We start from the raw sequence: 115,343 nt of genomic DNA on the forward strand, positions 1-115,343 counted from the left end.
GAGTTGTCGGCCATTGTACTGGCTGGAGGTGCAGGCATTCTTTTGGGTCGCAGCCTGCTCTTCCCCGGCACTTATCCCAGGGCTTACAGTTTTTGGAAGGCGGCACGACGAGGCGTTAAAATTATTTTGGGGCTCTTGCCTTATTTTGTGTTGGCCGCCTTTATCGAGGCCTATCTTACCCGGCACTATCAGGTAATTTCGCCGGGTTTCACCCTGTTTGTTATTGCCGCCTCTTTTATGCTTATTCTATTTTATTTTGTGTTGTTGCCCAGACGGGTATATCTTAAAACCTTAAAATCGAAGCCCAATGATTGAAAAATTGAACTTGTTGCAGAAGCGCGACTTCTCCGGGGTCATCAATGCTGCTTTTGCCTTTCTGTCGCAGGAGTTTAAAGCCTATGGTGCCATGTTTGCCCTTTTTACCGGGGTGCCACTTTTATTGATGGCTGGGGTAACGGTCTGGTTTATTAATATGATGCCCCAGGATATGTCGGCTGGTGAAGTGCCCGGAGCCGGGTTTTGGTGGGCATTTGTATTTTTAGGGGTTTTATCCTTCTTCGTTTTTGCGCTGTTGTTCGGGACTACAGGGGCTTATATGTCGCTTTATGTTCAGGAAGGAGCAGGTAATTTTCAACGAAGGGACGTGTGGTCGCACTTCCTTCAGAATTTGGGGAGGATGTTGGGTGTTCTGCTTTTGGGCGGGGCCTTGTTTTTCGCCATCGCGCTGGTGGTGGGTGTGGTCGTTGGTTTTTTGGCCTCAGCCGATGCCTTGCCCTGGTACATTATTGTCTTCCTGGTTTTCTTGTTCATAGGTTTAATGATTTATGCCTGGGTGCCATTGTCCATGGTGCACATGGTTGTTTTTCATGAGAAATTGTCTGCTTTTCAGGCTTTGGCCCGTGTTTTTACGCTGGTAAGAGGGGCCTGGTGGCAGACTTTTGGCGTGCTTTTCGTGTTGTCGATTATTTATTCGATGCTGGGTTTTATTTTTTCCATTCCCACGATGGCCTATCCGGTTATTCAGGAGTTATCGGGGGCAGGGATGGTGGAGCCCGCCTCTTTTGCTTTTATCGCTTTAACGGTGTTTTCTGTTTTGGGACGCTTTGTGCTGTACCCCATTCTGCTTGTTGGGGTTGGGGTGCAATATTTCTCTCTTAAGGCGGGGAGCGACAACGATGATTTGTTGCGTAAGGTTGAGGCTATTGGTTGATAGGAAAATAGTATGTGGATTCGGATTCTTTGCCTGGTTGTTTTGTTGTGGGACTTGTCCCTCCTTGGCGTGCAAGCCGGGGACACCACGCCTGTGGTCCCCTGGGACGAGCATGGGGCGGTGCAGTATCGTCCCGCACCTGAGGAGCTCATCGACCAATGGAAGACGGACCCTGCTTACGATTATGAAAGGCATAAGGCCCCCGGTTGGTGGCAGCGCTTGTGGGAGGTCTTGCTCAGCAAGCTGTCGCCGGACGGCGCCAACCTGGGCTGGCTCAACTATTTTTTTAAGGGCCTGGTGGCTTTGGTGTTTGTTTATTTTGTGTTGCGAATGCTGAATGTGCCTTTGGGGGGACTCCTGACGGCCATTCATAAGAATAGGGGGCAGTTTGTTGCTGTTCCTGAGGCAGGACTCGAAGAGGAGGAGGGGGGACTGGAAGAGCGGTGGTTGCTCTGCCGTTCTACCGGGGCTTACCGGGAAGCAACGCGCTTGTTGTATCTAAGGCTTTTGCAGGAGCTGCAGCGGGTAGGTTTAATCCGCGTGAAAAGTGGGAAAACCAACCGTGAGTACTTAAGGGAGCTGCGCATGGCCGGACTGCATGATGACCTGGCCCCACTGGTGCGAATATATGATTACGTGTGGTTTGGGCAGGTTCAACCCGATGAGCGACACTACCAATGGATAGAGGAAAGTTTTACCAGGCATTTGAATAAGCTGACAAAAATGGAGAACAATGCATAAATGGAAGGGCTATTTTTGGCTGACTTCTTTGGTGGCGGGTCTCTTGTTGCTGGGGTATTTGGTGTCCATGTCGCCCAAGGAGGTCGATTGGCGGGAGAGTTATTCCTTGAAGCACGACAGGCCTATGGGCACCAAACTGGTGCGTCAGGCTGCAGCAACGCTGTTTCCCGACCAGGCGCTCAGGGACTTGCGAAGGGGGGTGGCGACTTATTTTGGGGAAGAGGTTCCGGGTAAGGTGAACCTTATTTTTCTGAACAATCGACTGGATCCTCATGTGGCGGATTGGGAACAGGTATTGGCTATGGCGGAAGCCGGCAGCACCGTGTTTATGGCGGCCCGGGACTTTTCTGATTCGATTCTTGTTGCCTTGGACTTTTCCGTGGCTTATGAGGGTATGGGGTTTTTGAGTGGGGGCGATTCCCTGGGCTGTAATTTTACCAATCGGAAGTTGCGATCGGCCGGCTCTTATTGGTATCCGAGACCACGCGGGGTGCATTACTTTGAAAGTTACGACAGTCTCCATACCACTGTTTTGGGCATAAATCATATGGGGCAGACAAACTATGTGCGGATTCGAAGGGGAGCAGGATGTTTTTTGGTGCATTGCCAACCCGAGCTGTTTACCAACCACGCTCTTTTACGGGCCAATAATGCCGATTATATATTTAAAGCCTGGTCGTACTTGCCGGTAGCTGCCACTTACTTCGATGAAAAATACAAAGCCGGGATACCCGTTGTGCAAAGTGAATTGCATTACATTTTGCAGGAGCCCGCTTTACGTTGGGCTTGGCAGTTGGCTGTTTTGGGTCTGCTTTTGTTTTTCATTTTTCACGGAAAGCGCAAGCAAAGAGCCATTCCGGTCTTGCCCGTGGTGGAGAATACCAGTCTCCAGTTTGTAGATACCCTGGCGCGTTTGTATTACCGTAAGGGCAATCATCTGGATATTGCGCGCAAGCGCTATGCCGCTTTTCTGGACCATTTGCGTTCGCGCTATTTTTTGGATACGGATCTGGAGCCGGCACTCCTCAGTGAGGAGCTGGCTGCAAAATCGGGCTTGCCTTCCCGCAGTACGCTGGCCTTGATTAAGCAAGGCCGGCAATTGAAGCAGCTCGGGAACCTCTCTCGTGAGGAATTGCATCGTTTCAATCGTCAACTCGAATATTTTTATCTTAATGCCTTATAGTTATGGAAGTGAATGATCAGGAAAATACCAGCGACCTTTTCGAGAGTCGGCTAAAGGTTCAGGAGCTCAATCATATGGCTTTTAGAATTAGGGATGAAATCGCAAAGGTTTTGGTGGGTCAGGAAAAGGTCCTTGACTTGTTGCTTACCGCCCTGTTGTCCAATGGTCATGTTTTGCTCGAAGGGGTTCCCGGTGTAGCCAAGACCCTTATGGCGCGTCTCCTGGCCAAAACTCTGGATACAGGGTTTTCCCGTATTCAGTTTACGCCCGATTTGATGCCTTCTGATGTGCTGGGCACCAGTGTGTTCAATGCGGCTACTTCGAACTTTGAATTTCGGAAGGGACCCATTTTTTCCAATATGGTTCTCATTGATGAGGTGAACCGTGCCCCGGCCAAAACGCAGTCCGCTTTATTTGAAGTTATGGAAGAACGGCAGGTCACCATGGAGGGACACAGTCATCAGTTGAAAGCCCCATTTTTGGTTATTGCGACCCAGAATCCCATTGAGCATGAGGGGACTTACCGCTTACCTGAGGCACAGCTCGATCGCTTTTTATTTAAGATTAAGGTCGATTACCCCGACCAGGAGCAGGAGCTGCGGCTTTTGCAAAGAGCCTGTGAGCGGCAGGCCATTTATGATCCTGCCCTGGTGCAGCCTGTGGTAAGTGAAGAGGAGCTGGCCGGGTTTCAAAAGTTGGTTAACGAGGTCATCGTAGAGCCACAATTGTTGCGTTACATCACGGCCATTGTGGAGAAGACCCGGAAAAGCAGTTCCCTGAGTCTGGGGGCCAGTCCCCGTGCCTCTCTTGCCCTGCTTAAAGCAGCCCGAGCCTTTGCTGCACTTGAAGGGCGTGATTTTGTTACTCCGGAGGATATTCGTGAGGTGCTTTACCCTGTTTTGGCGCACAGGGTTATCCTGAGCCCCGAAAAGGAGATGGAAGGCGTGAGTCCCGAAGTCGTTCTGCGTCAGTTGGTTGAAACGGTGGAAGTCCCCCGTTGATGCACACCTATTGTTTATGCTTGTGAAACATTTTTTTCAAAATCTCTATACCAGGAGTCGGTTTTTTCAGGTGCTTTGGGCCTGCAGTGGTTTGTTTGTGCTGGCTTTTTTCTGGCCCTCTTTACTCTTGTCGGCTCAGGTGCTGGCCGTTGGGGTCGCTTTGTTGTTTCTGCTCGACCTGGTTTTGTTGTACGGCAGGGCTTCCGGAGCAGGCCTGGAAGCCGAACGTCTGTTGCCCGAGCGCTTTTCGAATGGGGACGACAATCCTGTTCGGCTTTGTTTGAAAAGTAAACTCGATTACGGGGTGAGTTTTGAATTGTATGAAGAGTTTCCGGAGCAGTTTCAAAAACGTGATTTTGTGCTGCGGGACAAATTGGCCCCCCGGGGATCCTTCGAGCACACTTATGTATTGCGGCCCCTTGAGCGCGGGGGCTATCGCTTTGGTTATGTTTTGGTGTATATCAGCAGCAGTCTCGGTTTTTTCAGTCGCCGCCACCGCCTGGCCGCCCCCGCCGAAGTAAAGGTCTATCCTTCTTTTTTGCAGATGCGTCGTTACGAGTTGATGGCCATCAGCAATCGTTTGAGTGAGGTCGGGGTTAAGAAAATTCGTCGCCTGGGGCAGCACAATGAGTTTGATCAAATCAGAGACTACATACAAGGCGACGATGTGCGTACCCTCAACTGGAAGGCTACGGCCCGCAAGGGGCATTTGATGGTGAATCAGTATCAGGATGAAAAGGCGCAGCAGGTCTATTGCGTAATAGATATGGGGCGCACCATGCGGATGCCTTTTGCCGGGATGACCCTGGTTGATTACGCCATCAACACCAGTCTGGTGTTGGCCAATATTGCACTGCTTAGGCACGATAAGGCCGGTTTGCTGACTTTCGACCATCGCCTGCGTTCCTTCCTTCCTGCCCGTCGGGAGGGCCGCCAGATGCAGGCCTTAATGGAACTCCTCTATAAGCAGGAGCCGGGTTATGGCGAACACAATTTGGAGGCACTTTATACCCAGGTGCGTCGGCAGATTCCCCAGAGAAGTTTGTTGGTTCTTTTCACTTCTTTCGAAAGCATGGAGTCTGCCCGTCGCCAATTCCCCCTTCTTTCTGCCTTAGCTGCCCGGCACCTATTAATGGTGGTTTTTTTCGAGAATCATGAATTAGAGGCACTTCGGTTTACTCAGGCTGCAGATACCCAGGGGATCTACCTGCAGGCCCTTGCTGAGAAGACTGCCGGAGAAAAGAGGCAATTGGTGAAGGCGCTTGAACAGCGCGGGATTGCGGCGGTGTTGACCAGTCCCGAAAAGTTGACGGTGGCTGCGGTTAACCGCTATCTGGAATATAAATCGCGCGGATTACTCTGAAGCAGTTTAAGTCCTTCCCCTGGCCGGCTCCTACCCGGAGCTGCTTTTTGGCTGTTTGACTCCTGCCTTTCTGCGATTAAGTTTCTTTAAGTCGCTGCGTTTGTATCCTATGCTTAATTTTGTCTATCTTTTGGGTACAATCATTTTCTCCCCGCTTTTATGAATCGGATATTATTTGTTTTTTTCTGCCTTGTTCTTTTGCTTTTGCCGCCTGGACTCAGGGGGCAGGAACGGCCTAAGGTGGGACTCGTTTTGAGTGGGGGCGGGGCCAAGGGGCTTGCGCACATCGGTGCACTGAAGGTGCTGGAGGAGGCGGGCATTCGTCCCGATTACATTACCGGCACCAGCATGGGCAGCATTATAGGGGGCTTGTATGCCATTGGATATGATGCCCACGAGCTGGATTCTATCGTTACTGCAGTCAATTGGGCCCAGCTCCTTAGTGATCGCATTCCCTTGTCCGATGTCATTCCCGAAGAAAAATACGATTACCAGCGTTTTCATGTTGAATTGAATCTGAGTCGTGAGGGACTGAGCGTGCCTGCCGGATTGGTGGGGGGACAGGCCATTTCGGAATTGTTGTCGCGCCTGTCCTCAGGGGTGGCCGGGGTGCAGTCCTTTGCCGACTACCCCATACCCTTTCAATGTGTGGCGGCTGATTTGCTCAGTGGCGAACAAGTGGTTTTTAACAGTGGCAGTTTTACCACTGCCTTGCGGGCCAGCATGTCCATACCTTCGGTTTTTGCCCCTGTTGCGCTCGACAGTATGTTGCTTATTGATGGGGGCGTGCTCAATAATTTTCCGGTACAGCTTTGTATGGATATGGGGGCGGACATCATTATTGGTGTAAATGTGGGTACAGCGGATAAGGCAGAAATGTCGGATTTGAACTCTCCGGTGGCGGTGTTGGCTGCTTCTGCCATGATTGGCAACAGCTTGAGTTTTAAACAGCAGGTGCCTTTTGTGGATGTGTTGATTGAGCCCGATTTGGAGGGCTTCTCCACGGCCAGTTTCTTTCAGGGACCAGACATTATTAAACGTGGTGAAGAGGCGGCCAGCTTGCAGTTGGAAGCCTTGCAAGGGCTGGCGCAGCGGCTCGATTCCTTGGGCGCTCAGGCGCAAAAACATTTTCCGGATCGTCCGGAGTCCTACCTGATCAGCAGCATTAATCTGAAGGGCGGGGACCACATCAGCCACCGTTTTTTTATGTCGAGTCTGGGCATCGCCCCGGGAGATACGGTAAGAAATGAAGACTTGAAAAAGGGCATGAATCGTTTAATGGGTACGCGGTATTTTGAATCTGTTGCCTACGATTTAAAGCCCCTGCGTGAGGGCTATGCCTTGACGGTACATGCCACCGAATCGGCACGTACCCGCTTTAAATTTTCCTTGCATTACGACAATGAAAACAAGGCGGGCATACTGACCAACCTGACGCTTAGGAATGTTTTGTTGCGTGGTAATCGCCTGGCTGCCACGTTGGATGTGTCGGAGCGGCCACGGCTGAACCTGTCGTTCATTAATTATTATGGGGAGAATCACCGTACGGCTTCCCGGCTGGAGGGCGTTTGGGAGAACAGCAATTTTCCGGTTTATCTGGAAGACGGTGCCGAGTATGGGCGCTTTACCCATAATTTGACCGATTTGTCGCTGGGCTTTATGTCCTCTCTGGATACCCGTTGGGAGTTGAATGGCTTTATGGCCCTGGAGCGTTCGGTTCTGAAGCAGCAGAGTGGCTTGTATGAGGTCTTTGCTTCGGGTGTAGATCGTTTTGGCAACCAGTTGCTGTCGGCCAATTTTACAGCCAACCGCAACACTTTTAACCGTCGTTTCTTTCCAACGCGCGGCAACGAGTTGAACTTACGCTATCGCTTTTATCTGGATAACCGGGAGGTGTACAGGGGCAGTGAAAGTGTGCGGGATTTGGTTGAGCCGGCCATTGCTCGTTCTGCGGTACGTTTTTTTGAGCTGAGCGGAAGTTGGCAGGGCGTTTTTTCGCTGGGTTCCCGCTTCGCGGTGAGTCCACGCATTCAGGCCGCTTATTCGAATCGTCCTCTTCCCCTGGTGGCGATGAATTATATTGGGGGTATGCCTTTTCAGCGACGCACCCGGGAGGTGAGCTTTGTAGGCTTATCGTCGCGCGAGAAGATTGTTCAGGATTTTGCGATGGCGCAAGTTAATGTGCGCTACCGGTTTTCGCGCAGTTTTCACCTTACGGGTGTGGTGAACGGTCTGGCTGCGGCTTCCGATTCGGAAACAATTTACCGGCCTGTGGTGATGGAAGATGAGGAGTACATCCTGGGCTATGGTCTGATTCTGGAAATGGACAGCTTTTTAGGCCCGGTACAGGTAGGGGTGTCCGACAGTAATGTGCCCGGCGGCTTGCGTTGGTACATCGGTTTGGGTTATCCTTTTTGACGCAGGAGGGCTTCGGCCAGCAACAGATCGAAGGGGGTGGTTATCTTGATGTTCTCGGGATTGCCATCGACCAGGTGAATGGGATGTCCCAGGGCCTCTACTACGGAGGCATCGTCGGTGAATGTTGCTTTATAGTTTTGTTGGTAAGCTTTTTTAATCAGCCGGGTATGAAAAACCTGAGGGGTCTGAACCAGGCGATACAGATCGCGTGGGCGTGCTGTGCTGCCTTGTGGCAGCACTTCCCTGATGGAATCGACCGGAGCGACCACGGGAATGGCTGCTCCGTATTGGCGGGCAGCTTCATAGCTGGCAGCAATGGTGTCCGGAGCCACAAAGGGGCGCACGCCGTCGTGCACCCCGGTACATCCGTCTTCATTTTCAACACAGGTCAAGGCATTAGAGACACTGTGAAAGCGTGTTTCCCCTCCGTTTACAGTGAGCAGGGGCAGTTCAAACTTATGTTTGCGACGCAATCCTTCCCATACTTCGCGCTGGTCGGCCGGCAGGGCCAGAATAAATTGCAGATCGGGCCTGTGGCGGTAAAAGGTCTCCAGGGTATGCATCAAAAGGGGCTTTCCTTGTAATTCAAGGAATTGCTTGGGCAAATCCCGCCCCATGCGTAAGCCCTTGCCGCCCGCTACTACAATCAGATAATCCTGCATTTTATACCGCCGTTATTTTGTTTTCGAAAAAAAAGTTAAGGGATTGAACAAAGTTAAGTAATCCCCGTAAAGGATAGCTTTTGATAAGGATGAATTTTGAAAAACGAGGAAGGGATGAGAATAGTGGGAATGAAGTTTTCGAAATTGCGCAATCGTCTGTTGTTTTATTTTGGCATTTTGACTTTTGTGATTATTGCCGTTCAGGCCTTAGTGAGTTATACTACCGTCCGAAGCACCTTGCTTCGAGATGTTCGTGAAAATCAATTGCTTGCATTTTTGGAGGCTTCCGGAGCCGAGATTCGGACGGGATTGGAGAAAGGCTTGGAAGTCTCCCTGGCGCTGGCCAACGACCCCTTGTTGTTGCATTGGTTTGAGGGGGGTGAGGAGGAGCAGGACCTGGCCTCTTTTGCCTTGGGGAAGCTGGATCAGTTGTACACCGAGAGGGCTTATCCTTCTGTTTTTGCGGCGTCCGTCACCACCAACCATTTTTATACGCAGGGATACCAGCATGCGAACACCCTGGTTCCGGACCGGGAAAGTGATCAGTGGTTTTACCAGTTGATGGCATCGGGACAAAGGTTCGAATTGAATTACGATTACAATGAGGCGCTGGATCAGACTTTCTTTTTCTTTAATGTGTTGATGGGCGATGTGCAGGCTCCTGTGGGGGTGGCCGGCATTGGGATTGATCCGGGTGGCCTGATTCAACAATTTGCGGAGAGCAGGTTGACAGAGCGTTCGCGCATGTGGATGATTGATGCTGCCGGACAGGTGGTGATTTCGGAGGATGTGGAGGAGATTGGTTCGCCTTTGGCCGAAGTGGTGGGGCAGGATATTTATTCGGCCCTGGGGCTTATAGAGGGTCGGGGGGTGTTGCCTGGTATCTCTTATGGTGGCGAGGATTATGATTTTGCACTTCTGCCGTTGGGGGATACCGGCTTGTCTGCCCTCATGGTGGCTCCGGTGTCCGAATTGATGGCGGTAGTTCGACCCATTGCCTGGAACAGCCTTTGGTTGAGCATTGTATTCTTGTCTGTTACTCTGGTCATTGTTTTGGTGCTGGCGCGCTCTTTAACCGAACCCCTGGATGTGCTGACTCTGCATTCCGATGCTTTTGCCCAGGGCGATTTAAGTGGGAATCTTCCTTTGCGTGTACTGGAGCGCCCCGATGAGCTGGGACAGCTGGCGCGTTCTTTTGAGGATTTAAAAAGGAAAATCAATGCCCTGATTGGTCAGGCAGCCCGGGCTGCCGGTACCATTGCCGCCGGCAATGAGGAAATGACCGGATCTGCTTCTCGTTTGGCCGAAAGCGCTACCGAGCAGGCTTCCTCTACGGAGGAATTGTCGGCTTCTATGGAGGAGATGGGCTCTAATATTAATCAGAACGCGGACAATGCCCGTGAGACGGCCGGTATTGTTCAGGATGCAGCTAAGCGTGCCGCCTCCGGGGAACAAATGCTGCAGGAGGCTGTAGTGGCGATCGAAAGTATAAGTGAGAGCGTTGTCTTGATTGAGGAGGTAGCACGACAGACCAATATACTGGCGCTGAATGCCGCTATTGAGGCCGCCCGGGCTGGTGAGCACGGGAAGGGCTTTGCGGTTGTTGCCGGCGAGGTGCGTCGTTTGGCTGAGCGAAGTCGTATCAATGCTGCCAAGATTTCTCAACTTTCGGGCAATAGTGTGCACATTGCCCGTGGGGCGATGCAGATTTTTTCTGAAATGGTGCCCAAGATTATGAAGAGTGCCGAACTGGTTATGGAGATCAGTGCTGCTTCTAAGGAGCAAAATGTGGGTGCCGAGCAGATCAACAACGCTTTGCTTGAATTGGATCGTGTGTCGCAAGGAAATGCACAGGCGGCAGAGGACATCAACGGCATGGTGCAGCAGTTTAATGCCGAGGTGGAGGCCATATACAAGGTGGTGAGCTATTTTAAGCTGGAAGCCTAAATGGACTTGGGGGCAGACGAAAACAGCAAGGGCCCGATGTTTAACATCGGGCCCTTGCTGTTTTGCTTTTTAAGGGGTGCTATTTCATGTATTTGTAGCGTTTGATGCTCTTTTTGGGCGTTTTTTCAAATTCTTCGGGGAAGAGAATGATTTTGTGAATGGCCATGAAAGCCGGCAGTTCCTGGTTGACTTCCTTGCGTAGTTTTTGCAGCACCTCTTCGATGTTTTCTGAACTGCAGTTCGAGAGGTCACACACTTCGTAATCGGGATACACCAGGGCCTCAATTTTGCCGTCGTTTTCACGAACCAGGCACTCTTGTACCAGCTCCTGGCTGTTGAGTACGGTTTCTATTTCTTCTGGATAAATGTTTTGGCCCGAAGCCCCCAGGATCATGTTTTTACTGCGCCCACGAATGTAAATGAAGTTGTCGGCGTCGATGATGCCCAGGTCGCCGGTATGCAACCAGCCGTCGTCGGTGAAGATTTCGCTGGTGGCTTTGTCGTTTTTGTAATAGCCCAGGAGGGTGTTGTCTCCCTTTACCTGGATTTCGCCCACTACATTAAAGGGATCTTCGCTGTCGATCCGCACCTGCATGCGATCTACAATTTTACCGGCCGAATGCAGGCGGGTTTTGTCCCAGTGGGCATAGCTGATCAGCGGACCGCATTCGGTCATGCCATAGCCCACGGTCAGGGGGAAATTGATTTTTTTCAGAAAGAGCTCCACATCTTTGTTCAACGCCGCTCCGCCTACCACCATTTCTTTAAATTCGCCGCCAAAGGTGTCGACGAGTGTTTTGCGCACTTTGGCGTAAACCAGGTTGTTGGCGAAAGGAATTTTAAGGAGGGTGCGCAGGGTGGGGCTCTCGAGTTTGGGCATGATGCGCCGCTTAAATATCTTTTCGAGAATCAGTGGCACCGATAATATCAGGTGGGGACGTACCTTGCGGAAGGCCTCGGTAATGATTTGCGGCGACGGGGTACGGGTCAGAAAGGTGATGTGGCAACCGGTAATAAAAGGCCACAGGAATTCGAAGAGACAGCCGTAGGCGTGGGCCATGGGCAAAAAGGAAACGATGCGCTCTCCGGTCACCAGATCGAAGGTGTCTGAGGCATATTTCACGTTGGACCAGATGCTTCGGTGGGGCAGCAATACGCCCTTTGAAAAGCCGGAAGTCCCTGAGGTGTAGGAAAGCACCATGGGCTCCTCTGCCTGAACCTCTGCGTAGCGAATGCTGGAAGGCTCGAAAAGCTGCTTCGGATCGCCGAGCTTTTTATGCGCTTTATCCACAGCCTTTTTCAGCTTGTCGTGCGGGTCGCATAAGGCCTTGAAATCGTTGACCGAAAGAATGCCCTTTACTTTAGGGATTTTGGTCTCGTCGATTTTATCGTACATCAGCGCAGTCGAAAACAACAGAACGGATTCCGAATGGTTGATGATGTGGTGAATGTCGTTGCTGTGAAAATCGGGAAGAATGGGCACTATGATGGCCCCATAGGTGATGGTGGCCAGATAGGCGATGCCCCAGTTGGAAGAATTTCGACCGATCAGCGCAATTTTATCGCCTTTTTTGATGCCCAGCTCGTGAAAGGTGAGGTGAAGCTGGTGCAGGGTTTTCCCTACTTCACGAAAGCTGTAGTCTGTGCCCTGGTAGTCGCTAAAGGCCAATAAATCAGCGTGCTTTTCAATGGTGTTTTGCACCATTGAGAGATAACCATTTGACTGCATAGGAACTTCAGTTAGTTGGTATAATCTTTGAACAAAAGACACAAATTTACACTTTTTTCTCTTACGCTGGTTCTTCAAAAGGGATACTTGTGTCCTCCTCCTTGTGAATAATGTTTATATTTAGGCCTTGTAAACCCATGCAGGTATGACCTTCGACGAACTTTACGATCAAATTCGCTCCGGTTCACTGGATAAGAATCAGGCCCGGCAGCAATTTTCCCTCGACTGGTTGGAAACCGCCAGTTCGTATATTGCTGATGTGAACCGGGGTGCCCGGAACAATATTCCGGAGATCATTTACGGCGAATACAAGCAGTTTGAGCAAACGCTGGAGCTGGCCGATGTGTTTTTGGAACGGCACGGTCGTGTCATTATTTCCAGAAGTCCCTTCAACGATCGCCTGGTGGCCCATTACGAGAGTCGCTGTGTGCTTTTGGCCGGTGAGCAGGTGCTGGTGTTGGGCAGCTTGCCCGAAGTCCGGGGAAAGGTGCTTTTGGTCAGCGCCGGAGCTGCCGATCATCCCGTGTTGGAGGAGTGTGCTTTTACCCTGCGTGCCTTGGGTGTGGAGCCCTTGGTGTTTGAGGATCGGGGCATTGCCCATCCTACCAGAGTGCTGGAGGCGGTAAAAGAGGGAGTGGCCGGAGATGCTGCTGCTGTTGTTGTTGTGGCAGGAATGGAAGGTGCTTTGGCCCCTTTTGTCGCCTCCCTGGTGGCGCTACCGGTGATTGGGGTGCCTACTTCCGTGGGCTATGGCTTCAGGGCGAAAGAGGCCGCGCTGACTTCGATGCTGGCCTCCTGTGCGCCCAATCTGACGGTAGTCAATATCGATGGGGGCATAAGGGCTGCGGTGGTGGCGGGACTGATTGCCAGGAATCGGGAGGCGGTGCGTGGAAGTCGTGCAGAATAATTAAATAAATCAATAGGTATGGAGTTGTATGTTAATCCATCCGGAGGTTTTGCCGGAGACATGTTTGCGGCAGCGCTGATCAGCGCCGGAGCCGATGAAGAGCGGGTAAGTTCAGCGATGCAAGCGGCTGCAGAGAAGCTTGGAAAGGCTTCGGTAAAGCATGTCCGGACTGCCGACGGCAGCAGTCGCATGCTCATTAGGGTGGAACACCATCACGGTCACCTTTCGGTGCACAAGGCCGCTCATTTGCTGGAGCACCTCATGGCGGATTTGGAAGTGGAACCGGTTTATGCTGCTTTTGGCTTTCGGATGCTGAAGGCTTTGGCAGAAGCAGAGAAGATCGCGCATGAAACGCACGATTTTGATATGGAACATCACCATCACCACGATCATCACCACGACCAGGACCATCATCACGCCCATGAGCATGCCGAATGGATGAAGGATTTGCCCGAGGCCTGGTTGCATGAAGCCCAGGATATTTTGATAGATATTGTTGGTGCCGTTTGTGGTTTGCAAGCATTGGGTGTGCCCCCGCAGGCAAAGTTGTTGGCTCCGGTGGCCTATGGTGGTGGATCCATCAGTTTTTCGCACGGCAGCATGAAAGTTCCTGCGCCTGCAACGGCAGTGATGATTCAAAATAACCGTTTGCCGGTAACAGCAGGTCCCATCGATATTGAATTGTTCACGCCTACCGGTGCCGCAGCCTTGTCGGCCCTGGGCGTTGGGGAGGTCGTACAGCTGCCGCAAGGCCGCGTTCGGTCGCGCGGTTATTCGCGCGGGACCAAGGATCTGCCCATTCCGCCCCTCGAAGTGGTACTGCTTTAAACGTAAACGTTGCCGGTCTTAATCAACTGGGGGATATTCAGCAGTTTTATCTTACGGCCGTTCAGTTCAATGAGCCGGTCGGCCTTGAATTCTGAAAGCAATCGAATGACCGATTCGGTGGCTGTGCCGGCCATGTTGGCCAGTTCTTCGCGCGTCAGGGAGATTTGGAGGGTGTTGTCTTCGTCCAATTCAAAGGTGTCCATCAGCAGCAGCAGGATCTCTGCAAGGCGCTCACGTACCGTCTTTTGTGCGATGTCGGTCAAGAATTTATTGCTTTCGCCCAGCTCCCTGCAGGTCAGTTTCATAAGGTCCATGGCAAAGTCGGGATTGGCCTTGATGAGGCCGGTAAGGGTGTCGCCCGGAATGTAACAGAGGCTGGCTTCCTGGATAACCTCGGCAGTCGTGCAGGCCAGCTCGTCGCTGATGACGGAACGAAAGGCAATGAGGTCGCCTTTCTTGGCAAAGCGAATGATCTGTTCCTTACCGTCGAAACCTGTCTTGTAAATTTTTAGGATGCCGCTGTGAACGATGTAACTGCCGTTGATGCGACTGCCCTCGTTGTAGATGATGGCGCCTTTTTTGTGCATGCTGCACAACATGTTTTCTGCCACACGCTGTACCTGCTCGTTACTGAGTCCCCCAAAAATGGCGTACTCCTTTAGGTCGTCCTGGTTGAATGCAGGGCGCTGCTCCTCCTTTTTCATGGGCTGAACTGTAATAAGTTGCTGGGGCCAACAAATCTTTTGCCTGCTGGTCTCGACAAAGATAGAAATAAAGATTAAATTTGTATTACGACGGTATAAATGTATATATGTTTATAATAAAATAAAACAATGTGCTATGAAAAGTGAAGTAAGCATTAAATGGCAGGGCGACATGTCCTTCGAGACCGAAATCAGTGGTCATAAAATGGTGATTGATGCAGGGCCCGAAGTGGGCGGGCAGGACAAGGGGCCCCGACCAAAACCCTTTGTTTTATTGGCGTTGGCCGGTTGCACAGGGATGGATGTGGTGTCGATGTTAAAGAAGATGCGTGTGGAGCTGGAAGGCCTGGAAATTAAGGTGGAAGGCGACCTGACCGAAGAGCATCCCAAAACTTTCGAGGGAATGACTGTGGTTTATGAGTTTAAGGGAAAAGATTTACCGCTCGACAAAATTGAGAAGGCCGTGTCTTTGTCGGAGAATAAGTATTGTGGTGTTTCGGCGCTTTATAAAAAGGCCATCCCTATTAAAACGGAAATTCGGCTGGTATAGGGGTCTGGAAAAGTTGCCTTTTTTATTGTAGCTTTGGGAGCATCTTTTGCTGCTTATGTCCGATAAAAGAAGCTCCCGATTTAAAAATTTGCCCGGTATGCCCGGTAAAGTTCTTGCTGTTACTTTATTGGGCTTGCTGGGCATTGTATTGATTTATCTGTTGGTGGGCAAGGCCTTTCATCAGATAGGGCAAAATGTGGAGGCGCTGGCACGCCCCAATGCACGACTCATCGAAGTGAACAGACTATTTAGGGGAGTGGCTCAATTGGGTCACCTTCAGCAACGTGATTTGCTCGCCACCCGTTCGGGCGAAGGTGCTGCAGCCCTTGCAGAAGCGCGACAGGTCAGGGCCAATATCGATACCCTTAGGGTTTTGTTTTCCGGCGACAGCCTTCAGTTGCAGCGCCTGGAGCGGGTGGAGGATTTATTGCAGCAGCGAAGTGCGGTGTATGCAGAGTATGTTCGCTTGCAAAGAAGGCGGAATGCCCATCCCGACTTGCGTGAGTTTTTACGTCAAATGACCGGCGGGGGGGCGGATGGCGACAGCCTCGAGGCACCCGCCCGCGTGGTACAGAAGGAGCATCGGGTCACCACCACCGTATCGTCGGATACTCTGCGGGAGGAGCGCGGCGGCTTTTTCCGTCGCCTGTTTGGCAGCAGCAGTGCCCCCGCTGCTGCGGAAGTCGTGCGGACAGCTACCCGGGTCGACGAGGAGGTGGAGATCGTGGTGGATACCCTCGGCTCTTTTAGGGCAGATTCTCTTTTTTACGCCCTGGAAAGTTCTCTGGACAGTCTGCAATCTTTCCAGTTGAAACAGGCCGCTCGTTTGCAGCAGCAGGAGTTCCAATTGCTGACGGTCAACAACGCCCTGGTGCATCAGATGCTTCAGGTGGTTAATGCTCTGGAGCAAGAGGAAATGGCCTTGATTCAGGCGGAGACTCAGGCTGCCTTTGGTACAGCGGGGGCGACCATTCGTTTGTTGAACATTCTTGCGGTTGTTTTTATCGGGCTGTCGTTGTTGCTTACTGTGGTGGTGCTGTTGGATTTGTTTAAAAGCAATCGTTACCGGCAGCAATTGGAGAAGGCCCATGCGGAGGCACGTAAGGAAGCAGCTGCCAAGCAGCGCTTTCTGTCGAATATGAGCCACGAAATCAGGACACCCCTGCAGGCCATTTATGGTTATGCCGAACAAGCCCGTTTGGCGGGTCGTGCCGAGGTGGATGTGGCTTATGTTTTTCCCCCGGCAGCCCACCTGCTTCAGGTGGTGGACGAGGTGCTCGATTATGCCCGGGTAACCTCGGGGCGAATGACTTTTGAGCACAAAGCTTTTGTCTTGCAAGATCTTTTGACTGAGGTGCTTGAGGCCTTTGAGCCTGCAGCCAGGAAAAAGGATTTGGATTTGTGTAGGGAGCTGTCTGTGCCTGAACAACTGCAGGTGAAGGGAGATGCGTTCAGACTGCGGCAGTTGTTGTACAACCTGCTGGGGAATGCGCTGAAGTTTACCGACACGGGCTTTGTGGCTTTGCGGGCTCGTTGGGAGTCGGAGGACGAAGCCGATAAGCTGGTGCTGGAAGTGGCCGACAGTGGTATAGGTATGACGTCGGAGCAAATGGGACGCTTGTTTCGCCCTTTTGAGCAGGCCGATGCGGCTACCAGCTCCCGCTTTGGGGGAACGGGCTTGGGACTGAGCATTGTTAAAGAGATGCTCGATTTGCAGGGGGGCCATATTTCCGTAGAAAGTACCGTTGGGAAGGGCTCCCTTTTTAAGGTGGATTTGCCATTGCTGGCTGTGGAACAACAGCTTGAGGAAGTGGAGCGGCCCGAAGCGCCCCTTTCTGATTTGGATAAGCCAAGACTGGTGTGGTTGGCCGATGACGATGCCCTGATTCGGAATTTGGGGGCAGCAGTGCTGCTTAAGCATCAGCTTGCCCACGAAGTCTTTCCCAATGGCATGGCCTTGTTGAAGGCTTTTGATAAAGATCGCCCCGAAGTCGTTTTTCTGGATATGCGCATGCCTGGTTTTAGTGGTTTGGAGGTGTGCGAGCGTCTGCGGCACCGTGCGGGTGGGGAGCTGCGTATTTACGCCCTAACCGCTCAGGTTTTGCCCGAGGAAGAGGAGCTGCTCTTGGCGGGCGGTTTCAACGGGGTGGTGCGCAAGCCCTTTAAGGAAGCTGATTTGCTTGCGTGTCTGAGGGTGGCTCCAGTGGTTTCGGGCAACATGGAGGTTGACCTTTCGGTATTGGAGCAGATGAGTGGCGGCGACCTTGCATTGTTGACCGAAATACTGGAAAGTGTTTTGGTTGAGATGCGTCACGATCTGGACGACCTGCGTGCTTTATTGCCCGGTACCGAATGGGAAGAGATGGCCTTGCTGGTGCATCGGATGGCCGGTCGCGTGGGACAGGCAGGGGCCAGTGATTATGCCCGTGCCCTGCGCGATATGGAGCTGGAATTGCGAAGGTGGAAAGAGGACATTGACAGGGAGGAGCTTACTTACCTCTTGGACCAGGGCGTGCTTTTTATGGCGGAAATAGGCGATCTGCTGGCCAGGCGCCGGGAGCAATAGCGGCCTATTCCGGGCCGTCGTCTTTCAGGCCGTATTTTTCCATTTTGTTGTAGAGGGTTTTTCGGTCGATGTTGAGTAAGCGGGCGGCCTTTGATTTGTTGCCTCGTGCTTCTTGCAGTACCTTGGCAATTTGCTCCTTTTCGTTTAATTCTTGTAGGGCTTTGAGGTCCGACCCCACCCGTGCAGTGCTGTGGGAGGTGGAGAGACCACTGAGCATTTCTTCGGGCAGGGCCTGTAGTCCTGCCGACTTGCCCGGCGTCAGCAGCACCATACGCCGGATGGTATTGCGTAATTCACGGAGGTTGCCGGGCCAGTCGTATTTTTCGAAGAGCTGCAGGGCCTCCGGAGCGATTTCTTCGACCCCACGCTTGAGGTCCCGGTTGGCTTCGCTGATGAAGTGGTGGATGAAGAGCATCAGGTCTTCCGGTCGTTGTCGCAAAGGAGGCACCGCTATTTTAAATTCGTTGAGGCGGTGATAGAGATCTTCCCGAAATTTTCCCTGGGCGACACTTTCTGCAAGATTGTCGTTGGTGGCCACCAACAGACGGAGGTCCACCCGAATCAGTTTGTCGCTGCCCAGGGGTTGAATCACTTTTTCCTGTAAGGCACGCAGAAGTTTGACTTGCACTTCGTAGGGGAGGTTGCCGATTTCATCCAGGAAAAGGGTGCCGCCTGAGGCTTGCTCAAACTGGCCTTTCTTGTCCTGCAGTGCACCGGTAAAGGCTCCTTTTACATAGCCGAAGAGTTCGCCTGCGGCCAAATCGCGGGACAGTACCCCACAGTCGATGGCCACAAAGGGCTTTTGGCTTCGGGCGCTGGCATTATGGATGGCCCGGGCGGCATATTCTTTCCCTGTTCCGCTTTCGCCTTGAATGATGACGGACATGTCGGTAGGTGCCACCAGGCTGATGAATTCCTGCAGCTGCTGGGCACGGGGACTGGTGCCCGTGATGTATTTGCTGGGTGGGTTTGCTTGTTGGGGACGTGGCGCCGCAGTTGGGGTGGGGACCTCTGTCTGCTCCTCCTTTGTGCTGTTGCGCAGCAACATGAGCAATTCATCGGGATTAACAGGCTTGGTAATGTAATCCGAGGCGCCCATTTTCATGGCCTTGACTACGGTTCGTACATCGCTGAAGGCGGTCATGATGATGATCTGCAGTCCCGGTGATTTATCACGCAGTTCCTGAAGCAGCTCCAGTCCTGTTCCGTCGGGCAGCCGATAGTCGAGCAGGCAATGCTTGTAAACGTTTTCCAGTAAAAGGTTGCGCGCCTCCTTCAAATTGGAGGCGGTATTGGTAGTGAATCCTTTTTTCTCGAGAAAGCCTTTGAGTATGCGTGAAAAGGCCAGGTCGTCTTCTACTATGAGTAATTTATTCATGCACGGGTTAATTTTACGCTAAGATAGGAAAAAGGAAGCATGAAAAAAGCCGGAATCGTTATTCCGGCTTTACCCCAAAACTAAACTTGAATTTACCCCAATGTCAGACTAATTGGCTTTTTCGCCTTCCGGCGTGAATTTTACGGTTTTTGTTTCTTCGTCTTTGGTAAGTTTGATCACGTAAAGACTTTTCTCGGCATCCTGAATCAAGGCTGCTTCGGCAATGGCCCAGCCTTCAAATTCGGTGGCGGCAAGTGCATTTTTAACCGGCTCGGGCAAATCGGTGGCCTCCACGCTGGTTTTGGATACTTCCTGTTCAGCAGTAATTGCTACTTCTTCATTCATTCTGGCCTGGTTGGCCACAACTGAAACCGAACCGGCCGCCAGGGCCAGGGTCAGCATTAAAACATTTCTTTTTTTCATAACACTTCGTTTTTTAGAACAACAAATGTTTATTACTTGTGAGAGTACCCTAACCAAAGGGATAATTGTGCCAGAATGAAGGGGTGTGCTTAAGGTATTGATTTGCAGTGCGTTCGACTTGTGGTTGGTGTGGAAGTTTTTTAGGCAGGGACTGTGGCTGTGGGGAAAAGCTCTACAGCAGCACCTGTGGAAAGGGGTGGATGGGGCTCGGGAAAGGTAATGCAAAAAAAAAGAGGAGCGCTGCTGCGCTCCTCTTTTTGGTAGTGGATCTCCGGGTTTTATTCCGCTGCCGTGAATTGTTCCAGAAAACGTACGTCGTTTTCGAAAAAGAGGCGGATGTCCTTCACCTGGTATTTGAGCATGGCGATGCGCTCGATGCCCATGCCAAAGGCAAAGCCGGAGTATTTGTTACTGTCGATGCCACAGGCATCGAGTACGTTGGGGTCGACCATGCCACAACCCATGATTTCGAGCCAGCCGGTGTGCTTGCAAACATTGCAGCCTTCGCCGCCACAAATGGAGCAGCTTACATCCATCTCTGCCGAAGGCTCGGTAAAAGGGAAGTAGGAGGGGCGCAGACGGATGTCGGTGTTTTCGCCAAAAAATTCACGGGCAAAATAGAGGAGGGTTTGTTTGAGGTCGGCAAAAGACACGTCCTCGGCCACGTAAAGGCCTTCTACCTGATGAAAAATACAGTGCGCCCTGGCCGAGATGGCTTCGTTGCGGAATACCCTTCCCGGAAAGATGGCCCGGATGGGCGGCTGTTGTTGCTCCATGACCCGTACCTGTACCGATGAGGTGTGGGTGCGCAGCAGCACATCAGGATCCTTATTTATAAAGAAAGTGTCCTGCATATCGCGGGCCGGGTGCTCGGGCGGAAAATTGAGGGCCGAGAAAACATGCCAGTCGTCTTCAATTTCAGGACCTTCAGCGACGGTGAAGCCCAAACGCGCAAAAATATCGACAATTTGGTTGCGTACCAGCGAGAGGGGGTGGCGACTGCCCAGCGCAAAGGAGCTGCCCGGTGCGCTTAGGTCGACCTGCGTCGACTTGGTTTCACTGTTTTCGAATTGTTCCTTGAGGGCTTGAATGGACGACTGTGCTTCATTTTTTAGTTGATTCAGGGCCATACCTACCGCCTTTTTTTTGGGAGGAGCTACTTGTTTGAATTCGTCGAAGAGCACAGAAACCAAGCCCTTTTTGCTGAGGTATTTGATGCGCAGTTCTTCGGCTTGCGCCGCATTTTCTGCAGTAAGCTTACGTATCTCGTCCTGTAACGCCGCTATTTTGTCGAGCATCTTGTCTGATTTTTGTTCAATTAACCCACAAAAATAGCAATAATCGCCCCCTTTTTAAAATCGCAGTCCATTTTTCTTTGCCGCCCTTATTCGGCTGTGTTGCGCCGACGCTGGAGGCGCAGGAGGTCGATGCCCTTCAACAGCAGGTATTGGAGGGTAAGGACAAAAATGATGGCGGCTCCGGAAGGGATGTTCATGGCGTAGGCTACGTAAAGACCGATTAGGGCGCCGCTCAGGGCAAAAAGTGCAGCCAGACCAACAATTCGTTTAAAGGAGTGGGTGTAAAGCAAAGCAGTGGTTTGGGGGATGGTAAACAGACTCAGCACCAAAATGATGCCCATGGCGCGAATGCTGACTACGATGGCCAGGGCCACCAATACGGCCATGCTGTAGCGATAAAAAGTTACCTTGATGCCATTGATGCTCGAAAATTCCGGGTCGAATGCGGTATAAAGGATGGGGCGGTAAGCCAGCAAAAAGAAAAGCGCCGTCAGCAGGGTGAGCCCCCCAATAAGCAGCACGTCGCTGCGTCCCACCGACAAAATACTTCCGAACAGGAAGCTCATTAAGTTGGGTGCGTAGCCGGGGGTCAGAAAAACAAAAATGATGCCCAGGGCCATACCCAGCGACCAGAGGATGGCAATGGCACTGTCTTCGCGCATCTTGCCCTTATTGGTAATCCACTCAATACTGGTGCCGGTCAGCACAGCAAATACCGCTGCTCCTAAAAAGGGGTTCAGACCCAGGTAGTAGGCAATGCCGATGCCCCCAAAGGAGGCATGGGTGATGCCTCCGCTGATGAAGACGTTTTTTCGGGCCACGATATAGGTGCCGATGAGGGCCGACAGCAGACTGATGAGGATGGATGCCGCAAAGGCATTCTGAAAAAAGCTGTAGGCAAAGAGGTCGAAAAATTGTGACATGTTGATGATTTAGGTGAGTGGCTCAGTGACGGTGTTCGCCCAATACCCGGTGTGGAACCGGACCGTGGGCAATAACGTCGATGGGACAGTTGTAAACTTTCAGTAGTTCGGCGCTGAGTACATTCGAGGGATGGTAATGCAGTTCCTGATTAACACAGGCAATGGTCTTTACCATTGAAGAAATGGTCCCCACATCGTGAGACACCAGCAATATGGCCATTTTTTTATTGAGTTCTTGCAGCCATTTATAGAGCTCCCCTTCAAAGGTTTTATCGACATAGGTGTTGGGCTCATCGAGTACCAGTAAATCGGGTTCTTTGATGAGTGCCCGACCCAAAAGCGTGCGTTGCAGCTGACCGCCCGACAGTTCTCCAATGGGCCGGTGGGCATAGGAGCTCAGGCCCGTTTCGTGCAAAATTTGGGCGATTTGCTGTTTTTGCGTTTTGCTGGGGCCCGGTCGCCAAAATGGTCTGCCTTGCAAGCCCGACTCAACAACCTCCTGCACGGTAATGGGAAAGCTGCGGTCGATGTGAGCCGCCTGGGGCAGATAGCCGATGCGGATGGGACCGTTGGGGTGACTCACCTTTCCCTTATAGGGGGCAAGGAGGCCCAGGAGGACCTTTACCATGGTGGTTTTTCCGCCACCATTGGGACCGATAACGCCGATGAAGTCGTGGTCATGTATCTTCAGGGAGATGTTGCGTAAGACAGTCTCCCCGTTGTAGCCCGCGCTCACCTTTTCTATGTTGGCCAATAGTTTGCTCATGGTTGTGTGGCTGTGCTTTTGAGGTGTTGCTCTATTTGAGTCATCAGTTCGTTCATGCTGTCGGTCCAATCGTAACGCATGGGGTCGATTTGCACCAGGGCAATTCCTGCTTCGCGACTGATGGTTTCGGCGTTGCGCAGGTCGTATTCCTTTTGGATGAAAATCACCGGTATGTTTTCTTCACGTGCCTGGTCGATAAGCCGTGCCAGGTAGGCCGGAGAGGGTTCCTTTCCGTCTTGCTCTACAGCAATTTGGGTGAGTCCGTAATCACGTGCCAGGTAAGTGAGGGCCGGGTGAAAAATTAGAAACTGACGATTGTCGAGCGAGGCGGCCAGGGCTTGCATGCGTTTGTGGGCGTCGTTGAGTTTTTCCAGGAGCTGGGGGTAGTTGTTTTCAATGCTGTCGGCCAGGTGGGGATAATTTGCCTGGAGACTGGTTTTTATTTGAGGAAGCAGTTCCAGCATGACCTTGGGCGACATCCAAATGTGCGGATCCACGCCATGGTGGTGGGCCTCCGGGGCTTCGTGGTCTTCGTGACCATCGTGCTCCGCGTGTTCGTCGTGCGCGCAGGCTCCTTCGATCAGCTTGGTGTGTTCGGACAAAATCATCACTTGCATATCGGCATTGAGCTCTTCCAGGCGCGACATCCAGGTGGTTTCATAGCCGAGGTGACCGATGCCCATGTAAAGGGGCGACGCGCTCAGCTGTTGGAATTGCTGTGGAGTGGGCGAATAGGTGGCGTGACTGGAGCCGGGTGGTACCATCACGTTGACCCGGAGCTGTTCGTCGGTGAGTTGGTCGATAAAATATTTCTGAGGCAGGATGCTGACCGAAACCAGGTTGGGGTCGCTGTTTTTTTCGGCACAGGCCGAAAAAATATACAATAGGGGCAGCAGCAAAAGAAGTTTTTTTGTATTCATAGGATCTTTTATAAGAGCGGTTTTTGTTTCGTGTGTGTCTTAATTATTCGCCTTCGGAATCTTTTTGTTTGGTGGTCAGAGAGCAGTGGGGACAGAGGCCCTCCAGCAGCAACTGGGCCGATTGCAGGGTGAAGCCCTCGGGCAGATCCTCGGTAGAGGGACTCAGTTGTGGCATGCAAATCATGCGCTGGCAGTGGGAGCACAGGAAGTGGGGATGATCACTTTTTTTGTGCCCGCCGGCCAGCTTGTATTTTACGGTTTGTGCATCGATGGTAATGGGGTGAATCACCTGCTTGTTGAGCAGGGTGCGTATGCTGCGATAGAGGGTTACCCGGTCCACATTATGGCCTTTGGAACTCAGGCGCTCTTCCAGTTCTTTTTGACTGAGTGCGGTACCCGGCTCCAGCAGCAGCTGCAGCAATTGCAGGCGAATGTCGGTAACATTCAGCCTTTTGCTGCGCAACAATTGGACGATGCTGTCGTTTTTTGCAACCATGTTGCAAAAATAAGCGCTTTTTTGGTCGCCACCAAAAGTATTTAGAATTGTTTTAAATTAATGACTGTTTTAGTTTGGGTCTTCCTCATGTTGGGTCGCTTTTTGAACAGTTGCCGACCGTTAACGGAAAGTGCTTGCTTTCAGTAAGGGGGGAGGCCTTAGTAGGTAAAATTTTTAAGCGCTTTGTTGGTGGCCATGAATATTTTCTCTACTTTTGCAGTCCAAATCAATTTCGTGGGGTCAGAAGCGACAGACGCAGTGGTTTTGTCCACCTCCGGAAAGAAACAGTAAATAAAGACAGCATGTACGCAATTGTAACTATTGCAGGTCAGCAATTTAAGGTAGAAAAAGACCGCAAGGTTTTTGTTCACCGTCTGGGGGCAGAAGAAGGTGCCTCTGTGGAATTTGATGAAGTTCTTTTGGTAGAGGATGAGAGTGGCATTAAAGTAGGTGCCCCTGTTTTGGCCGGAGCCAAAGTAACTGCCAAAGTTTTGTCGCACCTTAAGGGCGATAAAGTAATTGTTTTCAAGAAGAAGCGGCGTAAGGGCTACAAGAAGAAGAACGGACACCGTCAGTACCTGAGTCAGATTCAAATTGAGGACATCGTTATTGGTTAATTAAAAACATTTAAGTGATATGGCACATAAGAAAGGTGTAGGTAGTTCCAAAAACGGTCGTGAATCAGAAAGCAAGCGACTTGGAGTGAAAATCTTTGGCGGTCAGTTCGCTAAAGCAGGAAACATTATCGTGCGTCAGCGTGGCACACAGCATCATCCCGGTGACAATGTAGGTGTTGGTAAAGACCATACCCTCTTTGCACTGACCGATGGCAACGTGGTATTTCGTAAGCGTAAGGACAATCGTTCTTTTGTTTCGGTTGAGCCTGTAGCTGCGGAATAAGTAAGCACTGAAAAAAGACCAAAAGTCTTCTGATTTTGTTACTTTCGTAGCAAATTCAGAAGACTTTTTAGTATACATACGTTATGCTCACACTCAGACAAATTCAGGAGAATAAAGCAGAGGTTATAGAGCGCCTCCGCATCAAAAATTTTGATGCCACCGCCTTGGTGGATGAAATTATTGCCTTGGACCAGCGGCGAAAGGCGCAGCAGGCGGAGGCAGACGGCCTGCAGGCCGAGATGAATGCGCTTTCGAGGGCCATAGGTCAGTTGTTTAAGGAAGGTAAGGCCGAAGAGGCCAATGCCGCCAAGGAAAAAACCGGCGGCATGAAGGAGCAGATTAAAGTCCTCACCACCGGCCTGGAAGAAACGGAACAGGCCCTGCAGCAATTGTTGGTGCAGTTGCCCAACCTGCCCCATGCTTCGGTGCCTGCCGGAAAAGGGGCGGAGGACAATGAGGAAGTACGTTCGGGCGGGGATTTGCCGCAATTAAAGGAGGCCCTGCCGCACTGGGAGTTGGCCAGAAAGTACGATTTGATCGACTTTGAATTGGGTGTGAAGTTGACCGGTGCCGGATTTCCTGTGTATAAGGGGAAGGGTGCCCGACTGCAGCGTGCCCTGATCAACTTCTTTTTGGACGAGGCTACCAAGGTCGGCTATGAAGAAGTGTTGCCGCCGCTGCTGGTGAATGAGGACTCCGGTTTTGGTACGGGACAGTTGCCCGATAAGGAGGGCCAGATGTATCATGTGGGGGTGGATAATCTTTACCTGATTCCCACTGCCGAGGTGCCGGTGACCAATATTTATCGTGATGTCATTTTGAATGCGGCCCAGTTGCCCATACGCAACTGTGCCTATTCGGCTTGTTTTCGCCGCGAGGCCGGTTCCTATGGCAAGGATGTACGGGGACTCAATCGTCTGCATCAGTTCGACAAGGTGGAAATTGTTCAGGTGGCCCACCCCGATGCTTCGTACAAGGTGCTCGACACCATGGTGGCCCATGTGCAATCGCTGGTCGAAAAACTGGGACTGCCTTGGCGCATTCTGCGTTTGTGTGGGGGAGACATGAGTTTTACTTCGGCCCTGACTTTCGATTTTGAAGTCTATTCTGCCGCCCAGGAACGCTGGCTGGAGGTGAGCTCGGTCAGCAATTTTGAGAGCTTTCAGGCCAACCGGTTGAAACTCCGCTTTAAGGAGGAGGGGGAAAAGAAAACCCAACTGGCGCATACCCTGAATGGCAGTGCCCTGGCTCTGCCCCGGATTATGGCGGCCTTGCTGGAGAACAACCAGTCCGAAGCGGGCATTAAGGTGCCCGAAGTGCTGGTCCCCTTCTGTGGTTTCGATATGATTTCTTAAGTCTATGTTTATTTTTAATACATCTTTTTACGTGCAGGACACCGTGTTCAGCGCATGGCGGCAATGGGTAGAGCAGGAAATGCTGCCCGCTTTGGCTGCCGGTGGCTGGTCGCAGGCTGCGGAAGTCTTTGAGGTGGTTTCTGCGGTGCCCGACGCGGAGAGCCGTATTTTTTCGGTGCAGTGGCGTTGCGGAAGCGATGAGCAGGTGGCACAGCTCGATGAGGTGTTGGTGCCTCAACTGGAGCAGTGTACCTTAAGGTTTGGACAAAAGGCTACGCACTTCAGTACGCTTATGAAAAGCTGGTGATGATACAAGCCCCTAAGGAACGCATTATTTTGGGTATCGACCCGGGCACCACAGTCATGGGCTATGGGGTTTTACGTGTGGTGGGCTCTAAGCCCTCCATGGTAGCTATGGGGGTGCTGGAACTGAAGAAGTACAACGATCACTACCTGAAATTAAAGCGGATATTTGAGCGGGTGGTGCAACTTATTGATACTTATCACCCGGACGAGCTGGCCATTGAAGCGCCTTTTTTTGGGAAAAATGTGCAATCGATGCTCAAATTGGGCCGGGCGCAGGGTGTGGCTATGGCCGCGGCCTTGTCGCGTTCCCTGCCCATTTTCGAATATGCCCCCTTGCGTATTAAGCAGGCCATTACCGGGCGCGGCTCTGCCAGCAAGGAGCAGGTGGCTTTATTTTTAAAGCAGTATTTGAACCTGAAAGAAGAGCACAAGTACCTGGATGCCACCGATGGACTGGCTGCTGCGGTTTGTCATTTTTTTCAGGCCAACAGACCCGATGCAGGTGGTGGTACTAAAAGCTGGAAGGCCTTTATGTCGCAAAATCCCGATCGGGTGCGCAAGGCCAAATAGCCTTGATCTAAAGTTGAGCCCGGATGGCTTCGGCCACCGCTTCCATTTCTTCCTTTGCGAGTTGCAGCTTGGGCTTGGCAAAGCTGATGTCGGCTTCGCTTTGCAGCGGCACCAAATGCACATGGGCATGAGGAACTTCCAGTCCCAACACCGCTACGCCAATTCTTTTGCAGGGAATAACCTGCTCAATGGCTTTGGCCACTTTTTTGGCAAAGACACTGAGTCCCCCCAGCAGCTCATCGTCCAAATCAAAAACATAGTCGCATTCCTGTTTGGGCACTACCAGGGTGTGTCCCTTGGCCAGCGGGTTGATGTCGAGAAAGGCAAAGAAGCGCTCGTCTTCTGCAATTTTGTAGCAGGGGATTTCTCCGGCTATTATTTTTGAAAAAATGCTTGCCATTTACTTTTGTGTTTTTGTTGGACCAGCATCAAAGATAAAAAAAATGTTGCTCTTCCATTTTGCTTTGGGGAAGAAAACCACAAGGGGCTGCTTGTTGAAGCAGCCCCTTGTGGCGGTAACCATTCGCTTTGATTTACAAGGCTATTTCTAAAATTTCAAAAGGAATAATGCCTGAGGGAACCTGAATATCGACCTTGTCGCCCACCTTATGTCCCAGCAAGCCTTTGGCAATGGGGGTGGAAATGGACAGCTTGCCGGCTTTGAGGTCGGCTTCACTTTCCGAAACCAGAGTGTAGGTCATTACCGCATTGTTTTTGAGGTTCTTGATCTTCACTTTATTCATGATTTGTACCTTGGAGGTATCCAGTTTGGACTCGTCAATGATGCGGCTTCCGGCAATGGTTTCTTTCAGCTTGGCAATTTTCATTTCCAGCATACCTTGTGCCTCTTTGGCCGCATCGTATTCGGCATTTTCCGAAAGGTCGCCCTTGTCGCGCGCCTCTGCAATTTGCTTCGAGATGTTCGGTCTTTCCACCGATTCGAGATGAGCCAGTTCTTCTCGCAGTTTTTTCAGGCCCTCTTCTGTGATGTAGCTCACTTTTGACATGTTCATTTCCTCCTTATTCGTTATAGATACGTTTAATAAAATACAGAATCCCGAATGTTTCGGGACTCTTTGCTGTCTTATTGTTGACAGCAAAAGTGCGTTGAATAAAATTTCGTTGGTTTGTAAAGGGGTTGTGCGGGATTAAATGATTGGCCTTTTCAGTACTTCTGAGAAAATTACTGCTTTGCGCCAATCTAAGCGCTCCTCTTGCAACCAGGAAGACGTGCTGTAGGTATCGTCTTCGTCTTCCAGGATTTTGGTCTCCGGTCTTCGGGTAATCCTCGTAATTCTTTCTGAGCGTTTCAGATTGTCTGACTTTTTGATGCTCCGATAGTCCGGTTTTTTGTAGTTCAGTTTTTGAGGTTCCAGTTTCTCTGCCTTCATGGGCTGTGGGATGGCCTCACTGTTACTCGTGGGTTGGGTTTGTGGGCGCCTTTCGTCTTCCAGCCAATCCCCAAAGGGCGGGAAGGCTTCTTCAGGGAAGGGGCTGGCTTCATTTTCGGGCATACCATCTCCCTGCTGCTCTTTGCTCCTGGATTTTTTGAATACACTCAAAACCAGGGCTCCGATCATTACGAGGATATATAATATGTCTCCGAAATCTCCCATTGCGGTAAATAAATAATAGCTAATTTAGCCCGAACAAAACAAATAAACAAATAAAGCGACCTGAAAAACATTCGGTCGCTGATAGTCTGCAGGTTAAACAGTCGTGCTGCTGTTTTGTTTTATGTTGAACCTACTTTTTGCTATGTTGAAATATTCACTTCTGGTCGTTGGTACGTTGCTTTTTCTTTTTGGTTGCAAAAAAGAAGAACATCCGGTGCCCAACTACCGGTTTACTGCCTATGTTGATCTGATGTTGCCCGATTACAACCAGCAGGTTTTTACTTTGCGTACAGATTCTTATGGTGCCCGGGTAGGCGTAGCCGGGGTCATTGTTTATCGCCTGGCTATGGATGAGTATTACGCCTTTGAACGCTACTGTCCCCACGATAAGGACCCGCAATGTGCTGTGGCGCCCGATGAAGATCCCACCCTGGCTGTTTGTCCCTGCTGTGGCTCCAAGTTTTTATTGTTGTCCGAAATCGGGGACGTGGTAGAGGGGCCTTCGGCCTATTCTCTAAAGCGCTACAAGACACGGGTGGAAGGTTCCACTTTGATCATCTACAACTAGGGCTGAATGTAAGGAGATTACTTGATGGGTTTTTCGGGGTGAAGTAAAAAAGAAAAGGGGGCCTCCCGCTTGTGCCACCCCCTCTTCTTGTGTTCCTTTGTTGCTCCTTTATTAGTAACGATAGTGGTCGGGCTTGTAGGGGCCTTCTTTGGCAATCCCTATATAGGCTGCCTGGGCGTCGGTGAGGGTGGTGAGCTTCACACCCAGTTTGGCCAGGTGCAGGCGGGCCACTTCCTCGTCGAGGTGCTTAGGCAGGGTATATACGCCCAATTCGTAATTGTTTTTCCACAACTCGAGCTGAGCCAGGGTTTGGTTGGTAAAGGAGTTGCTCATGACAAAGCTGGGGTGACCGGTGGCATTGCCCAGGTTTACGAGGCGACCGCGCGACAGCAGTATGATGCAGTGTCCGTCGGGAAATTCAAACTGGTCGACCTGCGGTTTGATGTTGATCTCCTTAATGCCGGGGGTTTTCTCCAGTTTCTCTACCTGAATTTCGTTGTCGAAGTGGCCAATGTTGCATACAATGGCGGTGTCCTTCATTTTTTGCATGTGCTCCACGGTAATTACGTCGCGGTTGCCGGTGGCGGTGACATAAATGTCGGCTTGCGATAAGGCCTCTTCAATGGTGGTTACTTCATAGCCTTCCATGGCGGCCTGCAGGGCACAAATGGGGTCGATTTCGGTTACGAGTACCCGGGCGCCGAAACCTCGCATGCTTTGCGCGCAGCCTTTGCCCACATCGCCATAGCCGCAAACCAGTACGGTTTTTCCGGCCACCATTACATCGGTGCCCCGCTTGATGCCGTCGGCCAGACTTTCGCGACAGCCGTAAAGGTTGTCGAACTTGCTCTTGGTTACCGAGTCGTTGACATTGATGGCGGGGAAGAGCAGTTCGCCTTTTTCCATCATTTGGTACAAACGGTGCACCCCGGTGGTGGTTTCCTCGCTTACGCCCTTAATGCCGGCAGCGACTTTGGTCCAGCGATTCTTGTTTTGGGTATTGAGTTTGGCCATCAGTGCCATCAACTCGCGAAAATCTTCACCTTCCTGGCTGTAGTCCTTCTGCAATACGGCAGGGTCTTTTTCCAGCTCTACCCCTTTGTGTATCATCAGGGTGGCGTCGCCGCCATCGTCCACAATGAGGTCGGGTCCACTGCCTTCCCCGAAATCGAGGGCGCGCTCGGTGCACCACCAGTACTCAGCCAGGGTTTCTCCTTTCCAGGCAAAAACGGGTACGCCGGCTGCGGCAATGGCCGCTGCGGCATGGTCCTGGGTCGAATAGATGTTGCAGCTGGCCCAGCGCACATCGGCCCCCAGGTGCACAAGGGTTTCGATGAGCACGGCGGTCTGCACGGTCATGTGCAGCGAGCCCATTACTTTAGCCCCTTTCAGTGGTTGTTCTTTCCCGTATTTTTCGCGCAGGGCCATCAAACCCGGCATTTCTTTTTCGGCCAGGGCGATTTCTTTTCTTCCATAGTCGGCCAGACTCAGGTCGGCCACTTTATGTTCTTGTGATGGTTTATTCATGGTGCTTTATTTTAGTTAGCATACTTGAATTTATCAGGTGGGCAGTCCATGCCTTTGCAGGAGCTTCCTGATTTCTGTTTCGTCTTTTCTCAATTGTGCTTTCAGCGCTTCGAGTCCCTCAAATTTCATTTCTTCCCGGGTTTTGTGCAAGAATTCCAGGCTTATTTCTTCGGAATAAATATCCTCCCCAAAGTCCAGAATATGCACTTCAACCGATCGGTGGTCCATTTGGGTGTTTACTGTTGGTTTAACGCCAATGTTGACCATGCCCCCAAAAGTCTTTCCGGTAATGCGTACCCGGCAGGCGTAAACGCCGTCGGGCGGCAGGAGCTTAGCCCTCTCGTTCACTTGTAAATTGGCTGTAGGAAAGGATATGCGTCGCCCCAGTTGTTGGCCCCCGACCACGCGTCCCGTTATGCTGTAAGCATAGCCCAGGAGCGCATTGGCCTCAGGTACTCTGCCTGCCAACAGCAGCTGTCTTATGCGGGTAGAGCTGGGTCTCTGGCCATCTACTTCAACCGGCTGGTAGCGACTGAGTCCGAAGCCGAGCCTGGTGGCCAGGGCGTCCAGCTCTTCCGAACGAACGCCGTCCTTGCCAAAACGGTGATTGAAGCCTACCAGCAGGTGGCGGGTTCTTAGTTGTTCAGCCAGGATGTGCGTGGTGAATTCACTGGCTGAAAGTTGGGCCAACTCAGTGGTAAAGGGCAATACAACCAGGTGATCGATGCCCGTCTCGCTGAGTATGCGGGTCTTTTCTTCCAGGGTATTGAGCAGGCGCAGCTTTTCCGGATCGTGTCCCAATACCAGGCGCGGGTGTGGCCAAAAGGTGAGCACAACTGAAACGGTGTTCAGCGCTTTGGCCAGACGTACCAGCTCCCGAAGGAGGGCATGGTGTCCCGGATGCACCCCGTCAAAGGTGCCCATTGTGAGCACGGGCGGGGGCCCGCTGTAGGTTTCGATGGAAGGGTGTATCTGCATGCGCTTTCCTCTGTTTTAAACCTCCTTTTCAAATACGTCGTTGGCGCCGTACTCCATCAGCCAGGCTTTGATAAAGCCCTCCAATTCCCCATCGAGCACCGCCTGCACGTTGCTGGTCTCGTGACCGGTACGCACATCCTTTACCAGTTTGTAGGGCTGCAAGACGTAGGAGCGGATTTGGGAGCCCCATTCGATTTTCTTCTTTTGGGATTCAATTTTGTTTTGCTCCTCCAGGCGCTTTTGCAATTCCATTTCGTAGAGTTGCGACTTGAGGTTGCGCAGGGCGTTTTCCTTGTTGCCTCCCTGAGAACGCGACTCGGTGTTTTCAATGACAATGCCGGTTGGGGCGTGGCGCAAACGCACCCCGGTTTCAACTTTGTTGACATTCTGGCCTCCTGCGCCGCTCGACCGGAAGGTTTCCCAGGTGATGTCGGCGGGATTGATGTCGACTTCGATGGAGTCGTCGATGAGCGGAATCACAAAAACTGAGGTGAAAGAGGTCATGCGCTTGTTGGCCGAGTTGAAGGGGGAGAGGCGCACCAGCCGGTGTACCCCGTTTTCGCCTTTCAGGAAGCCGTAGGCATAGTCGCCCTCGAATTGCAGCGTGACGGTTTTTATGCCGGCTTCCTCACCTTCCAGTATGTGATTTACCGAGACTTTGTACTTGTTTTGTTCGCCCCAGCGCACATACATGCGCATCAGCATCTCCGCCCAGTCCTGGCTTTCGGTACCGCCGGCGCCGGCATTGATCTTGAGTAGGGCGCCCAGTTTATCCTCCTCTTTCTGGAGCATGTTGCGTAATTCCAGATCTTCTGTTTGGGTGAGGGCCAGCTTGTAGGCTTCCTGAACATCTGCCTCTTCTGCTTCGCCTTCTTTAAAGAAGTCGTACAATACCTGCAGGTCAGCAATGGCCGTTTTTATGGTCTCATAGCCATTTACCCAACTTTTGAGTTCTTTTAGTTTTTTCATCTGCTCCTCGGCTTTTTTGGCATCATCCCAAAAATCCGGAGCCTGAGAGCGCAGGTCTTCTTCCTCTATTTCAATCTTCTTGCGATCGATGTCAAAGATACCTCCTCAGCGCCGCTTCGCGGACGCTTAAGTCTTTAATTTGCTCTGGTGTTACCATAAATATGTTGTTTTTAGGTTGCAAAAGTACGAAAAAATATCGTACCCGGGGGGAGGCCGGCTTTGTAATGACTAGAAAGTCCTGTTTCTGTGGTTGTTGCAGTGCCTGGATATGAGTCTGAAAGCCTGGGTGTTGCCCAGGCGTCCGGCTTCGCTCCAGTCGTTGCAGGCGCCTTCTGTCAGTCCCGTGTTGAAACGGGCCATGCCCCGTTGCATCAGGGCATGATCGTCGGCAGGATGGATGCGCAGGGCACGGTCGAAGTCCCCAATGGCCTTCAGGTAATCGTTGCGCTTAAAGTGAATGCTTCCAATGAGGGTGTAAATGCCAGGCAGAAAGGGGTTCAGTCGGGCGGCGGTCTCCAGATCGCTGAGCGCCACTTGTGGGTCGCTGGCGTATTGCATGCTTAAGCGGCCTCTTTCGTACCAAGCCATAGCCAGGAGACTGTCCAGTTCCAGGGCGTGGGAGAAACTCGCATAGGCTTTACGAATTTCTTTGCTGCTTTGTTGGATTTGGCCCAGGAGGAGGAAGCCCTCGGCCAAATTGTCGTCGCTGCCCAAGGTGGTAAGCAGCAGTTCTTGTGCCTTGGCGCTTTGCCCATCCAACAGAAGGAGCTGGCTTTGGGAGTAGGCCGCCATGGCTGCGCTGGATGGGTCCTGACTGCTGAGGATTAAATCCTCCTGAGCGCCAAGGGTGTTGCCGTAGTGACAGCGACTGAGTGCCCGCCAGGCCTGGATTCGGGGATGGGCCGACTGGATGCGCAAGGCGGTGCTGAAGGCACGGGCCGATTCGGACCACTTTTCCATGGCCTGGAGAATCAGGCCCTCACAGCAGTTGGGGTCGCACAGCTGCAGTCGGTCGCTTCGCTTTCTGAAGGCAGCCCATTGCTGATCTACGTTCTGCCAGTTTTTATCGCCCAGTAGGTATACAGGGAGCAGGACCCATTGCGCGTTGGTGTGCAAACGATAACTGATGCCTATAAAGTGACCGCTTTCGTTGAGCAAGGGCGCGCAGCGTTCTCCGTAGCCGGCCTGAAGCGGCAGCAGGGCACTTCGCCCCAATTCAAAGACTTGGAGCATTTGTGTAATCCTGCTGACGCGTGACGAATTTTGCTGGTCATCACGGGGCGAGATGTGCAGTACTTCTCCCCAGGGGTTATAGGGTCTTCGCTCCGGGGTTAAAAAGCCATCGTCGCGGTTGCGGTAGCCCGACAGCCGCACCAACGCCAGGTTGGCATAGGGGTGAATGGCAATAACCCGATCCAACGCAAGGTTTTTGTTTCGGTGATCGCTCACCACCAGCGAATCGGCACTGCGCAGCAGGGAGGCAGAGGTGAGGGCCAGGCCGTTGGCACCAATAAAGAAGCCCCTGGCCGTATCGGTAGGCAGCTGTTGTTTACTGAGTGCGGTAAGACTGAAGGTGGCCGACTCGGCTCTGGAGATTTCTTCCAGAAGGCTGCTTTGGGCCAGTAAGCCGGGGCTGGTCAGGAGTCCCCACAGGACCAGAAACACGTAAAAGAAACTGTTTTTACCTTGCATGTAAACGGGTTAATACCCTAAAATTAGAGAAAAACAGTTGCGCTGTGCCGACTTATTTGACGGATGTGTCTGCGGAGTAGGTGGCGGAGGGTCGTGGAGGTGTAAAAGAAAAACCCGATGGCGTACCATCGGGTTTCATCTGTTTTGCTGGGGTGAAAGACCGGATTCGAACCGGCGACCTCCAGAGCCACAATCTGGCGCTCTAACCGACTGAGCTACAATCACCATTTTAAAGCGGTGCAAATATAAGGGTTTTTATTCTAAATTTGCAAGTGAATTTTGAAAAGGATCTTTCTTTTATTGTGATATTTTTGTGGATGAATCATTTAATTTTTGAGAATGAAGTTTTTTGCTTTTGATGCCGCGCTGGATGAGCAGTTGAAGCTGGTGCAGCGACGCATCAGAAAATTGATGAACGGAGAAATTGCCGCACAACTTCGGGCCGCCGGCATGGATTATGCCAAGCTTTATGGCGTTTCCCTGGTGCACCTGCGACAGTTTTCACAGGAGTTGAAGCCGGGAAAGGATCTGGCCGATCGGCTGTGGCATCGAAATATAAGGGAAACAATGATTTTGGCCACCATGCTTGCCCCAAAGGAGGATTTTCCGGATGCTTTGCTGGCACAGTGGGCCGATGGGGTGCAGCATATCGAGCTGGCTGAGCAGTTGGCTTTTAATTTTTTAGGAAAAAGGCCCGGGTCCGGTGCTTTACTGGAGGCGTGGTTGCTGCATCCCGGGCAATATGTGCGTTATAGCGCGTTGATGGCCCTGGGCTGGCAGTTGCGCTTTGTGGGGATGGAGGTGGTGCCGGTTTTTAAAAGTAACCTGAGTACCATTGAGGCACTGGCAGCAGACGGCGGGGTACGCCGGGCTGTGGTGCATTGTTTAAAAATGGGGGGGCGTTTTTCTGAAGAGCTGGCCGAGCCTGTGGAGGCCTTGGCGCGTAAATGGCAGGGAGGGGTTGAGCCTGTGTTGCAGGAAGCCGGGGCCGAAATTTTGTTCGAGTTGGGGAAAAGTTAACTTTGTGCAGTCAATTATTTTCTTACAATAAATACAGCATTCCGTGAATATAGTACCAGTAAGCAGCGCCAGTGAAAAGCGGGCATTTTTAGATGTGGTAGCGCGTATCTATGCCAACGATCCGTATTACGTTCGCCCCCTGGATGTGCAGGTAGAGGCTATTTTTGATCCCGCCCGCAACGACTTTTTTAAGCATGGGCGTGCCCGCCGGTTTTTACTTCAGGACGATAATGGAACTACTCTGGGTCGTGTGGCCGCTTTCATCAATGAGAAAAAGGCTTATGGTTTTGCCCAGGCTACCGGCGGGATGGGTTTTTTTGAGTGCATAGACAATCGTGATGCGGCTTTTCTCTTGTTCGATGCGGCCAAAGAATGGCTGAAGGGCGAGGGCATGGAGGCGATGGATGGACCCATTAACTTTGGTGAAAACGATAATTTTTGGGGCTTGTTGATTGAGGGTTTTACCAGTCCTGCTTTTGGTATGCAGTACAACCCGCCCTATTATCAGGGCTTTTTTGAGGACTATGGCTTTCATAATTATTTTGAGCAGGTGACCAATCATCTGAATTTGGCCAAGCCTTTTCCGGAGCGTTTCTGGACCATTGCCAGTCGCGTGGTGAGTCGCCCCGACTATTCCTTTAAGCATTTGACTTTAAAGGAAACCGAGAAGTATGTGGCCGATTTTGTGGAGGTGTACAACGATGCCTGGCAGTACCACGAGAATTTTACACCCATGGATCCCGACACGCTGCGCAAGTCGTTGAGGGAGGCGGCACCATTTATGGACGAAGAATTCATCTGGTACGTTTACCACAAGGAGGAGCCCATTGCCTTTTTTGTAATGTTTCCCGATGTTAATCAGATCATACGGCACTTCAGGGGAAAGATGAATTTGGTGAATAAGTTGCGTTTTGTGTATTACAAGTTGCGTCATGAAATGACCCGGGCCAGGGTGGTGATCATGGGGGTGAAACCCCGTTATCAGCGTCTGGGTATTGAGTCCGGGATTTTTTATCACCTTAGGGAGGTGGTGGCCCGTAAGCCTTGGTACAAGGAGCTGGAGCTCTCATGGGTAGGCGATTTTAACCCTAAAATGCGTGCCTTGCACGAATCGATGGGTGCCGATCTCGGCAAACGGCACATTACTTATCGCTATATTTTTGATGCGGCCAAGCGTGCAGCGCAGCGCGCAGGAAGCATTCCGGTGGATACCAAGTATAAGGCCGAGTAGTCGCGCTGCTTGGGCCGCTTTCTTGGAAGGGGGGCGGGCCAAAAGTTTTTCAGGAATAAAAAGCAGTAATTTCTTTGAGTTTTTGGACTTTATCTCTACCTTTGCAAACCGTTTTAGGGAATAAAAAAGAGTGTAATTAACTGTAGCGTTTCCGAAACGCCCTAAAAGTAGGGTGCCCGGGAACATAAAAAATTAATCATAAGTACAATGAAACAGGGAATTCATCCGGATAATTATCGTATGGTCGCCTTTAAGGATATGTCTAACGGCGATACCTTTATTACCCGTTCAACCGCCAATACCCGCGAGACAGAAGTGATCGATGGTGTAGAGTATCCAGTGGTAAAGCTTGAAATTTCAAGCTCTTCACACCCGTTTTACACCGGTAAAATGAAGCTGGTGGATACTGCGGGACGTGTGGATAAGTTTATGAACAGATACCAGAAGCATTTCGACAACAGAAAGAAGTAATTCTTGGTTGTGCTTTAGGTTTAGAGATAGAAAGCTTCGGGATTCCGGAGCTTTTTTTTGATTTATACCGACATATTTGCGGCATGGGTACACTTGGCACGGGTATTGACCATTAAAGGATGGCTCCATTTTAGCATACATCGGAGCCGTATTGCGACATATTGGCAGAGAAAGGAAGGAAGAAATATGGATAATGTAAAAGTGACCATTGGTCTGAGTGATATCATGGAGGGAGAAGGAGAGTTTATACCGATTGTGGAGGAAGAGGATTTTCAACTGGGAAAGGACGACGCCGATTTGCCGGAGGTCTTGCCGCTTTTGCCCTTGCGCAACACGGTGCTTTTCCCCGGCGTAATTGTACCCATTTCAGTGGGGCGGGAGAAGTCGCTCAAGTTGGTGCGGGACGTGCAAAAGCAGAAAGGCTATTTGGGTGCTTTGGCGCAGACCGACGATGGGGTTGAAGATCCTGCAACGACGGACTTATACGCTACCGGAACCCTGGCGCGGGTACTAAAAATTCTGGAGATGCCCGATGGTTCAACTACCGTTATTATTCAGGGGCGTACTCGTTTTAGGCGTCTGGAAATTGTGGAAGAGGAGCCCTATTTTAAGGCCCGTTATCGGTTGTTGGAAGAGCGGTTGCCGGAAGGGGACGACAAAAGGGAATTTGAGGCGGTGGTTGGTTCGCTGAAGGATTTGTCTCTCCGGCTGATAAAGGGTTCTTCGAATATTCCTCAGGAGGCATCTTTTGCCCTGAAGAACATCAGCAGTGCTTCTTTTTTGATTAATTATATTGCTTCTAATTCGGAGCTGAAGGTGGGCGAGAAGCAACAGTTGTTGGAGACCGAGGGCTTGAAGGAAAGAGGGATGGCCCTTGTGGAGCATTTGGTGCAGGCTGTGCAGCTGCTTGAAATCAAGAACGACATCCAATCGAAGGTGAAGATGGATATCGACCAACAGCAGCGGGAGTATTTCTTGCATCAGCAAATCAAGACCATTCAGGATGAGCTGGGGGCCAGTCCCGTAGAGCAGGAAATAAAAGAAATGGAGCAGGCTGCTGCCCAAAAGAAGTGGAGTAAGGAGGTGGCCGGGGTTTTCAAAAAGGAGGTGGATAAGTTAAGGCGCCTTAATCCTGCCTCGGGTGAGTATTCCATTCAGCACAACTATTTGCAGACCATGCTGGATCTGCCCTGGAATGTTTATACCCGGGATAATTTTGATATGAACCGGGCCCGGAGGATTCTGGACCGTGATCATTATGGTTTGGATAATGTAAAGGAACGTATCCTGGAGCATTTGGCCGTATTGAAACTGAAAGGTGATTTGAAATCGCCCATTTTGTGCTTATATGGCCCTCCGGGAGTGGGCAAAACATCTCTGGGTAAGTCGGTGGCTGAGGCACTCGGCCGTCAATATGTCAGGGTTTCGCTGGGCGGCTTGCACGATGAGGCAGAAATCCGCGGGCACCGAAAAACATACATTGGCGCTATGCCCGGTCGCATCATTCAAAGTATAAAAAAAGCCGGGGCGGCCAATCCGGTGTTTGTACTCGACGAACTGGATAAGATTGGCAACAGTTTTCATGGTGATCCGGCTTCTGCCTTATTGGAGGTGTTGGATCCGGAGCAGAACAGCACTTTTCATGATAATTTTCTGGAGGTGGATTTTGATCTGTCGAAGGTGATGTTTGTGGCTACCGCCAATACGCTGAGCAACATTTCCGCGCCCTTGCTCGATCGCATGGAATTGATCGATGTCAGCGGCTATATTTTGGATGAGAAGATAGAAATTGCCCGGCGTCATTTATTGCCGCGTCAAATGGACCTGCATGGTGTTCCCAAAGGTACGGTTAGCCTTTCGAAGAAGGTGTTGGCCTACATCATAGAAAGTTATACACGCGAGTCGGGCGTTCGGAAGCTGGACAAGGTTCTGGCCCAGCTTTTCAGGAAGATAGCCTTGAAGTTGGCCTCAGAGGAAGCGGTTAAAAAGAACCTTTCAGTGTCGGATGTCCGCGGCTTGCTTGGCGTGGAACGTTTCAGCAAGGAAAGCTCGGAGAAGCTTACTGAGCCCGGGGTGGTTACCGGCCTGGCCTGGACCGCTGTTGGCGGAGAAATCCTGTTTGTGGAGAGCAGTCTCAGCAAGGGCAAGGGCAACCTGACCCTGACCGGTAATCTTGGAGAAGTGATGAAAGAATCGGCCGTGTTGGCTTTGGAGTACCTGAAATCGCATGCTGGCGAGCTGGATTTGGATCCCGAATGGATGGAGCAGCACAACATACACGTGCATGTTCCCGAAGGGGCCATTCCCAAGGATGGCCCTTCAGCAGGTATAACCATGGTCACTTCCATGGCTTCCTTGTTGATGAAGCGCCCGGTTAAACCGCAACTTGCCATGACGGGTGAGCTGACCCTGCGTGGGAAGGTGCTTCCGGTGGGAGGCATCAAGGAAAAAATTCTGGCTGCCAAGCGTGCCGGTATTGTGGACATCATTCTTTCCAAAGAGAATCGAAAAGATGTAGAGGAAATCAAGGCCCTTTACCTGCAGGGTCTGAGCTTTCATTTTGTGGAGAATGTTTTGGAGGTGCTGGATCTGGCACTAATGCCCAAGGCCTGATTTTTCAGGCCTTGGTGACACGCTCACTGAGGTAGCGTGCCTCAAAAGTATCCATCAGTTGTTCCATGTCGGGCGTCAGGCGCGCCAGGGCTCTTTTGATAAAGGCTTTGGGAATGTGCTTGAAATAAGCTTCGGCCAGAGCCCCTGCAATGGAGGCAATGGTGTTGGCCGGTCCGCCCATATAAATGGCCAAACGTATGGCTTCCTCAAAATCGGAAGCTTCGAGAAAGGCGGCAATGGCCGGGGGCACCGGTGTGGGCAAGGGCTTGCCGGCCTGGATGTGTGCTTTCCAGTGTTCGGTCTTTAGATTGAGGTCGTAGGCGAAATGTACCGAAACAAAGGCTTTTATTTCTTTGCGGGTGGCCCCGTTTTTAGCCATGTGCACCGCCACTGCAGTGGCGCGGGCGGCTTCCAGACGAACAGGTACATTGTGTGTGATGAGGGTTGAGCGGCGGGCTTCTTCCAATGCTTCCTCGATGGAAGAAGCAGCAAAACCAATAGGGCTGATGCGACGTGCGGCGCCGTCTCCATCGCTTACGTAGCTGCCCTTTCCGCCACTTTGGGCCCAGGTCAGGAAATCGCTCCGGTAACCGGCCTTAGGAAAGCGGGTAGTCCATTCAATCAGGCTGTCTTTATAAGGTCTCTGATGTAAAATGGAGTCGGCTGTAGCCAGCGTAAGTACCGTGTCGTCGGTGAATGCTGAGGTCGGTTTAAATAACTGAAAGTCCACTGAGTCGACTTGCTCGTGGACAAAAGACGAGCCGATAATGTCGCCGATAATTGCTCCCTTCATACCTTATAATTGTTTCCGCTTGGGGGACGAAGTTCTAAGTTTTTGGCATAAAAACAAATTTTTATCCGGCTGTTTTTGATGAAAGCCCTTGACTTTTGGCCCGGTTGGAAAAGGTAAGGAGGGGTGGCCTGATGGATTTTGTGTGCCTTTTTGCTATATTTAGTGGGAAATTGAATGGCACGCCTATGCAAATTTTTGTTCGTTACCTGCTGTGGAGCGCTCTGGCGCTGGTGGGACTGTTTCTTATCTGGTACTTTCGCTCGGTATTTGTTTTTATCGCGCTGTCCGGGGTGCTGTCGCTCATTACCCGCCCCCTCTTTGAGGTCTTCAAAAAACTGCATTTGGGACGGGTGCGACCCGGAAACGGTGTGGCTGCTTTGCTGACTGTTTTGGTGATATGGGTATTTATTGTTCTCTTCTTTCGCTTTACTTTGCCCTTGCTGGGGGGCGAATTGCGCTACCTTTCGGAGGTGGACTATCCTGCTTTATTTGATCAGGCGCAGCTGCTGCTGCAGGAGGTGTTGGCGCCCCTGCATCGTATTGACGCCGACTTTTTTGAACAGCTGGAAATGCAGTTAACCCTGGCCGTGAATGGTTTGTTGGATGTTTCCCGCCTAAGGGGTGCCTTTTCCGGGATGTTTGATTTTTTGGGGAGTCTCGCGGTGACTGCTTTCTCGGTTACTTTTATCACCTTCTTCTTTCTGAAAGAGGAGGGGCTCTTTGTGCGGCTGCTGATGATCCTTATTCCCGATGAGCACGAAGACGGGGTGCGACACGTGCTGCATTCGGTAAAAATTTTGCTGCGCCGTTATTTTATCGGCATATTGATACAGATTTTTCTGATCTGCTTTTTTGTTACCCTGGGTTTTTTGTTTTTGGGCTTGCAGTTTGAGCATGCCCTTACCATCGGATTGATCAGTGGTTTGTTTAATGTTATTCCTTATGTAGGTCCGGTATTGGGAGGGACTTTTGGCATTTTGACTGCTTCGGTGATTTATCTGCAGCTGCCTTTTGATTTGCCATTTTTGTCCTATTTGGGTTTTGCACTGCTCATCTACGTTGTTGTTCAGCTGATGGATAACCTGTTTTTTCAACCGCTGATTTTTTCTACCAGCGTACGTGCGCATCCGCTGGAAATTTTTATAGTGATTTTGATGTCGGGCTATTTGTCGGGCATCCTGGGGATGTTCCTCGCGATTCCGGTGTACACCATAGTACGGGTGATTGCCCGCGAATTCTTTTACAAATACAGGGTGGTTAAAAAGCTGACCGACGGCTTTGCCTAAGGCAGTGAGACTTCCTGGTAGAAGAGGCTGTCGTTGGCCAAAGCCGCTGCTTCCTGGATGGATTCTGATGCTTCGGGTTTGGGGATATTTTTTGGAGCGTCTGCCTTAAGCCGGCGTGCCTCATGGGCGGCAATGCGCTTGCCATGAAGGGTCGCAGTGACATAGGCATCGGCAAACCCCATTTGTTGCAATAAATCCCTGAAACTTCTGGCTTTTTCGAAATCCTCAAACAGACCAGCTGTAAATTGATTGATGTTTTCGTATTGGTACTGGTGCAGGGAAAGCATGTTTAGGGCATAGGGTTGCAGGTCTATGCCTGTGAATGCGCCAATCTGTACCTGAAAAAGGATGCCGTTTTCCGGAATGGGGAAAACCAGCCATTCCTCATCGTGAGGGTGTGAGAGAAAGCTGTCGCCAGAAGTGCCGGTCGTGTCGGCAGGCAAAGTGAGGCTGTCGGCTTTTGGGGCAGGCACGACGGAGTCGGCTGTGTGTTGCCCCCCGGAGGGCCAGCTGAGCAGGCCGTAGAAGGCCATCATCACCATAAGAACCAGGAAGAAAATCAACAGAAAAAAACTGAATTTCTTGAGGCGGCTGTATTTTTGCGATTGACGCGCAGAGACCGCCTTAAGGCGGGCAATCTCTTTTTCATAGGCACGGATGCGGGTTACTTCGCTTTTGTGCTGGTCGGGTGTTTGATGCATCTTTTGTCTTGCTTTTTCTTGGGCGCTTTAAAAATAGTGAAAGCATTTAAAAATAGGGCATAAGAGCGGCTTTTAATTTTTGGCACGTGTTTTGGGTTGTATAAATCAAACCGGTTTTGTTCACGGAGTGTTTTACCAAAACTGAAGAGCCATGAAAACTACAGCCCATATTCGCAGCTTTGTCGCCCTGGTTATTGTTTTATTGATTGGAGCGACTGCTTATGGCCAAGCTACACAACGCGACCGCCATCAGCGACCGGAACGTAAGAAGGAACAGCCTGCCCTAAGGCACGGTAAACCGGAAAACAGACCTCAGTCCCACAGGACGCAAAATCAACGACCGCAACATCAACGACCGCAGCATCAGGGTCGGGATCGTCAACATCCGCAGCATCAGCGTCCCCAACATCAGCGTCGGGAGTATCAACATCCGCAAAATCAACGACCGCAACATCAGCGTCCGGAGCACAGGGCCAGGGGGCATCATGCTCCTGCGCAACACCACAGGTCGCCGGTCTACCATCGGCACTTACCTGCTCAAAGAGTGAATCGCTTTCACCACCGGGGGCACGATTATTACCATGCCAACCACCGCTTTTATCGTTACCATCCGGGCAGAGGCTATGTAGTGGTAGAAGCGCCTTATACGCGTGTACGCTATTTGCCGGCTCGCTACCAGGTCAGGGTGTACAACGGGCATCGTTACCCTTATTACAACGGTTATTTTTTCCTGCCGGTGGAGTATGGTTATGTGATGGTGCCGGCGCCAGCTCGTCCGCGAGCCGCGTTTAATATTGTGTTGAATTTTTAAAGATTGGGATAGAATGGCAGCGCAACAAGCAAAAAGCCGGGGGCAGGGGCCTCCGGCTTTTTGCTTGCTGACGAAGCAGCCTAACCTTCCAATTGGTTGTAGCGTTCAATGATGTTGAGGTAGGGGGCTACCCCAACGGCCGTAGCATCGGCATGAACGGCGGCTTGTTTGTAGTAATCCTCCCGTTCGGCCAGTTTTTGGCGAATAAAACCGAGTAACTCCTCGTCCGACTTTCCGGCCAGCAGGGGGCGGCTTTTGCGGGCCGGCAGCAGCCGTTCGTAAAGCACTTCGGGACTCAGTTGAAGGTAGATGGTGAGGCCCTTGCTGCGCATAAGTTGCATGTTTTTGTGGAAACAGGGAGCTCCGCCTCCGGTGGAGACGACCACCCGGTTGAGTGCTGCGACTTCCTTCAGGGCTTCGTGCTCCAGCAGGCGAAAGCCTGCTTCCCCAATCTCGTTAAACAGGGCAGCTATTGATTTACCCTGGCTTTGTTCAATATAATGGTCCAGGTCGATGAAGCGCCACTGGAGCGCACGCGCCAGCATTTGTCCCACCGTGGTTTTTCCACTTCCCATGAATCCGGTCAAAAATACACTGTTTACCATCCGCTGTGCTTAATCAAAAATGGACATTTGGCCATCGTTTCCTTCCCCTTCCTCCGGGTCATCCCCGTTTTCCTGCTCCTCCTCCCTGCTTGGTTCGGGCTGAACGAGCGGCTCCAGTTCATTAACCTTTGAAACCTGGTAGGTGGTCAGGCGCTTACCTCTGGCTTTGAATCCTTTAACACCAATAAATTCGGCCACCTCTACAATTTCTTTTTCCCTCTCCTTATCCTCTCCCCCAAATTTGATTTCGAGGCGGGGATAGTCCACTTTGGTCAGGCGTACCAAATGCGATTTGGGATGGTCGCCGATGAAACGCTGAGCCTGGCGTACCGGTTCGACCTGGAAGCGCTTGATGTAGTAGAACTTTTGTTCGGCATCGTAATAAACGGCCGACCAAACGGTGTCGGGCCGGTATTTTTCGATTACCAGAATGTGGTCTTCGTAGTGGTTACTTAAGTCGAAACTGGTTTGGTAAAATTGCCCGTCGCGCGTCATTACCAGTATTTGCTCGTCGCCATGGAATTCACCCAGATAGGTGCCACGCCCGTCCACGTTGAGGCGGAGGGTTTCGGGTTCGAACCAGATTTTTCGGCCACCCAGGGTCGATTCGCCTTTGCGTTTGAGCACCACCTTTTGGACCTCGTGCTTAGAGAGGATATTGCCCTGGGCGCCCCGACCTTTCACCAGCAGTTCGCCCATGTCGAAGTCGAAGATCAGATTGCGGATTCTTGCTCTGGGGCGAAGGGTTACCTTTACGATTTCCGCTTCCCCATTGGGATTGGCGCTGAAATACAGTATTTGTGAGCCTTCGGTCCCCTTGGTCAGGTTGTACTCCTTGTCGCGCGTTATGCCGGTAACGGCAAAACGCTTTACATAGGCCGCACCGTGCTTGCCGTCGCGATAGGCCACATTGTAGATGGTGCGCTCGTCGTTTCTCTTAAATACGGCGGCATGGATGATGTCCTTGCCCACAAAGGCTTTTTCCTGCACACGGGTAATGATGTAGCGCCCGTCCTTGTAAAAGAGGATGAGGTCGTCGATGTCGGAACAATCACAAAGGTACTCGTCCTTGCGCAGCGAGGTGCCGATGAAGCCCTCCTCGCGGTTGATGTACAGTTTCTCGTTTTTGACCACCACCTTGCTGGCTTCAATGCTTTCGAAGCTGCGCAATTCGGTTTTACGCGGAAACTTACTGGCGTACCCCTTTTTTAAGCGCTTGTAATAGTCGATGGAGTAGGGGATAATGTGCTCCAGGTTGTAGGCTACCTGCTCCAGTTCTTCCTCGATGGCCGCCATGTATTCATCGGCCTTTTTAGCATCGAAACGCGAAATCCGCTTGATTTTGATTTCGGTGAGTCGGACAATGTCGTCGCGGGTCACCTCCCGCTTCAATTTCGGCTTAAAGGGCTCCAGTCCGTGATCAATCGTCTGAATAATGGCTTCAAAAGTCTCACATTCTTCAATGCGCTGGTAAATCTTATTCTCGATGAATATTTTTTCGAGGGAGGCGTAGTGCCAGGCCTCTTCCAGCTCATCGCGACGTATTTCCAGTTCGCGGGTCAGCAGGTGCACCGTATGGTCGGTGTTGGCTCTTAAAATTTCCGAAACGCCTATAAAGCAGGGCTTGTTGTCGCGAATCACGCAGGCGTTGGGCGACAGCGACAACTCACAGTCGGTAAAGGCGTAGAGGGCATCTATGGTCTTGTCGGGCGAAGCTCCAGCCGGCAAATGCACCTGAATCTCTACATTCTGGGCCGTGTTGTCGTCTATTTTTCGGATTTTAATCTTCCCCTTTTCTACGGCCTTGAGTATGGACTCAATCAGCGAGGTGGTGTTTCTGCTGAAGGGAATGTCGGATATCACCAGGGTGCGGGCATCCAGCTTGGAGATTTTGGCCCGTACTTTTATCTGTCCCCCCCGCAGGCCGTCGTTGTAACGCGAAACATCCAACATTCCTCCGGTGGGGAAGTCGGGATACAATTCAAAGCCTTCGCCCTTAAGGTGGGCAATGGAGGCATCAATCAACTCCTGAATGTTGTGCGGCAAAATCTTGGAAGCCAGTCCCACCGCAATCCCCTCCACGCCTTGAGCCAGCAGCAGGGGGAATTTTACCGGCAGGGTAATGGGTTCCTTGTTGCGGCCGTCGTACGAGGGTTTCCACTCTGTGGTTTTGGGGTTGAAAACGACCTCCTGGGCAAACTTGGTCAGGCGTGCCTCTATGTAACGAGGCGCCGCACTGCCGTCGCCCGTAAAGATGTTTCCCCAGTTTCCCTGGGTGTCGATCAGCAGGTCTTTTTGTCCCAGCTGCACCAGGGCATCTCCGATGGAGGCGTCGCCGTGGGGGTGAAACTGCATGGTGTGACCAATGATGTTGGCCACTTTATTGTAGCGGCCGTCGTCGAGCCGCTTCATGGCGTGCAAAATCCTGCGCTGCACCGGTTTCAGTCCGTCGTTGATGTGGGGTACGGCCCGCTCCAGTATCACATAGGAAGCATAGTCGAGAAACCACTCGCGGTACATCCCCTGCAGAGGGGTAATCACCGGCGCATCTTCGTGGGCCGACCCATCGCCCGGGTTGGGTTGTAAGGCCTCGTTTTCGTCCAGCATATCGTCTTTGTCCATAAGTCTCTTTTCCTTTTTTCGCCTACAACATTTCCTCGTCTACAATCAGGTTGTCGATGATGAAGTTCTGGCGGTCGGGGGTGTTCTTGCCCATGTAAAAGTCGAGCAATTCCTTGGCCGCATCGTCCTTTTTCATCCGCACCCGGTCCAGCCGGATGTCCTTGTTGATAAAGGCGCTGAACTCATCGGGAGAAATCTCTCCCAAACCCTTAAAGCGGGTAATTTCCGGATTGGCCCCCAGGGCTTTCAGGGCCTGCAGGCGCTCCTCTTCGGAGTAGCAATAACGGGTCTCCTTTTTGTTGCGTACCCTAAATAAGGGCGTTTGCAAAATGTAGAGGTGTCCGTTTTTGATCAGTTCCGGAAAAAACTGCAAAAAGAAGGTGATCAGCAGCAGGCGAATGTGCATGCCGTCCACGTCGGCATCGGTGGCGATGATGACGTGGTTGTAGCGCAAGGCTTCGATGCCTTCCTCGATGTTGAGGGCCGCCTGTAAGAGGTTGAACTCTTCGTTTTCATACACAATCTTACGGCTCAGGCCGTAAGAGTTCAGGGGCTTTCCCTTGAGCGAGAATACCGCCTGGGTAGCTACATCCCTGGCCTTGGTGATGGAACCGCTGGCCGAGTCGCCCTCGGTAATGAAAATCATGGTTTCCATTTTGCGCTCGGCATTGGAGTTGTAATGCACCCGGCAGTCGCGCAATTTTTTGTTGTGCAGACTCACCTTTTTGGCCCTTTCCCGGGCCAGTTTCTGAATGCCCGAAATGGCTTTGCGTTCCTTTTCCGACTCCAGAATTTTCTTGTGCATTATCTCCGCAGTTTCGGCATGGCGGTGCAGGTAGTTGTCGAGTTGTTGTTTTAAAAAGTCGCCTACGTAATTGCGTACCGAAGTGCCGTCGGGTCCCATATCTTTCGAGCCCAGCTTGGTTTTGGTTTGTGATTCAAATACCGGCTCCTCAATTTTGATGCTGACGGCCGCCACAATGCCCTGACGAATGTCGGCCACATCAAAGTTTTTGTTGTAAAACTCGCGGATGGTCTTGACTACCGATTCACGAAAAGCAATCAGGTGCGTGCCGCCCTGGGTGGTGTGCTGACCGTTGACAAAGGTATAGTACTCCTCACCGTACTGGTTGGTGTGGGTCAAGGCAATCTCCAGGTCGTCGTCCTTGAGTTGAATGGGCGCATAAAGACCCGGCTCGGTCATGTTCTCTTCCAGCAAATCGAGCAGTCCCCGTTTCGATTGAAAAACGCGGCCGTTGAAATGGATGGCAAGACCGGCATTCAGGTAGGTGTAATTCTTAAGCAGGTCTTCAATGAATTCGTCCTTAAAGGTAAAGGCATCGAAGATGGTGTCGTCGGGCCAAAATTCGATGAGGGTGCCGTTGGGGGCCTGGGTAGATTCTATCGGGTTTTCGGCCACCAGCTCCCCGCGTGAAAAGCTTACCAGCTTGGTTTCCCCTTCGCGAAAGGCCTGCACCTTAAAGTTGACTGACAAGGCATTTACCGCCTTCACCCCAACACCATTGAGTCCCACCGATTTTTTAAAAGCCTTACTGTCGTACTTGGCGCCCGTGTTCATTTTGGAAACCACATCCACCACCTTTCCCAGTGGAATGCCACGGCCATAGTCGCGCACGCTCACCCGGTTTTCGTCTATACGGACTTCAATTTTTTTTCCGAAGCCCATCATGTATTCGTCGATCGAGTTGTCCATGACTTCCTTTAAGAGGACATAGATGCCGTCGTCGCCGTAGGTGCCGTCGCCCAATTTACCAATGTACATACCGGGGCGCCTGCGAATGTGCTCTTTCCAGTCGAGCGTTTGAATGGAGTCTTCTGAATAGTTCTGAATCATAGTTCGCTACAATTGTTGCCGTTTTTGTGTGGGTGGGAGGCGGTTTTGTAAAAACCTCCCAAATATAGCGAAAAGCACAAAACGAAAATAATTGATTTATGAACAGGTCGGGTAAGACTCTGTTAAACACCCTCTTGTTTTGCTTGCTACGGAGTCAATAATCCGCTATTTTTATCGCAGAATCCCCCATTCCTCAGTTTTAAAATCGTACTTTTGAGATACAGCGTGCTGGTTCTTTGTCCTGCCGCTGCGCTGTTTACAGGGGCTGCAATGCAGCGTCTAAGCGCTTTGTTTGCTGAGTATTGTTGGTTTTTTGAGGAACTCAAATTATCCACAGGTATTGCTTTTTTGTTTTACATTCGTTTTTTAACTTTGATTTTTGTTTTAATAAAAGTAATCAGTACTTTTATGGCGCTCTTCTCAAAGAAAAGAATGATGACTTTAATACACTAACGTAGGTTGTGATTTGCAGACGACGGGCGGTCTTTTCAGGGTGTTAGGTGCTCGGTCTGAGGTCCTTAAAAATTTAGTATTATGTTTGAAAATTATGAAGTTTGGTTTGTTACCGGTGCTCAGCTCCTTTATGGTGGCGACGCAGTGGTTGCAGTAGATGGTCATTCCAATGAAATGGTGGCCGGCTTGAATGCATCCGGAAATCTTCCGGTTAAAGTGGTTTATAAAGGTACGGTTAACTCGGCTAAGGAAGTTACCGCTACGATGAAGGCGGCCAACAACGACGACAAATGTATCGGCATCATTACCTGGATGCATACTTTTTCGCCTGCAAAAATGTGGATTCATGGTCTGCAGGAACTTCGTAAGCCCTTGATGCATTTCCATACTCAGTTCAATAAGGAGATTCCCTGGAACGAAATCGATATGGATTTCATGAACCTGAACCAGAGTGCACATGGCGACCGGGAATTCGGACACATCACCGCACGCATGCGTCGTCCGCGCAAAGTGGTGGTAGGGCACTGGCAGGATCCCAAAGCGCAGGAGCGCATCTCTGTTTGGATGCGCGTAGCAGCAGCCTGGGCAGATGCTCAGGATTTGCGCATCATCCGCTTTGGTGATCAAATGAACAATGTGGCTGTAACCGATGGCGACAAAGTTGATGCCGAGTTGCAACTGGGTTACCACGTAGATTATTTCCCCATTGCCGATTTGGTGGCCGTTCAGGATAAGGTGAGTGCTGCCGATGTAGCGGCTTTGGTGAAGCAATATGAGTCGGACTACAATTTTGCAGACAATTGCAAGGCAGGTGGTGCTTTCCGTGGACAAGTAGAGCATGCTGCCCGCATTGAGATTGCACTGCGCCGCTTCCTGGAAGAAAAAGGCGCGAAGGCTTTTACCACCAATTTTGACGATTTGGCTGGCGTGGATCAATTGCCTGGCCTGGCGTCGCAGCGCCTGATGGCCGATGGTTACGGTTTTGGTGCCGAAGGCGACTGGAAGACCGCAGCCCTTTACCGTGCTATGTGGGTAATGGGTTACGGCATGCCCAAGGGTTGTAGTTTCTTAGAAGATTATACCCTGCACTTCGACGGCGAGAAGAGTGCAATTTTGCAAGCGCACATGTTGGAGGTTTGTCCCCTTATCGCCGCTGAGAAACCCCGCCTGGAGGTTCATCCCCTGGGTATTGGTGGCAAAAACGATCCCGCCCGTTTGGTGTTTACCAGCAAGCCCGGACAGGGTGTTGCAGCCACTGTGGTGGACATGGGCAGTCGCTTCCGCATGATTGTCAATGTAGTGGATTGTATCGACTCCAAGCCGCTGCCCAAGTTGCCGGTGGCCAGTGCGCTGTGGATTCCGCAGCCTAATTTTGAAGTCGGCGCTGCAGCATGGATTCTGGCCGGAGGAACCCACCATACCAGTTTCTCCTACGATCTTACAGCAGAGTACCTGGAGGACTTTGCGGAGATGGCAGGAATTGAGTTCTTGTTGATTGACGAGAAGACCACCATTCCGGAGTTTAAAAAGGAACTCCGCTTCAACGATGTGTACTACCATTTAAATAAAGGCTTCTAAAATTTATAAAAAGGCAGGCGGTTGTAACTAACTGCTTGCCTTTTGTTTTAATATTCACCACTAAACATTAAACTATGAATGCAGGATTTACGACCCTCGACTATATGATCTTTGTGGCTTACGCCCTGGTCATTATGTCCCTGGGGTTGTGGCTTTCGAGAACGAAAAAAGGGGAGGAGAAGAACTCAAAGGATTACTTCCTGGCCGGGGGTACCTTATCCTGGTGGGCCATTGGAGCCTCTCTGATTGCCGCCAATATTTCGGCAGAGCACTTCATTGGTATGTCGGGTTCAGGTTTCCGCGTTGGACTGGGGATTGCTGCCTACGAATGGATTGCTGCCATCACGCTTATTTTGGTGGCTAAATTTTTGTTGCCCCAGATGATCGACAAGAAGATTTTTACCATGCCTCAGTTTGCCAAAGAACGCTACGGCAAAGGGGTGAGCTTTTTCTTCTCTTTCTTCTGGCTGTTGGTTTATGTCTTTGTTAACCTGACCTCTGTGGCCTGGCTGGGTGCTTTGGCTATGGAGCAAATTCTTGGGTTTCCCAAGGAATACGGCGTGCCGGCCCTGCTTCTTTTTGCCGGCGTTTACTCCATCTATGGTGGTTTGAAGGCGGTAGCCTGGACCGATGTGATTCAAGTTGTTTTCCTGGTTGGTGGCGGACTCATTACCGCGTGGTTTGCGCTCGACGCCGTAGGTGGCGATGCTGGTGGCGCCGTTCAGGGTTTTGTCACCATTTTGCAAAAGGTGCGTGAGGTGCCTGAGGATTTGCACTTTAATATGATCATTGACCGGGATCTTAATGCCACGGTGTTTAAGGACTTGCCGGGACTGGCGGTTATTTTTGGTGCCATGTGGTTGACCAACCTGGGTTACTGGGGCTTTAACCAGTACATCATTCAAAAGGGTCTGGCCGCTAAGAACCTGAAAGAAGCTAAAAAGGGTCTGATTTTTGGGGCTTATTTGAAGATTTTGATTCCCATTATTGTGATTATTCCGGGAATTACTGCTTATGTCTTGTTCAACCATCCCGATTTGCAGCATACCGTCAGCGGACTCGATGGAACCATCCAGGTGGCCGATGAGGCTTATCCCTGGTTGCTTAGGAACTTTGCTCCGGCCGGTATTCGCGGGTTGGCTTTCGCGGCTCTGGTAGCTGCGGTGGTTTCTTCGCTGGCTTCTATGCTGAACTCTACTTCCACCATTTTTACACTGGACATTTATCGCGATATGCTGAACAAGCAGGCCAGTGAAAGGACCCTGGTAAAAGTGGGACGTATTACGGCTTTTGTATCCTTGATCATTGCCATTATTACGGCTAAGCCCCTGTTGGGTGGTCTGGATCAGGCCTTTCAGTACATTCAGGAGTACACCGGCTTCATTTATCCGGGTGTGGTAGTGGTCTTTGGTATGGGACTGTTGTGGAAACGGGCGACCAACCGTGCGGCCTTGTGGACCACCATTGCAACCATTCCGGCCGGCATCATTATGAAGATTGCCTTGCCCGATCTGCCTTTCATCATTCGCATGGGCTATGTATGTATCGTACTGATTGCCTTGGCCATTATTTTGGTGTTGACCGACAGCCACAAGGTGCCGGCCAAACCCTTGTCCGATGCCAATCGTAAGATGCAGCAACGTGGCGGTCTCTTCTTTGCAATTTTGGCTGGCGTGACTTTTGTGGCCGGTTTGATTTGGGGTACGCCCTTGTTCGATTTTAATTTGTTGAACCTTGGTTTCGATTCCATCTTCATGTTCTCGGCTCTGTTGACTTTCCTATCTATTATTTTGTATACGAATGCCAACAGCGATAAGCAGGACGATAAGGCTTATGATTTTCAGCCCGAAATTTTTGCTACCGACGGCAAGTTTGCAGTCGGGGCTATGGGTATTGTAGTTATTATAGTAGCGCTTTACGCCTATTTCTGGTAGACCTGAAAAGTGAGGGGTGCTGTCGGCCCCATGGTCGGCAGCACCCCTTTTCTTTGCGGTTTGTTTTCTGGTGTCAAAACTCTAAGTTGGTTAAGTTATGTTAGAATCTTTAAAAGCAGAAGTCTGTCAGGCCAATCTGGACCTGGTGAAGCACGGACTCGTCATCTTTACCTGGGGCAATGTGAGTGCCATCGACCGGGCTTCCGGTCTGGTGGTGATTAAACCCAGCGGGGTGGCTTACGACGGCATGCATGCCGAGCAAATGGTGGTGGTGGACCTCGAGGGCAAGGTGGTGGAAGGCAAGTTGAAACCTTCGTCCGATATGCCCACCCATGTGGCGCTTTACAAAGCCTTTCCGGAAATTGGAGGGGTGGTACATACCCATTCTACCTATGGTACGGCCTGGGCGCAAGCCGGGTTGGATTTGCCCATAGTGGGCACTACCCATGCCGATTATTTTGCCAGCGACATTCCCTGTACCCGCGATATGACAGAAGAAGAGGTGAAGGGTGCTTATGAGAAAGAGACCGGTACGGTCATTATTGAGCGCTTCAAGGACTTAAATCCCAACCACATTCCTGGTGTGCTGGTGAAGAACCATGCCCCTTTTACCTGGGGTAAGGATGCCCACGATGCCGTGCACAACAGTGTGGTGCTGGAGCAGGTGGCTAAAATGGCCTATATCGGCAAAATGTTGAACCCGGGTATGGATATGAACGCTCACCTGACCACCAAGCATTTTGAGCGGAAACATGGGGCCAATGCTTATTACGGACAATAAGCGTCCTTTGGGAATAGAAACTAACCTGGGGCCTTTGGGGTGCCCATAAATAAAATACCATGTCGGAAAAAAAATATGTAATCGGACTCGATTATGGCTCAGATTCTGCCCGGGCCGTTATCGTAGAAGCCCTTACGGGCGAAGAAATCGCATCGGCAGTGAAACACTATCCCCGCTGGATGGAGGGGAAGTATTGTGTGCCCGCCAAGGACCAATATCGTCAACATCCGCAGGACTACATTGATGTAATGGAGTACATCATTAAGGAGTCGCTGGCGCAAGCCGGACCAGAGGTGGCTAAAAATGTCGTAGGGATGTCGTTCGACACTACGGGCAGCACCCCTGTTTTTGTGAATGAAGAGGGGGTGCCTCTGGCCATGTTGCCTGAGTTTGCCGAAAATCCCAACGCCATGTTTGTGTTGTGGAAGGACCATACTGCGGTAAAAGAAGCTGCTGAGATCAACGAGCTGGCACAAAAGTATAAAATTGACTATACCCAGTACGAGGGCGGCATTTATTCTTCGGAATGGGTGTGGGCCAAGGCCTTACACGTATTGCGCAGCGACGAGTCGGTACGAAAGGCTGCTTATTCGTGGATAGAGCATTGCGATTGGATGCCCGCCTTGATTACCGGTACACAAAAGCCTGCTGAGGTGGTTCGCAGTCGCTGTGCAGCGGGGCACAAAGCCATGTGGCTGGAGGCCTGGGGTGGTTTGCCCGAGGAGGAGTTTTTAACGACCCTGGATCCCTTGTTGAAGGGCTACCGCGACCGCTTGTATAAGGATACTTATACCAGCGACGTTAAGGTGGGCCACCTTACTGAGGAATGGGCCCAGCGCCTGGGTCTGAGCACTGAGGTGGCTGTGGGTGTTGGTGCTTTCGACTGTCACATGGGTGCCGTAGGGGGGGAAGTAACCCCCAACGTTCTGGCACGTGCCATTGGTACTTCCACCTGCGACATAATGATTGCTCCTTATGAGCAGATTGGCGATAAGCTGATTGCCGGTATTTGTGGTCAGGTAGATGGTTCGGTTATTCCCGGCTACGTGGGTCTGGAGGCTGGCCAGTCGGCTTTTGGCGACTTATATGCCTGGTTCAAGCGGGTAATTGCCTGGCCCTTGGACAATATTTTGGCCAACACGACTCTGGTCGATGCGGAAACGCGCGCCAAGCTGATTGAAGAAACCGAAGCGAAAATCATTCCCCAGCTCTCGGAGGCCGCCATGCAAATTCCGATGGAAGAATCTACCGTTCTTGCGGTCGACTGGATGAATGGTCGCCGCACGCCGGATGCCAGTCAGGAAGTGACCGGAACCATTGCGGGACTTAAACTGGGTACCGATGCGCCGCGCATTTTCAGAGCCTTGGTGGAAGCCACTGCCTTTGGTTCCAAAGCCATTGTAGATCGTTTTGCCCGGGAAGGTGTATTGCTCGAAGGCATCATTGGTCTGGGTGGTGTGGCCAAGAAGTCGCCTTTTGTCATGCAGACCCTGGCCGATGTGCTGAACATGCCCATTAAGGTGGCACGCACCGTGGAGACCTGTGCCTTTGGTGCCGCGATGTTTGCTTCGGTGGCTGCCGGTGTGCATCAGCGTGTAGAGGATGCCCAAAAGGCAATGGGGCAGGGTTTTGAAAAGGAATATACGCCCAATCCTGAGCGTGTAAAGGCTTATGCTGCCATTTATGAAAAGTACGCCAAGCTGGGTGCTTTTACCGAGCAGGAAAAATTGTAGTTTGTTTTCAGGAGGCGAAGCCTTCTGAGCGAACATTCTGTTACCAGCAGCGCCAGGCAAAGCCTGGCGCTGTTTTTTTTGTGCTGCTTTGGTTAGGGGCCTGTCTCGTGCTTACTGGCCCACATCAAAGGTTCTGCGGCGAAGAATAAAGTCGTCGCCCAGATACACCCGTCGCACATCCGGATCCTCGGCCAACTCCTCGGCACTGCCCGCTTTCATGATGTTGCCCTCGAACAGGAGGTAGGCGCGGTCGGTAATCGACAGGGTTTCGTGTACGTTGTGATCGGTAATCAATATGCCGATGTTCTTGTATTTGAGCTTGGCAACGATTTCCTGGATGTCGCGCACTGCAATGGGATCTACCCCGGCAAAGGGTTCATCGAGCAAAATAAACTTTGGGTTGATGGCCAGGGCGCGGGCAATTTCGGTGCGCCGGCGTTCTCCCCCGGAGAGCTGTATGCCCTTGCTCTTGCGAATGTGGGTGAGACTGAACTCTTCAAGCAATTCTTCGGTCCGCCTTTTTTGGTACTCTTTGGGGAATTTGGTCATCTCCAACACCGCCTTAATGTTGTCTTCCACACTCAAATTACGGAAAACACTGGCTTCCTGAGCCAGGTAGCCGACCCCTTTCTGGGCCCGCCGGTACACCGGTTCGTTGGTAATCACCTGGTCGTTCAGGAAAATCTCCCCCTCGTTGGGTGCTATGAGTCCCACCATCATATAAAAAGTCGTGGTTTTACCCGCTCCGTTGGGACCCAGCAGTCCCACAATTTCTCCTTGTCGCACCTCTACCGACACGCCTTTAACCACCGTGCGGTTTTTGTATCGCTTTACCAGGTTTTTGGTGTGCAGCAGCAAACCCTCTTCTTTCTCCATTTTATATGTGTTATGCGTTGCTTTCTTTTGCTCTTTTACGTTCCACTCTTGCTGCAATAATAATACCACCTTCGTACAGCAACAGGAGGGGCAGGCAAACCAGCAGCTGACTGATGACATCCGGTGGCGTAATAATGGCTGCCAGGGCCAGGGTCAACACGATGGCGTGCCGCCGGTATTTTTTTAGGAAGCCGGTGCTGACGAGTCCCACCTTACTCAAAAAATAAATGAACACCGGCAGTTCAAACATAAAGCCGGTGGCCAGTACAATGGAACTTACGGTGGAAACGTAGGAGCCAAAGTTAATGATGTTTTCGACACGGGCACTCACCTGGTAGCTGCCCAGGAAGTAAACCGACAGGGGGGCAATGACGAAATAGGCAAAGAGTATGCCCACCGAGAACAGCAGACTGGCGGCCAGGATGGCGCCGCGACTGTGGCGTACCTCGTTCTCGTAGAGTGCCGGACGGATGAAACGCCAGAACTCGTAGAAGATGTAGGGGAAGGCCAGAGTAGCTCCTGCCAGAAAGGCCACCCAAATGTGCATGGTAAACTGCCCGGCCAGCTGGATGTTTTGGAAGGACAACTGAACCGGATTGATGCAAAGTGCCGGCATTTGCGCCCATTCGGCCACACGGCACAACAGTCGGTTGGTCAGGAAGTCGGGCCGACTGGGGCCGAGGAGTACCGTGTCGAACACCAGATCCTTGAAAACAAAGGCCAGTACCGCCAAGACGAGTACCGCCATAAAGGAGCGGATGAGGTGCCACCTGAGTTCTTCGAGGTGGTCGAGAAAGGACATATCTGAGTTGGTGTTCGCTGGCATACCGGCTGCAGAGTTGGAAAACCTTGCTAAAATAGTGAATGTGCAAAGATAAGGCCTAATTTCGAAGCAAAAAATGTTCCGGCACCCTGCGGGGATTTAATAAAATTTCACAAAGCGCTTGATTTCACGGAGGCAGCGGCTTATCTTGTTAAGTATTTGTATTACAGTGTGGTGTTTGTTGTACACAGGCGGGTGCTTTCCTTGTGTACTCTGCTTTTAAACACCTAATAAGATGCTGTTAATGTGGAACAAAAGCCGTACTTTTGCCGGCTGTAAATTGTATTATAAAACAGTTACATTATGGCAGATAAATCAAATCAACCGCTGTTCAGCGATTTTGCTCCCGTAACAACGCAGGAGTGGATGGACAAGATAACAGCGGATCTCAAAGGGGCCGATTTTGAAAAGAAGCTCGTTTGGAGAACCAACGAAGGGTTCAGCGTACGTCCTTTTTACCGTGAGGAAGACCTGGAGCAGGTGAAGTACCTGGATACACTTCCGGGTGAATACCCTTATGTGCGGGGAACCAAAACTTCGAACAAATGGCTGGTTCGTCAGGACCTTGTGGTGAGCGATGTGGCTGTTGCCAATGAGAAGGCGCTGACCTTGCTGACCAAAGGCGTGACTTCACTGGGTTTTCGCTTCGAGGACGAGGCGCTGATAAGCGAAGCCAATCTTCAAGTTTTGCTGAAGAATATTCTGTCGAACGAGGTGGAGCTGAATTTTTCCGCTGCGCACGGCAACGATAAGCTGTTAAAAGCTGTTGTGGCTGCATTTAAGGCACAGAATCGCGACCTGGCTGCCGTTCAGGGGTCTTTCGACATAGATCCGCTGGGTGCTTTGACCATCGACGGGCGCCTTTGCGAAAGCAGCGAGAAAACCATGGACTTTGTGGCTGACCTGGTGAAGGAAGCCAAAGTACTGCCCGCCTTTCAGGTGGTGAACGTTAATGGTAAGCATTTTGGCAACGCCGGTGCCACCATTGTGCAGGAGTTGGCCTTTGCCTTATCGGCCGGCAGCGAATACCTTTCGCAACTGACTGAGCGTGGATTGACGGTCAACGAAGCCGCTAAGAGTCTGCGTTTCACTTTAAGCGTAGGGTCCAATTACTTTATGGAAATTGCCAAGCTTCGCGCCGGTCGTTTGTTGTGGTCCAGTATCGTAAGCGCTTTTAAGCCTGCCGGTAATGAGGCCGCCAAAATGTTGGTGCATTGTGAGACTTCCGAGTTCAATAAGACGGTTTACGATCCTTATGTAAATATGCTGCGTACCCAAACAGAAGCCATGTCGGCCGCCATTGGCGCCTGTCATTCGCTTACGGTGCAGCCCTTCGATAAGGTGTTCCGCACCCCCAATGAGTTCAGCGAGCGCATCGCCCGCAACCAGCAATTGCTGTTGAAGGAAGAATCGTATCTGAGTATGATTGTTGATCCGGGTGCGGGCAGCTATTACATCGAAAACCTGACCGACAGCATTGCTTCTGAGGCCTGGAAGCTCTTCCTGGCTGTAGAAGAAAAGGGTGGTTATTTGAAGGCTTTGCAAGCCGGATTCATTCAAGGCGAGGTTAAGGCTTCGGCGCAACAGCGCGCCAAAGCGGTGGCCGCTCGCAAGGAGATTTTCCTGGGGACCAACCAGTATCCCAATGCTTCGGACAGCATGGCCGACTCGGTGGATGCTGCGGTAATGAGGTCCATAGCACCTGAAGCCGGGGAGGTAGAACCCCTGCGTTTGTTCCGGGGAGCTGAAGCTTTTGAGGACTTGCGTATGGCTACCGAGAAGGCCGCCAAGCGTCCCAAAGTGTTTATGCTCACCTACGGCAATCTGGCCATGCGTTTGGCCCGTTCGCAGTTTTCGGGCAATTTCTTTGGCTGTGCCGGTTACGAAATCATCGACAACCTTGGTTTTGCTGCGGTTAAAGAGGGTACAGATGCCGCACTGAAAGCCGGTGCCGATATTGTGGTCTTGTGCTCCTCGGACGAGGAATACAGCACTGCAGCTCCCGAAGCCTACGAAGCGCTTAAAGGTAAAGCCCACCTGGTGGTGGCCGGTGCTCCCGCCTGCATGGAGGAACTCAAAGCTAAGGGCATTGAGCACTTCATTCATGTGCGCAGCAATGTGCTGGAGACTTTGCAGGGATTTAACAAGGCACTGGGAATCTAAAAACACAAACGATTATGAAACCGGATTTTTCAAAAATAACTTTCAAAAAAGAGCCCTGTGCTGCTTCGGCGGGCGACTGGGCCAAGAAAAACGGGATTAAGAAGGACTGGGTGACCCCCGAACAGATTCCCGTTAAGCCTGTTTATACCAAGGAAGATTTGGCCGGCATGGAGCATTTGAATTATGCTGCCGGTCTGCCCCCCTTCCTGCGCGGCCCCTATTCGGGCATGTACGCCATGCGTCCCTGGACCATCCGTCAGTATGCCGGCTTTTCTACTGCTGAAGAGTCGAACGCCTTTTACCGGCGCAACCTGGCAGCGGGTCAAAAAGGCCTTTCAGTGGCTTTTGACCTGGCTACACACCGGGGCTACGACTCCGACCACGAGCGGGTAGTGGGTGATGTGGGTAAGGCCGGTGTGGCCATCGACTCCATCCTCGATATGAAGGTGCTCTTCGACGGCATTCCCCTCGACAAAATGTCGGTGTCTATGACCATGAACGGCGCCGTGTTGCCCGTAATGGCTTTTTACATTGTGGCCGGATTGGAGCAGGGTTGTAAGCTGGAAGATATGGCCGGAACCATTCAGAACGACATTCTGAAGGAGTTTATGGTGCGGAATACCTACATCTATCCTCCGGAGTTCTCCATGAAGATCATCGCCGATATTTTTGAGTACACCTCTAAGAATATGCCGAAGTTCAACAGCATCTCCATTTCGGGTTACCACATGCAGGAGGCCGGAGCTACTGCCGACATTGAGTTGGCTTATACGCTGGCCGATGGTTTGGAGTACCTGCGAGCCGGTGTTAATGCCGGTATGAATGTGGATGCTTTTGCACCGCGCTTGTCCTTTTTCTGGGCCGTGGGCATGAACCACTTTATGGAAATTGCCAAGATGCGCGCTGCCCGTATGCTGTGGGCCAAGATTGTGAAGCAGTTTGGTCCCAAAAATCCCAAGTCGCTGGCTTTGCGCACGCACTCGCAGACTTCGGGCTGGTCGCTGACCGAGCAGGATCCTTTCAACAACGTAGGGCGTACCTGTATTGAGGCGATGGCCGCTGCCCTGGGACACACCCAGTCGCTGCACACCAATGCCCTCGATGAGGCGATTGCTTTGCCCACCGATTTCTCTGCGCGTATTGCCCGTAATACCCAGATTTACATTCAGGAGGAAACCCAGATTTGTAAGGCTATTGATCCCTGGGCCGGCTCTTATTATGTGGAGTCGTTGACCAAGGAACTGGCCGATAAGGCCTGGGCGTTGATTCAGGAAGTGGAAGAAATGGGTGGAATGGCCAAGGCCATAGAGACCGGTCTGCCCAAAATGCGTATCGAAGAGGCGGCTGCCCGTACTCAGGCGAAGATCGACAGTGGCAAGCAAATTATCGTGGGTACCAACCGTTACCGTCTGGAAAAGGAAGACCCCATCGATATTTTGGATGTGGACAACGCAGCGGTGCGTAAGTCTCAGATTGAGCGCCTGAAAAAATTGCGTGCTGAGCGTAATGAGGCAGAGGTGCAGGCTGCTTTGGAAGCCATTACCGAGTGTGTGAAAACCGGTAAAGGCAACCTCCTTGAACTGGCTGTTGATGCCGCTCAAAAGCGTGCCTCTTTGGGCGAGATTTCTTATGCATGTGAAAAAGAAGTAGGAAGATACAAGGCTGTGATACGATCTATCAATGGAGTTTACTCCTCGGAGGCAGGAGACGACAATGTGTTTGAGCAAGCTCAGGCGCTGGCGCGCAAATTTGCCGAAGTTGAAGGCCGTCAGCCCCGCATTATGGTGGCCAAGATGGGCCAGGACGGACACGACCGCGGAGCCAAAGTGGTGGCTACAGGTTATGCCGACATTGGTTTCGACGTGGACATGGGTCCCTTGTTCCAAACCCCTGCCGAAGCAGCCAAGCAGGCTGTGGAAAACGATGTGCACGTATTGGGTGTTTCTTCCCTGGCTGCGGGCCACAAGACCCTGGTCCCCCAGGTGATTGCTGAGCTTAAGAAGCTGGGACGCGAAGACATTATGGTGATTGCCGGAGGGGTTATTCCTCATCAGGATTACCAGTTCCTGTACGATGCCGGCGTAGTGGGCATTTTTGGTCCCGGTACCTCTGTGGCCCAGGCAGCTGTTGATATTTTGAATTTGTTGCTGCAAATGCGTGAGGCCTAGGCCTTCTGAGCAAGGACTAAAAGATTCGAAGTACTTCAAGGGAAGGGAGCAAAATATTTGCTGCCTTCCCTTTGATTTTTGTTGCAGGGGAAGATTTTTATGCTTAATTTTGCCCCGCATTTCCAGCGGACGTGGCGTAATTGGTAGCCGCGCCAGACTTAGGATCTGGTGCCGAAAGGCGTGGGGGTTCGAGTCCCTTCGTCCGCACTAAAAAAGAAGGAAAAACCGCCTTGCTAACGATTTTGATCGCGAGTAGGCGGTTTTTAAGTATTGGAGGCGCCGATGGAAAGAATGCTGCGCGGGATGTTGTTACATTCTAAATGCTTCATTATCTTTGCGCTCTCTTATTTCATTTATTATTTAACAGAACGCTGATGAACATCACAAGGGAAAACAACGACGAATTGAATGCAGTCATTAAGTTGACCATTGCCAAGGAGGATTACGAGCCTAAAGTGGCTGAGGTCCTTAAATCCTACCAAAAGAAAGCCAATATGCCCGGTTTTCGTCCCGGAAAAGTGCCTGCCGGTCTCGTTAAAAAGATGTATGGCAAGGCGGTGATGGCCGATGAGATAAACAAATTGGTTTCTGAAAACCTTTCGAAATACCTGACCGAAAATAAGCTGAATATTTTGGGCGAGCCGCTGCCCAGTGAGCAGCAGCAAACCATTGATTTTGATACCCAGGACAGTTTTGAGTTTGCTTTTGATATCGCTTTGGCTCCTGAAGTAGAGGTTAAGCTGACCAAGCGTGAGAAGCTGAACTATTACAAGATTGCTGTGAGCGACGATATGGTGGACGGACAAATCCGTAACCTGACCGGACGCTTTGGCAAAAACGAAACCGTGGAAGCAGTGACCGATAAGTCGCTGGCCAAAGGTTCGGTGGTGCAAATCGATAAGTCGGGCAATGTGGTCGAAGGCGGCATCAGTGCTGAAGACACCGTTATGTCTCTGGCCATTGTTAAAGACGAGAAGGAAAAGAAGAAGCTTTTGGGTAAGAAAGTAGGCGAAACTGTTGATTTCGATTTGAAGAAGGCCTTCCCCAACGATACCGAAATTTCTTACATCCTGAAGATCTCCAAGGAAGAAGCGGCTGCCGTTAAAGGTGCCTTCCGTTTCACCATTCAGGAAATCACCGAGTTCATCGATCCTGAGTTGACTCAGGAGCTGTTCGACCAGTTATTTGGTGCCGGTGTAGTGCAGTCGGAAGAGGAAATGAAGGCCAAGGTGAAAGAAGACCTGGCGCGCAATTTCGAAATGGAGTCGGAATACAAATTCTCAGTGGATGCGCGTGAGAAGCTGGTGTCGAAACTGGAGGTGAACTTGCCTGAGGATTTTTTGAAGCGTTGGCTCAAGGCGACGGATCGGGGCGAAGAGAAAATGACCGATGAGCAAATCGAGAACGATTTGCCTAAGTTTTTGGAAGACTTGAAGTGGCAGCTCATTAAAAATGAGGTGGTACGTGCCAATGAGCTCAAGATCGAACAGGAAGATGTGGTCAACTATGCTAAAAAATCTGCCCGCATGCAGTTTATGCAGTATGGCTTGACCAATCTGCCCGATGAGCACATCGAAGGGTACGCTATGGACATGTTGAAGAACGAGGACCAGGGTCGTCGTATGGCCGAGGCAGCTGTTTCTGAAAAGGTGATGGCCTTTATTAAGGAAGCCGTTAAGGTGGAAGAGAAAGAGGTGAGCCGTGAGGAATTCAACAAGATGTTTGAGAATAATTAAGCAAGGCCCTCTTTTGTAACCCGGATTATTTCTTAAATTTAGGGTTGCTAATTTTTAAACATAGAAAAAATGAGTGATCCCAAGGATTTTTACAAATACGCTACCAAGCACGTAGGCATCAACAGTATGGTAATGGATAAGTACATGTCTGTTGCCAACAGCTACATTTCGCCGACAATTATTGAGGAGCGTCAGTTGAACATTGCCAGTATGGATGTGTTTTCCCGTTTGATGATGGACCGCATCATCTTTCTGGGTTTGCCCATCGACGACTATGTGGCCAACATCATTCAGGCCCAGCTGCTCTACCTCGATTCTACCGATCCCTCCAAGGATATTTCGATTTATTTCAATACCCCTGGGGGTTCGGTTTATGCCGGTTTGGGGATATACGATACCATGCAGTACATCACTTCCGATGTGGCCACCATTTGTACCGGTATGGCTGCTTCTATGGGTGCTGTGTTGTTGACGGCCGGTGCCAAAGGCAAGCGATCGGCTCTGCGTCATTCAAGGGTAATGATTCACCAGCCCATGGGCGGTGCCCAGGGCCAGTCGGTCGATATTGAAATCACCACGCGCGAAATTGTTAAGTTGCGTAAGGAGTTGTACACCATTATTGCCGACCATTCGGGCAATACCTTTAAGAAGGTGGAAAAGGACTCGGACCGGGACTTCTGGATGACTGCCGAAGAGGCCAAGGCCTACGGAATGATCGATGAGGTTTTGGTGCGCGAGAAGAAAAAATAGGAAGGATAGAGGAAGCTGTATATGGATAAATGTTCGTTTTGCGGAAGAAGTCGCAAGGATACCAATTTGCTGATTGCCGGTGTTTCGGGTCACATCTGTGACAGTTGCATTGAGCAGGCCCACGGCATTTTGGAGGAGGAGTTTAAGAAGAAGTCTTCTTTCGATATGAAGGAGGTGAAGCTGCTTAAGCCTGCCGAGATCAAGAAGTTTCTGGATCAGTACGTGATTGGTCAGGATCAGGCTAAGAAGTATCTTTCGGTAGCGGTTTATAACCACTACAAAAGGCTGACTCAGCCCTCTGCCGATGAGGTGGAGATCGAAAAATCGAACATTGTTCTTGTGGGCGAAACCGGTACCGGCAAAACCTTGTTGGCCCGTACCATTGCCCGTATGCTGCACGTCCCTTTTACCATTGTAGACGCTACGGTACTTACCGAAGCGGGTTATGTGGGTGAGGACATTGAAAGCATCCTGACGCGTCTTTTGCAGGCAGCCGATTACAATGTGGAGGCGGCTCAAAAGGGGATCGTTTTTATTGATGAAATTGATAAGATTGCACGTAAAGGCGACAATCCTTCCATTACCCGTGATGTGTCGGGCGAAGGGGTTCAGCAGGGCTTGCTCAAGCTGCTCGAAGGCGCGGTGGTAAATGTGCCTCCGCAGGGTGGCCGAAAGCATCCCGATCAGAAGATGATTCCCGTGGATACCAAGAATGTGCTGTTTATTTGCGGTGGTGCTTTTGATGGTATTGAGCGTAAGATTGGTCAGCGTTTGAACACCCGTGTGGTGGGCTATTCGGCCTCTCAGCAACGCGATGCTGTTGATGCAAGCAATTTGTTGCAGTACATTTCGCCACAGGATTTGAAATCTTTCGGACTCATTCCCGAGATCATTGGTCGTTTGCCCATCCTGACTTATCTGAATCCGCTGGATCGGTCGACCTTGCGTTTGATTCTTACCGAGCCTAAGAACTCCATTGTGCGACAGTACAAGAAGTTGTTCGAAATGGACAAGATTGAGCTGGCCTTTACTGAGGAGGTTTTGGAGTACATCGTTGATAAGGCGGTAGAGTTTAAGCTGGGTGCACGTGGACTGCGTTCCATTTGCGAGACCATTATGATGGACTATATGTTTGAAAGTCCCGGTAAGCACAAGGGCAAATTGGAAATTACGCTGGATCTGGCAAAGGAAAAGTTGGAAAAGGCCAATATTGGTCTGCTGAAAGCAGGTTGATGGCAAGGCCTTCTTCTTTTCTGGAATCGCTATAAACAAACAGTAAAAAGTAAATAACGGTCGCTTCTTTGGAGCGACCATTATTTTTTTGCTAATTTTAAAACTGAATTTTTGAGAAAAAAGACTAAAATAACCTAAATTCAACACTTATGCTTAACTCAATTTTTGCGATTGTTCCTCTGACATCGCTGTTGGCCCTGACATTTGCCTATATTTTTTTCAGGCAGATGATGAAAAGTTCGGAAGGTACCGATACCATGAAGCGGATAGCCCAACATGTGCGTACGGGTGCCGGTGCCTATTTGCGTCAGCAATACAAAATTGTTATTGTTGTCTTTATTGTCATTACCATCATCTTTTCGATTTTGGCTTACGGTTTGGGGGTGCAGAATAAGTGGGTCCCCTTTGCCTTTATTACCGGGGGTGCCTTTTCGGGACTGGCCGGTTTCTTTGGTATGAAGGCGGCAACCTTTGCCTCGGCACGGGTGGCCCATGCTTGCCGCACCTCTCTTAATGGGGGACTCAAGCTGGCTTTCCGCAGCGGAGCGGTGATGGGCCTGGTGGTTGTGGGCCTGGTGCTTATGGATATTTCCATTTGGTTCCTGATTCTGAACCATTTTATTGAAGATATGGCCGGGGGCTATAAGTTGATGACCATCACAGCCATTATGCTGACCTTTGGGATGGGCGCTTCTACCCAGGCCTTGTTTGCTCGTGTGGGCGGGGGGATCTATACCAAGGCTGCCGATGTGGGGGCCGACCTGGTGGGTAAGGTTGAAGCGGGGATTCCTGAGGACGATCCGCGCAATCCGGCCACCATTGCCGATAATGTGGGCGACAATGTAGGTGATGTGGCCGGTATGGGGGCCGACTTGTTTGAGTCTTTTGCTGCGTCGATTCTGGCTTCTGCCCTGCTGGGTGCTGCGGCCTTTATGAGCATGGAAGAGGTGCAGTTGAATGCCGTGCTGGCACCCATGCTCATTGCCGCTGTGGGTACCCTCCTTTCGATTGCTGGAGTGTTTATGGTGCGTACCCGGGAAGGGGCCACGCAAAAGCAATTGTTGAAATCACTCGGCCTTGGGGTTAATGTAAGTGCCCTGCTTATTGTTGTTGCTTCCTTCTTTATTCTAAAATATCTGGGTCTGCCCAATTATGTTGGTATTTGGGGCTCTATTGTGGTGGGACTGCTGGCAGGTATTGGTATTGGCCAGTCTACGGAGTATTTTACGGCTTCGGCGTACAAGCCCACCCAGAACATTGCGCGTTCCGGTGAGACAGGTCCCGCTACCGTTATCATCAGTGGTGTGGGTACGGGCTTGATTTCGGCTGCTGTTCCTCTGATTATTATCGTGGTGGCCATTACGCTCTCCTTTGCCTTTGCTACCGGTTTTAAATTCGATATGGGCAGTCTCAATATTGGTCTCTATGGAATTGGTATTTCTGCGGTGGGCATGCTCTCTACCCTGGGCATTACCTTGGCCACCGATGCTTACGGCCCCATTGCCGACAATGCCGGCGGAAATGCTGAGATGAGTGGTCTGGGTGCCGAGGTGCGTCAACGTACCGATGCGCTCGACTCTTTGGGTAACACGACTGCAGCTACCGGCAAGGGTTTTGCCATTGGTAGTGCGGCCTTGACGGCTCTGGCGCTTCTGGCTTCTTACTTTGAGGAGGTGCGCATGATGTTTGTGAAGATTTTGGATGCCCCGGAAACATTGATCAATAATGTGCCGGCTATTGAGGCTTCCTTTTACGATTTTGTACAGCATTACGAAATCCATCTGATGAACCCCATGGTGATTGTGGGTATGTTTTTGGGGGTGATGTCGGTCTTTGTTTTCAGTGGCATGACCATGAATGCGGTGGGTAGAGCCGCACAACAGATGGTGGATGAGGTGCGTCGTCAGTTTAAGTCGATTCCCGGCATCATGGAAGGTACTTCTGAGCCCGATTATGCCCGTTGTGTGGAGATCTCTACCAAAGGGGCGCAGCGCGAAATGATGACGCCTTCTTTGTTGGCGCTGTTGATCCCTGTCGTGGTGGGCGTGGTATTTGGCGTTCCGGGTATTGCCGGTCTGCTTTTGGGTACCATTACCAGTGGTTTTGCCCTGGCTATTTTTATGGCCAATGCGGGTGGCGCCTGGGACAATGCCAAGAAGTACGTGGAGGAAGGTCACCATGGTGGCAAGGGTTCCGAAACACACAAAGCTACGGTTATTGGGGACACTGTAGGCGATCCATTTAAGGATACTTCCGGCCCGAGTTTGAACATTCTGATTAAACTGATGGTGATGGCTTCGGTCGTTACGGTGGGCGTTGCGGTGTCGTATCACTTGTTTTAGGGCACACCATCCTGTCCTAATCATGGCCCAGGACTTCAGTCCTGGGTTTTTTTATAGCAGGGGACTGACGAGGCGGGCGAAGGATTCTTTGATTTTTTCGGTTTTGGGGCGTTGGGGCCAGTCGTAGAGGGTGATTTCCCGGGAGTCTTTGAGGTCGTTGAGGAAGGTGCTTTGCAAGTCCTGAGCGGTTTCTTCATCAAAAATAAAGGCGGTTGTTTCGTAGTTTTGTTCAAAACTGCGGAAGTCCATGTTGGCAGAGCCAACGATGCCTACCTGGCTGTCGACCACCATGACCTTGGAGTGCAGGAAGCCTTTTTGGTAAAAGTAGAAGCGCACCTGGGCATCGAGCATTTCGCGGATGAAGGAGCGGGAGGAGAGCAGGGTGATGTGGGCGTCGCTGCGTTCTGGAATGAGGATGCGCACATCTACTCCGCCCAGCGCGGCTGTCTTCAGTGCCATCAATACGCTCTCGCTGGGCATAAAATAGGGGGTGGCGATGTAAACATAGCGACGGGCTGCAACGATGGCGTGAAATATGCCCATCATAATGCCGGGCCAATCGGAATCGGGTCCGCTGGCTACGATTTGCACCATTTTTTGACCTTGTGCTTCCATAGTGGGGAAGTATTTGCGGTCGTGCAGCTCGTGCTGACTCACAAAAAACCAGTCGGTTAAGAATACGGTTTGGAGGGTCTTTACGGCATCTCCGCTGATGCGCATGTGGGTGTCGCGCCAGATGCCGTAGTCCTTGCTTCCTTTTTCGTAGCGGTCGGCAATGTTGATGCCGCCTAAGAAACCGGTATGTCCGTCGATGATCACAATCTTTCGGTGGTTGCGGTAGTTGACCTTGCTGGTGAGGTTGGGGAAGCGGACTTGCAGAAAGGAATAGGCCTGGATGCCGGCGTTCCACATTTCCCGGAAAAAGGGTTTCTTCAGCTCCCAGCTGCCTACGTCGTCTACAATCAGACGAACCTCCACGCCCTGAGCAGCTTTGCGCTTGAGCAGGGCTTTTATTTTTCCACCGATTTCGTCGTCGGCAAAGATGTAGTATTCGAGGTGGATGAACTTTTCGGCGGCCTCGAGTGCTTCCAGTATGGCCTGAAAAGTGGGGCCCCCGTTCTGGAGGATTTGAAGCTGGTTGCCTACGGTAACTACGGCATTGCTGTTGTTGAGCAGCAGCTGGATGAGGGTCCGCTTTTCTTCAAGCGCCTGATTGTCGAACATTTGCCCCTCCGACAGTCGGTGAATCTGGGCGTGGGCCAGATTGGAGAGCAGGTCCACATTGCGGAGCCCCTTGCGGGCAATGATTTTTTCCTTGCGAAAATTTTGTCCGAAGAAGATGAAAAAGACGAAGCCGAGTACCGGCAGCATCAGGAGCACCAGGACCCAGGATATGGTTTTCAGCGGATTGCGGTTTTCGAGCACGGTGAAAACCACCACCACCAGAATGCTGATGATGTAGGCGACCAACAACAGGGGGTTGACAACGTCGATTATGGCTTGCAGGCTATCCATGGGCAGTTCTGAAGGCTTTGTGGCATTAAGGTACTAAATATTCCGAAAGTAGTAGAGGGTGCTGTTGCCAAAATCCTGTTGTTGCGCAGGAAAAACTTGCAATTGGGGTGCGCGCACGCCTTTTTGAAACCAGGTCTTGCCGGTAAACACCCGGGCTTCATCCCAGAGGCCCGCATCAATAAAGGCCTGGAGCAAGCGGGCTCCGCCTTCCACAATGAGGGACTGAATGTCTCTTTGATGGAGGTCCTTAAGCAGGGCGCTCAGCGGCTCTGCCCCGGCAAAAAGTATGCGTTCGGCCTGTTTGTTGTCGCGCTGTTCCTTTTGCGTATAGAGCAGGGTGGGACAAGTCCCGTCGAAGAGGTCGAGGTAGTCGGGCAGTCTCCCGCCACGGTCCAGCACCAGGCGCAGGGGATGCGGCCCATGCCAGTCGCGCACCGTCAGCGAGGGGTTGTCTTTAAGGGCCGTTTCGGAACCCACTAAAATGGCTTGTTCGCGACTGCGCCAAAGGTGTACGGCGCGGCGGGCATGTGCGTTGGTGATCCAGGTGGGACGCCCGCCTTTTTGTGCTTCCCGGTCGATGTCGATGAAGCCATCGGTGGTCTGGGCCCACTTGAGCAGAATGTAGGGGCGTTTTTTCTCGTGAAAGGTGAAAAAGCGGCGGTTGAGTTCGCGACTTTCTTTTTCCAGAACACCTGAGATGACTTCGGTGCCCGTGCTCCTGAGATGCGCAATGCCCTTGCCGGCCACCTCTGAAAAGCTGTCGACACAGCCTACCACTACGCGTGGAATTTTCTTTTGACTGATGAGCAGGGAGCAGGGCGGGGTTTTGCCAAAATGAGCGCAGGGCTCCAGATTTACATAGAGGGTCGCTTCGCGCAGCAGGTCCTGGTTTTTAACGGCGTTGATGGCGTGGACTTCGGCATGGGGGCCGCCCGCCTGTCTGTGGTAGCCTTCGCCGATGATTTTTCCCTGGTGCACAATCACCGAACCCACCATGGGGTTGGGGTAGGTGAGTCCCTCAGCGCTCTGTGCCAGTTCCAGGCAGCGACGCATCCAGTGTTCATGACTTATGCTTACTGTACTCATGATGCCTTTGGTCCTTGTGTGGTTGCTAAGATAATGTTTATTTTTGTGGCTACATTTTTCTTTTTTCCCTCAGCGACTATTTTATGGATACGGTAAAGAGTGTGCGTGCGTACATCAGAGAGCGATTGACCCCTGTGGTGGGTGAGCAGGAGGTGCAGCAATTTGTCCGCCTGATTTTTGAACACCTGCGCGGCTACAGTTGGACCGAGCTCCTGCTGAAGGGAGAGGAGCCGCTGCAGCCGGAAGAAAGCGACTTTGTGGAAGAGGTCGTGGCGCGCCTGCAGCGGCACGAGCCGCTGCAGTATGTGCTGGGAAGCACGGAGTTTCTGGGTCTTCAACTGGACGTGGGTCCCGGGGTGCTGATTCCTCGTCCCGAAACAGAGGAGTTGGTACAGTGGATTTTGGAGGAACACGGGGAACGAAGGCTGCGGCTTTTGGAGGTGGGGACAGGCAGTGGCTGTATTCCCATTGCGCTGAAGCACGCACGCCCCCGGTGGGAAGTCGCCGCCTGGGACGTGTCGGAAATCGCCATTGAGCAGGCCCGCGGGAATGCCCGGAAAAACAATGTGGAGGTGACTTTTCGACAGCAGGATGTGTTGACTTATCAGGCCGAGAAAGCGCGTTGGGAGGTGGTGGTGAGCAATCCTCCTTATGTGACCCACAAGGAGGCCGCTTTGATGGATGCCAATGTGCTGCAGTATGAGCCGCATTTGGCGCTTTTTGTGGCCGATCACGATCCGCTCTTGTTTTACCGCTGCATAGCGCAGGTGGCGCTGCAGGAGCTGGTGCCTGGAGGTCGCCTTTACTTCGAAATTAATGAGGCCTATGGTGCCGAGACAACAGCCCTGCTTACAAGTATGGGTTTTGTGGCCTTGAGTCTGCGGAAGGACCTGTCGGGGCGCGATCGGATGCTTCGGGCGCAGAAACCCTGAGTGCTTAAATCGCCTCTTGGTTGGGGGCCTGTTCGTTCTCCAGGAAGCTGCTGCTCATGTGCTGCACCTCCTCGAAAAAACTTTCGAATTGTTGCGTGAGGATCTCGTAATGGTCCTGGATTTGCACCACGGCCCAGCCGCCATGGTCGGGCAGGGAAGAATAGTGCGCCATAATTTGGAGGGTGCGTTCCACGCCTTGGAGACTGCGGTAGTGTTCCATGCGGCGACTCTTAATGAGGAAGGGCAGAAATTGTTTTACGGGGCGTGGCAAAATAAAGTAATGCTGCAACAAGGTGTGGTGCGCTGCCGACACAAAGCGATGCAGCGATTGGGTGGCATGGCGGCTCCAGTTCAAGGCCAGCAAATGGTCGTACACAATGTCGATCACCACGCCTGCATAGCGGCCGTAGTAGGGCTTAAAAAGGCTTGCACTCTCCCTGGTCAGCGGGTGGGCATCCATAAAGCTGTCGATTTGGCGGTGCAGCAAAATGCCTTTCTGTACATCCGGTGCAAAGCGCTGGTAGCGGCGCCCCTTTACATGGTCGCCAATGAAATTGCCCACCCTGACTTCTTCGTTGGGGCCCGACAGGTATAAGTGCGCCAGATAGTTCATAAGTCCTGAATGTACAAAAAAAACCAGTCGCTCCCAAAAAAGGAAGCGACCGGTTCACTCGACTCTCTCTCAATTTTTATCCTCTTACAGGGTAACCCCTGTTTTAAATATCGCAATTTCTTTGAAGCCGCTTTTCTCGTGCTGCAGTTTTTCTCCACTGGCTACAGCACATACAAAGGCGATGAATTCTTCGAGCAGTGCGTCCATATCTTTCCCTTCCAGTAACCGACCGGCATTGAAATCGATCCAATTGCGCTTTTTGTTGAATAAGCTGCTGTTTGTAGATATTTTCATGGTCGGCACAAAGCTTCCGAAGGGTGTGCCCCTTCCGGTGGTAAAGAGGACCAGCTGACAGCCGCTGAAGCCCAGGGCCGATGCTGCCACCAGGTCATTGCCCGGCGCAGAAAGCAGGTTCAGGCCGTTCTTTTTCAAGGGCTCGGCGTATTGCAGTACATCTACCACCGTAGCTGTGCCCCCCTTTTGGGTACAACCCAGCGATTTGTCCTCCAAAGTGGAAATACCCCCGTCCTTATTTCCCGGTGAAGGATTCTCGTAAATGGGCAACTGGTGCCTGTTGTAGTAGTCCTTGAAGTCGTTGATCAGGTGCACCGTTTTTTCAAACACTTCCTGATTTTGGGCCCGCTCCATTAAGCGGGTTTCTGCACCAAACATTTCCGGCACCTCAGTCAGGATGGTGGTGCCCCCCTGGGCCACCAAGAAGTCGGAGAATACGCCCACCAGGGGATTGGCTGTGATGCCCGAGAAGCCATCCGAGCCGCCACACTTGAGTCCCACTTTCAACTCCGAAAGCGGCAGCGCTTCACGCCGGTCGGTACGCATCAGGGCATAAATTTCCTTCAACATGGCCAGACCCGCTTCCACCTCGTCTTCTACGTCCTGGGCCACCAGGTAACGGATGCGTTGCTCGTCGTACGAACCAATGAACTTTTTGAGGTGGGCAATCTGGTTGTTTTCGCAGCCCAGGCCGATGACCAGCACGCCGCCGGCGTTGGGATGGTTGATGAGGTCGGCCAGTGCTTTTTGGGTGTTCACATGGTCGTCGCCCAGCTGTGAGCAGCCGTAACTGTGCTTGAATACTTCTACGGCATCAATATCGTCGGGCTGCATTTCCTGCTTAAACCGATCTACAATTTGCTGGGCCTGACCGTTGACGCAACCCACGGTAGGAACTATCCAGAGCTCGTTGCGAATGCCGGTTTTTCCGTTGCTGCGACGATAGCCCTGAAAAGTCAGGTCCCGCTTTTCGAAGCGAGGGCCATGCAGCTTTTGCTCAAAAGTGTAGGACAGGTTGTCGTGCAGATTCGTCTTCAGGTTGTGGGTGTGTACGTGACTGCCTGTTGCTATGTCGCTCAGCGCATGGCCAATGGCTGCGCCGTATTTTATGATGTTTTCCCCTGCTTTGAGGTCCCTGAGCGCCACTTTGTGGCCCACCGGCACGTCGTTCAGCAGACTCAAACGGAAGGGGCCCACTTCCACTTGCTGGCCAGCTTTGGCGGCTTCGAGGCAGACCGCCACATTGTCGTCGGGGTGAATCAATAAAAATTTTGACATGGTGTTGTGTTTATGGGGTGTTACGACATTTGCATCAATGGGTTGTTCTTATGCAGGACTGCTTTTACTGCCTTGCGCATGCCCACTTGCTGAATAAGGAAGAGGTAATGGCTGACCGAAATGGTGAGGTTGGGCACTTCATTGAGGTCGCGTTTCCAAACTTTTTCGAGGCGCAGTACTTTCTCTACCAGCTGGTAAATTGAAATGGGGCGACCGTCGCATTCGGCCCAGGCTTCTTTATAGAAATCCATGATCCATTTATCGTCCTGTATCTGGTAATGTTGGCCGTTGGCCTCTCCTTTAAAATAGGCAATCATAGCCGCCAGCGAAAAAACCAGTTTTTGAGGCAGCATGCCGTTGTTTTCGTAGTAGTGGAGCAGACTGGGCAGGTTGCGGGTTTCCCATTTGCTCATGGCATTGAGTGCAATGCTTTGCCATTGGTGACGGATGTAGGGATTGCGGAAGCGCTCCAGAATTTTCTTGGCAAAGGTTTTCAACTCCTTGTCCGGTCCGTCCAATACCGGCAGCACCTCATCGTAAACCAAATCGCGCATAAATTCTCCGGTCTCCAGGTTCTCAAAGGCTTCGCGAACGGTATCTATGCCGCTCAAAAAGGAAACGGCGTAGCTTCCGGTGTGACAGCCGTTGAGTACCTGCACCTTTTGCTCGCGGTAGCGGGTCATGTCCTTTACAAACTTAACATCCAAGCCCGCTTTTTTCGCCGGAAATTCTTTTTCGACCCACTCGGGCGCTTCGATTACCCAAAAGTGGAAGTATTCCCCTACTACGACCAGCTTGTCCTCAAAGCCCAATTCTTCCTGAATGGCCTGGATGTCGTCTTTGGGGAAGCCCGGTACAATGCGATCGACCAGCGTGTTGCAAAAGCAGCAGGCGTTTTCAATCCAATCGAGGAAGTCTGCTTCCAGTTCCCATTTGCGCGCATGCTGCAGCACGTACTTCTTCAGAATGTCCCCGTTGCGGTCGATGAGTTCGCAGGGGAAGAAAATCAGGCCCTTGGAAGGGTCGCCCTGGAAAGCCTTATAGCGTTGATGTAAGAGCGCTGTTACTTTTCCCGGAAAAGAGTTTTGGGGCTTCATGTCCAGGCGGTCGTTCTCGTCCCACGATATGCCCGCCTCGGTGGTGTTGGAAACCACAAAGCGCAGCTCGGAATTGAGAATGGCGCTTTGGTATTGTTCGTAGTGGGTGTAAGGATTGATCCCTTTGTTGATGCAGTCGATGAGACTGTATTCCTGTATGGGCTCGCCATCCTTAATGCCCTTGAGGTAAACATGGTAAAGGCCATCCTGGTCGTTAAGCATATCTACCATGCCATTGGCCAGGGGTTGAACCACATCGATTCCGCTGTTGAAGTCGATCTCCTGGTTCATCTTATTCACAATCCAGTCGGTAAAGGCGCGTAGGAAATTGCCCTCTCCAAATTGCAGGATTCTACTGGGATAGGATTTGGCCTGACTGGCTGTCTCGCGGTTCAGTTTCATGGTTCTTGTGGTTTGTGGTTGAGATGATTGCTGCGGTTTGTTTGGGTACCGTGTGTTTTACCGTTACCGAAAACGGTTTTGTTGCTTGTTGGTGATTTTGGGGTGTAAGGCTTTGGTTGAGTGCTTTCTGTGCTTCATTTCGTCGCTGCAAAGATAGGGTGGATTTATGGATAATGGAAGCTTTATCCGTGTGTTTTTTGTGCTTTAATGATTTTTAAATATTGAGAATTGTCTATTTATCTACAAATAAGGTAATTGCGTAAACACGAGTGTTTCGTTAACGAACACGGTGGAGGTCTATTTTTATGTTGTAAAACAGCAAGGCCCCCTGCCTGAGGCAGGAGGGCCTTGTATAAAATAGGACCTGAGGATAAAGAGGCGCCCAGCCTGCTTTATTCCTCAGGTCTTCGTAACAGACCATTTATGAATATTCCGGGCTAAATGGAGAGGATATCTATAAGCTCTAATTGCTTAGGGGGCAGCGGTTTCTTGTTCTTCAAGGCCTGATTAAAGGGCACATAAACAATTTCTCCGTTCACCATTCCAATCATTACGCTTTTTTGGTCGTCGAGTAAGGCCTCAATGGCCGATACGCCCATACGAGAAGCCATTACCCGGTCCATACCGCTGGGCGATCCGCCCCTTTGGATGTGTCCCAGTATGGTCACCCGGGCATCGTAATCGGGATGCTCCTTATTGACCCTTTCTGCAATTTTGATGGCTCCGCCGCTGAGTTTGTCGCCCTCGGCCACCAGCACAATACTTGACGATTTTTGCTTCTTGAAGCTGTTTTTGAGAAAATCGTCGAGCTTTTTATAGCCGGTGTTGATTTCAGGAACCAAAACGGTTTCGGCTCCGGAGGCAATGGCGCTGCTTAGGGCCAGGAAGCCGGCATCGCGGCCCATTACCTCAATAAAGAAGAGGCGGCTGTGGGCACTGGCGGTGTCACGGATTTTGTCAACGGCCTCCACCACGGTGTTTAAAGCCGTGTCGTAACCAATGGTGTAGTCGGTGCCATAAAGGTCGTTGTCGATGGTTCCCGGAATGCCCACAATAGGGATGTTGTGCTCGCCACTGAAAACTCTGGCTCCGGTAAAGGTGCCGTCTCCTCCGATAACCACCAGGGCGTCAATTTTATTCTTTTTGAGGTTGTCGTAGGCTATTTGTCGCCCTTCCGGGGTGAGAAATTGCTTGCTGCGGGCCGACTTTAAAATGGTGCCGCCTTGTTGAATGATGTTGCTGACCGACTGCGAATCCATAGGTACCAGATTGTTGTCAATCAGTCCCTGGTAGCCTCTGATGCTGCCCATAACTTCGAGTTTGTTGAAGATGGCGCCGCGAACGGCTGCCCGTATGGCTGCATTCATCCCAGGGGCATCGCCGCCCGAAGTCAGAATCGCAATTTTCTTTATTGGACTCATGGTATAAAATTTAAGTTGTTTGCTGAATCAACAAACAATCCCTGTTTGTGTTACGGAAAGCGGGTGAAAAGTGCTGCCGTAGCGGCAGCTACCTGTTCCATCAGCCACTGGGGCGTAGAGGTAGCACCACAAATCCCTATGGAAGCCGGAAGTGGCTCAAACCAGGGCTTTTGCAGTTCTTCAGGTGACGAAATGAAGAAGGTTCTGGGATTGTTTGCACGGCAGACTTCGAAAAGAACCTTTCCGTTGCTGCTTTCTTTCCCGGCTACAAAAATAAGCAGATCGTGCTTATTTGCAAATTTTTTTAAATGTGGAACACGATTCCCCACCTGGGCACAGATGGTTCGGTGACTCTTCAGCAAGTCCGGATGCTCCAGGTGCTCGCGCAAAGCCGCTTCTATTTGCTCCAGTCCTGAACGACTCATGGTGGTTTGCGAAAACAGTACGGTTTTTTTATGCCGGTCCACCACCTTTACCTCCTCGGGAAACTGAAGCACCAGTGCTTCGTTGTTGGTTTGGCCAAGCAAGCCTGCCACTTCGGCATGCCCCTTTTTCCCGTAAATAAGCACCTGACCTCCTTCGGCCTTCATTTCTTCCCAGGCCTTATGTACTCTTTCCTGGAGCTTGCGTACAACGGGACAGGTGGCATCAATGAGTTGGCGACCTTCCCGTTTTACTTGTTGGTAGGAGGAGGGTGGCTCTCCATGGGCTCTAAAGAGCAGGGTTTGTGCTTTGTCCTCCGGCAGCTTGTCGAGTTGGGTCGAATGTAGCCCCAGTTGTTTGAGGCGCTTAAATTCTTCCTCGTTGTGTACGATGGCACCAATACTGGTGAGGCCACCGCCTTGCGCCAGATGTTCCTCGGCCAGTTTTACGGCGCGTGAAACGCCAAAACAAAAACCCGATTTTTGGTCAATTTCGATATGGGGGCCTTGTGCAGTGGTCATACGGCCCAAGATCTGTCTTTCAACTGTTTCATTACCCAAGCCAATTGTGCCTGGCGGTCGAGCCGACTGTTGTCGAGCACCAAAGCGTCGTCGGCTTTGCGCAGGGGGCTTTCGGCACGGGTGCTGTCGATGTGGTCGCGAGACTTTACATTTTCGAGTACGGCTTCGAAACTGACTTTTTCGCCCTTGGCCCGCATTTCGTCGTAGCGCCGTTGTGCGCGAATTTCGGGGGAGGCGGTCATGAACAGCTTCAAGTCGGCCTGCGGAAAAACCACGGTACCAATATCTCGGCCGTCGAGTACCACCCCACCATTTTTTCCCATCTCCTGTTGCAGTTCCACCATACGTTTTCGAACAAAGGCCAGGGCACTGACCTCGCTGACTTTAGTGCTGACTTCCAGGCTGCGGATGCGGTCTTCGACCAATTCCTGGTTGAGCCAGGTTTCTACCTGTCCGCTTTCCTTGTCTTTGCGCAAGACGATCTGTATGTGGGGCAGTGCTTTTTCGAGTTCGGTAACCAGCAGGCCATTTGGGCCGTAGAGGCCCTGTTCAATGGCGTAGAGCGTTACGGCACGGTACATGGCGCCGGTATCGATGTAGGTCAGTCCGAAAGCCTGGGCCAGATCTTTGGCGACAGTGCTTTTGCCACAGGAAGAGTGACCGTCAATGGCTATGGTAATTTTTTGTAAGTCTTTTGGCATAATGATCAGCGGTACGAATGCAGGTTGGTGGTAATGGAAAAATGATTGGAGGTGCCGCCCAAATGGTAGCGGGCCGAACCGTAGGCAAAATGGAAATGGGCAATGCGAAAACCAAAACCCCAGGACAATCCCGTAGTGGAGGCCTTGTTGTTCATTTTGAGTTCGGAGCGTCGCCGCGGATTAAAACCTCCGGCGACATAAAAGTTGTCGGACGGCACAAACTCTACGCCCAGCACAAAGTGTTTGATGACTTTGTCAAAATTGCTGTCTTCCTCCTGGTGCATGGTGGTGCCACTTTCGGACGACTCGGGCAGGGTATAGCTGAGTGAGCCGGAAAAGAGGTCCTGGGCCGTAAGGGAAACACGAAAGGGGGCGTGGGCCAGTTTTTGCGAGATACCCAGTTGTATATAGCCGGGTAGGGATTCGGTGGGGGCCGAGCTGTAGGAGGTAAACTGACGACCAAAATTCCGGTAAACCAGTCCCCCGTTAAACAAGCCATCGTCGCTGCGATAAAATACCCCGGCATCTGCAGCCAGTCCCCACGACTTATAGGCTTCCAGTCGACTGAATACCGGTTTAAGCGACAGGCCTGCGGTCCACCGCGCACTAAGGGGGCGACTGTAAGTCGCCTGAATCACGGTCTCCCCGGCATTGAAATAGCCCGTGCGGGTCCCGTCGATTTCTGCCGCAATAAAGTCGCCGTAAGCGGTGTGCTGAAAGCCCAGGGCCATGGTGCCTATGCCTTCAAAGTGCCAGGCAAGGCCGCCAAAGCCATAATTGATTCCGGCCATGTAGTTGACGTAGCTAAGGGAGACTTGCCGGGTATGCACGGAATCGAGTACGGCAGGATTGTGCTGCAGAATACTCAGATTGCGATCGTGCAGGCCGGCCTGCGAGCCGCCCAGAGCAGTGACCCTGGCCGATTGCGTCAGGTGGAGCAGTCCGTACAGACTTTCCCCGCCTCTTTGTGCCGAACTCCACTGACTTATAAAAAGGAGCACCAGCAGCCAGCCGTATTTTTTTAAGAGTCTCCCCACGCCTTTTGTCTTGATGATATTTAAAGGTCAAAAATAAGCTTTCCTTGTCATTCGACCATAGTCTCAACGCTTTTATTGGCGGTAATGTTGCTTCAGTCCCTCCACCACCTTCAGTACAGCTGGACAAACCAGGGTGTTTTTGTAGCTCAGTTTTAGGAGCTGATAAAAGCGTTTGCGGTCGGTATGCGGGTACTCCCTGCAAGCCCGCGGGCGGTCTTCGTACACCATGCAATAATTGTCGCCCATTAAAAAGGGGCAGGGGGTTTCTCTGAAAACGTAATCCCCTTCCTCGTCCACTTTTAAATAGGTCTCCACTACCTGTGAGGGCTTCATTTTTAAGCGCCTGGCCAAGCGATCGATGTCGCGGTCGATGAGCAGGGGACTGGTTGTTTTGCAGCAGTTGGCACAGGTCAGGCAGTCGATGTGCGCAAAGGCCTCGTGATGCAGGTCCAGCGTTACCTGGTCGAGATCGGCCGGTTTGCGTTTGCGCAGTTTCTCTAAAAACTGCTTGTTTTCCCTGGCCTGATTTTTTGCCTGTTCCTTGAAACGATCTAAATCCACGTCATGTTATTTGTCGGTGCAGCATTAGCCGGAGGCTAAAATAAAGTTTTTTTAGCAGTCGCCTTGTTGTGATTACTTAAAAGTTTTTCTAACTTCATATTTATCTGTTGCAACTGCCGGGAGGGGTGAATTGTTATCCAGGGCTTACAAAAATGCATAATTCTGCTATCTTTGTTTGTTTATTCCGGTCCGATGCCATGGTGTATGGCGCGAGCAAGAACTAATAATTTGGGAACAACGCAAGTTCTGTTATGACAAAGCACATTGATTTAAATGCGTATCTGAAGCGGCACTTTGGTTTTGATACCTTTAAGGGCAATCAGGAAGACATTATCCGCAATGTATTGGCGGGTAACGATACTTTTGTCCTTATGCCGACCGGTGGGGGGAAATCGCTTTGCTACCAGTTGCCGGCCCTTATCTTAGAGGGTACGGCCATTGTTATTTCGCCGCTGATTGCCCTGATGAAGAACCAGGTGGATGCCATGCGGGCTTTTAGCGAAGAGGAGGGCGTGGCCCATTTCCTGAATTCCTCGCTGACCAAAGCCGCTGTTACCCAGGTGAAGGAGGATGTGCTGTCGGGCAAGACCCGCCTTTTGTATGTAGCACCGGAATCCCTGACCAAGGAGGACAATATTCAGTTTCTGAAACAGGTTAAGATATCCTTTTACGCCGTAGATGAGGCCCACTGTATTTCGGAGTGGGGGCATGATTTTCGTCCCGAATACCGGCGCATCAGGCCCATTATTAATGAAATTGGGGAGGCCCCCGTTATAGCGCTTACCGCAACGGCAACACCCAAGGTGCAGCACGACATTCAAAAGACTCTGGGTATGTTGCAGGCCCACGTGTTTAAGTCGTCCTTTAACCGGCCCAATCTTTATTACGAAGTGCGGCCCAAGGTCAATGCTTCGCGTGAAATCATTCGCATTTTAAAGGACAGTCCCGGCAAGTCGGCCATCATTTACTGTCTGAGTCGCAAAAAGGTGGAGGAGTTGGCCGAAATGCTCGTGGTGAACGGCATCAAGGCCCTGGCCTACCATGCGGGCATGGATGCTTCTACCCGTTCGGGCAACCAGGATAAATTTTTGCATGAGGAGGTAGATGTTATTGTAGCCACCATTGCCTTTGGGATGGGTATCGATAAGCCCGATGTTCGCATAGTGATGCACTACGACATCCCCAAGAGTCTCGAAGGTTATTACCAGGAGACCGGTCGCGCCGGTCGCGATGGCGGCGAAGGACGCTGCATCGCTTTTTACAGTTACAAAGACATTCAAAAGCTCGAGAAGTTTATGCAGGGTAAGCCCCTGGCCGAGCAGGAAATTGGTCGCCAGTTGCTGTTCGAGACGGTGGCTTATGCCGAAACCTCCCTTTGTCGACGCAAACTGCTCTTGCACTATTTCGGGGAGCAGTTTAAGGAAGACAACTGCGACTCGTGCGACAACTGTCTGCACCCTAAGGAGCAATTTGAGGGACAGGAAGCGATTGTGAAAATGTTGCAGGTGGTTGCGGCCATTAAGGAGAAATTTAAGGCCGACCATGTGGTCGATGTGCTGGTGGGCAAAGCCACTACTTCGGTGAAGGCCTACACCCACGAAGAGCTCGATGTGTTTGGGGTGGGTAAGGACGAGGATGCCAAGTATTGGAATGCCGTTATCCGTCACAGTCTGGTAGAGGGACTCATCATCAAAGAAATTGAGAACTACGGTTTGCTGCGCATCAGTGAAAAGGGACAGGCCTATCAGAAGGAGCCCTACCCCATTTGGTTGACCCGCAATCACGATTACGATGAGCTGGAGGAGGAGAATCGCTCCGGAGCCACTACGGCGGCTGTCGATCCCCAGCTCTTTACGATGCTGAAGGATTTACGCAGGAAGATTGCCAAAAAGATGAACCTGCCGCCTTTCGTTATTTTTCAGGATCCTTCGCTCGAGGCCATGTCGACTTACTATCCGGTTACTATGGATGAGTTGCAGAATATGCCGGGTGTGGGGGCCGGAAAGGCCAAGCGTTTTGGTGCCGAGTTTCTGAAGCTGATTGAGCAGCATGTGTCCGACAATGAGCTGGATCGCCCCATTGATTTGGTGGTGAAATCGGTGGCCAATAAATCGAAGTTGAAGATCTCCATCATACAGAGCATCGACCGCAAGGTGCCGCTCGACGACATTGCCGAAAGCAAAGGCATAGAGATGAACGATTTGCTGAAGGAGCTGGAGTCCATCGTTTACAGCGGGACGCGTGTAAACATCGATTACCATATTGATCAGGTGATGGATGAGGACCACCGCGACGATATCTTCCTTTATTTCAAGGAGGACGCCGAGACCGATGATATAGCCACCGCTCTGGAGGAGTTGGGTGAGGACGAGTACGCTGAGGAGGATGTGCGCATGGTGCGCATAAAATTCATTTCTGAGGTGGGCAACTGATCAAAAGCGCTTGCGCAGCTGCAGCTTTATTTCTCTGTTTTTGTCGCCCCGGATTTCGGCGTAGCCGCTGCCGATGCTTTCGCGTCCGGGATAGTGCCAACGGCTGAAACGCAGCCAAAGGTCGAGCCCCTTTAGCGGGGTCCATTTTCCCAGAACGACCAAACGATTGCCCTTGCCGTAATGGGCAGGCGTACTCATGCTGTACAGCACGTCGGGCTCATAGGCAAAAATGCGGGTGGCGTACTCTTCCGCATCAAAGACGGCATAGCGCAGTGTAGCATTCCATTTTTTGCTGTTGGAAGTATAGCGCAGGTCCTGCGACAGAAAGAAGCCTGGAGCCAATCGGTCCGCGCCACTTTTCTGCACCGTTTGCCAGTCGCCCCTCAGGGTCAGCATCCAATTATTGCCCGGTGTAAAGCGACTCTGCCAGCGCAGCTGATTTTGATTCTGTTCCCCCAGGACCGTTTCCGGCTCCTCACTTTCCCGGTCCACACCCTTTGTGCGGTGTCTGAAACGCAGCGTGTTTTCCCAGTCGCTGCTCGTCTGGTGGTGCAGCGTCAGCAGCAGGTCAAAGCCTTTTGCCGGTCCACTTACCCCATAGCGGGCTGCCCTATGGCTGTAAGCATCGAGGTAGCCCGAAGCGGTTAAAGCAGCGGGCAGCGGCAGTTCGAGACCGACGTAGAATCCGGTTTCGCCGGCGGGGACGGAGGCCTCGCTCAGGGCCCCACCCAGGGGGGCATAATAATCGAGCGGAAAGTGGCGAAATCCCAGTGCCAGCTCTGCCGTTTGTTTCAGCAGACTTTGCAGGCCGGCCCACAGGGCGGGATGGCTACTTTCATTGAAGGCCGTTTCTGCAAACCAATGCATGTTGGCCACGCTGCCCGAACCGGCCAGCCAAAAGTTGTGCGTGCTTTTGCCCTGCCAGTAATGTTGATTGTAGGTCGTGGGCAGTGCCTGTAGCGGGTGTTCCAGCTGGTAGTGCAGCAGACCCGCTTCCAGTGTCATCCGGGGCAGCAGGTATTTGCCGGTGAGTCCCACCACCCACTCCTCCGTATTCTTTCTTTGGGCCCGCTCGGTTTCCGTACGGTGGTAGCCGTCGGACTTTAAGCTGCGCAGCACCACCCCGTCTTGTTCCAGGGTGTCGAGTCTCCCGTCGCGCTGCACCCGGGAGAAAAAGGGCAGCAGCTGCCAGGCTTCCCCACCCAGATCGACCAGTACGCCCGAGCATCCGCCCCCTTCGTTGACCGACAAGGAGGGTGCGTAAGATGCTTGCCGGTTGCGGATGGAGGTGGTGGCACTGCTTTTGAGCGTGGCATGACCGGTTTGCAGGGCCAGGCCCTGACCGCTGCTCAGTTTGTAGCTGCCCACGATTACTTTTCGGAGGATGTGGTCGGTCTGAAACTGGAGATAGCCCGAAAGGTAATCGGGACCGGGCTGTTGGGTGGTAAAGAGGGGCTCGCCCTGGTCTTTTTCTGCCACGAGGCCCAGCGAGACTTGCTTCAGCGCCTTTATTTCCAGTCGCGTATAAGCCTTGATGGGTGAGCCTTGAAAGGGAATGCTGCCGTCGGGGCGCGCCCGATATCCATTTTGGGTTTGCAGCTGCGATTGTCCCCTGATAAAGAGGTCGGCCTGCGGTCGAAAAGTCTTTTTCGAGGTTTGGGCTTCCCAGTCGAAACGCAGCAGGGGCGCCAACATCTTGAGGCTTGCCGCATCCATGCCTTCGATGGTCTGCATTTCGTAAATAGAATAAAAGGCCTTGTTCTGGAAGCGCTGGAACAATAAGGCTTCGATTTGCAAGTCGCTCAGAAAGAATATTCTTTGCAGCTCCTCCCGTGTGGCGGTATTGATGTTGATGGGGTTTTGGTAAAGATGGAGGAGCTGTTCCATCAGGATCTGTTGTGCCTCCTCGGCACCTTCTTCCATTTCGGCCGCCAGGGCCTCGGCCCATTCGTTCAGGAGTTCTTGGTCGGGCTGCGGTTCAGAGGTCAGGTTTTGGGTGTGGAGACTGGTCGCAAAAAGCAAAAGCAAGAGGAGGGCAGCTGGTCTTTTCATAGGGAAGGTTCTGTTTGGTATAGTGGTAAAAGCAGACATTAGCTGCTGGTCGTTTGTTGGGGTTTATGTGGCAAGCGCCAGGCCAGTCCCACCACCGACGACCAGCCCAGGGCTTGATGGTGTTGCAGTTGAAGGTGGATATAAAAAGCCTGCACTTGTAATTGAGTGCCCAGCGAAAGGCGCAGGGGGGTGCCGGACAGTGCCCCGCGCAGGGCCAGTCGTGGGTGGAGTTCGACCTGCAAAACACCATGAAAACTTGCATCGAAGTCCGCCTCCTTCAGCACACCGACCTCCAGCTCCAGTCCCTCCACCACCCGGTAATTCAGAGCTGCTGCCGTGTAAGACGGCAGCGGATGGTAAGGGTCCTTGTCGCTCCAGTTTTTTTGCAGCGGGTTACAGGTGAAGAAGCCCAGAGAGAGGTCGCGCCGGGGCTGGTATTGCACGCCGGCATCCAGAATAAAAGCGGTACGGGCTTCTTTTTCTTGTTGTCGTTGCACCCAGTAGTTTCCCCGGAGTCCCATCCGCAGCCAGGGGGCCAGAGTACGAGCGGCAGCAAGACTGTAAGTCTCGCCTTGCAGCGGACTGTGCCCGCTGTGCTGAAAGCCGCCGGAGAGCACCAACAGCGAAGTGGGCAGGAGAAAATAGAGGTCTCTGCTGCTGAGTTCCGGCAGTCCATACTTGTTTTGATGAGCCAGAGCCAGGAAGCGGTGTTCACTGTAGGCAGTGCCTGCCGGATTGCCCTGGTGGGCGGGGAGCCCCACCGCTGTGGCGCCCGTGCCGCCCCAATAGGCGGCATGGTCGGACAAGGAGTTCTGTGCGGACAGCAACAGGTGGGGAGCGAGGAGGCCCAGCAAAAGGATGCGCTTGAGTTTAAGTCTTAGCCGTTCAGCCGGGTGCAGCTGGGGGGTAGAATCAGGGTCATGCATGGGTTAAAGGCAAAATAGGGTTGATAGGCAGCAAGTTCCAGCTATTTTTAGAATTATGCAAGATTTTGTTTTGTATATACAGGTAAAGGTTTATTTTTGTAAGTAGTTATTTTTTAACATATTCACCCCGATTCGATATTTTTATATGCGCCTGAACCCCATTGTTTCCAGATTTTTGTTGGTCCAACTTTTGCTTTTGTTTAGTGGAACCACGTTGTTGGCCGGTACAGGGGAGGCTGGGGTTTCGGTTTTGGCAGAGAAGTTGAACCGCTATGTTGACCTGACCTATCCCCAGAAGTTGTTTTTGGCAAGTGATCGGGAGATTTATTTTCAAGGCGATACGCTTTGGTTCAGTGGCTGGTTGACTCAAGCAGCGACGCATGAACCCGATAATTTGGAGCGTATTCTTTATGTCGAGGTGTACGATGCGGCCGATCAGTTGTTGCTCAGGCAGCTTTTTCCCATTGAAAAGGGGCGTGTTAAGGGACAGTTGGCCCTGCCCGATTTGGGCCATCCTGCAACACTAAGCTTACAGGCCTTTACCAATTTTATGCGAAATGCCGGGTCCGACTTTTATTTTAAAAAGGAGATCCTTCTTTTGGGCGGTGAAGAAGGCGCCGGTTCGGCCGCCGGGGGTGTCAGGGCCACCAACTACCGTTTTACATCTGACAAGTCCGTATCTCCTTCTTCCGGCCGGCAACAAAAGGAGCACCTTCCTGTGGTAAGCCTCTTGCCCGAAGGGGGCACCCTGACTGTCGGACTTCCTGCCAGAGTGGCCTTCGTGGCTGTTTCTCCAGGGGGACAGCCGCTTTCGCTCAGTGGCACGCTGGTCGATCAGTCCGACTCCGTTTTGGCCTTTGTTCACAGCGATGCCAGCGGGCGCGGCTTATTCAGTATAAGGCCCGAAGTCGACCAGACCTATGCTTTGTTGTTGAAGGGCCTGGAGGGCCAGTCTACCCGTCATCCCTTGCCCGAAGTGCAGGCCCAGGGTTACGGCCTTCGGGTGGATCACCCCTACAACAGTACGGTAATCCAGGTAAGCATTTTTCGTTCCCCAAAGCAAACCGAAGCCTTGTTGTTGGCGCTCAGTCAACGCGGGCAACTTATTCAGGCCTATGAAATACCCGAAGGAAACAGTCCGCTTGCCTTGTCCATAGACAAGGCACAATTACAGCCTGGGATTGTACAGCTGACCCTTTTTAATGCCCGCTTACAGCCCCAATTGGAACGCCTTGTTTTTATAGCACCCGAAAACCATTTTATCAAGCCCCCCTTGCTGGAGACAGATGGGCAGCGGCTTAAGATTAGCCTGGACCCGGGAAGGGCGGCAGAATCTGCCTTCGATTCCGGCTTTGCTGTCGGACTCAGTTCCCTGGGTCGACAGGAAACTCTTGATACCCTTGAGCTGGATGCCTGGGACATGGAACAATATTTTTACCTGCATTCCGAGTTGCCCGGCCTGGAGCAGGACTGTTCCTACTTTTTTGAAAAGGATTTTGCCTCGCATCGCCAGGCCGACCTGGCGATGATGACCAATGGTTGGCGGCGCTTTAAATGGGAGGAGGTTCTAAAGGGAAGGGTGCCGGAGCTGGAACACCAATTGGAAACCGGCTTCTACCTTTCAGGCTCTGTTAAGCAGTCCATTCGTAACCCTAAGCCCGTGTCGGGTGTGGGTGTAACGTTGATGGGCAGTGGTGCCGGGGTGTTTGCGGGTGCATCCACTACCGAAGAAGATGGTCGTTTTGTGTTTGAGGTGGAGGATTTCGTCGATACCATTGAGGTGGTGGTACAAACCCGGAACACGAAGGGAAAAACGAAAGATTTTCATCTTTCAGTAGACACCAACATGGGTCCTTTGGTCTACGGTCATGTGGTTTCTCCGGCTCTGGCAGTCGGGAGTGATTCCAAGGAAGCGACCGGAGCAAATGGGCGTTTGTCCGGGGAGCAGGAGGCTTACAATGCTTTGGTGCAAGCGCTTAGCTATGAGGAGGAGCGACTGAAAATGCTGCAGGGGGTGGCCGACTCTGGCGATGTGTTGCTCGATGAGGTGGAGATCATCGCCCGAAAGCGTATGTCGCCACTTGAAAAGATGCATGCTCTGTATGGGAAGGAAGATTATGCGGTGGGTGAGGACCGAATGTTGGAGGTGAATGAGGCGGAGGCCTGGAACTTTGGTCTTTTCTCGGTGTTGGAACACATACTTCCTGATTTAAGCCTTATGTCCGGACGCTGGGGTTCCCTTAGGAAAGAGGAGTACCCCGTGATGCCCTTGATGCCGGAGCACATGCTGGCAGTGGACGAGCGTTTGAATCTGGAAGATTTGTATTCTTTTCGTCTGGAAGGTGCGCCCAATACGCGTCTGTATATTTATGTTGACGGCCGACTGTCTGGTTTCACCAACCACAAGGGGCACCTCGATTGGGCCTTGAGCGGCTTGCAAAATCTTTCCTTAAGCAACATCAGCAGTATAGGTGTCATTCGTCGGCCGGCGCGCTCCCCATTGGGGGAGGCCATTGCGGTGCCAAAAATGCCGAATGAATGTTATTGTCCCGACTTCCTCTTGCCCTATTTCGTGAACAACAGTCCCGAAGCCCACCTGCAAGCCAACAGCCTTATTGTTTCGGTGCATACCAAAGACGGGATGGGCCTGGGAAATGCGGAGCGGAACAGTGGCTTGTTTAAAACCCGCTTGCTGGGCTTTACAAAAGCCCGGGAGTTTTATCAGCCCCCGGTAGTGCACAGCAGTTCCCAACAGTTTTTTGCCCCCACTTTATACTGGCATCCCAATTTGACACCGAATGCTGCGGGAGAAATGATCCTCGAGCTCGACGCCTCTCTGCTCCCCGGCGAGTTTCTCCTGAAAATATGGGGCCTAAGCTGCGGGGGACGGCCACTAAGTCGCACTTTTTTTCTGAACAAACAACCTTAAGACTTATGCAAACCAATCCCCAAACCCCTCTCGTTTTCCGGTTTACTGTATGCTGCTGCGCCTGCGCTGTTTTCTTCTTGCTTGCCTGCAAAACAGACTCCGTTAAAGGGAGTGGTTCTGATGAACTTGAAAGGATAGCGCTTTCCGATTTCGAATCAGATGGCTTTACTTCTGTGGAGATTGATATCAGTGATATTTCTATGAACTGCGATGAGTTTGTTGCTGACGTCAGAGTTCTTCCACTGTTGCATGGTGCTGATCAATTACTGCAATCCGTTGACAAAGGACTTGTTTCCGATACCACATTGCTTGTCTTCGACAGAAGGCAGGGTACTGTATTGGTTTGTGATACCTTAGGGCAACATTTAACCATCCTCAAGAATGTGGGGACGGCGCCGGGTCGAAGGGGAATATTGAAATCCTGTAGGGGAGTCCATGGTTGTTAGAGCTAAGGTTTTAATTAGGTATCAGCCGGATTTTTTTCAGGCCTCGACCGGATGGCAGGAGGCCATTTGTTTTATCGAATAATAATTTGATTATGATTCGTTTTCTCGTAAGTGCTTGTAAGTTTTGGATAGTTGTTTCATTGGCTGCGATTTTTTGTGCTTGCACCACCCCAAGATAAGAGAATGAGCTGTCTACAGTGCCAGTTGATTAAAACAGCAATAATGTTGCTATGAGGGCCTCTTCTATTTTAAATGAATATGGAGCTCGTCAAATTAGAAACAAGCCAGGAATGTCTTCTTGGACATTTCTCCTGGCCTGGTTTTGTTCGTGATAAGTATAATATTTTTACCAATGGTAAAGCCCTTTAGGATCGCTTAGGCATCTTTTTTATGTAATTATTTTTTTCTAAAATTTATTTGAATATGAATAGGTATGTGTTGTTTTTTTTAATAGTTACCAGTCTGTTAATTGTACTCAGTATCTTTAATGAGCAAATTGATTTTTTGTTTTTTGCTTCAAAGATATTTGCTGGAATTCTGGCAGCTATAGTATTTTACTTTTTCGAGAGAAAAAGGTGATTTCTTGTATCGGCTCAGGTCGAAATGGTTAAATTTTTATTTTGCAAATCATGAAAAGGTGGTTTTTATTGCTATTTACCTGCCTAATAGCTTGCAGGCAAGAAGAAAGGGTTTCTCTTAGTGAATTGAATCCGGATTTTGACATCTCTTTTGGTGAGGATTACCAGACTTCAGAAGACTTTGATCATAATCTTTTCTTTTCTGGTATGGAGATCGTTCCACTGGAAACCAATAGTGATGCAATTTTAGGTCGTCCCAGAAAGATGATTGTGCGCAATGGCCGGTATTATTTTCATAATACCCAGCAAAACTGTGTCGCCGGTTTTGACGAAACTGGAAAACAAGTTTATTCTACCAGACCCTTTATCGATATCTAATTTTATAATTTATGAAAAGCGTAACGAAATTAATTATTATGGTAATGCCAGTATTGTGCTTACTGTTGTTGTCCAATTGCTCCTTTTATAAAGGAGATGATACAACACCTTTGCACGACATTGGTCATAAGGTAATTAATCTTGAATCAAGGCAATTCAAAAATGATGCACTTAGACTCTCAACAATAGTGGATTCTGTTGAATATATTGTACTTGAAACAAGTCAGGATTGCATGATAAGAAAAATAGACAAAGTTGTCATTAGTGAAGATGGGAGCTTTCTATTTGTATTAGATAGGCGGTCTTCAAAGATTTTTGTTTTTAATCAGGATGGCATATTTCTCCATGCCATTGCAAACTTTGGGAGAGGCCCAGGAGAATTTTTAAGTATCTCTAATTTCTTCATTGATGATGATTTAGAACAGATAATTATATATGACATTAGTTCTGGAAGGGTTTTATCCTATGGATTTAATGGTGCGTTTAGAGAGCAGTTTTCTGTTTACCCAGACTTATATAGAGATCTTGCTTATACACCTAATCATTCTTTCTTATGTTATAACGTCAATGAAGATACTAACACGCGACAAGGACTTTGGGAAATTGATCAAAAAGGTGTTTTTAAAAAGCAATTTATCTTGACTCCAAACAGAATTTCATTGCATTTTTCTGAATCTGGTTTTTCAGATTACCAAGATGAAATTCATCTTTTATCGCGGCACGATAATAACATTTATGCTTATCGTGCCGATACAATGACGATTAAGTACTCGTTTGCCTTCCAGGATTATATATCCCTTGCGGATGTTAAAAGTAACGATGAAATGGATAAAGTCAACGTCAATGTCTTATTTTTTCGAGAAACAGACGACTGGCTCATTTATCGAGTTTGTATTAAGAAAGATGCCTCTTGTTATTATGGGTATTATTCCAAGGCAGCTGATGAAAATTTTATTTTTGATAGGAGGTATAATGATATTGATTTTTATGAAGGCGACAGATATTTTGATTTTAATGGATTCACAAATTCAATGGTTAGTGTGCTGTATGCTGATGTTATATTTAATGCTGTTGAGGAATATGAAAAATTTTCTCAGATGCATAAAGATAAAGTAATTCCAAATTTTGTATTCAATGTCGAAGAATTGGATAATCCTATTATTCGAATTGCTTATCTAAGGAATTCTATGCAGAAATAATGTCGATTGAATGGCGTGGATGTTATTGGTGCTGTAGGCGCAGCAGTCTTTTTTAAGACTTTGGTGTTTGGGGTTTATGCCATTCCCTCGGGATCGATGGAGCAGACGCTGTTGCCGGGTGACGTGGTATGGGTAAACAACCTTGCCTACGGCCCGCGTCTGCCGTCTTCGCCCTATGAGGTGTCCTGGCTAAATGTGTTGGTTTGGTTGTGGGAAGGAGAAGATGCCGATGCGGAACGTCGGTGGTGGCCGTACCGGCGCTTGAAAGGCTATGTGGCACCCAGACGGGGAGATGTTGTCGTATTTAATCATCCGAGAAAGGGCGAGGTTTTTATTAAAAGACTGGTTGCTTTGCCTGGCGATACTTTGCAGTTGGTGTCGGGGCGTTTAATGGTGAATGGTGAGGAGCAGTCCCTTGCTCCCGGTGTCCAGTTCTATTCCAGAGTCCGGCTTGCCGGCAAGGACGATTTGGCGCTTTTAAGGGACAGTCTTGGACTTAGATTGTGGGCAGGGAAGGAGCCTGGAGTGTACAATGGTTTGTTGACTGCTGATCAGATGAGTGGGTTGAGGAAGTTTAGTGGGGTGCTGGAGGCGGGGATCGATCCTGAGCGTCCGGACACGGCATGGACTGTGTATCCCAAACAGAGGGCGCTGGGTTGGACGCTGGACGATTTTGGGCCCCTGACCCTTCCTTATAAGGGTATGGAGATGAACCTGACGGAGACCAATTCATTGGTTTATGGTCGCCTTTTGTCCGAGGAGGGTGTGGACTTGCAGAAGGATGGGGGCAGAAATGTTCATACCTTTCTGAACGACTATTTTTTTGTGATGGGTGATAATTTTCACGATAGTGAGGATGGGCGTTATTTTGGACCCTTACGTGAGGATTTGTTGATCGGCAGGGCCTCGATGGTGCTGTTTTCAAAATCGCCCCGGGACGGGCACAGAATCTTCAAGGGCTTAAGATAGATGGGAAGGTTTTGGCTTGGGTACATTTAGTGGAACTGTTAAAAAACAGATAGCTTTAGGAGGGGAGTGTGGCTTTTTTTGTACTTTTGCACTTTAATTATTTTTTGAGAAAGCAGCAATGAAGCGCATTCAACTATTGGACAAGGAGTTTGGCCTCTCGATACCGGCCAGTGACATTAAAAGGGCGGTTTGGACAATGGCGGAGAAAATCAACCGCGATTTGAAGGACAAAAATCCGCTGATGGTTTGCATCCTGAACGGATCTTTCATGTTTTCGGCCGACCTGATGAAGCTCATCAGCTTTCCTTGTCAGATCAGTTTTGTGAAACTGGCTTCGTATGAGGGACTGGGGACTACCGGGAAGGTGAAGGAGCTGATCGGTTTTAATGAGGAGTTGAAGGGACGTACCGTTGTTTTGCTTGAGGACATTGTAGATACGGGTATTACCGTTGAAAACAGTGTGCGTCAGTTGAAGGAGACCGGGGCTGCCGAAGTTATTGTAGCCACGCTTCTGTTCAAGCCGGAGGCTTGTAAGCGGGATGTGAAGCTGGATTATGTGGGACTGGAAATTCCGAATGATTTCATTGTGGGCTACGGGCTCGACTACAACGGCTACGGCCGTAATCTGCCGGATATTTACAGTCTGGTACAGTAACTATTACTTTTTTTCTTCTGTTTTTTTTAAGAGCTTCCTGCAAGTGGGCGCCTAAGGCGACTTTTGTGTTTGGGTGCTTGATGCAAATTTGGTTTTATTGAGTTTAAACTATATATACCACAATGCTTAATGTTGTAATTTTTGGCCCTCCGGGGTCGGGTAAAGGTACGCAGAGCGAACAGATCATTGACTATTTTGGGTTGGGACACATTTCCACCGGAGATATTTTGCGTGCTGAAATTAAGGAAGGTACTGAGCTGGGCAAAATCGCGGCGTCTTTTATCGACCGTGGCGAGTTGGTGCCCGATGCTACCATCATTGGGATGTTGGAAAACAAGCTGAATGCTTTGAAGTCTTCTAAGGGGGTTATTTTTGATGGCTTTCCCAGAACGGTAGCACAAGCCGAGGCTTTAAAAGAAATGCTGGCCAAAAGAGGGGAAAGCATCGATGTAATGCTGAATCTGGAGGTGGAGCGCCAGGAGCTGATAGCCCGCTTGCTGAAGCGGGGAGAAACTTCGGGACGCAGCGACGACAATCTGGAGACCATTGAGAAGCGGATTGGCGTTTATGAAGCGCAAACTGCTCCTGTGATTGATTTTTACAAGTCTGAGGGCTCGTATCACGGCATTCGTGGCGTGGGTAGTGTGTCCGAGATTTTTGAGCGGATTAAGGAGGCCATCTCGGCCTGCGCGGCGTAGTTTATAGATTTTTTAATACTTATAGATTGGAAGGGGACACGGCACAAGTAGTTCCCTTTCAATCTTTTTTGCATAACTTTGCACCCGCCGGAGGGTGCCGGCTTCCCCGGAGGAGGCCTTTCATCTCCGGTCTTACTATTTGGAAAGAGGATTTATGGCAGGAGGTAATTTTGTTGACTACGTCAAGATTTTTTGTCGCTCGGGAAAAGGCGGACCCGGATCAACGCACATGCGTCGTGAGAAGTTTGTGCCCAAAGGGGGGCCCGATGGAGGCGATGGCGGACGTGGTGGTCACGTGATTGTGCGCGGTAATCAGAATTACTGGACCCTTATTCACCTCAAATACCAAAGGCATATTTTTGCCGGGCATGGCGCTTCGGGCAGTCGCCAGCGTTCGTCCGGTGTAAGTGGGGAGGACAAGTATATAGAGGTGCCTTTGGGCACTGTGGTGAAGGATGCCGAAACCGGAGAGGTTTTGTTCGAAATCACCGAAAATGGTGAGGAGCAGGTATTGGCTCGTGGTGGTCGGGGTGGACTCGGGAACTGGCACTTTAGAACTTCTACGCACCAAACGCCCCGTTTTGCACAACCGGGTGAACCCTCGGTTGAGTTGGCAGCCATTATGGAACTCAAAGTGCTGGCCGATGTGGGCCTGGTGGGTTTCCCCAACGCGGGTAAATCGACCTTATTGGCTGCAGTAAGTGCGGCCAAACCCGAAATTGCCGATTATCCCTTTACTACCCTTGTCCCCAATCTGGGGATTGTGGAGTACCGTGACTTCAAGTCTTTTGTGATGGCCGATATTCCCGGAATCATTGAGGGTGCCCACGAAGGGCGCGGCATTGGTCACCGCTTTTTGCGCCACATTGAGCGCAATTCGGTTTTGTTGTTTATGATTCCTTCGGACAGTAAAAGCATTAGGGAAGAATATGGCGTTTTGCTTAATGAGTTGGAGCAGTACAATCCGGAGTTGCTCGACAAAAAGCGCTTGCTGGCCATTACCAAGTCCGACTTTATTGATGCGCAGTTGCAGCAGGAGCTTGAAGAAGAGTTGCCGGAGCTGCCGCATGTTTTCATTTCTGCTGTAACCGGTACGGGCATTTCTGAGCTCAAAGATATGCTTTGGTCGGCCTTGGAATCCTCCATTCTGGAAAGATAACATTAGGGAAAGATTGTTTTTGGGGGATTGCTTATATTTGTTGGCAGTGAATCTGCAAAAACCAAAGCATGAACGCAAAACCGGCCAAACGTCCGCTTAAGGCGGTGGTGATTTCCGATGCACACTTGGGGACTTACGGGAGTAAGGCTGCGGACTTGCATGCCTATTTGCGGACCATTCGTCCCGAAACGCTGGTGCTTAACGGCGACTTTATCGATGCCTGGCGTTTTTCTGCCCGGTATTTTCCGCCCGAGCACCTTAAAGTGGTTCGTTATCTCTTTAAGATGGCCGAGGAGGGAACACGCCTGGTCTATATCCCGGGAAACCACGATGAGGTGGCCCGGCGCTTTGCCGGTATTGATTTTGGTTTGCTCAAGGTGGCGAATAAACTGGTATTGTCGCTCGATAATACTACGACCTGGATTTTTCATGGCGATGTGTTTGATGTGGTTATGCACCATTCCCGTTGGATGGCTAAGCTGGGCTCGGTGGGCTTTGGCTTTTTAATTGCCCTCAATCGTTTTGTAAATGCCTTTTTGGTGTTTTTTGGCGGCAAGAAGATTTCACTGGCTGCCCGCATCAAGGATATGGTGAAAGGGGGTAAGAAGGAGGCGGTGACGCAGTTTGAGGCGACTGTAGCGCGACTGGCCATTCGTAAAGGCTATCATTACGTGATTTGCGGGCACATTCACCGACCAGTAAAAAAACGCATTATGAATCAGGCGGGGGTAACCACCTATTTGAATTCGGGCGACTGGGTGGAAAACAATACGGCTTTGGAGTATGAGGAGGGGGACTGGCATTTGCGCTACTGGAAGGGGGATGGTACTCATTTGACGGAGGAGACGGCTGTGGAAGAGATTCTTTCGGAAACCGCTGAGGAGGTGTTTGTAAGGGCCTTTAGAGAGGTGCTCAAAAGTTGAGGCACAACTTTTGTTGCCCTGACTTGTTTGTCTCACATACCATTAAAAGGAAGAACAATGGAATTTAGTGAAGATATTTGGAACGAGACAGAATTACGGGTAAGTAAGCATTTTAAAGTTACTGCCGATTTTGATTTTATGCTTTTTGTCATAGGTATTCAGGAGTTGGGAACCGGGATGACGGAATATACCCGGGATGAAAAGTGGGACATCATTAATCTGGGGAAGTGTCGCCTGCTGGAGCGCCTGGGCTATCTTCAGCAGAGTGGCAAGGACCGGGAAGGATGGCCCGAATTTGAGGTCATAAAAAACGTGCGCAGTCTGAGTCCCAACCTGCAAAAACGTTTGTTGAAGCAGGAAATGGTGCTTTATTTTGATGAGGTTTTGGAACCTATTCAACAATAGGCCTGATTTAATAATTGAGTAAGCTGTTATGAAACGAACTTCTTTTTTTCTGGCTGTATTGGCCTTGAGTCAGCTTTTTGTGTTTTGTGGGGCCAAGCAAACGCTGGTCGAAATCACCACCGACTATGGGGTGATGGAGGTAAGGCTTTACGATGAAACGCCTTTGCATCGCGATAATTTTATTAAGCTGGTGGAAGAAGGCTTTTTTGACGACCTTTTATTTCACAGGGTGATTCCTGAGTTTATGATTCAGGGCGGTGATCCGGATTCGAGGGGCGCCGATTCGGCGGCTATGCTGGGAGCTGGGGGACCGGATTACCAGTTGGATGCGGAGATTTTATATCCGCAGTTTTTTCACAAAAAAGGGGTGCTTTCGGCTGCTCGTCAGGGCGACCAGGTAAATCCGGAGAAGAAATCGTCCGGTTCCCAGTTTTACATTGTGCAGGGTAAGGTCTTTGAAGAAGGGGAATTGACTCAGTTGGAACAGATGCATACGGAGCGAAAGAAGCAGCAGATTTTCATGAAGTATGCCGAGCCACACCGGGCTACTCTGATGGGATTTCAACAGGCAGGCGATCGTGCCGGCTGGGAGGCCCTGATGGCGGAGATTCAAGAGGAAGCGGCCCCTGAATTGGAGGCGATGACCCCTTTTGTGCTGCCGGAGGAACACAAAGCGGTTTACACGACCCTGGGCGGTGCGCCCCACCTTGATGGGGAGTACACGGTGTTTGGCGAGGTGGTGAAGGGCCTGGAGGTCATCGACAGCATTGCTTCGGTGGCGACCAACCGGATGGATCGTCCGGTGGAGGATGTGAAAATGCAGATGAGACTTATAAAAAGGTAGTTGGGGATGATGCGAATGATGGTCAAGAGTCTTTTGGGTATTTTTTTTGCTTGGTTTTTGTTGGGTCAGGGCCTTGAGGCACAGGAGGTGACCGTGCGCATAAAAACCAACATGGGCACCATGCGGGTGAAGTTGTACAACGAAACGCCCCAGCATCGGGATGAGTTCATTAAATTGGTGGATGCCGGTCACTTTAACGGGACTTTGTTTTATCGGGTCATTGAGCATTTTGTCATTCAGGGTGGTTCTTCCGATTCGCGCAACGCGCCCCCGGGCAAGCACATTGGCTACGGAACGGCCCAAAACATCAGTTCTGAGTTTTCATCGGATCTTTTTCATAAGAAAGGGGCGCTTTGCGCCCCCAGGCAGCCTGAGGCCATCAATCATTTCAGGATGTCGGACATTTCGCAGTTTTATATTGTGCACGGAAGGGTTTATACGCATGAAGAGTTGGATGTTCTGGAGAAGCGGGTGAATAATCCCATTTTGCGAGAGCTGCGTGAATTGTATTATGTGCCCCATAAGCCGGAGCTGGATCGCTTGCGGGAGGAGGATCCACATGCTTTCAACGCCTTGATTCGCGAAATCCGCGCCAAGATTGATTTTGAGTTCAGCGTGTCCGACCACCTGAAGTTCACCGAGGCCCAACGCGAAGCTTATACCACTGTTGGCGGTTTGCCCGATTTGGACGGGGATTATACGGTATTTGGCGAGGTGGTAGAAGGGAAGGATGTGCTTAATCGCATTGCGGCCCTGCCTACCGATAAGAACGATCGTCCCCTCAGCGACGTTAAAATTACTATAGAATAAGACTCTTTGGCTTATGTCTGAAGTGATTGGAAAAGTGTCTTTGTTGTTGCTCTTGGTGCTGCTGACCTCATGTGGCGGCCGGTCGGCCGGTCCCAATGAGGCGGATACGCCTTCCGTGCGTGGGTCTTATTCCGAAAATGTATTGGGGATGGCGGAGTTGCTGCTCTCCGATCATTACACCCGTTCGCTGGGGAGGACTTACGGGTTTTATGTGGCTCCGGATTTGGTGGTGGCCAATCTGAGTGCGGTTAAGGGGGCTTACCGGATTCGGCTGACTGCCCTGGAGACTACGCAGACTTACCCCGTGCAGGGTTATACGGCCTACGATCTTGATAGGGACCTGGTCCTATTGAAAGTAGGGCGCAGCAACAAGAATTTTCTGAAAATTTTATCGCCCGATGCGCAGTCGGACACCTTGTACACCCTGCTTCGGCCGGAGGGCCGTTTGCAGGTCAGGAAGGTGCCCATGGGACCCGCTTTGGCTGAGGACAGTTTGGGTGTATATCCCTTGGCGGCTGCCTTAGCGCCCGGGAAGCCTGCTTTTTTTGAGGACCATGCCCTGGCCGGAATCGTTCAGGAAGGCGAGGAAGGTCCCCGGGTGCTTAAGGCCCGATGGATAGCTGAATTGATGAAGCAGCAGCAAGGGGTGCAGGCGCCGATTGACCTGAGCGCTAAGAGCAACAAAGTGTATCCTTCGCATGAGCGGATTGCGGCTTATCGCATGGTGACCAATATGGGCAATATTGTTTTTCGCCTGTACGACGAAACCCCGGAGTATCGCGATAATTTTATTCGTCTGGTGAGCGATCAGTTTTACGACAGTCTGACCGTTCACCGGGTGCTGCGCGGGTTTTTAATACAGACCGGGGCGGCCGACACCCGCGACGCCGGGCCCGATGAGGTGGTCGGTTGGCAGGGACCGGGTTATACTCTGCCGATGAAGGTGGTGCCGGGCATTTTCCACAAGCGGGGTGCTTTGGCGGCCTCCAAATTGCCCGATGCCAAGAATCCCAGAGACGAATCGGATGGCTCTCAGTTTTATATTGTGGCCGGAAGGGTTTTTCTGGACCGTGAATTGGATGAATTGGAAGCGCAAAAAGGGAGGAAGTTCAGTGCGCGACAGCGCGAGGTTTATCGTACGGTGGGTGGTGCACCCCATCTTGATTGGGATTACACGGTTTTTGGGGAGGTGTTGGAAGGCATGGAGCTGGTCGACCGGATTTCGATGCTGGAGACCTATCAGACCGACCGTCCGGTAAAGGATGTGCGGGTTTTGCGGATGGAATTCATTTACCGCGATTGACTTTTTCGGGTGCTGCGCAGTGCTGTTTCAGCTGGGACTTAGAGCGCTTTTAGTTGGGCGGAGCTTTTGAGTACTTCCCTGATGGAGGAATAGGTTTTCGGCAGGTAATGTTTTACTTCCTCTGGTTTTACCCAGAACACCTGCTCGATATTTTCTTCGCTCTGCGGTTGGGGCAAGTCACTGCCCCGGTACTCCATTTCGAACCAGCGGGTTTCTTTTAAAATGAAATCTTCGCCCAGTCGATAGGTGTGGAAGGTGGTGCAAAGCGGGTGAAGCAGCATGACCTTTAAGGCACATTCTTCTTCTACTTCGCGTAAGGCGGCCGTTTCAAAGCTTTCTCCCTGCTCTACCTTGCCTTTGGGCAAATCAAAATGCCCCAGTCGATGCATCCCCAGGAAGGCACCGGTTTCGGCATGCCAGATCAGGCCACCTGCCGCCGGTAAACAACGGAAAAGCGCTTTCACCTTGGTCAACAGTTCGTTCAAATGATGATGGTAGATGTAGGCCCGGACTTGTTGGCTGTTGGCCGAAAAATCCATAATGAAATTGCGGAGCTCGCCCTGATTGGCGTATTTCAGTATGCTGCCCACCCCCTGGCTCAAGTCGCGTTCGATATTGGCTGTTAATACCAGCACCCGGTCCTTAAAAAAGATTTTATACATTTGCAGGAATAATCTTTTAGGATAAGTAAACTTTGTATCGCGCTATGAATATTCAAGAAACCGTTGCTGCGCAATTGTTGCAAATTAAGGCAATAAAATTGCAACCCGCAAACCCTTTTACCTGGGCCTCTGGCTGGAAATCGCCCATCTATTGCGACAATAGAAAGACCCTCTCGTTTCCGGAGGTGCGTGATTATATAAAGACTTGTTTTGCCGGGCAAATCAGGGAACGTTACCCCGATGTGGATGTGGTGGCCGGCGTGGCTACCGGAGCCATTGCACAGGGTGCTTTGGTGGCCGATGTGCTTAATAAGCCTTTTATTTACATCCGCTCAGCTGCTAAGGGGCACGGGTTGGAGAATCTGGTCGAAGGGGTGTTGGAACCGGGACAAAAAGTGGTCATTATTGAAGACCTGATATCTACCGGTGGCAGCAGTCTCAAAGCGGCCGAAGCCGTGCGTGCACAGGGTGGCGAGGTCTTGGGTATGCTGGCCATTTTTTCCTATGGTTTTGCCACTGCAGAGCAAAATTTTGAGCAGGCAGGCATCGCCTTGTTCACGCTGAGTGACTATGAAACGCTGTTGAAAGTGGCGGTGGCCGAGGGAGCGGTTTCGGCAGATGAACTCGAAACGCTGGCTCAATGGCGTAAGGCCCCGGGCAGTTGGGGGGTGTGAGACGAACTGCTTTAGACTAAGTATTTACTGTAAAGACCCTGGAAGGGAATGACAACATTTGAAGGTCCGGTTAAAGCGATGCCCCAGCCGGCGGGCGTTGTTTTTGATTTTTTGTCCAATTTTAATCATTTTGAAGCTTTATTGCCTCCCCAATACATCAAGGACTGGGAAAGCGACGGCGATGCCTGTCGCTTTAGTGTGGAGGGTGTAGGGGAAATCGGTCTGCGAATTGTGGACCGGGAACCCGATAAGACCATAAAGTTTGCAGCCGACGGCAAAACACCCTTTCTTTTTCATTTGTGGGTGCAGCTTAAAGAACTGGCTCCGGGCGACACGCGGGTAAAGCTGACCATTAAAGCGGAGCTTAACCCCATGTTGAAAATGATGGTGAGTCCGGCGATCAGCAAATTTCTGGACGTGGTGACGTCCGCCATCGCGAATTACGACTACCCGCCTTTGGATGCGCCGTCCGCCTCCCTGGACGAATCTTTTTAGGGCAAAAAGCTGACTTCTTTGAATGCGTAGCGGCGGGCACGCCCGCCGCTGTCGCGCAGCAACAGATGTCCATCGGGCTCTATTCCCTCAAAAGTAGCCTCAAAAGAACCCTGCGCATCGGCATAGCGGTGCCAGCCGTCCCGGCGATACAGGTAGAGCAGGTATTCGTCTGCCAATTTGTCGCTGTTTCCGCTTTCCAACCAATCTACATAGCGGATTGTCAGGGCTCTTAAAAACTGTCCCAGGACCTTCTTGCGACTGTGTTGAAGTCCGGTAAGCTGGCTGAGCGAGATGGGGTTTGGGGCTCCTGAGGTGAAGTGTATTTGGTTGAGGTTGAGGCCTATGCCTATTATGGACTGGTCGATACTGTTGCCTTTCAAACTGTTTTCGATGAGGATACCCCCCAGCTTTTTATCTCCGGCATAAATGTCGTTGGGCCACTTAATGGCAATGTTTTTGCTGAAAGGATGCAGTACATCCATCAAGGCCAGGGTAACCAGTTGGGTGATGCGAAATTGTTGGCTTGCCGGCAAAAAATCGGGCCGAAGTAAGAGGGAAAAGGTGAGGTTTTTTCCTTCTTCGCTCTCCCAGCTGTTGCCCATTTGGCCACGTCCGGCCGTTTGTTTGTCGCACCACACTACCGTAAACTCAGGCAGCTCTTCTTGGGTCTGCATGTCGCGTAAACGGGCATTGGTGGAGTCGACTGCTTTGAAATGATGAATCTGAAAAAGTTCGTTGTTTTTCATAGAATGTAAGGGCATACAGCAGGGACCATTCGCATTTGAAATAGGCCTTTATGTGCTTTTTAAGTATTATCTTTGGACAAAATTATAATTTATAGTCAGCAAAACCACAACGAATGACAGATAAGCAGCAGGCAAAAGCAACAAAAGCGTTGGTAAATGCCGTAGTAGAAGGAATTCAGGAAAAGAAGGGAAAGAACATCACGGTGCTGGATATGACCGGTATTGAGAACACTATCACCAGTTATTTTGTTATATGTGACGGGGACAGTAATGTGCATGTGGATACCATCGCCGACTCGGTGGAGGATTATGTGCGGAAAAAGCTGGAAGATAAGCCCCTGCATGTAGAGGGAAAAAGCAATGCCGAGTGGGTGTTGATTGACTATATGGATGTGGTGGTACACGTTTTTCAGCGACCGATAAGGTCGTTTTATAACCTGGAAGGTCTTTGGGCAGATGCCGGAAGAAAAGACCTGGCCGATTTGTTTTAGAAGAAATTTAATTGTTTGCACAGCATGGCAGAAAACAAAAAAAATATGGACGGACAGAAGGGCGATAAGCCCGGTGGCCCTAAAATGCCGCCATTTAACGCCTATTGGATATACGGCATCATTTTGGTGTCGCTGGTGGCCATTAGTCTGTTTAATGTAGGACAGAGTCCCCAAACGGTTCCCTGGAGCGTTTTTGAGGATAAAATTTTGCCGGGGGGCGACATCACCCGTGTGGTGGTGGTAACCAACGAAGGCAAGGCCGAGATTACGCTCAAGGAAGAAGCGCTGGATCGCTATGCCGACCTCTTAAAGGATCAGAGTAGTTTGCCACGTACCGGACCCCATTTTGAGGTGCGGATCCCTACGCTGGATAAACTGGAGGAAGCCCGCCAGAAGGCCGAAGAGGATGGAAGTACGAAGATTCCCATTGAGTATGAGGAGCGCACGAACTTGTTTCGTGACTTTTTTATGATGATGTGGCCCATCCTGCTTATTGTGGCCATTTGGATTTTTATGTTCAGAAGGATGAGCTCCCAGGGTGGTGCCGGGGGCGGTGGCAATATCTTTAATGTGGGCAAATCCAAGGCCCGTATGTTCGATAAGGAAACAGGCATTAAAGTGAACTTTGACGATGTGGCGGGTTTGGTAGAAGCGAAAACCGAACTTGAAGAGATTGTGGAGTTTTTAAGAAAGCCGGAGAAGTTTACCGAACTGGGGGGCAAAATACCCAAGGGGGCTTTGCTGGTTGGCCCTCCCGGAACAGGAAAAACCTTGTTGGCTAAGGCCGTGGCCGGAGAGGCCAATGTGCCTTTTTTTAGCATGTCGGGTTCCGATTTTGTAGAAATGTTTGTAGGGGTAGGCGCCTCCAGAGTCCGCGACTTGTTTAAAAAGGCCAAGGAGAAGGCGCCTTGCATTGTGTTTATCGACGAGATTGATGCCATTGGTCGCGCCCGCGGAAAGAATGTAAATTTCAGTGGCAACGACGAAAGGGAAAACACCCTGAACCAATTGCTGACCGAGATGGATGGTTTTGCCACCAACAGTGGTGTAATTATTCTGGCTGCCACCAACCGGGCAGATATCCTGGATCGGGCTTTGATGCGCGCAGGTCGTTTTGATCGACAAATTAGTGTGGAACTGCCCGATTTGAATGAGCGTAAAGCCATTTTTGAAGTACACCTGCGTCCTTTACGACTGGGTGAAGATGTGAAGTCGGAGTTTTTGGCCCGGCAAACACCTGGCTTTTCAGGGGCCGATATCGCCAATGTATGTAACGAGTCCGCCCTTATTGCCGCCCGGAAGACTAAGAAGGTGGTCGAGAAGGAAGATTTCCTGGATGCGGTGGATCGTATTGTGGGGGGACTGGAGAAGAAGAATAAAATCATTTCGAAGGATGAGAAGCGTGCTGTAGCCTTTCACGAGGCGGGCCACGCAGCCATCAGCTGGCTGTTGGAGCATGCTCATCCCCTGGTTAAAGTAACCATCGTGCCCCGGGGGAAAGCCCTGGGTGCCGCCTGGTATTTGCCCGAAGAGCGGTCGCTCAATACCTATGAGCAAATGTTGGATGAGATGTGCTCCACCTTGGGCGGCAGGGCCGCGGAGGATCTGGTTTTTGGTCGCATAAGCACCGGTGCACTGAACGACCTGGAAAAGGTGACCCGACAGGCCTATGCCATGGTTTCTTATTTTGGCATGAGTCCCAAAATTGGTAACCTGAGTTATTTTGACTCTACCGGCCAAAATGATTATGCCTTTAGTAAGCCCTATAGTGAACGCACCGCCCAGTTGATTGATGAGGAGGTGTCGCGCATTGTGGAAGACCAGTACGAAAGAGCCAAGCAAATTTTAAGGGACAACGCCCAAAAGCATACCCAATTGGCCGAGTTGTTGTTGGAGCGTGAGGTTATTTTCAGTGAAGATCTGGAGCAGATTTTTGGAAAACGTATGCCGGCAGGACACGTTATTCAGGAAGGGCCTGCGGATCCCAAGGGCGAGGCAGATGCTGCTTCGCCTGGAGAGGATGTAAAATAGAACTTTTTTTATTAAATTCTTTGTGTTAATTTTGCCGGCTGAATTTGGCTCATTACCTTAGGGTGGATAGTGTACATTAAAGCAACGTGGAGTGAATAATTTTTGGCAACGCATCCTGACCGGAATTGTATTTGTTATAGCTATCATTGGCGGGATGTGGTGGCATCAATATTCTTATTTGCTCATTTTTTATACCGTTGTTTTGCTGGGTATGTTGGAGTTTGCTGAATTGGTTCGGGCCCGACCGGTTCATGCACAAATAGGATGGGCGGTTGTATTGGGATCTTTCTGGTACCTGGCCTCCTTCTTTGTTTTATCCGGCGCCATTTCAGAGCGTTGGCTGATGTTTGTGGTTCCCCTGATTATGGCGGTTTTCATTACGGAGCTTTTCCGAAAATCGAATACGCCGCTTCTGAACATCGCCTGTACGCTGATTATACCCTTTTATGTGGCTTTACCCTTTTCCTTTCTGCACTTTTTGGTGTTTAAAGGCGGGAGTTACGACTATCTTCTTTTGTTGGGCTTTTTTCTCTTGATCTGGGCGAATGATTCCGGAGCTTATCTGATTGGGGTTCGTTTTGGAAAACATCGCTTGTTTCCACGCATTTCTCCCCGAAAGAGTTGGGAGGGAGCTGTTGGCGGTTTTGTTTTTACCCTGGGGATTGCCTTTGTGCTTTCGCTGTTTATTGAGCAACTGTCCTGGGGACACTGGTTGGCCATAGGGGTATTGGTTTCGGTTATGGGGACCTTTGGCGATTTGGTAGAATCTATGCTTAAGCGCAGTGTAAATGTAAAGGATTCGGGTTCGCTGTTACCCGGTCACGGTGGCGTTTTGGATCGTTTTGATGCCGTTGTTTTTGCGGCGCCTCTGGTTTGCGGTTATCTGATTCTTATAAGGTACATGTTTTAAAATTTTGTATTAATTGCGTGCTATGACCATTCACAAAGAAGGATATCGCATCCTGGTTGTTTTGCTTTTGGTGCTGGTAGGAATTAATGTGGTGCTGGCGTTATTGATCGGCCCCTGCCTGCTGGCTGTGCTCCTTTCTGCACTGATTTTTTTGCCCGTACTCAATTTTTTCCGTAGTCCCAATCGCCAGCCTTTTAGAAACGATAAGGCCATTGTGGCGCCCGCGGATGGAAAAATTGTGGTGATAGAGGAGGTGGAAGAGCCCGAATTTCTAAAAGGGAAAGCCCTACAGGTCTCGGTGTTTATGAATGTTTTTAATGTGCACATCAACTGGTATCCTCTCGCTGGTGTCGTGCGTTATTTTCGCCATCACAGTGGCCGCTTTATGGGCGCTTATCTGCCCAAGGCTTCTACGGAAAATGAACGGACCACGGTGGCCCTGGAGCACAGCAGTGGAAAAACCATTGTGGTGCGGCAGATTGCCGGAGCCATTGCCCGCCGAATTGTGTGTTATTCCGAAGAAGGTGCCACCGCGGAGCAGGGAGCACAGATGGGGTTTATTAAGTTTGGGTCCAGAGTAGATATATATTTGCCCTTGGATGCACGTATTGATGTAGAGCTTGGCCAAAAGGTCAAGGGTCGACAAACCATCATCGGCTGGCTCGAGTAGCGCTGTTTCTTTAAGAAGATTTTGCCACAAGGGATGTTCCATCGGGGAACACGCCTTGTGGTTTTGTTTTAAATAATAATTTGAATTGTTATGCTGACAGGGGTCAGGAGGAAACCTGTAGATGAAGTATTGGAGTCGCCCATTGTTCAACAAACGGCCTTTTGGTCGGAGGTGAAAAAGAACCTGGGGGTGGGTACCCGTGCTTATGATTTTAAGTTGCTCAAATCGGATGTAGCCGGATGCAGTGGGCAGCCGGGTTCGAAGGAGGCCGATGTGCTGGTGGTTCAGCAGCCGCTCGATGCGCAACATTCCATCGCCTATGTGCCCTACGGACCCGAAATTGAGCCGGTGGCCGGGATGCATGGTCCTTTCTTAGAGGAGCTCTCAGAGAGTCTGCGCTCCTTTTTACCCGACTCCTGTATTGCGCTTCGTTACGATTTGTGTTGGGAGTCTTTCTGGTCGGGGGAAGAGGATTTTTACGATGAGCGGGGACAGTGGCAGGGTCCACCCGATGCACCGATTCAGGAAATGCGTTTCAATTTTGGGACGCAACATTGGGGTTTCAAAAAGGCACAGAGCAATCTTTTACCGTCTAATACGGTGTTTCTGGATCTGTCGCAGAGTGAATCGGCCCTTTTGTCGGGAATGAAGTCCAAAACCCGCTACAATATTCGTCTGGCCGCACGAAGGGGCGTGGTGGTCGAAGAGTTGGGGATGGATCAGCTGGATCTTTGGTATGCCCTTTACAGTGAGACAGCCAGGCGGAACGGTATTTACCTGCACGACCTGGATTACTTTAGAGCGGTTTTGGCGGCACGAAAGAGTCGGAATGCGGAGCCCACGGAGGTGATTTTGCTCCTGGCCCGACGGGACGAGCTGCCGCTGGCGGCTATGTTTCTGGTGGTGAGTGGCAGCAGGGCGACTTATTTGTACGGGGCTTCTGCTACCGAAAACAAGGCCCTGATGGGCAGCTATGCGCTGCAGTGGGCAGCTGTGCAAAAGGCGAAGCGCATGGGCTGTACCGAATACGATATGTTTGGTGTGGCGCCGAATGCCGACCCGGAGCATCCCATGTACGGACTTTATCGCTTTAAAACCGGGTTTGGAGGACAATTGTACCACCGTATGGGCAGTTGGGACTATCCGCTGCAGCAAGAGGCTTATACGTATTTTTCAGCCATGGAGATGACCAGCAGAGGTTATCACTTGTAAGCAGTCCTGCTGCGTTTACACGCGAAGGCCCAGGAATACCACATCGTCCACCTGTTCCTCGTTCCCCTTCCATTCGATAAAGGTGTCGCGCAAACGGCGGGCTTGTTCCTCCATGGGCAATTGGTGAATGTCCAGCAGCAGTTTACGGATGTTGCCGGTCATAAACTTCTTGCCCTCAGGTCCCCCAAACTGATCGGCATAGCCATCGGAGAACAGGTATATGCTGTCGTTCTTGTTCAGTTGGTAACTCATGTTTACAAAGGCACTGTCGTCTTCCATGATGCTGTCGCCAATGCTTCGGCGAATGCCCTTATAAATGTTCAGTTCTCCATTGATGAACAAATACACGGGGCGTTTGGCAGAGGCCAGGCGCACCGATCTGTTTTCCGGGTCAATCTCTACAATAGAGATGTCCATGCCATCGCGCGTGGTATGTCCCTCATTCTTTTGCAACAGAATCTTTATTTCCAAATCGAGACGGTGCAGGATGTCTGCCGGAGAGTTGACTTTGTTGTGCTTTACAATATCGTTCAAAAGGGTGGTCCCGATCATCGACATAAAGGCGCCCGGTACACCATGGCCGGTGCAGTCTGCTGCGCAGATCATCATTTTTCCGTTAAAAGGATGGAACCAGTAAAAGTCGCCACTAACGATGTCACGGGGTAAAAAGAAAATGAAGGATTCCTGAAATTGTCTGGAGAGCATTTCCTGGGGCGGCAGAATGGACGATTGTATGCGTTTGGCATAGGTAATGCTGTCCGTTATGTCTCGGTTTTTGCGTTCAATTTCTGCTTTTTGTTCCCGAAGTACTACGGTTTGGCTGTCCACCTCCCTTTGCAGGGCTTCTTTTTGCTTTCGGAGCTTGCGTTCGCGCAGGTGAACAAGGCTGAATACGGCCAGCACCATTGCAGATAGGAGTATTAAATAAAACCACCACTTTTTCCAAATGGGTGGAGCTATTACGATGGCCATGCTCAGGGGCGTTTGGTTGTAAATTCCGTCGGCATTGGCTGCCCTTACTTCCAAAAGGTAATCCCCGTCGGGCAAGAAGTCGTATTCTCTGAAGGTGGTCGTTCCCAAGTCGACCCACTCCTGCTGCGCCTTATCGCCTTTGCGTGTTAAGCGGTATTGATAGCTGACTGCCTTTGGGTTTTTAAAACTGATGCCGATAAAGTCGAAGCGAAACTTATAGCTGTTTTTGTAGGGGAAGGGCAGAACCAGATCCTTGTTGGCATCCAATTCCTCGTCGGATACTTTTATGGAAGTGAAATTGAGCAGGGGGGGCACCTTGTTTTCCACATCCTTGTCGGGTCGGTAACGGATTACGCCTTCATTGGAGGCCAGCCATAAATCTTGTTCAGGGTCGCGACTGATTTGATTGAAGTCGACCCCCAGGTTTTGTTCGTAATCGTAAACGCGGATTCTGTCTTTGGCCGGTTCAATGGCGCTGAGTCCCGGAAAATGGGTCACCCAAAGGCGTCCCTGGTTGTCTCCTGCAATGCTGTAGGCGAAATTACGGGCCAGTCCATTGCTGATGTCCATTACATTTAGGGAGTCTTCCTGGTATTGTATAACGCCCTTGCCCAGGGTGGCCAGCCATAAGTTCCCGTCCTGATCCACGGTCATGTCGTTGACATCGGTCGGCGTGTCCGTGATGCGGTGAATTTCAATGCTCTTGTCCTCAATGCGACAGATGCCGCTGTTCTTGGGCCCCAGCCACAAGCCCCCGTTGCCGTCGGGATAAACAAAGTTGATGTTGTTGTGGGGCAGTCCGTTTTCGGTGGTCAGGTGCCGCTGTTCCCTGGTCTTTAAATTGATTTGATAATAGCCCCCTACGGTAGCTAAGTATAAAAGATGTTGCTGACCACTGAGGTCGTTGATTTTTTTACCGGGTTGGGTGCGGGTGTAGAGCCAGGCTTGGAAGTTGGCTTCCTTATTTTTTTTGTAGTAGAGTCCGTGATTCTGCGTCGCTGCCCAAAGGGTGCTGTCGGGATCCCTGTACAGTCCTGTAACTGCATCCTGGGGCAGACCCATAGCCGGGTCGTAGAATTCGAAGTCGGTAAAGCAATAGGGATCGGCACGTATCAAGCCGTTTTCAAGACCAATCCAAAGATCTTTGCCGTCGTGCAGTACCGATCTGGCTTTGTTGTCCTGGAAACCGATCAGGTCCAGGTCGTAGAAAATCATGCTTTCATCGGTGAGACACGAAAGCCCTCCTCCGTAGGTGGCAAACCAGTAATTGCTTTCTTTGTCGGTGAGCAAATCACGTATAAAGTTGTTGCTCATTCCGTTTTCGGTAGAAAAAGTAAAAGATTCGGTGAAATCCTGGAGCTGCTGGTCGTAGAATAGTTTGATGACACCCTGTCCCCAGGTGGCCAGCAGCAGGTGCCCCTCCTCTTCTTCCTCAATGTCCTGGATGTTCTCGTATTGCAGGTCGAAGCTGAGACAAAGGCTGTGGTCAATAATCTGTGTTGCTTCGTCGCGCTCGGGGGCAAAACGAAAGAAACCGTCGCTTTCTGTCGCAATCCAGAATTCTTCGTCGAAGCCCTTCCTTTTTTTGATGGCGGTGATGGTGCTCATGGGCATTTGGTCGAAGCGTTCAAAGCCCTGTATTTTTCCGTTGTTGCCGGTCTTAACCCGCATCAACCCTTCGGAAGTTCCCAATAAAACGGTATTGTCGGCCAGGGGATGAATCGAATAAAAGAGGGTGTAGCCCAAGCTCCCGCTGTCGAACCAGGTGGTCAGGTTGTTGTAGCGGTCAACCTTGGCAAAGCCATGGTTTTGCACGGTGAACCAAATGTTGCCTTCGGCATCTTCATGCAGGTCGCGAACGGGACTGGCGGTGCCTTCCACCTGGAGGGTATGAAATTGTTGGTTGCGGTAGTAGCTGAGCTGACCGTTGTTGTGACCTACCCAAAGCGTTCCGTCGCTGGCAACGTGCATTGACATAACAAAATTGTCGGCCAGGGAATCGCGGGTGCTGAAGGATTGGAAACGCAAGCCGTCGTAGCGTACCAAACCTTCTCCCGTCCCAATCCACAGAAAACCGTCGGGGGTTTGTTCAATGGCATAGATGAAGTTTTGCGGCAGTCCCATATTGGCATCGAAATTCCTGAACCGGAAGGTCTGGGCCGACACCTGGGTAAGGGTCAGCAAAATCAACAGGGGCAGGAGTAGTCTGGGGACTTTTATGCTCATCGGATGGGTGCTTTAGGTTTAATGCCTATGCTGTATTTGTATTTGGGAATGCCGCCAATCGGGATGCTGTAGAAGGGCAGTAATTCGCCATATTGGTTTTCGAGGTATATCACTACATTGTTGTTGCGGACCTGGTTGTTCCGGTTTTTGATCATTTGAATGTCGAGGGAGGAGTTGATGTCGTCGGCGGTTATTTCATGACGGCTGGCCGACCAGTGATCATCGCCCGATATGGCCATGCGCTCTCCGTTTTTGGATGGGGATATGATGCGGATGATGCCGTCGTTGTCCCAATCGAAATTGCCTTGCTGAATGGCCACGACCCGTTCGTCGATGTAAGGATAGATGTGCGACACTTCCGCTACATTATCGTGCATACGAAATTTGTACTTGAAGTAGAAGGCGAAGGCGCCTTCTACAGGTCTGTTTTCCTGTTGGTCGGTGCTTAAAAACAAACGGTAAAGATTTCCGTCGTCTCCGGCCATGCCCTCTACCACCAATTTGAATATATAGCCACCAAATTCGGGCAAGAGCTCCCCCTCTGTAGGATTAAAAGGTCCAAAGGTGTGCCAGCTTTCGTCGTAGCGGGCGTCGTTGCCAAAGGTGCGTGATGCCAGCATCGTTCCACTCCTATAGTTGCCATCTCTTTCAATGCGCTGGGCGTCTGTATTGGAGCAGGCGCCGGTTCCACCAAATACCGCAAAATTGGTGCGGGTGTCCCAGCTGCCCTGCTCTTCGTCAAAGGCGCCACCAGTGTCGGGGTCGTATACCTTTATGAAAATGGGGTCCTGAAAGGTTTCCGGAACACTGAAGAAAATGATTTGTATAAAGTCGTCGTCTCCCCAGGCTGTTTCAGCATTTTTGCCAAAGGTAACCAGAGCGGGAATGTTTTCGTCAACGGCAGGAACAGGCTGTGCCTGTATGCCCAGGTGGACCCAAAGCAGGAGGAGTAGAAGTGCAGTACGATGGCGCGCAGACATAGGTAATTTAATTAAGTTTTTACTCCACATTAATAATCCGGTACGAACACCAACGCTGGTTGTCCCAATAGGCTTCGCAGCGGATGGTATGGGTGCCCTTGCCAAAACTGTGCCGGATTGTGCTTCCTGTTTGTTTTTTGGTTCCCGGGCCAAAGTCCCAAAAATATCGAACGTCTTTTACATCACCAAATCCGCGAAGCTCAGCTTGCAGAATAATTTCACTACGGGCGTCTGGAGATGCAGGAACTGTAATGTAAACCTGCCGTGTTTCTTCAAGCAGCAATTCGTAACTGGCTACTTCATACAATTCTTCTCCACTGAGCGAATCCTGAACACTTAGGATTATCTCGTAGAACCCGGGTCCCGCGAAGCAATAATCGACTTCGGCCCCAATTTCACGACCGCCATCACTGAATTCCCAAATGTAGCGATGCGGCAGGGTGTCGCTGTCGAAGGGACTGTCTTCAAAAAAGGTGAAGCAATACTGGTCCTCCACGACTTCCTGGGCTTTTTCACAAAAGGACAGTTCGTATTCAAATTGGTAGAGCCGGTCGCGGCCCTCCCGGTTGGAGGCAAAATAGCCACTGGTTTCACCGCTCAGCACAAAGCCGCTGAAGTCGTCGAATGCCGAATTGATGGGGGCAGGCAGGGGGGTGGGGCGACCCCAGGTCCCCCGACTTTCTTCGCTGTAGTAGAGGTCCATACCGCCCAGACCTGCATGTCCGTTGGAGCTGAAGTAGAGTCGTCCAGCTGCCGTCATCTGGGGAAAAACCTCGTCGCCCGGCGTGTTGATGGCAGGGCCCAGGTTTTGGGGCGCTGCCCAGCCCGATTCGGTGCGTTGGCTCACCCATAAATCTTTTCCGCCTTCGCCTCCCGGCAGTTCGGCTGAGAAATAGAGTTGCTGCCCATCGGGACTGAGGCAGGGGTGACCGATGGAGGCGGAGCCGACAGCCATTTCTATGGCTTTGAAGGACGACCAGTTTTGATTTTGTTTGTGGGCTTCGAAGAGGCCCAGGCGATTGGGCTCCGGATCTTGGTGCGGCGTTCTGGCTGTGTTCAGGGTGGCCACGACTTTTTGGCCGTCGGCCGAAAAGCTGAGCGGACCTACAGTGAGTTGTTCGCTGCTGAATAATTCATAGGGCTGAGGATGGCCTATTCGCCCCTTTTTGTCTATGGTCGCCCGATATACTTTATAAAGCGGTTGTTCGTTTTGGTCGGTGCGGTTGACCATCCACGCGCTTTTTCGATTGGATACAAAATACAGGGTGGAATCCTGCACAAGCGGTGCCATTTCGTCGGACCAGGGGGTGCCGACGGGCAGCTTTCGGAGGCTGATTTCCTGGGCCGGTAGTATGGGGACTGCGGCAAGCAGGAGGAAGAGGCTAAGTAAAATTTTTGCAGCCATGCGATAGCGTTGTTTAAACATTAAAAAAAGCGGGGGTTCTCCGTTGGTATTTGCTGTCCCCAGTCGAACTGCAGCGAAATTTCATGACTGCCGTTGCTTGTTTTTTTGAAGTCGCCCAGCGGTACATCGTAGCTGTAGGTCAGCATCCATTGCCTGGTGAAGCGCCAGCCGGCCGTTACAATCAATTCCTGGTTGGTTCGCCAGGTAAGTCCTCCTTTAAAACGGTTGTTGTACCAGGTGCTCAACGAAAGGTCGGCCAGTACATTCTGGTTTTGGCGCAGGCGTACCAGGGTGGCCGGTTGCAGCGACCAGGAGGCATTAAGAAGGTGCTGGTACCCGGCGGTGAGCAACCAGGTGGTTTTGAAGGGCTCGAAGCTTGCGTCATCATTTTGAAAGGGTGCCTGGTAAAAAAAGTCGGGAACGGAGAAGCCCGCAAAAAATTGCTTTCCGTACCAGGCAGCACCGAAACCCAGAGCGGCTTGGAGGTGCACTTCCCTTTCCCCAAAAGCTTCGTCGTCCGGGTCGGTCAGTTGCAGCTCGTTCCACCCGGCTTCGGCATTGTAGAGTCCACCTGAGAGACTAAAAGCCAGGCGCTGGTGTTGGCTTAAGGGAATGCGATGGGCGTATGCCGCCGTGAAGCCAGTATTACGGGCAATGTTAAAAGTTTCATTGTAAAAGGTCAGGCCCACCCCAATTCGCGGGTTGCGCAAGGGGGCATGCAAGGCAAAGAACTGGGCCTGTGGGGCACCGGGAATATTGCTGTATTGTTGGCGAAAAGCGGCGAGCATCGACAAGGTCTCCCGTGAGCCGGCAAAGGCCGGATTCAGGGCAAACTGGTTGTCCTGATATTGGGTCATCAGCATTTCCTTTTGCGCAAAACCCGAAGTTTTCAGCAAGCTCATCAGGATGATTATGGTCAGGAGGTGCTTCATACAGGGCGGGTTTTAGCGTAGGGTGCGATTTATGATGAGGTAGTCCTTAATGTGGGTGTTTTCGCCGGTAAACAGGTAGTAATAATAGCCGTCGGGCAGGTCCTTCCCCTCCTGGTCGGTGCCTCCCCAATCGTTGTTATAGGCCGTTTTTTGAAAGACTATTTTGCCTTGTTGATCAAAGACCCGTAATTGGTTGTGGGGGATGGTGGGTGCTCCCGGAATCATTAAGTAATCGTTTTTGCCATCCCCATTGGGTGAGATGCCCGTTGGATGTTGAAGTCCCGCCACACGAATGGTGGTTTGGGCAAATGCCGGGGGACAGTTGCCACGCTGTACTTCCCATTCCAGTTGGGTGGTGCCAGGACTTAAATCGCTTATTTCGCTGTGGGGGTTGTTGGGTTGCAGTACTGTACCGCTGCCACTCAGCAGGTGCCATTGTCCCGACGCGTATTCAGGAAGCGTGGCCTGAAGGCGGTACTGGTCTCTTTGATACAGGGTGGTGTCGGGCCCGGCGGTAAAATCTGTGGCTTGCAAGGGAAAGAAAAAAGTCGTTTCGAAGTCCGCCAGCTTTTCGCAGCCCTTATTGTTTTGGGTCCACCGAAAAACATAGCTGCCCTGGGTGTCGACGCTGACCAGAGTTCCAGGATCGTTTATCGCGGAGAAATCAGCTGTGCCTGCGCTGCCGGGGAGGAGCGCCCAGCTGCCCGATCCGGGATGGGCCTCGATATGGAGCGTGATTTGCGAGCCACAGATTTCGCTTTCTCCTACTACGGGACCAAGCACCGGGGTCAGATCCACCACCTCGGCAACAGTTCCTTCTTCTCCCTTGTAAAGCGTGTTGCAGTTGTTGCTGTCGGTGACTTTCGTGATGCTCAGGGTGGATGGGCCTTCGATTGCTCTGTTGAACAGGTGTTCAGAGTCTTGGATGGCATCGATGCTGCTGTCGTCACTCAGCTCCAGCTTCCAGGGGCCGTTGCCTTGCAGGCTGGCTGTAAATTCTGCCTGGCCGCTGCCACAAATTTCGCTGTCGCTGTATAAGGTGGCCGAAGGTTGGCCCAGCAGGGTTAGAGTCATTTCATCACTGACCCGACAGGGGCCGTTTTCCTGCACAAAAGTGAGGTCGTAGGTTCCCGGCTGATTGGCGCTGACTTGAGTGGCAGCAGTCTGCGGGTCGGAAAAACTCAGTCCTTCTGTTGCTTCCCAGTATGTGGCGGTGCTGGCTCCGCCAACAGTAGCCTGTAGCTCTGCACTCAGGCCACAAAGACTTTGGTCGTCACCGGCACTGTAGCCGCCTGGCATTTTGTACAGATTCACCAGGGTTTCTCCTTTTATGAGGCCACTTTCGGGTGAATAGAGGTACTCGTCGTTTCGGTCTAGAGCTTTGGAAACAATAATGCGCAGCTTGGTGGTCCCGGAATAATCTATCTGTTTTTCCGCAGCGTAAGTATGGTTGTTGTCGAAGTCAGAAGGGTAGTAGTCTGTAATAAATTCGGTTTCTTCGAGCATGACGCCTGTTTCTGTGTCGTAAATGGTTAGCCAGGCATCGAAGGGGGCTTCGTAGCTGTCGCCAAAGCGAATTTGTATGTTGAGGGTTCCGTTTTCACAGAAGTCTGTATCGGGGGTCAGCAGTTCTGCAACAGCTTGTACTTCTTGGCCCTCAGCGGGGTTTATTGTGCTGATTAGCAGGCAGGTAATCAGTGGGAAAAGCAGCCGTTTGTGCATTTTGGTTGTTCTTTTAAGGGGCGCTCCGCTTTTCGGACCTTTTAAAGGTCTATAGTTTTGCGGATTAGAGGGTAATTTTAAGGAATTTTAGTAGAATAAAAAAGGCCTGTACATAAAAAGTGTGTTTTACTACCTGAAAATGCTGTCTTCACGTGGTGGGTTTCTTTGTAATTCTTCCCGCCGGAAGGCGCGGAGTTCCCGGGTGAAGCGCTCGGGGAAGTTTTCGCCGGGTGCCGGACCGGGTGAGAGCACCAGCTGTCCGTCGGGTCGTATCAAAAAATAGGCCGGCAGGACTTCGATGCTGTAGTCTTCAACTACTCTGGCCGAACCACCAAAATGGAGAAAGTCCCAGTCGAAATTGTAGCGGTCGAGCAGTCGATCCATGGCTGTTGCATCCTCATCCAAAACGATGGTGAGTACATGCAGATCACGCTGCATTAAGCGATGAAAACTTTCCATTCGCATTAAGTCCTGAATGCAGGCATAGTTTTGGGTGTGAATGAAATTAAGATAAACAAATTTGCCCTGGTAGTCCTCGAGCGTTTTAAGCTGCCCTTTGCGATTGCGCAAGGCAAAGGTGGGCGCCGCACTGCCCGGACGCAGTCGCCCAATTCTTTGGTAGAAGGTCGTTGCCAGTTGTCTCAACCGCGGCGTGGCGGCTGTTTCAGCAGCTTCCTGTAAAAGCCGGTCTGTTGTTGCTTCTGTAAGCGTTTCGTCGAACCATGCCTCGTAGAGGTTGTAAAGCAAAATAAGTTCGCCCACTTCTTGGGAGGGAATCAGGGGATCGGTGAGGGCAAGTGTGCTGAGGCTGTCGAAGGCGGCTTGTTGCCCCAGGGCCTGAACCAGGGCCTGGCGTGTGTCCGGAGCAAAGCGCTCGGGAAAGAAACCTTTGAAAAGGGTTTGGACCACTTCCCAAAAAACGGGCAGTTCCCAGGCGGGCTGGGGCAAATGCTGCAATATCGCTCTTTCATTTTGCGGGCGGGAGGCCTGCTGAAGCTTAACGAAGGACCAGGCTTTGTGCTGGTCGAACAAGGGGTGACTGAAGAAATATTTTTCGTTCAGTTGCTTTTGGAATTCTGCCGCCAGGATAGTATCTCTGTGCATAAAGAGCTGCCGGGCGTGGTTGGCCATGAAATAATCGAACTCGGCATCGAACTCAACCATGTTCCGATTCAGCTCCCTGCTTTCGGCGTTGGCTATACCCAAGGGCAGCTCTTCCTGAGGATAGTGGGGATTGAATCGGTCCACTTCACTTCGGGGCTCAAAGGGTGGCAGTACCAATTGGTAACTTTTGCCGGGTTCCAGAAAAATATTTCCCCGGTAGCGGCCCAGATCGACTTCGGCCTGGAGGGGTTCGGAAACCGGAAAGCTGAGGTCGAAGTGCCCTTGGTCGTCGATGGGCAGGTAGACAAGGGTTTCTTTGGTGGGAATCAGTGGATTGGTGGTCTGTTCAAACACCAGATTGATGCCGGCATAGGCAGGTGCCGATCCGAAAAAGCGCACGCTGTCGACCGGGAGGTCGTCAGCCTGGGCGGTGACCTTGAGCAGCATTAGGA

Annotated in this window: 101 protein-coding genes and 2 tRNA genes (2 of these 103 cut by a window edge); 58 read left to right on the forward strand and 45 right to left on the reverse strand. The window is 51.1% G+C overall.

The window, feature by feature from the left end; genetic code table 11:
* The 7 genes from B4W65_RS06490 to B4W65_RS06520 form a co-directional block, all read left to right on the forward strand.
* Positions 1–315 carry the end of a stage II sporulation protein M gene (locus tag B4W65_RS06490; protein WP_088654326.1) on the forward strand. 663 nt of this gene lie to the left of the window's left edge, so only the last 315 of its 978 coding nucleotides appear in the window; the start codon falls outside the window, past its left edge; the stop codon is at positions 313–315.
* On the forward strand, positions 308–1,210 hold the full coding sequence (locus tag B4W65_RS06495; protein WP_088654327.1) for a hypothetical protein: 903 nt from the start codon (positions 308–310) through the stop codon (positions 1,208–1,210). The genes B4W65_RS06490 and B4W65_RS06495 overlap by 8 nt, the downstream gene beginning before the upstream one ends.
* Positions 1,211–1,222: 12 nt before the next feature.
* Complete coding sequence (locus B4W65_RS06500) at positions 1,223–1,951, forward strand: DUF4129 domain-containing protein (protein ID WP_088654328.1); 729 nt, start codon at positions 1,223–1,225, stop codon at positions 1,949–1,951.
* Entirely contained in the window at positions 1,944–3,134 is a 1,191-nt protein-coding gene (locus B4W65_RS06505; RefSeq protein WP_088654329.1) for a DUF4350 domain-containing protein, read from the forward strand. Before B4W65_RS06500 ends, B4W65_RS06505 begins: the two co-directional genes overlap by 8 nt.
* A gap of 2 nt (positions 3,135–3,136) precedes the next feature.
* Positions 3,137–4,135, forward strand: a complete 999-nt coding sequence (locus tag B4W65_RS06510; protein ID WP_088654330.1) for an AAA family ATPase — start codon at positions 3,137–3,139, stop codon at positions 4,133–4,135.
* Positions 4,136–4,151: 16 nt separating this feature from the next.
* Positions 4,152–5,498 carry a DUF58 domain-containing protein gene (locus B4W65_RS06515; protein ID WP_088654331.1) on the forward strand — a complete coding sequence of 449 codons (1,347 nt, stop codon included), beginning with the start codon at positions 4,152–4,154 and terminating at the stop codon, positions 5,496–5,498.
* A 159-nt stretch (positions 5,499–5,657) separates the two neighbouring features.
* The gene (locus tag B4W65_RS06520; RefSeq protein WP_088654332.1) at positions 5,658–7,916 is read left to right on the forward strand and encodes a patatin-like phospholipase family protein; all 2,259 of its coding nucleotides are present in this window, start codon (positions 5,658–5,660) and stop codon (positions 7,914–7,916) included.
* On the opposite strand, the gene B4W65_RS06525 is transcribed toward B4W65_RS06520, so the two are convergent.
* Positions 7,904–8,578, reverse strand: coding sequence for a 2-C-methyl-D-erythritol 4-phosphate cytidylyltransferase (locus B4W65_RS06525; RefSeq protein ID WP_088654333.1), 675 nt, complete (start codon positions 8,576–8,578; stop codon positions 7,904–7,906). The two genes, B4W65_RS06520 and B4W65_RS06525, sit on opposite strands and share 13 nt — an antisense overlap.
* 114 nt (positions 8,579–8,692) lie before the next feature.
* Between B4W65_RS06525 and B4W65_RS06530 the strand changes: the two genes are divergently transcribed.
* Entirely contained in the window at positions 8,693–10,525 is a 1,833-nt protein-coding gene (locus B4W65_RS06530) for a methyl-accepting chemotaxis protein (RefSeq protein WP_088654334.1), read from the forward strand.
* A 79-nt stretch (positions 10,526–10,604) separates the two neighbouring features.
* Here the strand turns inward: B4W65_RS06530 and B4W65_RS06535 are convergent, their stop codons facing one another.
* Complete coding sequence (locus B4W65_RS06535) at positions 10,605–12,254, reverse strand: AMP-binding protein (RefSeq protein ID WP_088654335.1); 1,650 nt, start codon at positions 12,252–12,254, stop codon at positions 10,605–10,607.
* A 145-nt stretch (positions 12,255–12,399) separates the two neighbouring features.
* On the opposite strand from B4W65_RS06535, the gene B4W65_RS06540 reads away from it, so the two are divergent.
* Together B4W65_RS06540 and larC are read left to right on the forward strand one after the other, a co-directional pair.
* The gene (locus B4W65_RS06540; RefSeq protein WP_088654336.1) at positions 12,400–13,161 is read left to right on the forward strand and encodes an AIR carboxylase family protein; all 762 of its coding nucleotides are present in this window, start codon (positions 12,400–12,402) and stop codon (positions 13,159–13,161) included.
* An 18-nt stretch (positions 13,162–13,179) separates the two neighbouring features.
* Positions 13,180–13,989 (forward strand): nickel insertion protein, encoded by an 810-nt coding sequence (gene larC / locus B4W65_RS06545; RefSeq protein ID WP_088654337.1) that lies wholly within the window; start codon positions 13,180–13,182, stop codon positions 13,987–13,989.
* On the opposite strand, the gene B4W65_RS06550 is transcribed toward larC, so the two are convergent.
* Positions 13,986–14,693 carry a Crp/Fnr family transcriptional regulator gene (locus B4W65_RS06550; RefSeq protein WP_088654338.1) on the reverse strand — a complete coding sequence of 236 codons (708 nt, stop codon included), beginning with the start codon at positions 14,691–14,693 and terminating at the stop codon, positions 13,986–13,988. The genes larC and B4W65_RS06550 overlap by 4 nt on opposite strands.
* A gap of 136 nt (positions 14,694–14,829) precedes the next feature.
* Between B4W65_RS06550 and B4W65_RS06555 the strand changes: the two genes are divergently transcribed.
* Both B4W65_RS06555 and B4W65_RS06560 read left to right on the forward strand, forming a co-directional pair.
* Positions 14,830–15,243 (forward strand): OsmC family protein, encoded by a 414-nt coding sequence (locus B4W65_RS06555; RefSeq protein ID WP_088654339.1) that lies wholly within the window; start codon positions 14,830–14,832, stop codon positions 15,241–15,243.
* 97 nt (positions 15,244–15,340) lie between these two features.
* Entirely contained in the window at positions 15,341–17,809 is a 2,469-nt protein-coding gene (locus B4W65_RS06560) for an ATP-binding protein (protein WP_158522791.1), read from the forward strand.
* A 4-nt stretch (positions 17,810–17,813) separates the two neighbouring features.
* On the opposite strand, the gene B4W65_RS06565 is transcribed toward B4W65_RS06560, so the two are convergent.
* The 7 genes from B4W65_RS06565 to B4W65_RS06595 all read right to left on the reverse strand — a co-directional run bounded on the left by B4W65_RS06565 (position 17,814) and on the right by B4W65_RS06595 (position 24,013).
* A complete protein-coding gene (locus tag B4W65_RS06565) occupies positions 17,814–19,187 on the reverse strand; it encodes a sigma-54-dependent transcriptional regulator (RefSeq protein ID WP_088654341.1) in 1,374 nt (457 codons plus the stop codon).
* Between the two features lie 108 nt (positions 19,188–19,295).
* Positions 19,296–19,610 carry a hypothetical protein gene (locus B4W65_RS06570; protein WP_088654342.1) on the reverse strand — a complete coding sequence of 105 codons (315 nt, stop codon included), beginning with the start codon at positions 19,608–19,610 and terminating at the stop codon, positions 19,296–19,298.
* A gap of 278 nt (positions 19,611–19,888) precedes the next feature.
* Positions 19,889–20,908 (reverse strand): phenylalanine--tRNA ligase subunit alpha, encoded by a 1,020-nt coding sequence (gene pheS, locus B4W65_RS06575; RefSeq protein WP_088654343.1) that lies wholly within the window; start codon positions 20,906–20,908, stop codon positions 19,889–19,891.
* An 86-nt stretch (positions 20,909–20,994) separates the two neighbouring features.
* Complete coding sequence (locus B4W65_RS06580; RefSeq protein ID WP_088654344.1) at positions 20,995–21,831, reverse strand: metal ABC transporter permease; 837 nt, start codon at positions 21,829–21,831, stop codon at positions 20,995–20,997.
* Positions 21,832–21,853: 22 nt separating this feature from the next.
* Positions 21,854–22,597 carry a metal ABC transporter ATP-binding protein gene (locus tag B4W65_RS06585; protein WP_088654345.1) on the reverse strand — a complete coding sequence of 248 codons (744 nt, stop codon included), beginning with the start codon at positions 22,595–22,597 and terminating at the stop codon, positions 21,854–21,856.
* Entirely contained in the window at positions 22,594–23,517 is a 924-nt protein-coding gene (locus B4W65_RS06590; RefSeq protein WP_088654346.1) for a metal ABC transporter solute-binding protein, Zn/Mn family, read from the reverse strand. Before B4W65_RS06590 ends, B4W65_RS06585 begins: the two co-directional genes overlap by 4 nt.
* A gap of 43 nt (positions 23,518–23,560) precedes the next feature.
* Positions 23,561–24,013, reverse strand: coding sequence for a Fur family transcriptional regulator (locus tag B4W65_RS06595; RefSeq protein ID WP_088654347.1), 453 nt, complete (start codon positions 24,011–24,013; stop codon positions 23,561–23,563).
* Positions 24,014–24,315: 302 nt separating this feature from the next.
* On the opposite strand from B4W65_RS06595, the gene rplU reads away from it, so the two are divergent.
* The 5 genes from rplU to ruvC all read left to right on the forward strand — a co-directional run bounded on the left by rplU (position 24,316) and on the right by ruvC (position 27,144).
* Positions 24,316–24,630, forward strand: a complete 315-nt coding sequence (rplU, locus tag B4W65_RS06600) for a 50S ribosomal protein L21 (RefSeq protein ID WP_088654348.1) — start codon at positions 24,316–24,318, stop codon at positions 24,628–24,630.
* Between the two features lie 19 nt (positions 24,631–24,649).
* Positions 24,650–24,913 carry a 50S ribosomal protein L27 gene (gene rpmA, locus B4W65_RS06605; RefSeq protein WP_088654349.1) on the forward strand — a complete coding sequence of 88 codons (264 nt, stop codon included), beginning with the start codon at positions 24,650–24,652 and terminating at the stop codon, positions 24,911–24,913.
* Positions 24,914–24,996: 83 nt separating this feature from the next.
* The gene (gene serS, locus B4W65_RS06610) at positions 24,997–26,268 is read left to right on the forward strand and encodes a serine--tRNA ligase (protein ID WP_088654350.1); all 1,272 of its coding nucleotides are present in this window, start codon (positions 24,997–24,999) and stop codon (positions 26,266–26,268) included.
* Positions 26,269–26,272: 4 nt separating this feature from the next.
* Complete coding sequence (locus tag B4W65_RS06615) at positions 26,273–26,575, forward strand: DUF4286 family protein (protein WP_088654351.1); 303 nt, start codon at positions 26,273–26,275, stop codon at positions 26,573–26,575.
* Complete coding sequence (gene ruvC / locus B4W65_RS06620; RefSeq protein ID WP_088654352.1) at positions 26,575–27,144, forward strand: crossover junction endodeoxyribonuclease RuvC; 570 nt, start codon at positions 26,575–26,577, stop codon at positions 27,142–27,144. Before B4W65_RS06615 ends, ruvC begins: the two co-directional genes overlap by 1 nt.
* A gap of 7 nt (positions 27,145–27,151) precedes the next feature.
* On the opposite strand, the gene B4W65_RS06625 is transcribed toward ruvC, so the two are convergent.
* From B4W65_RS06625 to B4W65_RS06635, 3 genes are all read right to left on the reverse strand, one after another.
* Positions 27,152–27,544 carry an HIT family protein gene (locus tag B4W65_RS06625; RefSeq protein WP_088654353.1) on the reverse strand — a complete coding sequence of 131 codons (393 nt, stop codon included), beginning with the start codon at positions 27,542–27,544 and terminating at the stop codon, positions 27,152–27,154.
* Positions 27,545–27,677: 133 nt separating this feature from the next.
* Entirely contained in the window at positions 27,678–28,157 is a 480-nt protein-coding gene (gene greA / locus B4W65_RS06630) for a transcription elongation factor GreA (RefSeq protein ID WP_240509500.1), read from the reverse strand.
* A gap of 135 nt (positions 28,158–28,292) precedes the next feature.
* Positions 28,293–28,724, reverse strand: a complete 432-nt coding sequence (locus tag B4W65_RS06635) for a hypothetical protein (protein ID WP_088654354.1) — start codon at positions 28,722–28,724, stop codon at positions 28,293–28,295.
* A 178-nt stretch (positions 28,725–28,902) separates the two neighbouring features.
* Here B4W65_RS06635 and B4W65_RS06640 point away from each other — a divergent pair, with 178 nt between their 5' ends.
* Positions 28,903–29,328, forward strand: coding sequence for a Rieske (2Fe-2S) protein (locus B4W65_RS06640; protein WP_158522794.1), 426 nt, complete (start codon positions 28,903–28,905; stop codon positions 29,326–29,328).
* A gap of 111 nt (positions 29,329–29,439) precedes the next feature.
* Here the strand turns inward: B4W65_RS06640 and ahcY are convergent, their stop codons facing one another.
* The 5 genes from ahcY to B4W65_RS06665 form a co-directional block, all read right to left on the reverse strand.
* Positions 29,440–30,855, reverse strand: a complete 1,416-nt coding sequence (gene ahcY, locus B4W65_RS06645; protein ID WP_088654356.1) for an adenosylhomocysteinase — start codon at positions 30,853–30,855, stop codon at positions 29,440–29,442.
* 33 nt (positions 30,856–30,888) lie between these two features.
* Positions 30,889–31,833 (reverse strand): bifunctional riboflavin kinase/FAD synthetase, encoded by a 945-nt coding sequence (locus B4W65_RS06650; RefSeq protein WP_240509501.1) that lies wholly within the window; start codon positions 31,831–31,833, stop codon positions 30,889–30,891.
* Positions 31,834–31,848: 15 nt separating this feature from the next.
* A protein-coding gene (gene prfB / locus B4W65_RS06655) for a peptide chain release factor 2 (protein ID WP_146697732.1) occupies positions 31,849–32,959 on the reverse strand; the annotation gives its coding sequence in 2 pieces (ribosomal slippage) (positions 31,849–32,895 and positions 32,897–32,959; 1,110 coding nt in all).
* A 71-nt stretch (positions 32,960–33,030) separates the two neighbouring features.
* Positions 33,031–34,494 (reverse strand): tetratricopeptide repeat protein, encoded by a 1,464-nt coding sequence (locus B4W65_RS06660; RefSeq protein ID WP_088654358.1) that lies wholly within the window; start codon positions 34,492–34,494, stop codon positions 33,031–33,033.
* Between the two features lie 148 nt (positions 34,495–34,642).
* Positions 34,643–34,719, reverse strand: a tRNA-His gene (locus B4W65_RS06665).
* 114 nt (positions 34,720–34,833) lie between these two features.
* Between B4W65_RS06665 and B4W65_RS06670 the strand changes: the two genes are divergently transcribed.
* The 4 genes from B4W65_RS06670 (at position 34,834) to lon (ending at position 39,829) form a co-directional block, all read left to right on the forward strand.
* A complete protein-coding gene (locus B4W65_RS06670; RefSeq protein ID WP_088654359.1) occupies positions 34,834–35,514 on the forward strand; it encodes a DNA alkylation repair protein in 681 nt (226 codons plus the stop codon).
* Between the two features lie 43 nt (positions 35,515–35,557).
* A complete protein-coding gene (locus tag B4W65_RS06675; RefSeq protein WP_088654360.1) occupies positions 35,558–36,745 on the forward strand; it encodes an N-acetyltransferase in 1,188 nt (395 codons plus the stop codon).
* A gap of 207 nt (positions 36,746–36,952) precedes the next feature.
* Positions 36,953–37,216, forward strand: a complete 264-nt coding sequence (locus tag B4W65_RS06680; protein ID WP_088654361.1) for a type B 50S ribosomal protein L31 — start codon at positions 36,953–36,955, stop codon at positions 37,214–37,216.
* A 186-nt stretch (positions 37,217–37,402) separates the two neighbouring features.
* Positions 37,403–39,829, forward strand: a complete 2,427-nt coding sequence (gene lon, locus B4W65_RS06685; RefSeq protein WP_088654362.1) for an endopeptidase La — start codon at positions 37,403–37,405, stop codon at positions 39,827–39,829.
* A gap of 4 nt (positions 39,830–39,833) precedes the next feature.
* Here the strand turns inward: lon and B4W65_RS06690 are convergent, their stop codons facing one another.
* Positions 39,834–40,622 (reverse strand): ADP-ribosylglycohydrolase family protein, encoded by a 789-nt coding sequence (locus tag B4W65_RS06690; RefSeq protein ID WP_088654363.1) that lies wholly within the window; start codon positions 40,620–40,622, stop codon positions 39,834–39,836.
* Between the two features lie 185 nt (positions 40,623–40,807).
* Here B4W65_RS06690 and B4W65_RS06695 point away from each other — a divergent pair, with 185 nt between their 5' ends.
* Positions 40,808–41,908, forward strand: coding sequence for an AI-2E family transporter (locus tag B4W65_RS06695; protein WP_088654488.1), 1,101 nt, complete (start codon positions 40,808–40,810; stop codon positions 41,906–41,908).
* Here the strand turns inward: B4W65_RS06695 and B4W65_RS06700 are convergent.
* Positions 41,905–42,609, reverse strand: a complete 705-nt coding sequence (locus B4W65_RS06700; RefSeq protein WP_088654364.1) for a hypothetical protein — start codon at positions 42,607–42,609, stop codon at positions 41,905–41,907. The genes B4W65_RS06695 and B4W65_RS06700 overlap by 4 nt on opposite strands.
* 151 nt (positions 42,610–42,760) lie before the next feature.
* Here B4W65_RS06700 and B4W65_RS17180 point away from each other — a divergent pair, with 151 nt between their 5' ends.
* Positions 42,761–43,420: a DUF6515 family protein gene (locus B4W65_RS17180; protein WP_146697733.1), complete on the forward strand. Its 660-nt coding sequence runs from the start codon at positions 42,761–42,763 to the stop codon at positions 43,418–43,420.
* Between the two features lie 80 nt (positions 43,421–43,500).
* Here the strand turns inward: B4W65_RS17180 and B4W65_RS06710 are convergent, their stop codons facing one another.
* The 3 genes from B4W65_RS06710 to B4W65_RS06720 are packed head-to-tail and all read right to left on the reverse strand — an operon-like array spanning position 43,501 to position 48,502.
* Complete coding sequence (locus B4W65_RS06710) at positions 43,501–44,025, reverse strand: shikimate kinase (RefSeq protein WP_088654366.1); 525 nt, start codon at positions 44,023–44,025, stop codon at positions 43,501–43,503.
* 9 nt (positions 44,026–44,034) lie between these two features.
* A complete protein-coding gene (locus B4W65_RS06715; protein WP_088654367.1) occupies positions 44,035–46,647 on the reverse strand; it encodes a DNA gyrase/topoisomerase IV subunit A in 2,613 nt (870 codons plus the stop codon).
* Between the two features lie 22 nt (positions 46,648–46,669).
* Entirely contained in the window at positions 46,670–48,502 is a 1,833-nt protein-coding gene (locus B4W65_RS06720) for a DNA topoisomerase IV subunit B (RefSeq protein ID WP_088654368.1), read from the reverse strand.
* A 213-nt stretch (positions 48,503–48,715) separates the two neighbouring features.
* On the opposite strand from B4W65_RS06720, the gene B4W65_RS17185 reads away from it, so the two are divergent.
* The 5 genes from B4W65_RS17185 (at position 48,716) to B4W65_RS06740 (ending at position 54,981) form a co-directional block, all read left to right on the forward strand.
* Positions 48,716–48,955: a hypothetical protein gene (locus B4W65_RS17185; protein WP_146697734.1), complete on the forward strand. Its 240-nt coding sequence runs from the start codon at positions 48,716–48,718 to the stop codon at positions 48,953–48,955.
* 81 nt (positions 48,956–49,036) lie between these two features.
* Positions 49,037–50,533, forward strand: coding sequence for an L-arabinose isomerase (araA, locus tag B4W65_RS06725; RefSeq protein WP_088654369.1), 1,497 nt, complete (start codon positions 49,037–49,039; stop codon positions 50,531–50,533).
* A 74-nt stretch (positions 50,534–50,607) separates the two neighbouring features.
* Complete coding sequence (locus B4W65_RS06730) at positions 50,608–52,467, forward strand: sodium:solute symporter family transporter (RefSeq protein WP_088654370.1); 1,860 nt, start codon at positions 50,608–50,610, stop codon at positions 52,465–52,467.
* Positions 52,468–52,564: 97 nt separating this feature from the next.
* A complete protein-coding gene (locus B4W65_RS06735) occupies positions 52,565–53,248 on the forward strand; it encodes an L-ribulose-5-phosphate 4-epimerase (protein WP_088654371.1) in 684 nt (227 codons plus the stop codon).
* 59 nt (positions 53,249–53,307) lie between these two features.
* On the forward strand, positions 53,308–54,981 hold the full coding sequence (locus B4W65_RS06740; protein ID WP_088654372.1) for a ribulokinase: 1,674 nt from the start codon (positions 53,308–53,310) through the stop codon (positions 54,979–54,981).
* A 111-nt stretch (positions 54,982–55,092) separates the two neighbouring features.
* Here B4W65_RS06740 and lptB read toward each other — a convergent pair whose 3' ends face one another.
* Together lptB and tatC are read right to left on the reverse strand one after the other, a co-directional pair.
* Positions 55,093–55,857 carry an LPS export ABC transporter ATP-binding protein gene (gene lptB / locus B4W65_RS06745; protein WP_088654373.1) on the reverse strand — a complete coding sequence of 255 codons (765 nt, stop codon included), beginning with the start codon at positions 55,855–55,857 and terminating at the stop codon, positions 55,093–55,095.
* A 10-nt stretch (positions 55,858–55,867) separates the two neighbouring features.
* Positions 55,868–56,683: a twin-arginine translocase subunit TatC gene (gene tatC / locus B4W65_RS06750; RefSeq protein WP_088654374.1), complete on the reverse strand. Its 816-nt coding sequence runs from the start codon at positions 56,681–56,683 to the stop codon at positions 55,868–55,870.
* A 300-nt stretch (positions 56,684–56,983) separates the two neighbouring features.
* On the opposite strand from tatC, the gene mutA reads away from it, so the two are divergent.
* The 7 genes from mutA (at position 56,984) to B4W65_RS06785 (ending at position 67,072) form a co-directional block, all read left to right on the forward strand.
* Positions 56,984–58,843 carry a methylmalonyl-CoA mutase small subunit gene (gene mutA, locus B4W65_RS06755; RefSeq protein WP_088654375.1) on the forward strand — a complete coding sequence of 620 codons (1,860 nt, stop codon included), beginning with the start codon at positions 56,984–56,986 and terminating at the stop codon, positions 58,841–58,843.
* A gap of 14 nt (positions 58,844–58,857) precedes the next feature.
* Positions 58,858–61,011: a methylmalonyl-CoA mutase gene (gene scpA / locus B4W65_RS06760; RefSeq protein ID WP_088654376.1), complete on the forward strand. Its 2,154-nt coding sequence runs from the start codon at positions 58,858–58,860 to the stop codon at positions 61,009–61,011.
* Between the two features lie 125 nt (positions 61,012–61,136).
* A tRNA-Leu gene (locus B4W65_RS06765) sits at positions 61,137–61,218 on the forward strand.
* A 167-nt stretch (positions 61,219–61,385) separates the two neighbouring features.
* The gene (gene tig, locus B4W65_RS06770; protein WP_088654377.1) at positions 61,386–62,747 is read left to right on the forward strand and encodes a trigger factor; all 1,362 of its coding nucleotides are present in this window, start codon (positions 61,386–61,388) and stop codon (positions 62,745–62,747) included.
* Positions 62,748–62,816: 69 nt separating this feature from the next.
* Positions 62,817–63,497 carry an ATP-dependent Clp endopeptidase proteolytic subunit ClpP gene (gene clpP, locus B4W65_RS06775; protein ID WP_088654378.1) on the forward strand — a complete coding sequence of 227 codons (681 nt, stop codon included), beginning with the start codon at positions 62,817–62,819 and terminating at the stop codon, positions 63,495–63,497.
* A gap of 21 nt (positions 63,498–63,518) precedes the next feature.
* Positions 63,519–64,730 carry an ATP-dependent Clp protease ATP-binding subunit ClpX gene (clpX, locus tag B4W65_RS06780; RefSeq protein WP_088654379.1) on the forward strand — a complete coding sequence of 404 codons (1,212 nt, stop codon included), beginning with the start codon at positions 63,519–63,521 and terminating at the stop codon, positions 64,728–64,730.
* Between the two features lie 149 nt (positions 64,731–64,879).
* Positions 64,880–67,072, forward strand: a complete 2,193-nt coding sequence (locus B4W65_RS06785) for a sodium-translocating pyrophosphatase (protein ID WP_088654380.1) — start codon at positions 64,880–64,882, stop codon at positions 67,070–67,072.
* A 51-nt stretch (positions 67,073–67,123) separates the two neighbouring features.
* Here B4W65_RS06785 and cls read toward each other — a convergent pair whose 3' ends face one another.
* On the reverse strand, positions 67,124–68,587 hold the full coding sequence (gene cls, locus B4W65_RS06790; RefSeq protein ID WP_088654381.1) for a cardiolipin synthase: 1,464 nt from the start codon (positions 68,585–68,587) through the stop codon (positions 67,124–67,126).
* Positions 68,588–68,620: 33 nt separating this feature from the next.
* Positions 68,621–69,673: a bifunctional diaminohydroxyphosphoribosylaminopyrimidine deaminase/5-amino-6-(5-phosphoribosylamino)uracil reductase RibD gene (gene ribD, locus B4W65_RS06795; RefSeq protein ID WP_205741234.1), complete on the reverse strand. Its 1,053-nt coding sequence runs from the start codon at positions 69,671–69,673 to the stop codon at positions 68,621–68,623.
* An 83-nt stretch (positions 69,674–69,756) separates the two neighbouring features.
* Between ribD and prmC the strand changes: the two genes are divergently transcribed.
* Positions 69,757–70,605 (forward strand): peptide chain release factor N(5)-glutamine methyltransferase, encoded by an 849-nt coding sequence (gene prmC, locus B4W65_RS06800; protein WP_088654382.1) that lies wholly within the window; start codon positions 69,757–69,759, stop codon positions 70,603–70,605.
* A 4-nt stretch (positions 70,606–70,609) separates the two neighbouring features.
* Here the strand turns inward: prmC and B4W65_RS06805 are convergent, their stop codons facing one another.
* From B4W65_RS06805 to B4W65_RS06840, 8 genes are all read right to left on the reverse strand, one after another.
* Positions 70,610–71,218: an acyl carrier protein phosphodiesterase gene (locus B4W65_RS06805; RefSeq protein ID WP_088654383.1), complete on the reverse strand. Its 609-nt coding sequence runs from the start codon at positions 71,216–71,218 to the stop codon at positions 70,610–70,612.
* Positions 71,219–71,302: 84 nt separating this feature from the next.
* Positions 71,303–72,790, reverse strand: coding sequence for a UxaA family hydrolase (locus B4W65_RS06810; RefSeq protein ID WP_088654384.1), 1,488 nt, complete (start codon positions 72,788–72,790; stop codon positions 71,303–71,305).
* A 20-nt stretch (positions 72,791–72,810) separates the two neighbouring features.
* Positions 72,811–74,289: a tagaturonate reductase gene (locus B4W65_RS06815; protein ID WP_088654385.1), complete on the reverse strand. Its 1,479-nt coding sequence runs from the start codon at positions 74,287–74,289 to the stop codon at positions 72,811–72,813.
* A gap of 437 nt (positions 74,290–74,726) precedes the next feature.
* Positions 74,727–75,710 (reverse strand): 6-phosphofructokinase, encoded by a 984-nt coding sequence (gene pfkA, locus B4W65_RS06820; RefSeq protein ID WP_088654386.1) that lies wholly within the window; start codon positions 75,708–75,710, stop codon positions 74,727–74,729.
* Positions 75,711–75,760: 50 nt separating this feature from the next.
* A complete protein-coding gene (locus B4W65_RS06825; protein ID WP_088654387.1) occupies positions 75,761–76,654 on the reverse strand; it encodes a 4-hydroxy-3-methylbut-2-enyl diphosphate reductase in 894 nt (297 codons plus the stop codon).
* Entirely contained in the window at positions 76,651–77,355 is a 705-nt protein-coding gene (gene cmk, locus B4W65_RS06830) for a (d)CMP kinase (protein WP_088654388.1), read from the reverse strand. Before cmk ends, B4W65_RS06825 begins: the two co-directional genes overlap by 4 nt.
* 5 nt (positions 77,356–77,360) lie before the next feature.
* The gene (porQ, locus tag B4W65_RS06835) at positions 77,361–78,392 is read right to left on the reverse strand and encodes a type IX secretion system protein PorQ (RefSeq protein ID WP_146697735.1); all 1,032 of its coding nucleotides are present in this window, start codon (positions 78,390–78,392) and stop codon (positions 77,361–77,363) included.
* Positions 78,393–78,464: 72 nt separating this feature from the next.
* Complete coding sequence (locus B4W65_RS06840) at positions 78,465–78,953, reverse strand: YkgJ family cysteine cluster protein (protein ID WP_088654389.1); 489 nt, start codon at positions 78,951–78,953, stop codon at positions 78,465–78,467.
* A 251-nt stretch (positions 78,954–79,204) separates the two neighbouring features.
* On the opposite strand from B4W65_RS06840, the gene recQ reads away from it, so the two are divergent.
* The gene (gene recQ, locus B4W65_RS06845; protein WP_088654390.1) at positions 79,205–81,385 is read left to right on the forward strand and encodes a DNA helicase RecQ; all 2,181 of its coding nucleotides are present in this window, start codon (positions 79,205–79,207) and stop codon (positions 81,383–81,385) included.
* On the opposite strand, the gene B4W65_RS06850 is transcribed toward recQ, so the two are convergent.
* Positions 81,386–83,437: a ComEA family DNA-binding protein gene (locus tag B4W65_RS06850; protein WP_158522795.1), complete on the reverse strand. Its 2,052-nt coding sequence runs from the start codon at positions 83,435–83,437 to the stop codon at positions 81,386–81,388. It abuts the gene before it with no gap.
* A gap of 38 nt (positions 83,438–83,475) precedes the next feature.
* The gene (locus tag B4W65_RS06855) at positions 83,476–84,363 is read right to left on the reverse strand and encodes a hypothetical protein (protein WP_088654392.1); all 888 of its coding nucleotides are present in this window, start codon (positions 84,361–84,363) and stop codon (positions 83,476–83,478) included.
* A 145-nt stretch (positions 84,364–84,508) separates the two neighbouring features.
* On the opposite strand from B4W65_RS06855, the gene B4W65_RS06860 reads away from it, so the two are divergent.
* The 13 genes from B4W65_RS06860 to B4W65_RS06920 all read left to right on the forward strand — a co-directional run bounded on the left by B4W65_RS06860 (position 84,509) and on the right by B4W65_RS06920 (position 97,659).
* Entirely contained in the window at positions 84,509–87,292 is a 2,784-nt protein-coding gene (locus B4W65_RS06860; RefSeq protein WP_088654393.1) for a hypothetical protein, read from the forward strand.
* Between the two features lie 5 nt (positions 87,293–87,297).
* The gene (locus B4W65_RS06865; RefSeq protein ID WP_088654394.1) at positions 87,298–87,738 is read left to right on the forward strand and encodes a hypothetical protein; all 441 of its coding nucleotides are present in this window, start codon (positions 87,298–87,300) and stop codon (positions 87,736–87,738) included.
* Between the two features lie 629 nt (positions 87,739–88,367).
* Positions 88,368–88,694, forward strand: coding sequence for a 6-bladed beta-propeller (locus B4W65_RS06870; protein WP_240509509.1), 327 nt, complete (start codon positions 88,368–88,370; stop codon positions 88,692–88,694).
* Positions 88,695–88,705: 11 nt separating this feature from the next.
* Complete coding sequence (locus B4W65_RS06875) at positions 88,706–89,893, forward strand: 6-bladed beta-propeller (RefSeq protein ID WP_088654396.1); 1,188 nt, start codon at positions 88,706–88,708, stop codon at positions 89,891–89,893.
* A 15-nt stretch (positions 89,894–89,908) separates the two neighbouring features.
* A complete protein-coding gene (lepB, locus tag B4W65_RS06880; RefSeq protein WP_240509510.1) occupies positions 89,909–90,862 on the forward strand; it encodes a signal peptidase I in 954 nt (317 codons plus the stop codon).
* Between the two features lie 118 nt (positions 90,863–90,980).
* A complete protein-coding gene (gene hpt, locus B4W65_RS06885) occupies positions 90,981–91,517 on the forward strand; it encodes a hypoxanthine phosphoribosyltransferase (RefSeq protein WP_088654398.1) in 537 nt (178 codons plus the stop codon).
* Positions 91,518–91,639: 122 nt separating this feature from the next.
* Positions 91,640–92,215: an adenylate kinase gene (locus B4W65_RS06890; RefSeq protein WP_088654399.1), complete on the forward strand. Its 576-nt coding sequence runs from the start codon at positions 91,640–91,642 to the stop codon at positions 92,213–92,215.
* 154 nt (positions 92,216–92,369) lie between these two features.
* Positions 92,370–93,374, forward strand: a complete 1,005-nt coding sequence (obgE, locus tag B4W65_RS06895) for a GTPase ObgE (RefSeq protein ID WP_088654400.1) — start codon at positions 92,370–92,372, stop codon at positions 93,372–93,374.
* Positions 93,375–93,442: 68 nt separating this feature from the next.
* On the forward strand, positions 93,443–94,297 hold the full coding sequence (locus B4W65_RS06900; protein ID WP_088654401.1) for a UDP-2,3-diacylglucosamine diphosphatase: 855 nt from the start codon (positions 93,443–93,445) through the stop codon (positions 94,295–94,297).
* Between the two features lie 57 nt (positions 94,298–94,354).
* The gene (locus B4W65_RS06905) at positions 94,355–94,702 is read left to right on the forward strand and encodes a hypothetical protein (RefSeq protein ID WP_088654402.1); all 348 of its coding nucleotides are present in this window, start codon (positions 94,355–94,357) and stop codon (positions 94,700–94,702) included.
* A gap of 28 nt (positions 94,703–94,730) precedes the next feature.
* On the forward strand, positions 94,731–95,546 hold the full coding sequence (locus tag B4W65_RS06910) for a peptidylprolyl isomerase (protein ID WP_088654403.1): 816 nt from the start codon (positions 94,731–94,733) through the stop codon (positions 95,544–95,546).
* Between the two features lie 6 nt (positions 95,547–95,552).
* Positions 95,553–96,356: a peptidylprolyl isomerase gene (locus B4W65_RS06915; protein ID WP_240509502.1), complete on the forward strand. Its 804-nt coding sequence runs from the start codon at positions 95,553–95,555 to the stop codon at positions 96,354–96,356.
* Positions 96,357–96,369: 13 nt separating this feature from the next.
* Positions 96,370–97,659, forward strand: a complete 1,290-nt coding sequence (locus B4W65_RS06920) for a peptidylprolyl isomerase (RefSeq protein ID WP_088654404.1) — start codon at positions 96,370–96,372, stop codon at positions 97,657–97,659.
* 38 nt (positions 97,660–97,697) lie between these two features.
* On the opposite strand, the gene B4W65_RS06925 is transcribed toward B4W65_RS06920, so the two are convergent.
* Entirely contained in the window at positions 97,698–98,321 is a 624-nt protein-coding gene (locus tag B4W65_RS06925; protein WP_088654405.1) for an NUDIX hydrolase, read from the reverse strand.
* Between the two features lie 44 nt (positions 98,322–98,365).
* Here B4W65_RS06925 and pyrE point away from each other — a divergent pair, with 44 nt between their 5' ends.
* Together pyrE and B4W65_RS06935 are read left to right on the forward strand one after the other, a co-directional pair.
* Complete coding sequence (pyrE, locus tag B4W65_RS06930) at positions 98,366–98,995, forward strand: orotate phosphoribosyltransferase (RefSeq protein ID WP_088654406.1); 630 nt, start codon at positions 98,366–98,368, stop codon at positions 98,993–98,995.
* 48 nt (positions 98,996–99,043) lie between these two features.
* Complete coding sequence (locus B4W65_RS06935; protein WP_088654407.1) at positions 99,044–99,490, forward strand: SRPBCC family protein; 447 nt, start codon at positions 99,044–99,046, stop codon at positions 99,488–99,490.
* Here B4W65_RS06935 and B4W65_RS06940 read toward each other — a convergent pair.
* Complete coding sequence (locus B4W65_RS06940; protein WP_088654408.1) at positions 99,487–100,236, reverse strand: biotin--[acetyl-CoA-carboxylase] ligase; 750 nt, start codon at positions 100,234–100,236, stop codon at positions 99,487–99,489. The genes B4W65_RS06935 and B4W65_RS06940 overlap by 4 nt on opposite strands.
* A gap of 113 nt (positions 100,237–100,349) precedes the next feature.
* Here B4W65_RS06940 and rsfS point away from each other — a divergent pair, with 113 nt between their 5' ends.
* The 5 genes from rsfS to B4W65_RS06965 all read left to right on the forward strand — a co-directional run bounded on the left by rsfS (position 100,350) and on the right by B4W65_RS06965 (position 105,550).
* Entirely contained in the window at positions 100,350–100,727 is a 378-nt protein-coding gene (rsfS, locus tag B4W65_RS06945; RefSeq protein ID WP_088654409.1) for a ribosome silencing factor, read from the forward strand.
* A gap of 24 nt (positions 100,728–100,751) precedes the next feature.
* Positions 100,752–102,758 carry an ATP-dependent zinc metalloprotease FtsH gene (gene ftsH, locus B4W65_RS06950; protein WP_088654410.1) on the forward strand — a complete coding sequence of 669 codons (2,007 nt, stop codon included), beginning with the start codon at positions 100,752–100,754 and terminating at the stop codon, positions 102,756–102,758.
* Positions 102,759–102,849: 91 nt separating this feature from the next.
* Positions 102,850–103,668, forward strand: coding sequence for a phosphatidate cytidylyltransferase (locus B4W65_RS06955; RefSeq protein WP_088654411.1), 819 nt, complete (start codon positions 102,850–102,852; stop codon positions 103,666–103,668).
* Positions 103,669–103,690: 22 nt separating this feature from the next.
* Complete coding sequence (locus B4W65_RS06960; protein WP_088654412.1) at positions 103,691–104,338, forward strand: phosphatidylserine decarboxylase family protein; 648 nt, start codon at positions 103,691–103,693, stop codon at positions 104,336–104,338.
* 90 nt (positions 104,339–104,428) lie between these two features.
* On the forward strand, positions 104,429–105,550 hold the full coding sequence (locus tag B4W65_RS06965) for a lipid II:glycine glycyltransferase FemX (protein ID WP_088654413.1): 1,122 nt from the start codon (positions 104,429–104,431) through the stop codon (positions 105,548–105,550).
* Positions 105,551–105,565: 15 nt separating this feature from the next.
* Here B4W65_RS06965 and B4W65_RS06970 read toward each other — a convergent pair whose 3' ends face one another.
* The 6 genes from B4W65_RS06970 to B4W65_RS06995 all read right to left on the reverse strand — a co-directional run.
* On the reverse strand, positions 105,566–108,748 hold the full coding sequence (locus B4W65_RS06970; RefSeq protein WP_088654414.1) for a ligand-binding sensor domain-containing protein: 3,183 nt from the start codon (positions 108,746–108,748) through the stop codon (positions 105,566–105,568).
* Positions 108,745–109,728, reverse strand: coding sequence for a hypothetical protein (locus B4W65_RS06975; RefSeq protein WP_088654415.1), 984 nt, complete (start codon positions 109,726–109,728; stop codon positions 108,745–108,747). Before B4W65_RS06975 ends, B4W65_RS06970 begins: the two co-directional genes overlap by 4 nt.
* A 19-nt stretch (positions 109,729–109,747) precedes the next feature.
* Positions 109,748–111,133 carry a PKD domain-containing protein gene (locus B4W65_RS06980; RefSeq protein WP_158522796.1) on the reverse strand — a complete coding sequence of 462 codons (1,386 nt, stop codon included), beginning with the start codon at positions 111,131–111,133 and terminating at the stop codon, positions 109,748–109,750.
* Positions 111,134–111,153: 20 nt separating this feature from the next.
* Positions 111,154–112,065: a PorP/SprF family type IX secretion system membrane protein gene (locus B4W65_RS06985; protein WP_088654417.1), complete on the reverse strand. Its 912-nt coding sequence runs from the start codon at positions 112,063–112,065 to the stop codon at positions 111,154–111,156.
* Between the two features lie 12 nt (positions 112,066–112,077).
* Positions 112,078–113,787, reverse strand: a complete 1,710-nt coding sequence (locus tag B4W65_RS06990) for a gliding motility-associated C-terminal domain-containing protein (RefSeq protein WP_088654418.1) — start codon at positions 113,785–113,787, stop codon at positions 112,078–112,080.
* 129 nt (positions 113,788–113,916) lie between these two features.
* Positions 113,917–115,343 carry the 3' portion of a TlpA family protein disulfide reductase gene (locus B4W65_RS06995; RefSeq protein WP_088654419.1) on the reverse strand. Its footprint extends 28 nt past the window's final position, so 1,427 of the gene's 1,455 nt are visible here — the last part of the coding sequence; its start codon lies beyond the right edge, outside the window; it ends in the stop codon at positions 113,917–113,919.

Source organism: Geofilum rhodophaeum (genome assembly GCF_002210225.1).
GTDB lineage: Bacteria > Bacteroidota > Bacteroidia > Bacteroidales > Marinilabiliaceae > Geofilum > Geofilum rhodophaeum.

Excerpts from the sequence above, each read along its gene's own strand:
- B4W65_RS06495 (WP_088654327.1), top strand. The coding sequence starts at position 308 with ATGATTGAAAAATTGAACTTGTTGCAGAAGCGCGACTTCTCCGGGGTC.
- B4W65_RS06500 (WP_088654328.1), top strand. The coding sequence starts at position 1,223 with ATGTGGATTCGGATTCTTTGCCTGGTTGTTTTGTTGTGGGACTTGTCC.
- B4W65_RS06505 (WP_088654329.1), top strand. The coding sequence starts at position 1,944 with ATGCATAAATGGAAGGGCTATTTTTGGCTGACTTCTTTGGTGGCGGGT.
- B4W65_RS06510 (WP_088654330.1), top strand. The coding sequence starts at position 3,137 with ATGGAAGTGAATGATCAGGAAAATACCAGCGACCTTTTCGAGAGTCGG.
- B4W65_RS06515 (WP_088654331.1), top strand. The coding sequence starts at position 4,152 with ATGCTTGTGAAACATTTTTTTCAAAATCTCTATACCAGGAGTCGGTTT.
- B4W65_RS06520 (WP_088654332.1), top strand. The coding sequence starts at position 5,658 with ATGAATCGGATATTATTTGTTTTTTTCTGCCTTGTTCTTTTGCTTTTG.
- B4W65_RS06525 (WP_088654333.1), bottom strand. The coding sequence starts at position 8,578 with ATGCAGGATTATCTGATTGTAGTAGCGGGCGGCAAGGGCTTACGCATG.
- B4W65_RS06530 (WP_088654334.1), top strand. The coding sequence starts at position 8,693 with ATGAGAATAGTGGGAATGAAGTTTTCGAAATTGCGCAATCGTCTGTTG.
- B4W65_RS06535 (WP_088654335.1), bottom strand. The coding sequence starts at position 12,254 with ATGCAGTCAAATGGTTATCTCTCAATGGTGCAAAACACCATTGAAAAG.
- B4W65_RS06540 (WP_088654336.1), top strand. The coding sequence starts at position 12,400 with ATGACCTTCGACGAACTTTACGATCAAATTCGCTCCGGTTCACTGGAT.
- larC (WP_088654337.1), top strand. The coding sequence starts at position 13,180 with ATGGAGTTGTATGTTAATCCATCCGGAGGTTTTGCCGGAGACATGTTT.
- B4W65_RS06550 (WP_088654338.1), bottom strand. The coding sequence starts at position 14,693 with ATGAAAAAGGAGGAGCAGCGCCCTGCATTCAACCAGGACGACCTAAAG.
- B4W65_RS06555 (WP_088654339.1), top strand. The coding sequence starts at position 14,830 with ATGAAAAGTGAAGTAAGCATTAAATGGCAGGGCGACATGTCCTTCGAG.
- B4W65_RS06560 (WP_158522791.1), top strand. The coding sequence starts at position 15,341 with ATGCCCGGTAAAGTTCTTGCTGTTACTTTATTGGGCTTGCTGGGCATT.
- B4W65_RS06565 (WP_088654341.1), bottom strand. The coding sequence starts at position 19,187 with ATGAATAAATTACTCATAGTAGAAGACGACCTGGCCTTTTCACGCATA.
- B4W65_RS06570 (WP_088654342.1), bottom strand. The coding sequence starts at position 19,610 with ATGAAAAAAAGAAATGTTTTAATGCTGACCCTGGCCCTGGCGGCCGGT.
- pheS (WP_088654343.1), bottom strand. The coding sequence starts at position 20,908 with ATGCTCGACAAAATAGCGGCGTTACAGGACGAGATACGTAAGCTTACT.
- B4W65_RS06580 (WP_088654344.1), bottom strand. The coding sequence starts at position 21,831 with ATGTCACAATTTTTCGACCTCTTTGCCTACAGCTTTTTTCAGAATGCC.
- B4W65_RS06585 (WP_088654345.1), bottom strand. The coding sequence starts at position 22,597 with ATGAGCAAACTATTGGCCAACATAGAAAAGGTGAGCGCGGGCTACAAC.
- B4W65_RS06590 (WP_088654346.1), bottom strand. The coding sequence starts at position 23,517 with ATGAATACAAAAAAACTTCTTTTGCTGCTGCCCCTATTGTATATTTTT.
- B4W65_RS06595 (WP_088654347.1), bottom strand. The coding sequence starts at position 24,013 with ATGGTTGCAAAAAACGACAGCATCGTCCAATTGTTGCGCAGCAAAAGG.
- rplU (WP_088654348.1), top strand. The coding sequence starts at position 24,316 with ATGTACGCAATTGTAACTATTGCAGGTCAGCAATTTAAGGTAGAAAAA.
- rpmA (WP_088654349.1), top strand. The coding sequence starts at position 24,650 with ATGGCACATAAGAAAGGTGTAGGTAGTTCCAAAAACGGTCGTGAATCA.
- serS (WP_088654350.1), top strand. The coding sequence starts at position 24,997 with ATGCTCACACTCAGACAAATTCAGGAGAATAAAGCAGAGGTTATAGAG.
- B4W65_RS06615 (WP_088654351.1), top strand. The coding sequence starts at position 26,273 with ATGTTTATTTTTAATACATCTTTTTACGTGCAGGACACCGTGTTCAGC.
- ruvC (WP_088654352.1), top strand. The coding sequence starts at position 26,575 with ATGATACAAGCCCCTAAGGAACGCATTATTTTGGGTATCGACCCGGGC.
- B4W65_RS06625 (WP_088654353.1), bottom strand. The coding sequence starts at position 27,544 with ATGGCAAGCATTTTTTCAAAAATAATAGCCGGAGAAATCCCCTGCTAC.
- greA (WP_240509500.1), bottom strand. The coding sequence starts at position 28,157 with ATGAACATGTCAAAAGTGAGCTACATCACAGAAGAGGGCCTGAAAAAA.
- B4W65_RS06635 (WP_088654354.1), bottom strand. The coding sequence starts at position 28,724 with ATGATCGGAGCCCTGGTTTTGAGTGTATTCAAAAAATCCAGGAGCAAA.
- B4W65_RS06640 (WP_158522794.1), top strand. The coding sequence starts at position 28,903 with ATGTTGAAATATTCACTTCTGGTCGTTGGTACGTTGCTTTTTCTTTTT.
- ahcY (WP_088654356.1), bottom strand. The coding sequence starts at position 30,855 with ATGAATAAACCATCACAAGAACATAAAGTGGCCGACCTGAGTCTGGCC.
- B4W65_RS06650 (WP_240509501.1), bottom strand. The coding sequence starts at position 31,833 with ATGCAGATACACCCTTCCATCGAAACCTACAGCGGGCCCCCGCCCGTG.
- B4W65_RS06660 (WP_088654358.1), bottom strand. The coding sequence starts at position 34,494 with ATGCAAGGTAAAAACAGTTTCTTTTACGTGTTTCTGGTCCTGTGGGGA.
- B4W65_RS06670 (WP_088654359.1), top strand. The coding sequence starts at position 34,834 with ATGAAGTTTTTTGCTTTTGATGCCGCGCTGGATGAGCAGTTGAAGCTG.
- B4W65_RS06680 (WP_088654361.1), top strand. The coding sequence starts at position 36,953 with ATGAAACAGGGAATTCATCCGGATAATTATCGTATGGTCGCCTTTAAG.
- lon (WP_088654362.1), top strand. The coding sequence starts at position 37,403 with ATGGATAATGTAAAAGTGACCATTGGTCTGAGTGATATCATGGAGGGA.
- B4W65_RS06690 (WP_088654363.1), bottom strand. The coding sequence starts at position 40,622 with ATGAAGGGAGCAATTATCGGCGACATTATCGGCTCGTCTTTTGTCCAC.
- B4W65_RS06695 (WP_088654488.1), top strand. The coding sequence starts at position 40,808 with ATGCAAATTTTTGTTCGTTACCTGCTGTGGAGCGCTCTGGCGCTGGTG.
- B4W65_RS06700 (WP_088654364.1), bottom strand. The coding sequence starts at position 42,609 with ATGCATCAAACACCCGACCAGCACAAAAGCGAAGTAACCCGCATCCGT.
- B4W65_RS17180 (WP_146697733.1), top strand. The coding sequence starts at position 42,761 with ATGAAAACTACAGCCCATATTCGCAGCTTTGTCGCCCTGGTTATTGTT.
- B4W65_RS06710 (WP_088654366.1), bottom strand. The coding sequence starts at position 44,025 with ATGGTAAACAGTGTATTTTTGACCGGATTCATGGGAAGTGGAAAAACC.
- B4W65_RS06715 (WP_088654367.1), bottom strand. The coding sequence starts at position 46,647 with ATGGACAAAGACGATATGCTGGACGAAAACGAGGCCTTACAACCCAAC.
- B4W65_RS06720 (WP_088654368.1), bottom strand. The coding sequence starts at position 48,502 with ATGATTCAGAACTATTCAGAAGACTCCATTCAAACGCTCGACTGGAAA.
- araA (WP_088654369.1), top strand. The coding sequence starts at position 49,037 with ATGTTTGAAAATTATGAAGTTTGGTTTGTTACCGGTGCTCAGCTCCTT.
- B4W65_RS06730 (WP_088654370.1), top strand. The coding sequence starts at position 50,608 with ATGAATGCAGGATTTACGACCCTCGACTATATGATCTTTGTGGCTTAC.
- B4W65_RS06735 (WP_088654371.1), top strand. The coding sequence starts at position 52,565 with ATGTTAGAATCTTTAAAAGCAGAAGTCTGTCAGGCCAATCTGGACCTG.
- B4W65_RS06740 (WP_088654372.1), top strand. The coding sequence starts at position 53,308 with ATGTCGGAAAAAAAATATGTAATCGGACTCGATTATGGCTCAGATTCT.
- lptB (WP_088654373.1), bottom strand. The coding sequence starts at position 55,857 with ATGGAGAAAGAAGAGGGTTTGCTGCTGCACACCAAAAACCTGGTAAAG.
- tatC (WP_088654374.1), bottom strand. The coding sequence starts at position 56,683 with ATGCCAGCGAACACCAACTCAGATATGTCCTTTCTCGACCACCTCGAA.
- mutA (WP_088654375.1), top strand. The coding sequence starts at position 56,984 with ATGGCAGATAAATCAAATCAACCGCTGTTCAGCGATTTTGCTCCCGTA.
- scpA (WP_088654376.1), top strand. The coding sequence starts at position 58,858 with ATGAAACCGGATTTTTCAAAAATAACTTTCAAAAAAGAGCCCTGTGCT.
- tig (WP_088654377.1), top strand. The coding sequence starts at position 61,386 with ATGAACATCACAAGGGAAAACAACGACGAATTGAATGCAGTCATTAAG.
- clpP (WP_088654378.1), top strand. The coding sequence starts at position 62,817 with ATGAGTGATCCCAAGGATTTTTACAAATACGCTACCAAGCACGTAGGC.
- clpX (WP_088654379.1), top strand. The coding sequence starts at position 63,519 with ATGGATAAATGTTCGTTTTGCGGAAGAAGTCGCAAGGATACCAATTTG.
- B4W65_RS06785 (WP_088654380.1), top strand. The coding sequence starts at position 64,880 with ATGCTTAACTCAATTTTTGCGATTGTTCCTCTGACATCGCTGTTGGCC.
- cls (WP_088654381.1), bottom strand. The coding sequence starts at position 68,587 with ATGGATAGCCTGCAAGCCATAATCGACGTTGTCAACCCCCTGTTGTTG.
- ribD (WP_205741234.1), bottom strand. The coding sequence starts at position 69,673 with ATGAGTACAGTAAGCATAAGTCATGAACACTGGATGCGTCGCTGCCTG.
- prmC (WP_088654382.1), top strand. The coding sequence starts at position 69,757 with ATGGATACGGTAAAGAGTGTGCGTGCGTACATCAGAGAGCGATTGACC.
- B4W65_RS06805 (WP_088654383.1), bottom strand. The coding sequence starts at position 71,218 with ATGAACTATCTGGCGCACTTATACCTGTCGGGCCCCAACGAAGAAGTC.
- B4W65_RS06810 (WP_088654384.1), bottom strand. The coding sequence starts at position 72,790 with ATGTCAAAATTTTTATTGATTCACCCCGACGACAATGTGGCGGTCTGC.
- B4W65_RS06815 (WP_088654385.1), bottom strand. The coding sequence starts at position 74,289 with ATGAAACTGAACCGCGAGACAGCCAGTCAGGCCAAATCCTATCCCAGT.
- pfkA (WP_088654386.1), bottom strand. The coding sequence starts at position 75,710 with ATGAGTCCAATAAAGAAAATTGCGATTCTGACTTCGGGCGGCGATGCC.
- B4W65_RS06825 (WP_088654387.1), bottom strand. The coding sequence starts at position 76,654 with ATGACCACTGCACAAGGCCCCCATATCGAAATTGACCAAAAATCGGGT.
- cmk (WP_088654388.1), bottom strand. The coding sequence starts at position 77,355 with ATGCCAAAAGACTTACAAAAAATTACCATAGCCATTGACGGTCACTCT.
- recQ (WP_088654390.1), top strand. The coding sequence starts at position 79,205 with ATGACAAAGCACATTGATTTAAATGCGTATCTGAAGCGGCACTTTGGT.
- B4W65_RS06850 (WP_158522795.1), bottom strand. The coding sequence starts at position 83,437 with ATGAAAAGACCAGCTGCCCTCCTCTTGCTTTTGCTTTTTGCGACCAGT.
- B4W65_RS06855 (WP_088654392.1), bottom strand. The coding sequence starts at position 84,363 with ATGCATGACCCTGATTCTACCCCCCAGCTGCACCCGGCTGAACGGCTA.
- B4W65_RS06860 (WP_088654393.1), top strand. The coding sequence starts at position 84,509 with ATGCGCCTGAACCCCATTGTTTCCAGATTTTTGTTGGTCCAACTTTTG.
- B4W65_RS06865 (WP_088654394.1), top strand. The coding sequence starts at position 87,298 with ATGCAAACCAATCCCCAAACCCCTCTCGTTTTCCGGTTTACTGTATGC.
- B4W65_RS06870 (WP_240509509.1), top strand. The coding sequence starts at position 88,368 with ATGAAAAGGTGGTTTTTATTGCTATTTACCTGCCTAATAGCTTGCAGG.
- B4W65_RS06875 (WP_088654396.1), top strand. The coding sequence starts at position 88,706 with ATGAAAAGCGTAACGAAATTAATTATTATGGTAATGCCAGTATTGTGC.
- hpt (WP_088654398.1), top strand. The coding sequence starts at position 90,981 with ATGAAGCGCATTCAACTATTGGACAAGGAGTTTGGCCTCTCGATACCG.
- B4W65_RS06890 (WP_088654399.1), top strand. The coding sequence starts at position 91,640 with ATGCTTAATGTTGTAATTTTTGGCCCTCCGGGGTCGGGTAAAGGTACG.
- obgE (WP_088654400.1), top strand. The coding sequence starts at position 92,370 with ATGGCAGGAGGTAATTTTGTTGACTACGTCAAGATTTTTTGTCGCTCG.
- B4W65_RS06900 (WP_088654401.1), top strand. The coding sequence starts at position 93,443 with ATGAACGCAAAACCGGCCAAACGTCCGCTTAAGGCGGTGGTGATTTCC.
- B4W65_RS06905 (WP_088654402.1), top strand. The coding sequence starts at position 94,355 with ATGGAATTTAGTGAAGATATTTGGAACGAGACAGAATTACGGGTAAGT.
- B4W65_RS06910 (WP_088654403.1), top strand. The coding sequence starts at position 94,731 with ATGAAACGAACTTCTTTTTTTCTGGCTGTATTGGCCTTGAGTCAGCTT.
- B4W65_RS06915 (WP_240509502.1), top strand. The coding sequence starts at position 95,553 with ATGATGCGAATGATGGTCAAGAGTCTTTTGGGTATTTTTTTTGCTTGG.
- B4W65_RS06920 (WP_088654404.1), top strand. The coding sequence starts at position 96,370 with ATGTCTGAAGTGATTGGAAAAGTGTCTTTGTTGTTGCTCTTGGTGCTG.
- B4W65_RS06925 (WP_088654405.1), bottom strand. The coding sequence starts at position 98,321 with ATGTATAAAATCTTTTTTAAGGACCGGGTGCTGGTATTAACAGCCAAT.
- pyrE (WP_088654406.1), top strand. The coding sequence starts at position 98,366 with ATGAATATTCAAGAAACCGTTGCTGCGCAATTGTTGCAAATTAAGGCA.
- B4W65_RS06935 (WP_088654407.1), top strand. The coding sequence starts at position 99,044 with ATGACAACATTTGAAGGTCCGGTTAAAGCGATGCCCCAGCCGGCGGGC.
- B4W65_RS06940 (WP_088654408.1), bottom strand. The coding sequence starts at position 100,236 with ATGAAAAACAACGAACTTTTTCAGATTCATCATTTCAAAGCAGTCGAC.
- rsfS (WP_088654409.1), top strand. The coding sequence starts at position 100,350 with ATGACAGATAAGCAGCAGGCAAAAGCAACAAAAGCGTTGGTAAATGCC.
- ftsH (WP_088654410.1), top strand. The coding sequence starts at position 100,752 with ATGGCAGAAAACAAAAAAAATATGGACGGACAGAAGGGCGATAAGCCC.
- B4W65_RS06960 (WP_088654412.1), top strand. The coding sequence starts at position 103,691 with ATGACCATTCACAAAGAAGGATATCGCATCCTGGTTGTTTTGCTTTTG.
- B4W65_RS06965 (WP_088654413.1), top strand. The coding sequence starts at position 104,429 with ATGCTGACAGGGGTCAGGAGGAAACCTGTAGATGAAGTATTGGAGTCG.
- B4W65_RS06970 (WP_088654414.1), bottom strand. The coding sequence starts at position 108,748 with ATGAGCATAAAAGTCCCCAGACTACTCCTGCCCCTGTTGATTTTGCTG.
- B4W65_RS06975 (WP_088654415.1), bottom strand. The coding sequence starts at position 109,728 with ATGTCTGCGCGCCATCGTACTGCACTTCTACTCCTCCTGCTTTGGGTC.
- B4W65_RS06980 (WP_158522796.1), bottom strand. The coding sequence starts at position 111,133 with ATGGCTGCAAAAATTTTACTTAGCCTCTTCCTCCTGCTTGCCGCAGTC.
- B4W65_RS06985 (WP_088654417.1), bottom strand. The coding sequence starts at position 112,065 with ATGAAGCACCTCCTGACCATAATCATCCTGATGAGCTTGCTGAAAACT.
- B4W65_RS06990 (WP_088654418.1), bottom strand. The coding sequence starts at position 113,787 with ATGCACAAACGGCTGCTTTTCCCACTGATTACCTGCCTGCTAATCAGC.